Genomic DNA, 86,779 nt, shown 5'->3' with positions numbered 1-86,779 from the left:
GGAGTAATTATGAATCGCACAATTTTTGACGACATCGTATCTGGAAAAATGAAATCTTGGAAGATTTGGGAAGATGAGAAGTTCCTAGCATTTTTAACGTCGTTTCCTAATACACCAGGTTTTACTGTGGTGATTCCGAAGCAGAATCCGGGCGATTACGTATTTTCTTTGGATGACAATCTATATTCTGAAATGATGCTGGCGGTGAAAAAAGTTGCTGGTATTTTGGAAGCGGTAAGTTGGACTTTTTGGAACAGTTTTAAGGAGCTATTACACACGATAATAGTAGTAGCTCAAAAACTTGTAATAAAAGAGGCAGTTCTGTGTGCCGATAGAGAATTTGTTGCAGCGAGAGAGATCGCTAAAAAAGATAGGAGGAGGTAAAATGGATACACAACAATTTGACGTACTCATCATTGGTTTTGGCAAAGCTGGCAAAACATTGGCGGTAGCGCTGGCAAATGCGGAAAAAAAGGTAGCGCTAGTGGAGCGGTCGCCAAAGATGTATGGCGGCACCTGTATTAATATTGCTTGTATTCCTACTAAGGTGCTAGTCAATGCAGCCGAACATCATCAAAGTTTTGATGAGGCGATGGCACATAAGACAACAGTGGTAGCGCGGTTGAATGAGAAGAACTATCATATGCTTGCGGATCGTGAAACAGTGAGCGTCATTGAGGGTGAGGCATCGTTCGTAGATGATCGTACTGTGAAGGTTGTGGCGGGTAGCGACGAGCTAGTAGTTAGTGCACCGCAGATTTTTATTAACACCGGTGCGGAATCAATCATCCCAGATATTCCAGGTGTTGATAAGCCGTTTGTGTATACCAGTACTGAATTGCTGGATAGAATGACGCAGCCAAAACAGCTAGCTATCATTGGTGGCGGTTATATTGGGTTAGAATTTGCCTCAACTTATGCCAAACTTGGTACAAAAGTAACAGTATTTGAGAGGGGCGATGCTCTGCTTGCACGTGAAGATCCAGCAATTGCTCGGGCTGCTACTGAAGCATTGCAGGCACAGGGTATTGAGATTGTGTTTAGTGTGGATGTGACAGCGATTGAGGGTGAGTATACTGCGACGATTCGCACAGTAAATCATGATGATTACGCTGGTTATGATGCGGTTTTGATGGCTACGGGCCGTCGCCCGGCAACGATGAGCTTGAATTTACCAGCTGCCGGTGTAGCGACGGATGAGCGCGGGGCAATTGTGGTTGATGAAACACTTCGCACTAGTCGGTCGCATATTTGGGCAATGGGCGATGTAACGGGCGGGCCACAATTTACCTATGCGTCGCTGGACGATTTTCGGATTGTGAGAAGCCAGTTGCTGGGTGACGGTCTGTACACTCGCGCCAAACAAAAAACCTTGCCGTACGCGGTCTTTATGCAAACGCCGCTAGGTCGGGTGGGTATGACAGAGGCTGAGGCGCGTGCGACGGGGCGCGAAATTATCGTAAAAGAGCTGCCTGCTATGGCGATTCCACGCCTGCATGTTGATAATGCTACAACAGGATTGCTGCGTGCGGTAATTGATGCAAACACTGAACAGATTTTGGGTGCTAGTTTATTGTGTCGTAACTCACCAGAAGTCATTAATATTATCAAAACTGTAATGGATAATGGCCTGCCATATACTGTGCTGCGTGACCAAATATTCACTCATCCAACGGTGAGTGAGGCATTAAACGATTTATTTGCATAAAGGAGTAATTATGAATCGCACAATTTTTGACGACATCGTATCTGGAAAAATGAAATCTTGGAAGATTTGGGAAGATGAGAAGTTCCTAGCATTTTTAACGTCGTTTCCTAATACACCAGGTTTTACTGTGGTGATTCCGAAGCAGAATCCGGGCGATTACGTATTTTCTTTGGATGACAATCTATATTCTGAAATGATGCTGGCGGTGAAAAAAGTTGCTGGTATTTTGGAAAAAGCGTTTGATACCCCACGAGTGGCACTGATTTTTGAAGGCACGGGTGTGGCACACGTGCATGCCAAATTGATGCCGCTTCATGGTGATTTGGCAAAGGGAATTGGTTCGCCAGTGTCACACGAACAAGCGTTTTATGAGAAATATCCTGGTTGGTTAACCACGGCCGACGGTCCAAAAATGGATGATGCTCAATTGGATGAAATTCAGGCGCAAATCTTAGCTGTGCAAGGTAAATAGGATAGCTAGTTCGCCTCTAATTTTACGTCTTTTCCTTCATACATGTTCAGATAGAACGGATATAATTTGTCGGCGTGCTTTTTAACCTCGTCTTGGTTTAAGGCTACAATGTCGTGACCGATGCCAAATGAAGCCGGAATTGAATAATATTGGAATTTGGCGCCAGAAGCTGCAGCCATTTGCTTAGGTATGTTGACCGCGAGATTTTTATCAATTGCGGTGTCGTTTTCGCTCGTTACAACCCCGACATATTTTAGCCCTGGAGCTTTTAGGTCGGATTTATAGTTTTTGGCGATTATTATATATTTTCCAAGAGCACGATATGACAAATTGCTACCCGTGAACGAATCTGGAAGAATATTGCGTCCGTAAAGATTTCGTAAAAGCGGAATTTTCCAGGAAGGAGTTTCCGACGCTGAAGGCTGATAAAAAGGTGACAGAAGCAGTGCTCGTGATATGGTTTGGCTGTTGTACTGAGTAATCCAGGTCGCCATATTTGCGCCACCGGAAAGTCCGACAACTCCCGTTTCATCGCCCAAACCGCTAATTATGCTGGTGCTGGAGTTCATAAATTGCGCCATTGCTGGAATGGTGATTTCTCCGTGTCGTTTGTTGTCCGTCAGGCCGTGGCTGGGAACGCGGGGAATATAGACGTTATAGCCGGCATTGAAAAAGGTATTGCCCAAGTCTGCGAATTGTTGTGGGCATGCGCTTACGCCATGAATCATCATAACGGCTTTGGTGGTTCTTTTGCCGTGGGTTTTAATAATCGATCGGCATTCTGGTCTAACGTCGGTATTTGAAGTGTCTTCACTAACAGTACGATTTGCAGCGGCGATGGCGTCGTTGTAGCTCAATTTTTCAGAGCTTGAAGATTGCAATTGCTTGGATGCTGCTGGCCAAAAGAAAGCTGCGGCGGCTAATAAGGCGGTTATAATGATAATTGAGCAGACTGCCCAAATAGTAATTTTTATGATGCGATTTTTTTGTGAAGTGTCCATGGATGTATTATATTGGTTGCGAGTGGAGTTGTGAAGTTTTGTAACGGTCTTCTTAATAGCCCATACAAATATCCCGATAAGGTCGCGTCACAATTTCCATTAAATTCAGACCGAGTTTGGTTTCAATGTTACTAATCATCATCAGTGCACTAGTCTCATTATCTGACAAAACCTCAACTTCTACGAAAGTTCCGGCGTCTTTGATTTCGTCGATAGTTACCGTTGCTTGCGGAAAATCAGAGGACTGAAACGAGCGACGGTATTTGTTGACCTCGGCCAGTTGCACCATACCGAGGTTTGCCAGTAGCTGCTTGGCGGTTGCCGCATCTTCGGGCTGAATTGGCAGGTTTGTCTCGGGCTTAATGATTACATTATTTTCCGTATGTGTCGCAGCAGTCGTTGCTGGCTTATAAGTTACCTCAGCAAAACTATCGCGCTGGCGAATCCGCAAGCATTCAACCGTCTGCATAAAGTCGATATCAGGACGAGAATAATACGTATCAATTTCGCGGAGATTACTCTTTAGTTCAAAACCGATGTTTTGCAACCGCCCGATTAGCTCTTCAATATTGCCCGTTATCTGGCGCTTGCGCTCGATTTCTAGTAATTTTTTGGTCATTTGATAGCCTTTCTTATGGAAATGTAGATATTTGAATACTTATTTATATGATGGTTTAATTATAGCAAGAAAGGTAAATGATTTTATGACCACACACCAATTAAAATTGGCGACTGAGCCGTTTAATGCTATTATTTCTGGCAATAAGACTATCGAGTCGCGACTATACGATACCAAGCGACAAAAAATCCAGATCGGGGATCAGATTATTTTTACAAATAGAGATAATTCCGAGCAAACTGTTACCGCTGAGGTTGTTGGTTTGCTGAGATACGCGACATTTCGTGACTTATTTTCTCACAATAATCCGCGAAAGTTCGGTGGTGATAATGTCGAATGGTTAGAAAATCAAATTTCTGAATTTTATTCTATTGAAGACCAAAAGATCTATGGCGTGATTGGTATTGAGTTTAAGGTTTGTCGGTAAGCTTGCGTATTGGCGGCGTAAATATTTCCTCTTCAGAATCTTTTCTCTGTTAGAAAATCGGCTAGAGCTAATAATCCAGGACTATCGTCGCCTTTATTTGTTTTAAGATTGCGTTCATGTTTGCGACGTTTATAGTTTTCGCTAGGTCATTTCTGGATAGTGGCGTGGCGGTTTGTTGATAAAAATATATGGGCACTGAAATATAAAATGGGTCAGACGTGAAAGCTTCGGCAAGGTTTTTTAGGTCGGTTGCGTGCGAAGATATATCAAAGTTTTGTAAATATGTCTGTATAGTTTCACTTGAGCTCAGTCGAGCAAGGTCTGTATTTTTTACGGTGTAGGTTTGGCTGGTGTAATTGCCGTCATAGTACGCTATAAACTTTCCAGGGCTGGACGGGTAGGATGAGATTTTATCGAAACAAATGTCGCGCACTAGATCTAAAAGTATTGGGTATGTGCAGAAAAATGCGGCAGTCAATTCATCGCTGGCATCAGCAATTTCTATATCAATCTTAACGTCTGTAAAATCCTTCGGACTATGGTTGATTTTAAGAGGAGAAATCTTAGATTTTGGGCGTGAATTGCTGGGAGTGGTTTTTTGACTATCGATAAAATATTTTTGACAAAGAGCGAGCTGTTCTTGTAGTAGCGTCATGTCTGTTATATCAATATTGGATTGCATCTCGGCTTCTATGTGTGCGATGGACTGTCGAATAAGAGACTCTTCAAAAGGTGTAATATCGTTGATGATTTCTTCAAATAATGTGTTAGACTCACTTGTGAATAGTGCGGACGTAAAAAATACGCTTGATTCGCTAGTCGTGCCATCCAACTCTCCAACGAAAGCTCGGTTGCCGCCAGCTTTTTCCGTTTTCTTTAAGAATCGCCTAATGATCAAATGCTCAAACAGGTGGCACGTGTCGTGGTTCGCTGGTAAAGAATATGCTGAATATAAGTTGTGGATCATGAGTTTATTATATCAGTATGGAAGTTAGTCTAAATCTTATAAAACAATTGATTAATTTTGAGTTGCCGCCAGCTGATGAGCTGATATAGCGCACATTGTGCGAGTTGTTGAGCGCGAAAAGCGTCCGAATGCGATTGAAACGGTTGACAGATTTGTGGTGTTGAGGGGTTATATAGTAAAAACATAAGACACCTCAACGTCAAACAATAGGATCATAAACCCGCCCAAAAGCAATGAGTGACTCTTGAGGTGCGAGATGGGGTATCATCAAAAACTGCGGATATCTAGGAGATCTTGTAGTAATGGGCGGGAGTAGAAGGCTTCCGTTCTCCTGATTTTATTTAGAGTGAAATAATGTAATAATAAATTTTATACTCACGTTATATAGTTAAGGTGAAATCAAGAGCCTTATTTGCAATATAAGAAAACTTGTTTTATATTGCAAGTAGATGAATACTGAAATAATAATACCTACGTTTAATGGGGCAAGATACTTACCTGATATGCTTCAGTCTTTGAATTCTCAAGATAATCACGATTTCCGCGTGATTATATCTGATAACGGATCTCATGATGACACTATAGATATCGTGAAAAGTATTTCAGGCAGTCTAAATTACGATATTGATATAGTAGATTCTAGCGATAAACCTGGTAAGGCTCATGCTCTAAATAAGGGCATAATTCATAGTGCGGATGCAAAAAAGCTACTATTCTTAGATCAAGACGATACAGTAAATAGCTGTTACGTCTCTGAGATGTCCAGCGCACTAGATGACCATTCTTTTGTGGCTGCATGTATGAATGCCAATTTACTGAACTCATCAATTGATGTTCTGCCCAGATATGCGCCTAGAGATCAAAAGATTGGTCAGTTTTTAATAAAAATAGCAGCTGGAGGATCTATAGGCGTAACAAGAGATATGGTTTACGATCTGGGTATGTTTAATGAGGAATTTAACTATTCAACAAATGATGTTGAGTTTTGCGTGAGAGCTCACTACTGTGGATACGAGCTTAGTCTAGTAAAAAATGCTATTTTAAATTACCGATTTAGGGAGACTTGGCGGGATAATTATATTCAAGGAGTCTACTATGGCGAGGGTAATTATGCTATAGCCCAGATATATCCAGAAATTAGAGGAGATCAAGAGGATATCATAAGGCTTACTATAGGAGTAGTAAGAATGTTGGGAAGATTTATCTTAGTAAAAAAAGAGCGTGCGAAGTCTGCGCATAATATGGGGAAATATGTCGGACAGATCAAGTCTCGGATAAATGCTTTAAATAATCAATAACATCTATATAATAAGGATCTGCGTTCTCTGGAATATTAGCATCTAATAATTCCGATAACGTCATCCAACGGTATTTTTTATGTTCCCAGCTCAATTTAACAGAAATGTCAGCCTCAGTCTTATCTATGACTATCTCAAAAAGTACATGTTTTGTGTTTTTGTACTGCTTAACAAATAGCTTTTTTAAATCATTTGGATATATACATATGCCAGTTTCTTCCTGTACTTCTCGCGCGGTCGCCATCCTGGAGGTTTCTTCAGATTCTACTTCTCCTCCAGGAAGATCAAGGTGTCCAGGGAAATTAGGGTGTGTATCTCCCCTGTAGAGCAGTAGATATTTGCCAATTTTATCTTTAATAAGCGCTTTTGATACTACTTTAACCATATTTCAATTGTAATAGAGAGACAATATCTGGTCAATGTGATATTCTATAAGCAATGAAAAGTGATGAATTAAAAGCTATATTTGAAGAATTTATGCAAGATACCCAGGGTGTAATAATTAAATCGGATAATAAACTCTGTAATATAGATCGTATAAAAGATCTCGTATCCACGTGGCGTAGTAATGGATATAAGATAGTATTTACTGCTGGAGTATTTGATATATTTACAATAAATCATCTCCTTGCGCTTCATCATTACAAATCTCTGGGTGGAAGCAAGTGTAAATTAATAGTTTCTATGGACACTGACAAAAGAGTAATGAAGAACAAAGGATTCAAAAAAAGATAAAGGAGGCATCAGTAAACCAATATTAAGTTGGGAAAATAGGGCTTTAATGATTGCAAAGCAAGCATACATGAGAGATCGCCCGTTGGTTGACGCTATACTGCAGCACGGTCGCGATACCTGTAACGGTATTGAGTGTCCGCATGATGATAATGTCTATATAGCCGAGGCTATTAAACCTGATATAATAGTTGTAACGAGTACTAGCCATGATACTATTCAGAAACTTTACAAAAGTGATGCTATAGCAGATAATTCCGTAAATATTATTAGCGAAAAAGATTTACAGATAGAAGATGCGTTGCTTAAATGTCCTATAAGCACATCAGCAATTATAAGGAAAATTCTTCATGAAGATTAGCAGTGAAACTACTAGCCGATTTATTAGCTCTACAACCCAACATAGAATAGCTAGTGACCAACTATGTGTTGCGGATGAGGCTCAAGCTGTAGTATCAGAATGGCGATCTGACGGCAGTTTTGTTGTTGGAAATTCTGGGGCTTATGACATATTAAGCGTAAACCATGTAAGAGGCTTAATACAAGCTAGACTTGTAGGAGCAATATATATGCTAGAGGCTTTAGGCCAGGATCCATATGAATCAGTAGAAGATTTATATACTGCTGCTGGATCAAGAGATATAAAGCTATTAGTATCCTTAGATACCAATAGTGCACTGCAAGAAAATAAGTCCATGAAAGAGTCGTCAGGGGGAGCGGTAAGGCCTGTGCTGGATTGGGATACAAGAGCTTTAATGTTGTCATTTCAAGCATTCGGCTGCACGCGAAATTTGGTAGATTTTATTACTAGGCATGGACCACAAGCGTGTAATTTCTGCGAAGAGGGCGAATGTCTTCATGAAAGCAAAGAGTATAGTGTGGCTTCCACGGGCGTAGATTTAACCGTTGTAAAAGATAATAAACAAGCTTCATTAGATAGGTATTCTGATAGAGAATTTTATATTATCAACGAGGAAGACGGCGCTATCACAGACAGAGTACTATGTGGTCAGATTAGTACTTCCGCAATAATACGCAGAATCAGAGGAGGTAAAAAAGATGAGTAATCCAAAAGTATCTATACTAATACCAGTCACAAAAAATGAGTCAGAGTGCGTTAAAAACACTCTCTATTCAGTTAAAGATGACATAGTTCGTTATGGAATATGTTCAGAAATTATAGTGATCGCCAATTGTTGTAGAGGAACTACCGATATAGTCGTAGATAGAATATTTTCAAATAGAGATTTTGTAGACGAAGAGCTTGTGCAGACAAAAATAGTTTACTGTGATACACCTGGTAAAATGTTTGCGGTAAACGAGGGCATCGATGCTTCAAAAGGTGATACTTTGATACTAATAGACGGTGATCTAATTATGGATCCTGGATCTATAGCATGGACTGTAGACGCGCTAAAGCATCCTAATACAACAGTAGTAAGTATGCATCATTGCCCAATTGAAGGCACGCTGCCAAAAGATGAAGACCTGGCGCTAGTTATACGACTGAACGCTTTAAGGAGACATTCATTTCCTGAGAAATATTGGCTTCATGGAGCATATTTAGGTTGGTCCAAAGATCTTATTATAGATGGGTCTACTCTACGCTTTCCAGCTGGAGCTAGAGTACATGAAGACAATTGGCTAACAGCTATTATTGCGAGAGATTACGGCTTTAAGACGATTAGAGTAACTAAAAACTATATGGCTCGGTTTATTCCACCTCAGAATTGGGAAGACTATTATCGCCAGCAATGGCGTTATCAATTTGCTCACAAAGATTTAGCCGAGGCGTTTCCAGAGCTTTCAGAGTACATACCTATGATAAGGAAATGGACTAATGATAAATATCCAGAGGAATGGATAGATAGAGAATGGAGAGAGTTGGCTATGTCTAAGGGTATAGACTTTGATTCATTTCTACCTACATATAAAAAGGTTCTACAAAAGGTTCGCTCAGGAAGAAATGAATCTAGACGTCTTTTGGATGATAATGGGGTATGGATTCAACAGGTTTCAACAAAGCACAGTCATACGGGCAGAGGCTAAGGTGATGTTTTCTTTAGATAATATAACACCTGGAAAAATACCAGAACAACTGTTTTATCAAATAGCTAGACTAACAGTTATTCCCGTAGTTGAGCTGCTGATCACGGACAATAATAGCAGTGTAATCATACTTAAAAAAAGATCACAGACAGATAAATATTGGCCTGGACAATATTGTATACCAGGCAGGATTATATCAGCTAATTTTAACGGCAGTGTACCTGACATTGCTGATAATATAATGGCTGACATGAAACTTAAAGACTATACAATGAGGTTAGCAGGAATAGAACTAGTCGACACTGATAGAGGCAAGGAATTAGCTATAATATATAATATTTGTCTTGAAAAGACTATAGCGAAGAATACCTCTATATATCATCTTTGTAAGACAGATGATATATGTAGATTAAGTATGATAAATGAACATAGGTCATTTATAGAAAAATATTTAAAAAGATTCTAGATGTACAGCCCATCAATTTATAGCGTTTTAACTATCTTAGGCTATAAATTAGCATAGTTGTCAGCTAAAGGATAAAATATTCACTTAAACGAGCTAGGTTACTTCCATGCCGAACTCACAAACATTCAGTCAACATAAACCTACTAATTCAGCTTTTGTTTGACTGCTGCCAGATAATAGTGACAACAACCATTTGGGTCTGAGACGAAAAATAGTTCTTCTACTTCATCATTTGGACAGATTCTGAGGTGCTGGTCATTGGCATATGGCTTGATGAGATGCGTGAATTCAAACTCAAAACCACCAGATATTTTCTTTACTTGTTGGCTCTCGTCCGTTGGGTCAGGATAGTCAATTGCTACAAGTATGAGCGATTGACTAGCTGTTGTTTGAAATAGATAATAGACTGCATCTGGATATAGCGTGATGAAAGAAGCAAATTCACGAACATATGTCGCTTCATTAAGTAAAGGAAAAGCTTGAGTGATAAAATCTGGTATTGTGATGCCGATGCTATTTTCCATATTTCAGTAATTAATTGTATCAGTTTAAATATGAGAAGTGGACAGTTTTATGACGTGTATCGTGGTCTACTGGTAAAGAATATGTTGAATGCAAGTTGTGAATCATGAGTTTATTATATCAGCATGGAAGTTAAACTATATCTTATAAGCTTGGTGGTGTGTTTATGCGAAGAGAGGCTTTATTTATCATAATCAAACAAGCTTCCAGCTCCCGCCGCTTCATATAAAGTATCTACCGCTAAGAGCATATTATTCTGAAGTGTTGGCTGGTTGTCAATATTCTTATCATAAAAATCCCGCAATGACTCCGGATAGTGTTCGTCGGGTGCGTCGTATAGGAATGTATCCTGCAGTAGTTTCTTCTGTTCGGGTGAAATATCATTAAAAAACTCTGGATGAAAATCATAAAACCATTCTAGGCGAGTTTGTAGTTCTAGATATCTATCGTAATCCATAGCTATATTATAATTCAGGGAATGACCCCTCTCTAAGTGCGAAGAGAGGTGTTCTTGAGGATTATCTCCCGCTTGTTCAAGGACGGCTGTATTCTACCCTAGAGCAATTTTACCTTGGTTATTTGTAGTTTTCTAAGGTCGATTACTTGCCGGTAAGATGATATAATTATATCAGTATGAAAGTTAGCTTAAATCTTATAAAACAATTGATTAATTTTGAGTTGCCGCCAGTTGATGAGCTGGTGTCGCGTGTCAATCAGCAGCTTGGTGGTGTCGAGGAAGTGATTGACATGAAGGCCAAATATGGTGGCGCGCGCATTGTGCGAGTTGTTGAGTGCGAAAAGCACCCGAATGCGGATCGTTTGAGTGTGACTAAAATTGACGATGGTGGCGTGGCGGACGTTGCAAGGGATGACAATGGTTACGTGCAAGTGGTTTGCGGCGCGCCGAATGTTCATGCTGATATGTGGGCAATTTGGTTGCCGCCAAAAAGCACCGTTCCAGCAAGTTTTGATGACGCCGAGCCGTTCGTGCTGGATGCGCGACCGCTGCGTGGAATCTTAAGTCAGGGTATGCTGGCGGCGGCTGATGAGCTGGCGATTGGTACGGATCACGAGGGAATCATTGAGATCAATGAGCGTGATATTCCGACTGGCGTTACTCTTCAGGCTGGCGCGAGTTTTGCGGAAGTGTTTGGACTGGACGATTACGTGCTGGAAATTGAGAATAAGATGTTTACACACAGGCCAGATTGTTTTGGGCAACTCGGCGTGGCGCGTGAAATTGCTGGGATTTTTCATCAGCAGTTTAATAGTCCTGACTGGTATAATGCTATTCAAGAATTCGCAGATAGCGATGGCTTAGAGCTTGAAGTGTTTAATGAGGCCAATGAGCTTGCGCCCGCATTCTCTGTGATTGCTATAAAAAATGTAGATATCCATTCAAGTCCGTTGTGGTTGCAATGTCAATTAGTTGCAATGGGCGGCAAACCTATCAATAACATCGTTGACGCGACAAACTACGTGATGTTTATGACGGCGCAGCCAACTCATGCTTATGATTACGACAAGTTGCGCGGGCATAAACTTGGCGTGCGAATGGCGCGCAGTGGCGAGAAGGTTGGTTTGCTTAACGGCAAGGAATATGAATTGACGTCTGGCGATATTGTTATCGCTGATGGCGAAGGTGTGATTGGGCTAGCTGGAATTATGGGCGGCGTTGATACGGAAGTTTCGGCTGAAACGAAGAATATTGTCCTTGAATGTGCCAATTTTGATATGTACGCACTGAGACGTACGGCTATGCGCCACGGAATTTTCACCGACGCTCTGACTAGGTTTAATAAGGGGCAGTCGCCAGCACAAATTGACCCTGTCTTAAAATGGTTAATTGTTATGGTTGGTGGTGAGCAAGCTAGTCCTATGCTATTTAAGAATCATTCTTCATTGCGACAAGTGTTGGTCGATGGTAAGCACTGGCACGGTGGATTGTTGATTCCTAAAAGGTTTGTCGAAGAACGTCTGGGTGTTGACTTTGCCGAGAATGAGATTGAGGCACTACTAAAGAATGTTGAATTTATCGTTGACGATGGTAATAAATATGGCGAAGCTGGCGTGATGGTTTACAGTCCATTTTGGCGAACAGATATTGAGCTTCCTGAGGATATTGTTGAGGAAGTTGGGCGATTATATGGCTTTGATAGATTGCCGCGTCGTTCGCCAGAGCGAAGCATCAAGCCTGCGCCGAAGAATGAGCGTCGTGAATTGAAACAGAGAATTCGTCAAAGTTTGTCTAGGTCTGGAGCGAACGAAGTTTTGACATATAGCTTTGTTCATGAGCGCGTTTTGAAAAATTCTGAGCAAGATCCGAGCCGTGCGTATCGCTTGAGTAATGCGCTTAGTCCAGACTTGCAATATTACCGAATTAGCATTTTGCCGAGTTTGTTGGATAAAGTTCACGCCAATATAAAATCTGGACATGACGAATTTATGCTGTTTGAAATTGGCAAAATTCACGATAAGAAATTAGGGTTTAACGATGAGAATTTGCCGATTGAAAAGACTTTCATTGACGGAGTTTATGCGAATAAAAAACCTCAAGCTGGCGCGCCGTTTTACAAGGTGAGGAAAATTGCTGAAAGGCTGATGAAGGATTTGAGCATTGAAGTTGATTTTGTGAAGATCGCGGAATCTGACAGCGACGTTTTAGCGCCATTTGATGCAAAACGCAGCGCTTGGATTGTGGCGAAGAATGGCGACAATTTGGGGATTGTTGGCGAGCTGGTTTCATCTGCTCGACGTAATTTCAAATTGCCAGATTGCACCGCGGCGTTTTCTATTAATATTGAGAAATTGCAGGAAAATCTGAGTAAAAATCAGGACTATAATTACCAGCCGTTAAGTCGTTTCCCATCGACCGCCAGAGATATTTCATTGAAGATGGATTCGAATGTTGATTATGCGAAGGTTTATGCTTGCGCTGAAGAAGTTGCGAAAAAACACGGTGAGCTACAAATTGACATAACGCCGATTGCGATATATCAGCCAAAAAATGACGATTCGACAAAAACTGTAACTTTGAATGTAAAGTTTACGAGCGCTGAGCGTACTCTGGAAGATAAAGACATTGCGCCGATTATTGAGGAAATTGCCGCGATGGCTGCGGAAGAATTCGACGCCGCTCAGGTTTAACGTGATTGTTGCGCTTGATAAAAATTGCTATAATTGAAAGGTAAATAAAGGAGGAATATGGCAACTACAAAAGGCCAGAGAATAGGTATTTGGGTTATTGCCGGCATGATGTTTTTAGGGACCGTTGGCGGATTTGTCGCTATGATGGTGGCGCCTGGAAATGAAGCCAAAGATCAAGCCGCGTTTGAAAAAGCTAAGGATGAATACACCAAGGCTACTGACGAGCGAAAAAAGAAAGTAGAAGCTCAGGCTAATGAATTGAGTCAAAAATATTACGGCAAGTTTTCTGAGTTTAGCTCACGAGTTAGCGCGTTTGAAGCTGGCGACGTGAAAGAGCTTGTTAAAGAAGATTTGGTTGAGGGCGAAGGAGCCGAGGTTAAGGACGATACTAAATTGGCTGTTTATTACATTGGCTGGAATGCTAAGGGTGAGATTTTCGATCAATCAATCGCTGACGGCAAATTGAAAGCTCCGCTCAATATGGATGGCCCGGCAAATACTGCAGTCATTCAGGGTTGGAAAGAGGGTTTGATTGGTATGAAAATTGGCGGTGTGCGTGAATTAACAATTCCAGCCAACAAGGCTTACGGTGACAAAGCTCAGGGCGATAAAATTCCTGCAAATTCTCCACTTAAGTTTGTGGTGATGGCTATTGAAAAACCGGCTGATATCCCAGAGCCAGAAATGCCAGAAGTGATGAAGCAATATTATCGATCGCGAGGTTTCAATGTCTAAAGATGTTGTTATTGTTGGCGCTGGTCCAAGCGCGTTAACGGCGGCAATTTACTTGTCGCGCGAAGATGTCGACACGACTCTATATGAGCGTGGCGTGGTCGGCGGAATGGCGGCGATTACTGATCAAATTGACAATTATCCTGGATTTGCTGAGGGCGTTACGGGAATGAAATTGGCATCTGAATTGCAACAACAGGCGGAGCGATTTGGTGCGAAGATTGAGTATGGCGACGTGACAGAATTGAAGCAAGTTGATGGCGAGTTGGAGCTGACGATTGACGGTCAATCTGTCCGCGCGAAGTCAGTTTTGCTGGCGACTGGCTCGAATCATCGCAAATTAGGCGTTTCGGGCGAAGATGAATTATATGGTCGAGGCGTGCATTACTGCGCGACTTGCGACGGTGCGTTTTATCGTGATAAAAATCTAATCGTTGTCGGTGGCGGAAACTCAGCGGTGCAAGAGGCAATATTTTTGACGCGATACGCTAGCCATATTGATCTGTTGGTTCGCAGTAAATTGCGTGCTAGTGACATTTTGCAAAAAGATTTGCAGAAATATGTCGATGATGGAAAAATTACCGTTCACATCGGCGCAACGACTGATGAAATTATTGTCAAAGACGATAAGTTTTACGGCGTTAAATCGACCCAAAACGGCGAGCAGAAAGAATTTACCGCTGACGGATTGTTTGTGTTTATCGGGCTAATTCCGAACACACAGTTTTTGGCAAATTCAGATGTTGAATTAGATCTGGGCGGGCATATTATTACTGACGAACATCTGCACACTAATATTCCTGGCGTTTTTGCTTCTGGCGATGTACGCTCGGGGGCAACTATGCAAATCGCTTCGGCGGTTGGTGAAGGTGCGGTGGCAGCGCTGCAGATTCGTGAATATTTACAAGAAAAAGCCAGAGAGGAGTAAAAAATGGCAGATTTTAATCAAATTTTAACACCTGGTGATGTCGAAAACGGCATCGTAAATGTAGTTGTTGAGATTCCACAGGGATCAAGTCATAAGATCGAGTGGAATCGTGAGCTTGCAGTGATGCAGTTGGATCGTGTTGAGCCAGCTATTTTTGCAAAGCCAACAAACTACGGTTTCATTCCACAGACTTTGGATGAAGATGGCGACGAATTGGATGCGCTAATTATCACTGACGAACCGTTGACGACCGGTATTTTTATGGAAGCAAAAGTTATCGGCGTGTTGGAATTTGTTGACGATAATGAAGTTGACGACAAGGTTATCGTTGTTCCGGCTGACGACCGAAACACTGGCAACGCAATCAACTCACTAGAAGATCTACCTTCACAATTGTTGAAACAAATTGAACACCATTTCAATCACTACAAGGACTTGAAGAAGCCTGGCTCAACTGTAGTTAAGGGCTTCGGCGACGTAGAAAGGGCAAAGCAAATTATCCGCGAGTCAATTACTCGTTGGAACGAAAAATAAATCGCGTTTGATTATTGATTAAAGCCGAGAGACTGGCGAGCGTTACTTGTGTCGGAAGAACGAGGAAACGCCGCCAGTTAATTGTTGTAAGATGCCGTTTGAGTGGGATAATTGTAGGCGTAATTTATCTTTGGCGTGTGGCGTAATTATGACGTCCCGCCAATCTGGTTTTGGACGAGCGGATTTGCTTGTTAAGACTTCAATTGTATCGCCGTGCTGTAATTTGTAATTGAACGGCTTCATTACGCCATTGATCTTAAATCCACTTGCGCGCGCCGCGATATCGGAGTGAATTCGGTAGGCATAATCCAAGGGGAATGCCCCGCGAGGCAAATCGTAAATGTCGCCCTTTGGTGAGTACACAAAAATCCTATCAGAAAATAGCTTCATTCGGAATTTGTTAGAGTCGAATCGCTTTCCTTCGCTAATTAAGGCAGCAGCCTCCTGAAGTTCGCGAATCCACGATAAATCGGCTGGCATAGTTCCGATTTTTCCTTTTTTATAGGCGTCGGTCAATTTTTGCTCATTGTAATGGAAACTAGCCGCTAATCCACGCTCGGCGTATTCGTGCATTTCTTTGGTTCGAATCTGGAACTCGACAATCTGTCCGCTCGGAGTTTGTACGGTTGTATGCAAGCTTTGATATCCATTTGGCTTTGGATTAGCAACGTAATCTTTTATTCGTTCATACATCGGCTGATACATATCGTGTAAAATCCCCAAAACCAAATATCCAGTCGATAAATCGTCGACAATTATCCTTAGGGCAATCAGATCATAAATCTTATCGATATCGCCAACTTTGTCCAATTTCTTAAACAAGCTATAAACACTTTTAACGCGCCCATCCATCTGGAAAACCAGCTTTTCCGCCTTCAGTCGCGCTTCAACTTCGCGACGAACGTGATCCAATTTTCGTTGCGATTTTTTCAATCGACTGTCCATTAAATTTTTGGTTTCCTGAAAAGCTTTCGGCATCAAATATCTAAAACTCAGTTCTTCCAATTGAACGCGAACTCGTCCCATATTTAAGCGGTCGGCCAGCGGCGCAAAAACTTCAATTGTTTCTCTGGCAATTTTTTTCTGCTTTTCTGGTGTCATAAATTGTAGCGTTCGCATATTATGTAGGCGGTCAGCTAGCTTGATAATTATCACGCGCACATCTTCGCCCACGGCAATCATCAACTTGGTCAAATTGTCCTTCGTGTGCGGTAAATAACTATCCAAATTTCGCATCCCGGCACGAGCTTGTGAAACTTTAGTTACGCCATCCACCAGAAACGCCACATCGCGTCCAAACAAACTCTCCAAATCGTCCAAAGTTGCGTCGGTATCTTCAACGGTGTCGTGCAGAACTCCCGCCACGACCGTATCAATATCCATACCCCATTCAATTAGAATTCCCGCCACCGCCAATGGGTGATTAATGTAGGGTTCGCCACTTTTGCGCTTTTGTCCAGCGTGCTTTTCCGTGGCGTAATCGATTGCGCTCGCTAAAACTAATACGGGCACTTCGTCGTATTTTTGTTCAGCAATTGACAATAACTCTTCGCGCGTCATATTTATATTATACAACTTTGTAGTATAATAAGGAAAAGCTAAAGCGAAAATATCTAACAGGGAGGGCGATATGGCTGTAACGAGAATAGCAATTAACGGCTTCGGGCGAATCGGACGCAATGCGTTTAAGATTGCGAACGAGCGAAGCGACTTGGAAATTGTTGCGATCAATGATTTGACTGACACGAAAACTTTGGCGTATTTGTTGAAGCATGATAGCAATTACGGTGAGTACGGACGTCAAGTTGATTTTACGGAAAACGAGCTGATTATTGAGGGTAAGTCGGTTAAGGTGTTGGCTGAGAAAGATCCAGAAAATCTGCCGTGGCGAGATTTGGGAATTGATGTGGTGATTGAATCGACAGGATTTTTCACCGATAAAGATGGCGCAGGCAAGCACTTAACGGCTGGCGCAAAGCGTGTGGTTATCAGTGGTCCGACGAAGTCTGAGGGAGTCGATACAATTGTTTTAGGGACTAACGATGACAAGGTGAAAAACGCGACACCAATCGTGTCTAATGCTAGCTGTACGACCAATTCTTTGGGCGCGGTTATGGCGATTTTGGACGCGGAATTTGGCGTTGAAAAGTCAATGCTAACGACGGTGCATAGTTATACGGCTAGTCAAAAGCTTCAGGATGCGCCATCCAAGGATCTTAGAGAAGGTCGCAATGCCGCCGAAAACATTGTCCCGACTACGACTGGCGCCGCAATTGCTGTAACTAAAACCTTGCCGCAATTAACTGGAAAGTTTGACGGACTTAGCGTGCGCGTACCGACTCCAGTGGTGTCGCTTAGCGACGTGACGGCGCTTCTGCGACGTGATGTGACTGTCGAGCAGGTAAATGACGCGTTCAAAAAAGCCGCCCAGAGTAATTTCTATCAAGGCATTTTGGGTGTTTCTGAGGAACCTTTGGTGAGTCGCGACTTCATTGGCAATTCATATTCTGGAATTGTTGATCTTCCGTTGACGAAGGTAGTTGGCGGTAATCTGATCAAGGTTATGGTCTGGTATGACAACGAATGGGGCTATTCTAACCGGCTGGTTGAACTGGTGGCGGATGTGGCGTATTATCTGAAAAAGAGTGAATAAGGCCATCTTCCAAAAAGGAAATAACCCCGCACCGTGGTGGTGCGGGGACGCCGGGATTTTCGGCGGTTTTACAGAATATTTATCTTAGCGCGCCTTCTGCTGGCGCGGCGCCTCAATCTTCTCCGAAGCAGGACGAGAATCTCTCGTCCTGCTTCAAGATTTCAAGTGATGGGCTTCTGACGAACGAAGGTTCGTCAGAGATATCACTGCCTGGGACCTCCGCGTATATTGTGTCGGTTTGCCTGTCAATGACAAACCGAATCCTACAACTGCCGGCCGAGGCCATGATTACCCCTGCGGCTTCCCCCGAGTCATTGATGGGGACGGGGTCGGTGAACCCCGCCTTGACAAGGTCCTGAGTCCAGACGTCGCTGACGTCTGCACATCCGGTCAACCCGGTCAACCCGAACACGGCAAGCAGCAGAATAATGAGTGTACTACGAGCAGTAGACACGATTTCTCCTTTCAGAGAAATTTTGAGGTGCGGCCTTTCAGAACCGCGACCTCAACCGGGGTGAACTCCCCGGTTAGTTGCTTTTCACGGTTTGAAAAGCTGATATATATATATCATACCAGCCGCGAAATGTCAATACTTTTTGTCAAATAGCTATACCCTACCTCTGATAAAATACCTAACTTTTCCTTGCAAAAATCACCGAAAATGCTTATACTAAAATTATGAAAATCTATCTCGGATCTGACCATCGTGGCTTTATTTTGAAGGAAAAAGTTTTTGCCTATTTGGTTAAGAATGGCTATGACGTTCAAGACGTTGGCGGTGTAGAATTAAATCCTGATGACGATTTTCCGCAATTCGCGCAGGCGGCGGCGTTGAAGGTCATTGGCGATGATAGTAAAGATCCGCGTGCGATATTAATTTGCGGCGGTGGTCAAGGAATGTGTATGGCGGCGAACCGATTCAAAGGAATTCGTGCCAGCGTTATTTGGGATGCTTTCGAGGCAAAGATGACGCGCCAAGATAACGACTCGAATGTTCTGTGTTTGCCGGCGCGAGTTTTGGAAGACAATGAATCGGCGTGGAAAGGAATTGTGGAAACGTGGCTAAACACTCCTTACGCAAATGCTCCGCGATTTAATAGGCGTAATGCGCAATTGGATGAATTGTCATGAGTAATTCTGTAATCGCACCAGCAATTTTGGCAGAAAATGCCGAACAATACAAAGAGCAGGTTAATAAAATAACCGGGCTTGTTGAGCGTGTGCATATTGACATTTCTGATGGCGAATTTGCTCCAACTTTGACTGTTGGAATTCCAGAATTATGGGCGCCAGAGGGTTGGATGATTGATATTCATGCAATGGTTAATGATGTTGCTGAGTATGTTCCGAAGTTGATTGCCCTAAGACCGCATATGATTATTATTCACGCAGAGGCGACGGGAGATGTGAAGACTGCGCTTATGCAGATTCGTCAAGCTGGAATTATGGCGGGATTAGCGCTACTAAAGCCGACGGTTCCGCGAACGGTTGAGGAACTGATAAAAATAGCAGATCATGTGATGATTTTTAGCGGTGAACTGGGGCGATTTGGCGGCACTGCTAGTTTGATGCAACTAGAAAAAATACGACTTATTAAGGCTATTAATCCTAGTGTTGAAATCGGCTGGGACGGTGGAGTGGCGGTAGATAATGCGTACAGCCTGGTTCAGGGTGGCGTTAACGTTTTGAACGTTGGCGGCGTTATTCAGAAATCGTCAGATCCGCGCACCATTTTCTCCAGATTGCAACAGGAGATTAATAAAACGAGCGTGCTTTAATGGATATTGATACTATAACGAATCTGAAAAAAATATCACAGAAATTACGTCGATCTGTTATTCGCGAACTATCGGCGGCTGGTTCGGGGCATTCTGCTGGGTGTTTGGGTTTTGCTGACGTTATGGCGGTTTTGTATTTTCACGCCATGCGACTAGATCCTGATAATCCTAATTGGGAAGATCGAGACATTTTCGTGATGAGCAATGGGCATTATGCGCCACTTTTATATGCCACGCTGGCGGAGCGAGGATTTTTCGATAAAAAAGAGTTGGCTAATTTGCGAAAATTTGGTTCCAAGCTTCAAGGTCATCCAGAACGCGACAGCTTACCAGGAATTGAAACGACTAGCGGTCCTCTGGGCTGTGGTCTGAGTCAGGCGGCAGGTATGGCGTATTCATTGCAACATTTGGGCGGCAATTCTGGGCGATTCGTTTACTGCAGTTTGGGTGATGGCGAGCTGGACGAAGGGAATATTTGGGAAGCGGCGATGTTTGCGAAAAAATATAATCTGTCGAATTTGATTACGATTGTTGATAGAAATAATATTCAGATTGGTGGCGATACGGAAAAGGTGATGCCGCTATGGGATTTGGCGGACAAATGGCGAAGTTTTGGCTGGGGGGCGCAGGAAATTGACGGACATAATTATTCGGCAATAATTCAGGCGATTGATAAAGCAAAGAATTCTCGGCAGCCAAGCGTGATAATCGCGCATACAATTCCTGGTCGTGGCGTTGATTTTATGGAATATGATTACCATTGGCATGGAAAATCTCCAAACGCCGAGGAGGCGGAGCGGGCGCTTGTTCAATTGAGTGAAGGAGGCGGCAAATGAGTTTCTTAATGGAGAATTGGCAGAATTCAGAACTTGCGGCAATTCGGATGGGCTTTGGCGAAGGCTTGGTGGATATTGCGAAGAAAAATAATTTGGTGGTGGCGCTGAGTGCGGATTTAATGGAGAGCGTTGGCTTTGGTAAGTTTTACGAGGAAATCGGGAGTCCGCGGGCAATTGAAGTTGGTGTGGCGGAGCAGAATTTGGTTACCGTGGCGTCTGGATTGGCGGCTATGGGAAATATTCCGTTTGCGGCCAGTTATGCGGCGTTTAGTCCGGGTCGCAATTGGGAGCAGATTCGAACGACTGTTTGTTTGAATAATCAGCCAGTTAAGCTGGTGGGTTCTCATGCAGGGCTTAATGTTGGTCCGGACGGCGCAACGCATCAAATGCTGGAAGATATTGCGCTGATGCGAAGTTTGCCTAATACGGTGGTTTTGGCGCCCGGTGATGCCAATGAAGCCAAGCTGATCGCGGCGGCAATGGCTGGAGATAAACGCCCGAATTATGTAAGATTGCCAAGAGAAAAAACTGCGCTATTCCTGAATCAATCTACTTTTGAGATTGGAAAAAGCTACACGCTGAGGCGCGGCAAAGACGTTGCTTTGTTTGGAACTGGCGTGATGACTTATCAATTATTGTTGGCGGCGGAAAAGCTCGCGAATGAATACGACATTCAGGCGGAAGTGATTCATTTTCCGACGATTAAACCGCTGGACGAGGATGCTGTGCTTGATGCGGCTCAAAAATGCCAAGCCGTCATTACGGCGGAAGAGGGGCAGATTGCTGGTGGATTTGGTTCAAGCGTGGCAGAAGTCCTTAGTGAGAATTTGCCTGTGAAGATGAAACGAATTGGTGTCAATGATACATTTGGCGAGTCTGGCAAAATGTCTGAATTGTGGAAAAAGCACGGTTTGGATGTCGATTCAATTGTTTGTAGTGTTGTCAATTTTCTCCAGTAAAAAGCCCGCCAGGAGCTACTGCCAAGATCTAATAGACCTCAAAGCGGTAGTCCTGACGGGTATGCGCTGCATCTACTGGTGTGGTGCGCGGACCATGCTGTAGATGATAGCGGGCGTCATGACGTTGGCCATGAAGACGGCAATCACGCCGTCTGTCCCGTAGACTGTAATGATGGTCACCATAGCGGCGCACCAGATCAGGCAGAGTACCGCCATGATGATCGCGGCAAATTCTACTGTTCTTACGACAGGACTCATCTCTCTTTCCTCCCGAAAAGAAAACGCTCAAGACCAAAGGGCTCTTTTGCCCCTAGGAAAGCCTCGAGCAAAAGTTATTTTATGTTATCACCAAAACAACATAATGTCAATTCTCTTGGCATAGCGGGCGGTAATTGATATAATTACCATAAGTATTTTAGGGGGCAGTATGGGATTATCGATTTCAGAGATTCGGAAAAACACGACGCGGGCGCGTCATTTAATGCAGCGGACACGGGCGCAGCGTTTTGCAGTTGGGGCATTTAATATTGACAATCAAGAGACGTTGATTGCAGTGGCGCGGGCGGCACAAAAGCTCCAATCGCCAGTATTGGTTGAGGTTTCTGACGCCGAAGTGAAGGCTATGGGTCTAGAGAATGTTCGCGATTTGGTGGATAATTATAAGGCTGAGTACGGAATTGAAATGTATTTGAATTTGGACCACGGTCCGACGGTTGAGGGTTGTAAGCGAGCGATTGACGCTGGATATGAGTTTATCCATATTGACATTTCTCAGGCAAATCATAACGCTTCTGATGAGGAGATTATTGCCAAAACTCGTGAAGTTGTTGAATACGCCAAGTTTACTGGCGCGCTAGTGGAATCTGAGCCGCATTATTTTGGCGGAAGTTCAAATGTTCATACGGAAGATATAAATTATGAGGAAATAAAAAAGACTTTCTCTACGCCAGAGGGTGCGCGTGCGTTTGTCGAGGCGACTGGAATTGACACTTTTGCGGCGGCGATTGGCAATTTGCACGGCAAATATCCAGTTCCGAAAGTGTTGGATTTGGATTTGTTGGCTGACATTCGTGAGGCGATTCATTGTCAGATTTCGTTACACGGTGGGTCTGGAACTCCACTGCATTATTTTGAGGACGCTGCGAAAATTGGCGTTTCTAAAATCAATATCAATTCTGATATGCGTTACGCTTTCCGAACGACTTTGGAGAAAACCTTGCGAGAAAATCCAAATGAGTATGCTATCGTTAAATTAATGCCGCCAGTTTATGCCGCCGTACAGGAAGTGGTGGAGTCGAAGATTAAGGCGTTTAATTCCGTGCGAAAGGCGGTGGTTTAATGGCAAAAATTATCACCGTTGGTGCGGCGATTCAAGATGTGTTTTTAAGCCAATCAGACGCACTGACGCCAGTTTGTGAAAGTCCAGAGCATTGTTTTGCGCGACTTGATTTGGGAGCGAAAGCCGACGTAAACCAGATTCATTTTTCGACTGGCGGTGGCGCCACAAACGCCGCGGTAACGTTTTCCAGGCAAGGGCATTACGCTAGTTTTATGGGCGCAATCGGTCATGATCCAGCGGGGCAAGCGGTAATTGCGGATTTGGACAAGGAAAATATTGACACGCATTTGGTGAGGTATTCGCCAAAATATAGCACGGGATATTCAGTTTTATTATTAGCCTCAAATGGCGAGCGAACGATTTTAACATACCGTGGTGCTTCAACGCATTATCATGAGGCGGATTTTGATTTGTCTGAAGAGGACGCGGATTGGCTATACGTTTCAACTTTGGCGGGAAATATGCCGATGCTTCATAAATTATTCCAGCAAGCCAAGCGTCGCGATATGAAAATTTGTTTTAATCCTGGAAAGAAAGAGCTGGCGCAAAAAGATAAATTGCTGGGATTATTGTCTGATGTTGATGTTTTAACTTTGAACAAAGAAGAGATGCAGCAATTGGTGTCTGGCGAGGATTTGGAGGCCTTGGTTAGAAGAGGTTTGAGATTAGTTCCGGTCGTTTTGGTGACGGACGGCGTAAATGGATCAATTTCAAGCGACGGAAAAACTATCGTGCGAGCGCTGATGTACGACGATAGACCGTCAATTGACAGAACTGGCGCTGGAGATGCGTTTGCGTCGGGATTTTTGAGTGAGTGGGCACGAAGCGGCAATTTGAAAAACTCTGTGATTATGGGCAGTGCGAATGCTAGTTCGGTGGTTATGAAAATTGGAGCAAAGGCTGGAATTTTATATGCTGGCACAGTGCTTCACGCTATGCCAATTCAAGAAAGGGAATTATAATGGCGCAAAATTTGGGAAAATTGTTGGGCGGTGACGCGAAAAAACGTCGAGCATTAACCGAGCTCAGGCAGATGACTAGGGATGATAGCGATGTGCGATTGATTGCGGAAATATTGGCTAGGGCGCACTCGATTATTCGATCTCTAGGTCTGGATCCGTCAAATGCTACGGCAGAAGAAATCTATCAATCACTAATGGCTATCGCGCCGAAAGTGGACAAATGGGCGCCATTCAAGGCTTCCGAGTGGGTGCTTTTGGACGTTGATGGGCAAGTGATTTCGTTTAATCCAATTGACATTATAAATAATTATCACTGCCAGTTACCTCTGGGAAAGCAGCAAACAACGTATGGCAAACGAGGTCTGGGGTTTGAGATTACGCGTCGATATAAAAACCACCCGCGCACGTACAATCCAGCCGTAGAGCGAGTGGTTTGTCAGGGTGGAATTTGTTGGATTGAGCCGAAGCCTAAGAAATAGCTATCGGTCGCAACAAGTTCGCTGATTTTTAATTAGTTCAACTACTTCCGTAATGTCTTCAGTGATTGTGTAGATTTTTTCATCGCCGTCAGAAATTAGCTTATTTGGAAGCATATTTTCGCAAACAAAATCATCCCATTTGCCCCAGAATTTTTTATCAAACAGAACAATTGGCACTGGCGCCATTTTCTTAGTTTGTGTCAATGTGATAATCTCACAAATTTCATCCATTGTGCCAAATCCGCCAGGGAAACAAACGTACGCGTCGGCCAGAAGAGTCATAACGATTTTGCGTGGCGCGAAGTGAGTGAATGCGAACGAGTCTGTTGTGTAGCTGTTTAAGGATTGCTCGTGCGGCAAGCGAATGTTGAATCCGACTGATTTTCCGCCAGCTTCCATGGCGCCGCGGTTTGCTGCTTCCATAATTCCGCCGCCGCCGCCAGTAATAATTGTGTAGCCTTCTTTAGCTAATTGAAACGCTAAATCTTTGGCTTTTTGATAATATTCGTTATCTTCAGTTATCCTGGCTGATCCAAAAAAAGTCACGGTTTTATGATATTTTTGGAGAATTTCATAGCCGGCATGAATTTCGTCATCGACTTTTCCTAATCTGAACATCGCAGCCTGAAGTTGCAATTCGCGCGGAATACAAACATTTTTCGGTGTCATCATTATCCTTTTTATTTTATGATTTTAACTTTATTACTATATCATAAAATGCCTATGGTTACAATACGTTGACGGCAAATAATCCATCATATACAATCAAAGCACAATCTAAATGGAGGTTTTATGGAAAATAAATCAACGGCTAATAAATGGCTGATCGCGGCAGTGATTGTTATGGGTATAATCATTGTTGCTATGGCTACTTGGATAATTGCTGGTGCTGTGTATAAAGATAAGGATTCTAGCGCTTCGGTAAAAAGTAGCCAGACAAAGAAGGATTCATCTGATTCACTGGAAAAAACTCGCGGTGAAGGCGAGGAGCCGTCAAATGAGGCAAAGAAAGAGTATAAAGATTTCCGAACCAAAGGCGACGGTACGGGCATTCGTTTAACTTCAGCAAGTGATGTTGATAAATTGGATATTGATAGCTCTTTGAAGAAGTTTTTGAAGTCTAAAGTTGGTCAGCCAATTCCAGAGCGTGAAGGTTCTACGTATGAGCCAATCATTGACCGTGCATACGGAAAATATGCGGCAGTATATGGCTTGACGAACGCTTATACCATCATCGGTCCAAAGAACGGCACTGACGAAATTGCAATTGTCGCGGGCACACAGCAAGGCGGTATGTCATGTTCAGACTTGAAGTCTGCGTCGGTTCCGAGTCGCTTGGTTGACGGCAAATGTGAAGTTTCTGGCTCGTCTCAAACTTATAATCAAGACTAGTCTTCGTAAATATAGTAAAATAGAGAGGTGAATAAATTTCGCCTCTCTTCTTCATATCAGCCCACTGGCGATCAGCCGCGAGCAATTGCTCAGTTAGTCGATGGTTTGGAAAAAGGTCAGCGCGAGCAAACTTTGTTGGGCGTGACTGGTTCAGGGAAGACATTTACGATGGCGAATATTATCGCTAAGCGCAATGTGCCGACGTTGGTTTTGGCTCACAATAAGACTTTGGCGGCGCAACTTTTTTCTGAGTTTAAGGAATTTTTTCCGGACAATGAAGTCCATTATTTTGTTAGCTATTTTGATTATTATCAGCCAGAAGCGTACATTGCTTCGAGCGACACTTACATTGAGAAAGATTCGAAAATCAATGACGAGATTGACCGGCTTAGGCATGCGGCAACTTCCGCGTTATTGACGCGCCGCGACGTGATTATCGTAGCGAGTGTAAGCTGTATTTACGGCATTGGTTCGCCAGAAACTTACGCCGATATGGCTATTAAATTGACCGTTGGTGAACGTCGAGTTCAGGACAAGTTTATCCGCTTATTGACCGACATTCAGTATAAGCGCAACGACATCGATTTTGCGCGCGGAACTTTTCGGGTGCGCGGCGATGTCGTGGATATTTTTCCGGCAGGTCAAGACACTGCGGTTCGCGTGGAATTCTTTGGCGATGAAATTGAGCGGCTGACGAAGATCGACCCTTTGACTGGCGAGATTTTGGATCGGCCAGACCAATTGACAATTTTCCCATCCAGCCACTATTCGACGCCACGTGAGCGAATTGAAAAAGCGATTGTTGGGATTGAGAATGAATTTAATCAACGGCTGAAATGGTTTGAAGATAATGGCAAGTTTTTAGAGGCGCAAAGGCTGAGCCAGCGTACCAAATATGATTTGGAGATGCTGAAGGAAACTGGTTTCGTGAAGGGGATTGAGAATTATTCGCGCTATTTGACCGACCGAGAACCTGGCGAGCAGCCTGCGACTTTGATTGATTATTTTCCAGACGATTGGCTGCTTTTGGTTGACGAATCGCATATGACATTGCCGCAAGTTCGGGGAATGTACAACGGTGATCGCGCCCGTAAGGAGGTTTTGGTTGAGCATGGTTTTCGTCTTCCGAGCGCGCTGGATAATCGCCCACTTCGATTTGACGAGTTCAATCAGCATATTCATCAGGCAATTTATGTTTCCGCCACACCGGGAGATTATGAACTTTCTCACTCGCCAAAGCCAGCTGAACAGCTTATTCGACCGACTGGGTTGCTTGATCCGCCGATTGAAGTTCGACCGACCGACGGGCAGGTTGATGATTTGATGGAGGAAATTCGCCAGACGATTGTGAAAGGTCATCGCGTGTTGGTGACGACACTAACCAAGCGAATGGCGGAGGATTTGAGTGCTTATTTGACGGAAAACGGCGTGAGGACGGCGTATTTGCATAGCGAAATTGATACGCTGGAGCGTGGCGATATTCTGAAAGATTTGCGACTTGGGACGTATGATGTGCTGGTTGGGATTAATCTATTGCGCGAAGGTCTGGATCTTCCAGAAGTCAGTTTGGTGGCAATTATGGACGCCGACAAGGAAGGTTTCTTGCGCAGTGAGCAGGCTTTGATTCAGACGATTGGACGGGCGGCGCGGCACGTTGATGGGCGAGTTATTATGTATGGTGACAATGTTACGGACAGTATGCGTCGAGCAATTGACGAAACGAATCGGCGTCGAGCGATCCAGCAGAAATATAACGAAGAGCATAATATTACGCCGCAAACTATTCAGAAGAAAATCGACGATGGTTTGCGCTCGATTATTCCGCAAAAAGAATCTGATAAAAAGCCAAAGCTCAACCTGAAGAAAATTCCAAAAGACGAATATCCGGCTTTGATTAAAGATTTGACGGCGCAAATGGAACTGCATAGCGCTAATTTGGAATTTGAAAAAGCGGCGGAGCTGCGTGACTTAATTGCAGAAATTCGTCATACGATGTAGAATGAAAATACTATTAGATTAGGAGGGATTATGGCAACAAAAGAACAACCACAGCCAACAAACGTCGCGCAACCAGAAATGCCGATGCAACCAAATGCTTATCAAGCATATCCACAATATGCATACGAAGACCCAAATAAGGGCAAGGCGAAGATGCTAACTTTGGAATACGCTTTGGCAATGGGTTCGGCGATTATTTCAATCATGTTGCTGATTGACATTATAACTAAGGTGTTTGGTCTATGGACAAATTCAACATCAATGTTATTAAGAAGTGTTGGCGGATTTTTCGCCCCATCGATGATAACTCAGGGAACAGGAATTATTGCAGCGTCAGTGTTTGCTGTGCTTTTGGCTGTATTGTCACTAGTTCTATTCTCACGCGTATCAAAAGCTGTTCCAGAGCGTGAAGGCTACACAAAGCGAACAGCTTACAAATTGGTAACTTACGGCGGTTTGGCTGCTTTGATCATTCCAGCCGTTGACTTGGTTGCTCGATTGGTGAGTATTTTGATCAACTCATTGCTATTTATTGGCGTTGGTGACGGCGGCGAATTCTATAAGAGCTTGTACTTGGGTGAATTCTTGCCATACGCATTAGCTCTTGCAATTGTTGCTACTAGCGCTTACTTCATTTGCCAAATTGTCAAGGGACGCAACATGTCAAAGGCTTTGTCTTTGATGCTAATTGTGGCTTCTTCTGTCGTACTATTGACTGGCGCTATCACAATCGCTGTTAAGGCGCACGACACAGGTAGCTCAGTAAAGACTATTCCATCAGACCACAGTCGCTATAAGAACTACCAAGATTACTCAATGTAATAAAACTTGGAAAAATAAAGTCGCTCACTTTGATGGGCGGCTTTTTTTAGTGGTATAATATTGATATGATAACTATTTCTACCAGCGATATTCAGCACTTGGCGAGTTTGAGTAGTCTGGCATTGACTGATGACGAAACCGACGGACTGCGCCAAGATTTGGAAAATATAATTGGCTATATTGAGCAGTTGGGCGGGCTTGACGTGTCGGGTGTTGAGCCGACTTATCAAGTTACGGGACTGAGCAATGTTTGGCGCGAAGATGAAGTTCAGGCGGGAATTCCCGTTGAAAAGTTGCTCGATTTGGCGCCAGAAAAACAGAATAACCAAGTGAAAGTTCCGCAGGTATTGTAATGAGTAAGATTAGTGATTTTATCGGCAAGAGCGCGGTTGAGAACGTAAAAGAAGCATTGCGACGAGCGCGTGAAATTGAGGAATATAATGCGCTGCTTAGCTTAACGGAAGAGCGTGCGCTGGAGCGAGCAGAAAAAGTTGATACTGGCGAGATTTCTGGACGATTGGCGGGCGTGCCATTTGTTGTGAAGGACAATTTTTTGGCGTTTGGTGCGCCAACGACTGCCGCTTCAAAAATGCTAGAAAACTTTAATGCGCCACTACAGGCGACGGCTGTTGAGAAATTGGAAGCGGAAGGTGCGATCTGCATCGGTAAGGCGAATTTGGATGCTTTTGCGCACGGCGGTTCGACGGAAAACTCGGCATTTGGTCCAACTAAGAACGCTGCAGATGAAACGCGAGTTGCTGGTGGATCATCTGGTGGATCGGCGGTAGTTACGGCGCTCGACGTGGTTCCGTTTGCGCTTGGTACGGATACTGGCGGTTCGATTCGTCAGCCAGCCAGCTTTAACGGAGTGGTTGGAATTAAGCCGACTTATGGAGCGGTTAGTCGTTATGGCGTAGTGGCGATGGCATCAAGCACGGACACAATTGGCTGTTTTGCTACGAATGCTGAAGATGCGGACTTGGTGATGGAAATTATGGCTGGTCACGATGATAAAGATATGACGACTTTGCCTGATTTTTGGAATAATCAGCCAGAATTTGCAAAGAAAAAAATAGGTCTAGTCAAGCAGTGTATGACCGATGACGTGGATGCGGAAGTTCGCCAAAAAACGCTTGATTATGCGGAGAAATTGAAGCAGCTTGGCTACGAAATTGAAGAAGTGGATTTGAGCATGATGCAACATTCTCTGGCGATGTATTACATAATTGTGCCGGCAGAATTGTCCTCGAATTTGGCGCGATATGACGGCGTGCGATATGGTCATCGAGCGGCGGAAGTGAAAACTTTGGCGGAACTTTATGGTCGCAGTCGAAATGAAGGTTTCATGACTGAAAATAAGCGACGAATTATGATAGGAAGTTTCGTATTGTCAAGCGGATTTTTCGACGCTTACTATATGCAGGCTCAAAAAGCCAGGACGTTGTTGATTGACGAGTTTAAGGAGTTATTTACCGAATATGACGCGCTATTGATGCCGGTTGCGCCGACTCCTGCGTTTAAGATTGGAGAGAATGCTAGCGATCCGATAAAAATGTATTTGGCGGATATTATGACTGTGCCAGCAAGTTTGGCTGGACTTCCTGCAGTTGCTGCGCCGGCTGGAAATAGTGATGAAGGATTGCCAATTGGCGTGCAGCTTATTGGCGATTACAAGTCGGATAAGAACTTGCTGAAGCTAGTTTCGGAAGTGGAGAAGATTTGATGGATGGATTGATGGTTGCGATAGTTGTCGCGGCGTTGATTATCGGCGCCTTGCTGATGATTTTCATTCAATTGACTTCTCGTGGTCGCGGTCAAATTGACAAGGAAATGTATCAGAGGGTTTGGCGGCAAATTCTGCGCAATGTCGAAACCAGAAAATCGGAAAGTATGCAAATGGCGATAATGAAAGCGGACAAGTTGCTGGACAAAGCTATGCGCGACTGCGGCGTGGCTGGCGAAACGATGGGCGAGCGTATGAAATCTCGCAAGGGATATTGGAGCGATGAAAATGGGCTTTGGGCGGCACATAAATTGCGCAATCAAATTGCCCACGAAACCAGCGTAACGGTAACGGCGCAGAGTTTTCGTCGAGCTATGGCGAGTTTTGAACAGGCATTAAAAGATTTGGGAGCATTATAATGAGTGTATATGACGATTATGAAATGACAATTGGTATCGAATGTCACGTTCAGCTGGCGACGAAAACCAAGCTATTTAGCCCGGCCGATAATGACGCTCGTGACGCTGAGCCGAATACTAAGACACATCAGATTGATTTTGGTTTGCCGGGGATGTTGCCAGTTTTGAATAAGCACGCTGTTGAGTTGGCGGTTCGTGCTGGAAAAGCTTTGAATTCGCCGATTGCACACGTTAGCCGATTTGATCGAAAGCATTATTTTTATCCAGATTTACCAAAGGGCTATCAGACTTCACAGATGTATAATCCGATTATTTTGGCTGGATATGTCGATGCGCCGCTGGAAGATGGTTCTTTGAAACGTGTGCGAATTGACCATGCTCATATGGAGGAGGATGCTGGTAAATTGACGCACTACGACGGCTATTCGTTGGTCGACCTTAACCGCGCTGGCACGCCGCTGATTGAGATTGTTTCTGAGCCAGATATGCATTCGGCCGAGGAAGCCAAAGCTTACGTTTCGGAACTTCATAAATTGATGGTTTACGCGGGCGTGACTTACGGTAATTTGTATCACGGAAATATGCGATTTGACGTTAATATTTCGGTGGCAAAAAGGGGTGCAACGGAGCTTGGAAAGCGCGCAGAAATTAAGAATCTCAATTCCTTCCGCAGCGTTGAAAGGGCTGCTGAGTACGAGTTTAAGCGTCAAGTCGATATCTTGGAGCGTGGCGAAGAAGTTGTTCAGGAAACCAGAGGATGGAATGATGACAAGCAGATAACTATTTCTCAGAGGTCAAAGGAGGACGCGCAGGATTATCGTTATATGCCAGATCCAGATATTCCGCCAGTTGTGTTGACTGACGAGGTGATTACTGAAATTCAGTCCAAGGTGCCGATGCTTCCTGGTGAATATAGGGAAAAATGGAGTGTGCTGAATTTGGACAAATCTGTTATCAATTCGCTTTTGTCTAATCAGGATTACGCCCAGATTACATTGGAAGTCCAGGAAAAGTCGGGCGAGGCTTCCGCTAAGCGAGTCGCACATTGGTTTGCGAGCGCATTGACGGCTTCTGACGAAAGTGACGCGCAAACAGACAATGAATCTATACGCGTGGCGGTTGACGATTTGATAGAATTGGCTGAAATGACAGAGAAGTCTGAAGTTTCCAGCACGAATGCGAAGGAGTTATTCAATGAGCTTCTGGCTGGCGCAAAAAATCCGCGTAAGCTTGCCGAAGAGAAGAATTTGTTGCAGGTTTCTGATGAATCGGCGATTGCTGCAATCGTTGACGAAGTTCTGAATGATCCAGCTTCGGCGGCGTCAATTGCAGATATCAAGGCTGGAAAAGATAAGGCTATCGGCTATTTGGTTGGACAAGTCATGAAGAAGTCTAAGGGTCAAGCCAACCCAAGCCTTGCGCAAAAACTGATTCGCGAAAGACTTTAGGATTGCTGAAAATAATAGGGAATAGGAGCTGAAATATGAGAAAACCAACTAAAGCTATCATCGCCGCTGCCGGTTTTGGCACGCGATTTTTGCCGCAAACCAAAGCCATGCCAAAGGAAATGTTGCCGCTGATTGATAAGCCGATTATTCAATACGTTGTCGAGGAATTGGTTGAAGCTGGCATTAAAGACATTATCATTATCGGTAGCGCGAATAAGCGAGCAATCGAGGACCATTTTGACGAGCCGAATGAAGAGCTTTTGGCTAATTTGCGCGCTGGCGGCCCTAAAAAGCAACCGTTCATTGACGCGGTGCAAAATTTGGCTGATATGGCGAACTTTATTTATATTCGCCAGAAAGGTCCGTACGGCAACGCAACGCCTTTGGCTTGTGCTTCGCATTTGATTCATCATGACGAGCCTGTGATTTACACGTTTGCGGATGACTTTATTGCAGCTAGTCCAAGTCGTTTCAAGCAGATGATCGAGGCATCAGAAAATCTAGATGGAGCGGTTCTGTCATGTAAGAAAATCACTGATGACGCGGAGTTTGATCGTTATGGAGTCATCAATGGTCAAGGAGTGAAAGACGGCGTTATAAAAATGACGAATATCGTTGAAAAGCCGGGTAAGGAAAACGCGCCTTCTGATTTGGCTAGCGTTAGTAGCTATTTGCTTCCAGGCGAAATTTTCGGCTATCTAGACAAAGCCAAGGAAGAATTTGACGGCAATGGCGAGTTCACGATTCAGCCAATTATGCAACAAATGATTGACGATGGATTTGATTTTTACGGCGTGGAGATTACGAACGGCACTTATTATGACACTGGCGACAAATTGGAATATCTAAAAACGGTGATTGACTTTGGGTTGCGTGATCCTAAATTCGGTGATAAATTGCGCGCCCATCTGGCGGATCGTCTAAAATAATGTATAATAAATAGCATGAACGGATTGCTTATTATATTAGTGATTTTGATGGTGATTTTTGTCATCATGATGATCGCTATGACAATTTCCATCATCAAATTAACGCGTCAAATTCGCCAAACTCAGCAGAACGTGGAGGCGATAAGTCAGCGAATTGCTAGTCTGAACGGAATTGTAAGTACGGTTTCAATTGGCGTGGAGCTAGCCAAGAGCTTCGCTTCAAAGAGCGGATTTTTCTCAAAATTTTTCTCAAAGAAGAAGGTAAAAAAGAGTGAAAAAGTCAGCCAAAGAACAGTCAAATAAGCTAGCAAAAAAAGTCGTTCGTGATAACGAAAACGATGCTCGTCGGGCGATTTTGGAGGATTTGTTCTTTGATTTTCATAAATCTCGCCACCAGGTTTACTGGGTGAATTTTGTTCGCGGAATTTTCTTTGGCCTTGGAAGTGCTTTGGGTGCGACATTATTGATCGCGATATTGATTTGGATTTTGGGGCAATTTGCCGACATTTTTCCGCCGTTGGCTGATTTTATCAACCACTTAATTGAGACAATGCAACGTCGTCAATAGCGTGCTATAATTGTTATTAATGACTGAGGGGAAAAGCGAACAATCATCGTCGGCGGCTTTGAGGCCGTCAGATTTCGTGCATCTTCATAATCACACTTTCCATTCGGTGCTGGACGGATTGACTAAGATTCATGACTTGGTCGATAAGGTTAAGGAGCTCGGGATGGAGGCTGCCGCCGTAACTGATCACGGCACGATGAGCGGCATTTTGGACTATTACAAAACTGCCAAAAAAGCGGGAATTAAGCCGATTATCGGAATTGAAACTTACGTGGCGACTCGTTCGCGATTTGACCGCGATCCGGGCAAGGATAAGCAGCGTTTTCACTTGACCGTGCTGGCGATGAACAACACAGGTTTTCACAATCTGATGAAGTTGTCGACGCGCGCCAATCTGGAGGGAATGTATTATAAGCCGCGAATTGACCATGAACTTTTGGAGGAGTTGAACGAAGGGCTTATCGTTCTGAGTGGTTGCGCAAGCGGTGAAATCGGCGTGGCGCTGAAAGAAGATGATTATGATCGCGCTCGTGATATTGCCAAGTGGTACAAGTCGATTTTTGGCGATCGTTATTATTTGGAACTACAGGACCACGGACATCCGAAGTCGAACACGCATTGGGATGTGCAGGCGAAGATTAACGAGGGCTTGCTCAAGCTTTCAAAAGAGCTTGATATTGAAATGGTAGTGACTTGTGATGGTCACTATTTGACGCACGAATATCAAGACGCGCACGAGATTCTGCTTTGTGTTGGGACGGGTTCGTATCTTAGTGATGAAAAGCGAATGAGCTTGAAGGATTTTGAACTTCACTTGACGGATCCGCGCGATATTATCGATCACTGGGGCGAGGAATTTCCTGAAGTTATTCGCAACACGAAAAAAATAGCTGATCGCTGCGATGTTGAGATTGAGCTTGGGCGAATTCTTATTCCAAAATATCCATTGCCAGACGGCGAGAACGAACATTCGTATCTGCTTAGATTGACATATCAAGGTTTGTTGCAGCGTTACAATGGAGCTTCGAAGGAGGAGGCTGAAAAGTTGGATCCTGACGAGATTATTCCGAAGCTGTCTGATGAGGTTCGTGAACGCGCTGAGATGGAGCTTGGCGTGATGGGAAATATGGGCTATGAAGGTTATTTCTTGATCGTCCAGGATTTTATCAACTGGGGAAAATCTCAAGGAATTGTTTTTGGTCCAGGGCGTGGTAGTGCGGCTGGCTCGATTGTTGCGTACGCATTGAACATTACAGATCTTGATCCTCTAAAATATGGTTTGCTATTTGAGCGATTTCTTAATCCTGATCGTATTTCTATGCCCGACATCGACGTCGATATTCAGGATACGCGCCGCGACGAAGTGATTGAATATTGTGCGAAAAAATATGGCGAGGATCACGTCAGTAATATCGCAACGTTCGGTAAGATGTTTGGTCGTATGGCAGTGCGTGATGTTGCCAGGGTTTTGGAGGTTCCGTACGCTGAGAGCGACCGCTTGGCGAAGTTAGTTCCGCCGCCAAACCAGGGGCGTCATATCCCACTGTCTGTGAGTATTAAAGAAGACGCCGACCTTCGGAATGAATATGAAAATAATCCGACTGCGAAGGAGGTTTTGGACTATGCAATTCAGCTGGAAGGGACGATTCGTAGCCACGGCGTTCATGCTTGTGGCGTGGTGATTGCGCCAGATACGTTGGCTAACTATATTCCGCTTGAAATGGCACAAAAAGGCGTGGTGGCAACTCAGTTCCCGATGGGCGAGGTTGAAGAACTGGGACTATTGAAGATGGACTTCTTGGGACTTTCGAACCTTACGATCATTAATAACGCCATGAGGATTATCCGAAAGGCTTACAAGAAAGAAATTAATCTTTCGGAGCTGCCACTTGATGACAAAAAGACCTACGAGCTGTTTCAGCGTGGCGACACGACTGGCGTATTCCAGTTGGAATCGGCGGGAATGAAGCGATATTTGCGTGGACTGAAGCCGACTACGTTTGAAGATATTATTGCTATGGTGGCTCTTTATCGTCCGGGTCCAATGCAGTTTATTGACAGTTTTATTAGGCGCAAACACGGCGAAGAAGAAATAACTTATCTGCATTCTGGAATGAAAAACTCGCTGAAAAATACTTACGGAATTTTGGTCTATCAGGAGCAGTTTATGCAGATTTCTAAGGAATGGTGTGGATTTACTGGTGGTCAGGCTGACACATTGCGTAAGGCTGTTGGTAAGAAGAAAATTGACTTGATGAAAAAGGTCAAACCTGAATTTGTCGAGGGTGCGGTTAAAGTTGGTGGCGCAACTAAGGAAATTGCGGAAACTTTCTGGACTCAGCTGGAAGAGTTCGCCAACTATTGTTTCAATAAGTCGCACGCCGCTTGTTATGGTTTGATCGCCTATTGGACGGCTTATTTGAAGGCGCATTATCCTGACGCATTTATGGCGGCGCTTATGACTAGCGACCATGATGACACTGATCGTCTGGCAATTGAAATCACCGAATGTAAGCACATGGGAATTAGCGTGTTGAGCCCTGATGTAAACGAGTCATTCGTTGAGTTTGCAGTGGTGCCGAATGAGAATAAAATTCGCTTCGGAATGTCGGCGGTGAAGGGCGTTGGTGTTGGTGCGGTCGAGGAAGTTCTGCGAGCGCGCGAGGAGGGTGTGTTCTTGTCGGTGGAAGATTTTGCCAAGCGTGTTTCAACCAGCAAGTTCAATAGAAAAGCCTGGGAGTCGCTTATTAAGTCTGGTGCATTTGATGATATGGGCGATCGATCTGATTTGCTGTTCAACCTGGATTCTATTACGTCATTTGCGTCCAAGCTCCAAAAAGAAGCCGCCAGCGGGCAGACCAATTTGTTTGGAATGCTGGGCGGCGATGACGCAGCGAGTGTCCAATCGACTCTTCATCTCCAGAAGGCTCCCGTGAAACACGACGACAAAGAGCGCTTGATGTGGGAGCGAGAATTGTTGGGGTTGTATATCTCGGCGCATCCGCTTGATAGGTATGAAACGTATTTGAGCGAGCAAACTCAACCATTGACGCAACTAGTTCCTGAATACGACAGTCGAATGATGACGGTCGGGGGAATTATTAGCACGGTTCGTACAATTGTCACAAAAAGCGGTTCAAAAATGGCGTTTGTGGGAATTGAGGATAAGTTCGGCGAGGGTGAGATAATTGTTTTTCCAAATCTGTATGAGAAAGTTGGCGCTAAGCTGGTTCAGGACGCGGTGATTCGAGTTTCTGGTAAAAATTCAGCGCGAGATCGTGACGGAAATTTGGGCAATGAAAGTAAACTAATTGCCGATGATATTATTGCGATTACGGATAACGATATCAATGGCTATGAGTCGACTGGCCGTAAAATGGATGCGCCAAAAATTAGCGCTGCCGTAAAAAAAGAGCGCCGTGAAGCTTATCGTAATCAGAAAAATGGAGTTTCTCCGAAGTCTGCCGTAAAGAATGACGCCACCAAACCGCAGTCAAAAGCTCATTCGACGCCTGTTAATGTTGCGCCAGAAATTCCCGCTTCAAAGTTATTTGTGTATATTAAAGATCCGAATGACCATTCGCGGTTAGTGAAAATGAAGTCTGTTTGTGGTGAGAATGCCGGCACGACTGACGTGGTTTTGGTGCTGGGCGAGAAAGAAAAATCAGCCATGCGTCTGCCGTTTAAGGTGGATGCTAATGACAATTTATTAAGCCAATTAAAAAACACTCTGGGTGAAGAGTGTGTAGTTATAAAGTGATAGTTAGCCCGCTGACAGAGGCCTCGGCCGGAGCCGGTTGCTCTGGCGGGCTAACTATCTGTCAGCGGGACTTGTCCCGCAGTTTTTTGTGCTCTTCAATACAGCCCTTGTGATAAAGGATTGTGTATGTGAGAGCCATCACACAGCAATATATGTATATCACTGCCGTGTGGTGTGTTGGGCGATGAGGCGATTCCTCCACCATGTAGTAGGCGAAGAAAAGTAACAGCCATGCCGCTGAGGCGATGGCTAGCGTATGTGCCTTTAGACTAACGCCCGAAGGTGATGCATAGGCGTACCACGCGATGTACATGGTTGCCAGTATTGCTACTAAGAAGATGTTGTCAAATGACATCTCTTCTCCTTCTCTTTTCTGTAGGGACTACTTTCTCTGAGGGATTTCAAAGAAAGCTCATACAAATATAACACATATAGTTAATAAAGTCAATAAGCAGACTTGAGGAATTTATTTATGTGTTGTTGAGATTATTTCGTTCTCGGGAAAATCAGTCCAAATAGCGCAATTCCTGTTGCGACCGACACGTTGAATGATTCTTTTTGACCGAACATCGGGATTTCTACGGTGAAATCGCAGTTATCCAAAAGCTCCGGCGTGATTCCGTGGACTTCTTCTCCGAGTAGCAGCGCAAATTTTTCAGGCGGCTGAAATTCTGGCAACATCACACTATCTTTCGATTGCTCCAGCGCGATAATTGGCAAGTTTTCTGTTCGCTGATTTTCTTTAATCCAATCGTTGATATCTTCATAAAACTCAAATGGCACCAAACTCTCCGCGCCTAAGGCTGTTTTATGAATTTGGCTGGTGATTTTTTCGCGAATATGCGGCAGGCGAGGATCTTCAGATCGAATTTCTCCATCGACAAGCGCACAAGCAGGCGCCTTGCTACATAAACTCAATTCTGGATACGGCGTGTAGCCACTAAGAATAATCTTTTTTACGCCAAATCCTTCGGCCGTGCGGAAAATTGCCCCAACATTATGCGTTGAGCGAATATTGTGGACTAACAGAGTAATTTCTGGATTCATATTACTATTATATCACTCGTAAAACCGTAAGCTTTTTGGTATAATTTTCATATGGACGAAGATAAAATTCAGGCGCGACGCCGTGAGCAAGATGAGGAAGCTACTCGTCGTCGAGCGTCAATTTTAGGACTTCAATATCTTGATGGGCGGGAATTTGAAGAGACTTTACCTTTGCTTAAGGGTGTTTTGACGATAGAAGAAATGTATAAGGGTCGGCTGGTTCCGTTAGCCTTTAATGAGGAAGATCAGTCTTATCGATTTGGCGTTACATCGCAAACTTCTGAGTCGTTGATGAAGAAAATGCAAAGCCAATACGTTGAAAATGGCAAGCGAATCTTCTTTTTCTTAATCTCTGGTTCGGCGTTTCGATCAATTATGCTCAGGTTTGATCCGCCAAAAAAGGTGATCTACGATAACATCGAAATTGCCAAGGAAGGTGATAGCGATACTCTGGCGCAGGTTACGCAGACTTTGGCTTCCGTGGGTACGAATGATGTGTTTAACTATTTGATTGACCAAGCGGATTTGTTGGGCGCGTCGGATATTCACATCGAAAATCAGCGCGAATCGATTCGAATTCGTATGCGTGTTGACGGAGCTTTGCATACGGTGGCGGAACTTGGCAGGGATAGGTATCGAGTGATTATGGCGACTTTGGCGTCGCGTGCGAATATTTCTACCGCTTCCAGAGAGCCTCAATCTGGGCATATGCAGCAGGAAATTCATAGAGATGGCGCATCGCATGTGCTGAATTTGCGCGTGGAAGCTGTGATGACGGTGTATGGCTTGGACTTGGTGCTTCGATTGTTCAATTTCGATGAGTCAATGTTAAATTTGGATCTCTTGAGCATTTCAAAGAAAGAGCGCAAGCAAATTGATGAAGTTGTTTCTCATCCGCGCGGGATGTTGTTGATGGTTGGTCCGACTGGTTCGGGAAAATCCACAACGTTATATAGCATTCTTAATGCTCTTAATACGCCAGACCGAAAGATTATCACACTGGAGGATCCTGTAGAAAATACGATTCCTGGGATTGCTCAGATTCCGATTGATACGACGAATGGACAGAGGTTTGCTGATGGTTTGCGTAGTGTTTTGCGTCTTGACCCAGATGTGGTGATGGTCGGTGAGATTCGCGACAATGAAACTGCGAAGACTGCGATTCAAGCTTCAATTACGGGGCACTTGGTGCTGTCCAGCTTTCACGCTAATTCAACTGCGGCGGCGTTTAGTCGTATGATCGATATGATTGGGCAAAATCCGATTTTTAGCTCGGCGGTTCGGCTGGTGATTGCCCAGCGACTGGTGAGGAGATTGTGGGATGATAGCAAGGAAGAATATGAGCCAGATGAGGCGACTCGTAAGTGGGTAAAAGAAGTTTTGAAGGATTTGCCAGAGAATGTTGATTGCCCAGATTTGGATACGTTTAAGCTTTGGCGTGCGGTGCCAACGGACGACGTTCCGTTTGGCTATAAGGGGCGAATTCCAGTAATGGAACAACTGGTCGTGAGCGAGAATATTCAGAAATTCTTGCGCGGCGATGTTGAGGATGTTCATACGGAAGCGATTGAAAAGGCTGCAAAAGAAGATGGTATGGTGACGTTGCTTCAGGCTGGCGTGTTGGCGGCTCTTCGTGGCGAAACAACACTAGAAGAAGTTAACAGAGTAATATAATTGACTTTATAGCCATAAACTGATAAAATATCAGTTTATGAGCGAAATTCCGGAACACTCTTATTACGATAGTGAACCTTCAGAGTCTGAGAAAGACTCTGTCTGTGAAATTTTCGATACTGTTATCAATTTCCTTGAATATATATATGAAGATGTTCCTAAAGACTCATCTATGTTTAAGGATTTGGTTGAGAAATATAAGCCTGTAATCGATACTCTTAAGCAGGCTAGGGATGTGTACGATCAGTCTCCCGAGTATTTGGATGTTCGCTACGATTTTGATGAAGTGAGTTCTCGATTGAAAGAAGAGTTTAATAAGGAATATAAAACCTCGCTCGATGCTTTCATATCGTCGTTAGATAAAATTTTTCCCGCTAAAATAGCGGAAGTTAATGTTCCGAAGTATTGCAATCTTAAAGGATATAAAATTCCTACAGTAAAGAAATTTCAGAAGAATAACAATCTCAGACGAGATGATGCCGATTATGAATATATACAACTCACATTAGAGACTAAGAGATCTGTGATTGATGGGATTTATAGAAAAGACAGCACTTCTTCGTCTGTAGAATTTGGAATAAGTCGACCCGAATACGATCCAGTTCGCGAAAAGACACATCACTTGGTTGAGCTATTGACAAATTTTTCAATACTTAAAGCTGATGAGCTTGAGGCGATGCTCGGAGGCGAGAGTGATGTGCGTATGGAGCGCGTTGAAGCCTTCTTTAATTACGAAAGAGATCTGGAGTTGGTAAAAGCCATGCTCGACTGTGTAGGCAGGATGAGAGATCTGGACGAGGAGCTGTTGGCTCGTGAATATGCTGAAATTGTATTTGAGGAAAATTGCCTGAATGCACAGACTCTTGCTAAATCTGTGGCGGAAGAGAAAATGGGGTCAATTCTAGAAGGCGAGCTAAAGGTTCTTTCTGAAAAATTCAGAACCTACGAAGTGACGGGTGAAATTGCGAGTAGGTCTTTGAAAAAAGTCGCTAAGAGAAAAAGGTCGAATAAACCGAAGCTGACAATCGAAGAAAGCAGCCCTCAGTTGATAGAAATTGGACTAAAGGCGGGAGATGTTGTGGCGCTTGATAGCGAGACGTTTCCGTGGCTTAAAGAAGATTCTATTGTAGATGTACTGCATGTTGAGCGTGGTGGTGACGGTACTGTAGTCGCAGTAATTGACGCGCGCACTGAAGAGGCTAAAAAGGTCGAGCATAAAATGACTGGATACGAAAACGACGAGAAGAAACGGAGTATTCTGCCCATTATTAAGGATAAATTAATTATGGCCGCCAAATGCGTGGCAACTTCAGAAGATAAGTCTGTCGGTTTGCCAGTTGGCTTAAATAATAGATTAAAAGAGCTTTATCCGTTTATAATTTACGCCTGGAAAGAACAAACGCATAACGCCAAGAGGGTTTATGTGTCAAAAGTCAGCGTTGAGGATATGCCCGATGAAAGTGAGACTAAAAAATCTCTTCAGAAAGCTGGAGTGACTGAAATGGTGTTATTTTTGGGGGCTTGTGACAAACAAAATCAGGAGTCGTTAGTAGCTCTATTCATAGATGGCGACTCTCGTGATGCAGCTAAGTACGGTGCCGGTGCTTAGGGTCATCTAATTACATTCGCGACAGCTTCAACAACACCCTCGTCAAATGCGGTTGGGACGACTTTGTCGACGGTTGGGTTTTCGACCAGGTTGGCTAGCGCTTCAGCGGCCGCCAATTTGTGCTGATCGGTGATTTTCTTAACTCCGTGATCTAATGCGCCGCGGAAAATTCCAGGGAAGGCCAGGGAATTGTTGACTTGGTTTGGGAAGTCGCTACGACCCGTGCCGATGATTGCGACGCCGGCTTCTTTGGCGACATCTGGCATAATCTCTGGAACAGGATTTGCTAGCGCGAATACGATTGGATCTTTCGCCATTTTTTTGACTAATTCTGGAGTGAGAAGTCCTGCGCGCGATACGCCGATGAATACGTCTGCGTCAGTGATGGCGTCTTCAATTGAGCCAGATTGTGATGCGTCGACATATTCCAATAGCGCGGTTTTTTCAGTGTTCAAGTCTGTGCGTGATTTTCCGACAATTCCTCGGCTATCCACCGCCACGATGTTTTTTGCTCCGTAAAGATTTAACAATTTGATGATTGCTGTGCCAGCTGCGCCCGCGCCGATGACTACGAATTTGCAATCTGCCAGGTTTCGTCCTGTCAATTTGGCGGCGTTAATTAAGCCCGCCAACACAACGACAGCTGTGCCGTGTTGATCGTCGTGGAAGACTGGAATATCTAATTCTGCCTTCAATCGCTCTTCAATTTCAAAGCATTTTGGTGCGGCGATGTCTTCGAGGTTGATGGCGCCGAAACTTGGCGCAATGGCTTTAACTGTGGCAATGATTTCTTCTGGCTCGTGAACGTCTAATACAATTGGCACGGCGTCGACATCGGCAAAATGCTTAAATAGCAAAGCTTTTCCTTCCATAACTGGCATGGCGGCTTTTGGTCCCAAATTGCCTAAGCCCAAAATTGCTGAGCCGTCTGAGATTACGGCGACTAGATTGTTTGTCCAAGTGTATTTTGGTAAATCGGCTGGATTTTCGGCAATTGCTTGGCTGACTGCGCCGACGCCAGGGCTGTAATAGGCGCTAAGTTTGTCGCGATTAAGCTCTTCTTTATCTCTGAGGCTAGTCGTAATTTTACCTTTGTATTTTTCGTGTAGTTCGAGTGCTAATTTATTGTAATCCATAACTATATTATACTCCAATTTTATTTAATTGATATTTCTTTAGATTTGTGTTATTATCTTATGTAATTGTACGAGAGTTAAATATTCGAGCCTTGTTTGACGTGGAGCCGCAGAAGTACAACTGCGTGGCCAGTCGGAGCGAGTTCGGAAGATAGGAAAAAATTATGAGTTTTCAATTGATTGACAAAATCAACCAAGCACAAAAAAAGCAAGCAGTTGTCGATGCTCGCAGTGGTGACACAGTTCGCGTTTACCAGAAAATTAAGGAAGGCAACAAAGAGCGTATTCAGATGTTCGAGGGTGTTGTTATCCGTACCGACAATAAAAAATCACACACATCACGCATTACGGTTCGAAAGATCGCTTCAGGCGTTGGCGTTGAAAAGTCATTTTTGATGCACAGTCCACTGATTGAGAAGATTGAGATTGTTCGTCGTGCTAAGGTTCGTCGCAAGTTCTTAAGCTTCCTTCGCCAGCGTAGCGGTAAGTCAGCTCGCTTGACGGCTAAGAATTTCGATCGCGCCGCCGTCAATGACATTCATGACGTTAAGGCGGAAGCAGAAGCTGAACGCTTGAAGGAAGAAGCTGCTCAGGCTGCTGCTGCAAAACAAGCTGAAAAAGATGCCGCTCAGGCTGAACTTGACGCTAAGGCTGCTGAAGTTGCGGCTCGCCATAAAGACGCGTAATTATCAATTGGTTAATCGTTAAAACCGTCTCTTAATCTGAGGCGGTTTTCTCATGTTATAATCTCAATATGGCAATATTTCATTATATATCCGTCCTTGTTCCGACGACTTTGGCTGTGGCGACGCCTTACGTTTTGAGAAGAAACGGCTTTGATTGTGAGCAAAAATATCGCTGGCTACTTTACGTAGCGTGTTTGTTGTTTTTCATATCTTGGTATTTGCCGTCGCCGTTAATTGACGGACAGGACACTAGTTTTACGACGCATTTTGTGGGTGGCGGACTATTTACGGGGCTATTCTGGGTGTATTTGGTTTCGTCGATGAAATGGCGGGCGCATTGGCTGGTGACGGCATTTTCAGTTTTTGCTTTAGTTTCGGCGTTAGGTTGCATTAACGAATTGGCGGAATTATTTATGGTCAAGGCGGGTTTGGCGAGTATAAAATTAGACGACACGAATTGGGATATTCTAGCGAATACATTAGGCGCGGCAACAGTTTGTATTGGCTGGATTATTGTGGATTTTATGATGAAAAAGGGAAAATTGTCGGGTGATTCTGGGAATTGATGAAGTTGGTCGCGGCGCGTGGGCTGGACCGTTGGTGATTGGTGCGGTGGTTTTGGGTGGCGCTGAAATTGAAGGGCTTGATGATAGTAAAAAATTGACCAAAAAACGACGTGAATTGCTTGACGAGGAAATTCGCGAGCAAGCGTCGGCTTGGGCGTTGGGCTGGGTTCCTGCTGAGGAGCTGGATGAAATAGGGATGAGCGAGGCGCTTAAACTGGCTACGCGGCGCGCAGTCAAAGAAATTCAAGCGAAATGTCGGAAAAACGGCTCGACGTTTGATGAGATTATTATTGATGGGACGGTCAATTTTTTGGCGGGTACACCGCTAGAAAAGTATGTAACAATTATAGCGAAAGCCGACGGTTTGATTCCGAGCGTTTCGGCGGCGTCGATTATTGCTAAGGTGGCTCGCGATAAGTTTATGGCGAAGCAGGATAATATTTATCCGGGATATGATTTTTCTTCACACGTTGGTTATGGTGTGGCGAAGCATCGAGCGGCTATTGATAATCTGGGCGTAACTCCGCTACATCGGCTGAGTTTTGCGCCGTTGGCTAAATATGCTAATGTTGAGGTGAATTCGCAAAATGCGTCTGACGACGGAAAATCTAAAAACCAGCAAAAAGACACGACGCGTCAAATTGGTGATAAAGGTGAGCAAGTGGCGGCAGATTGGTTGGTGGGCGATGGTCATGAGATTATAGAACGGAATTGGCGAACGCGGTATTGCGAAATTGATATTGTTAGTAAAAAAGATAATATTTTATATTTTACAGAGGTCAAATATCGGAAAAATGACAATTTCGGCGATGGCTTGGCGGCAATTACAAATAAAAAACAGCAGCAAATGCGTTTTTCTGCTGAAATATTCATTGCCAAAAATGCGCAATATGAAAGCTGCGATATGCAAATGCTGGCAATTTCTGTTGATGGAAATCCGCCCGTAGCTAAAGAGTGTGTGGTGCTGGAATAAAAAAACAGCCCCGAATGAGGACTCTTTAACGTTAAGTGTATTAATTATAGGGAATGTACGACAAGGCAATCGTGGCGAAGAGTAAGTTTGCTTCATCGTACATTCTGCTTGCGAATTAATCCGCAAGCTCAGCAAGCTTTTTGGCGATAGCAAGGTTGCTCGCCTGATACAAGGGAACTTCCGTTGTGATGAGATCTCTCAGATCACGCAGGAATTTCCAGTACTGGATCCAGTAGCATCCTGGCCAATCAGACATAGACGACTCCTCTTCCGCTATGGATGAGACTGCGCCCAGCATCTCGTTGATCTTTCCTTGTACTGCCTCCAATGACCCTTCCAGGCCATTATGGCAGATAGAGACCAGTAGATCTCGAAGGGCTTCCGAATCCTCCTGGATGTGCGTCTTCTGGAGGTTAGGGTAATCACCCATGATATCGCTGATTCCATTGTTGTAGGTATTCAGCGTGGATACCTTCCCCTTCAGAATTTCCGTATACACGGAGATTGCCTCCGTGTTTTCGGTTAGCATGCTTTCGAGATTTTCTTTCGTGAGCATTGCTCTTTCCTTCCTCTCGTCCCCACTCGGCTGTGGTAAAGCACTTTTCTTCAGTGCAGGATGAGATCCTATCCCTTTTTGATATTTTTTAAAAAAAGAAATAGAAACTCATCCCGCAATGACTGCCTTGTCAAAGTGCGCTTTCGGACAAAACATTTGTTCTATCAACAAAAGCTGTACTCATTTATACCACTAATATAATAAAATGTCAATAGATTTTGTCAAAAACCGCAAAATAATGCGACCAAATTATTTACAACGCGGAAATAACCGCCTCTTTGTCTCGTTTAATCAGCTCAACTCGTGCTGATATTTCGGTAATTCCCAGCTTAATCGTTCTGGCTAGGGCTGGAATGTCCATCATCGGCTCAAAGAATTGTCGGAAATCGTCAAGTTCGTCGGTTGTCAGTAGGGCTGTGGCGGCATAGCGAATAAAATCGTCGTAGCTTTTATCTTCGCCAAATGTATCTTCGACCCACGCCCAGTTCTCCTTTAACCAATTCCAAGCAATCTGGCGGCTTTCTCTGGTCCGAATTAAATACACGAACCAACGGCTGGCGTCTTGTGGGCGGATAATATTGGAATTTTTAATGTTGGCAAGAATTTTTTCTGCTGTTTCAGGGTTTTTGGTGGAAGTTAGTCCAATTGCAATATCATTCTGCAGGTCATTTGACGGCGTGTTTTTATATGCAGAAAAGAGATTTTCAATCATCTCTGGCGTCTCGAAATGCCTCACGTTTGCGCTGATAATTAAAGCTCGAATTTCTGTCGGTAAGTCTTCCAATTTATTACTATCAAAACGCGTTTTTGCCTCGTTCAAAACTTCTTCATCTTCACTATACATCATCAAACTCAAAGCCGTAGTGCGCCGCTCGCGGTCGTCATCCGATTCGCCAGCTTTTTCATCCCAGCCCAATTCCTCAAATGTGGCGCGCGCAAATTCTCCAGAAATTTTCTTTAATGAATCTCTGGCGGCGTCATTGCCATCGACGAATTTTCGCAGTTCCGTCAAGGCGCTAGCCGCCATACCGAAGACTTTTTCATTGGTTTCGGTTTTTAGCGACAATGCCAATGGGAGTAGTGACGCCGAGTTTTCAAATCCAGCGCGGGCGAGTATTGTCGCGTCCTGTAAAATGCAAATCTTATCCAAGGTTGGCAATTCTGTAATGTTTTTCAATAAATATTCGCGAGTGGATTCGTCATATTTGGTGACGAAGTGGGCGCTTAAGCCGCAGTTTAATTGCAATGGCTTTTCAATAGAAACGGTGGTTTCTTTTTGATCCAAGATTTTTACGTCAAGTGGTTGGTTTGCGAATAATGGAATCGGCCATAATGTGTCGGATGGTTGGTGTTCGCCGATGAAGAATCTCTCCTGACTTAGAATCGCCGCGTCGTGACTGCTTGAAACTGATACGACAGGAAGGCCAGGTTGGGAAATCCAAGCGTTCATTAGATTGACGATTGGCTGACCACTCGCCGACTCTAATTCTTGCCATAGGTCATTTCCGACAGTGTTTTTATACGCGAATTTTTCAAAATATGATTTAAGACCAGCGCGAAATGCCTCTTCGCCGATAAGTTTTCTAACCATAACAAGTAGTCGTCCGCCTTTGGCATAAACAATTGCTGGGTCGAACAAAGTGCTGATTTCGTCTGGGTGATTGACGTCGGCTTGAACTGATTGAACGCCGTCCAAGCTGTCGCGTCTGAGCGCGGCCGTTACTTCATTCGTGGCAAAATCTTCCCACATATGCCAATCCGGCTGGAGCGCGTCAATTGCTACATATTCCATCATATTGGCGAAGCTTTCGTTGAGCCACAAGTCGTTCCACCACTGCATGGTAACCAAATTGCCGAACCATTGATGGCTGAGCTCGTGCGCGATAACCGTGGCAATGAAGCGCCTGGATGATTCTGGAGTCAATTCTGGGTCCGCAAGCAAACAGCTTTCGCGGTAAGTAATCAATCCCCAATTTTCCATGGCGCCAGAGGAAAAATCGGGAAGAGCGACGTGGTCGGATTTTGGCAATGGATATTTGACCCCGAAATATTCGTCATAAAAATCAATTGAGCGAGTGGCGATGTCTAACGCAAAATCTAATGTATTTTCATTCTGAGCTGGTGTTGCCCAGATGTTGACCTCGACGCCAGACTTGGTGCGAGCGGATTTTTTGTGCAACTCACCGATGACGAAAGCCAGAAGGTAACTGCTCATTCGTGGTGTTTTCTCAAATGTCGTCGTGAGAGAATTGCCATTTTCTTCTTCGTATTTTACGGGCATATTTCCCAAAACCGTTATTCCTGTTCGGGTGACCAGTGTCAAATCATATTCAGCTTTGGCGGCCGGCTCATCAACACAAGGGAAAACTTCGCGGGCGTGATGTGATTCAAATTGAGTAGCGAAAAGTTGTTTTTTAATGCCGTCGTGAGTGAAATAACAAGGATACAAGCCGTGCATTGCGTCAGTAATATTTCCGGAAAAAATGATGTGAATTGTGTGTTTTCCGTTTTCAAGGTTCGGCTGAGATAATCTCAATTCGTCAAACTCACCAAATGAAACGTCGGCGGGCTGATTGTCGATTGTGGCTGATTGAATTGTTAAGCCTTTGGAGTGTAGTGAAATTGATTCGCCGGTGGACTCGCCAGAAATGATAACTGTGCCAGAAAATTCTTTTTCCTCGGCGCGTGTTAAATCAAGAGTTAGGTTGTAATGATTTGGTGTGAATGTGTCAAGTAAGCGTGGAACTTTAGTCATAGTTTAATTATAATACAGTCATGAGGGTGAATAAAATACGACGTCGGCAAGTGGTGATTGCGCTGGTAATTTTGGTGGCTGGCGTGGCGGTTTGGGCCTCGCGAATTTCGCAACCCGAACCTCAGACAATTCAAACTTCAACGCAACGAGAATTATTTGGTGCTTCGAACGCCAAATCGGAATTGGAAAAAATAGAAGTTAAAGGACGTGCGCCAAAGACTGGCTATTCCAGAAAGCAATTCGGCAACGGCTGGGGCAAAATTAACGGGTGCTCTGTGCGGGAAGTGATTCTGGTGCGAGATTTGACGGATGAGAAAATTGATGAAAAATGTCGAGTTTTGTCGGGTGTGCTGAATGATCCGTACACTGGTCAAACAATTCAATTTCAGCGCGGCGAAAAAACCAGCTCTAAGGTTCAGATTGATCACGTCGTGGCTTTGAGCGATGCTTGGCAAAAGGGCGCACAGCAAATTTCTCCAGAGGAGCGAGAGAAATTGGCGAACGATCCGTTAAATCTATTGGCGGTTGACGGTCCAGCGAACCAGGCCAAAGGCGATGGCGACGCGGCAACTTGGCTACCGAGTAATAAATCTTTTAGGTGTCAATATATTGCGCGACAAGTGGCTGTGAAACGAAAATATCATTTGTGGGTAACGGAAGCTGAAAAAAGCGCGATGTCGGGAATTCTGGAAAAGTGCGTGGAAGTGTAATATTGACAAAATATATTTTTATGATAAAATGTTAGAATGAATCCTGAAATATATCTTACCAAATTGTCGGTGAATGATGATGAGGCCTTGGAACGGGCGGCTATAGCTCATTCGGAGTCTGTTTTGGGCTGCGAGTTCACGAATGGCGCGAAAAAGGATTTAATAGAATATGTAGAAGACATGAATAATTACTGCGGTAGCGATGTTTTTGCCATCGATGCTCCTGGTGAAGAGTTGTCATCTGGGCTTATGACTGTATGTTCTAATGGTGACGGCGAGGTTACTATAGAAGATCTTTTTGTTAGAGAAGCTGCGCGCAAGCGAGGAATTGGTCGGGCGGCTATTGAAGCTTTGGCTGGTGAATATCCAGACGCGCGTGCTGTCAAATTGTATTCCTTGAAATCCGCTGAAGGATTTTACCAAAGAATTGGATTTGACCAAATATCGCCGGCTGATAATAAGTGTTTATCTCTTTGGCGAAAAGAATTGGATTGACAGAATAAAATCTTTCCGCTACAATAAAAGAGTACTCATCCGGCCAGCAGGTCGGAGTTTTTCGTTTATGGAAGTTTGAGACGGAAAAAGATATAATTAATAAGAAGGAGAATGTAATGGAAGATTTGAACATTAAGCAGTTGACGTTGGCAGTGCGTACGATTGCTGAGGAAAAAAACTTGCCAGAAGAAACAGTTTTGAGCGTGATTGAGCAGGCTATTGCGGCGGCTTGGCGTCGTGATAACGGTACGCGAGATCAGTTGGTTCGCGCAAGCTTGAATATCAACAACGGTACGGCTGTTGTGTCGGTTGTTAAAACTGTTGTTGAAGAAGTTGAGAATGATGCCAATCAAATTGACCTAGAGGAAGCTAATGAAATAGATCCTGCGGCTGAACTTGGCGGTGAAGTTGTGATGGAAACTCATAATGTGACGACTTTTGGTCGAGTTGCTGCTCAGACCGCTAAGCAAGTGATTCTGCAGCGTTTGCGCGAGGCTGAGCGTGAAGTTGTCTTGGCGGAATTTGAAGATAAAATCGGTACGGTTGTTATTGGTACGGTTCAGCGAGTTGAGCCACGTGTCGTGCGAATTGAACTTGGCAAGGCTGTTGGAATTATGCCTCAGAGTGAGCAAATTCCTGGCGAATATTACGGTGTTGGTCGTCGAATTAAGGTTTATATTAAGGACATTGAGCGCGAAGGTCGCGGTCCGCAATTGATTCTTAGTCGCGGCAATGAAGAATTTGTACGATTCTTGTTCAATCAAGAAGTCCCAGAGATGGAAACTGGTGCGGTTGAGATTAAGGCAATCGCTCGCGAAGCTGGTCGCCGAACCAAATTGGCGGTTTCTTCAGCGCTACCTGGCGTTGATCCAGTTGGTACGTTTGTTGGCGGTCACGGCGCCCGCGTTCAGGCTGTGATGAATGAAATTGGCGAGCAGGAAAAGATTGACATTATTCCATACGAGGAAGATGCGGCTGGATTTATTGCTAATGCGATGAGTCCGGCAGAGGTTTTGAGCGTGACTGTCAATGAAGACGAGAAGCGTGCGACGGTTTATGTTAGCGAAGATCAGCAGTCGATAGCAATCGGTCGCGCTGGACAGAATGTTCGCTTGGCAAGTCGATTGACTGGTTATGAATTAGACATCGAAGCAAAAGCTCCTGTTAAGGCGGAGCCAAAACCTCGAAAGAATATTGAGGATAGCTTGATGAGCGTAGTTGAGGAGGTGGCGGAATAAGCTGCCTTCTGCGAATCGCCGAAAACGAAAGGAGGGCGATATGTCAGAAGATTTTTCTGAATTAGAACCTCGGCTGACGGAAACGGCTCGAGCCAGTTTGGGGCGAGCTGGTTTTCTGGCGCATAATGAGGGGAGTGAATATGTTGGCACGGAGCATATTTTGCTTGGTGTGTTGGCACAAAATTCGTCGCTAGGCGCGAAGATTTTGGCTGAAAACGGCGTAACTTTGGATCGTGCGGAAATGGCGTTGAACCTGACTGCGAAGCCGCTGGTGATTACGATTGTAAGTAAGGGTTTGAGTGCTGAAGTTGTTGAGTTGATAAGAATTGCTTGGCAATTAGCGGTTGAATTTGGGCAGGAAAAAATTGGCACGGAACACATCGTTTATGGAATGTTGCAACAGCACGAGGCGCGAGCGACTAAATTGCTGCGAGATATGAACGTTGACATTGACAATCTGCGTGGAAGTCTGGAAGACGTGTTTGATAAACAGCAATTTGAATCTCTGCAGAGTGAACGCAGTACGGCAAGTAAAAATTCTGGCGATTTGCGAGTTTTGGAGAAATTCGGTGTCGATTTGACGCGGCGTGCCAGCGAAGGATTTTTGGATCCGGTGATTGGTCGAGCGTCGGAAATTCAGCGAATGATCACGATTTTAGGTCGGCGTAGCAAGAATAATCCAGCGCTAATTGGCGAACCTGGCGTCGGTAAAACTGCGGTCGTTGAGGGCTTGGCGCAAAGAGTTGCTGATAATAAAGTTCCCGAATTTTTGAAGGGTAAGCGACTTTTTCAATTGGATTTGACGGCGATGATTGCTGGAACGAAATATCGCGGGCAATTTGAGGAGCGATTGCAAAAAGTTCTGGTGGTCGCGAAAAAACATCAAGAAGTTATTTTGTTTATTGACGAGTTGCATCTGTTGGTTGGTGCTGGTTCGGCCGAAGGCTCGATGGATGCGGCGAATGTATTGAAGCCAGCATTGTCACGAGGCGAGGTGCGACTAATTGGCGCGACGACGTTTGATGAATATCGAAAACATATCGAAAAAGACGCTGCGTTATCACGGCGCTTTCAGTCGGTAACGGTTAATGAGCCATCGCCAGAAGAGGCGGTAGATATGATGCGAGGCTTGAGAAGAAAATTAGCCAAACATCATCAAGTTCAGATTCCTGACGAAATGTTGACTGAGGCGGTGGATTTGAGCCGGCGTTACGTGACGGAGCGATTTTTGCCAGATAAAGCGATCGACGTGATTGACGAGGCGGCGAGTTTATTGAAGTCTAGTTCGCCAATAAAATTGTCACGTAAGGATAAGTTGGCTCGCCAAATTAAGCGATTGGCTGGAAAAATTGACGCCGCGGTCGAAGCTGAGGATTATGAAAAAGCCGCAGAGTTTAAGATGCAAATGAGGCAATTGGAATTACAAGCCGAAGCGCTGAAAGATGAAGTCAGCGATAAACCTGTGTTGACTGATGAATACTTGCGGCGAGCGGTTTCGGCAATGACGAATATTCCGATTGACAAATTATCGTTAAATCAGATGAAGGATTTGATTCGTCTGGAGAAGCGACTGAGTCAAAGTGTTCTTGGTCAGAATGAAGCGATTGAGCAACTGGCACGCGCGATTCGTCGTAATAAAGCCGGGCTAAGTCGTCAGAGCGGGCCGCTTGGGTCGTTTATCTTTCTGGGTCCGACTGGAGTTGGTAAGACGGAATTGGCGCGAGTTCTAGCGCGGGAAGTTTTTGGCGGCGATGATAGTTTGATTAAAATTGACATGAGCGAGTTTTCCGAGCGTCACACGGCTAGTCGGCTGGTTGGTGCGCCGGCTGGTTATGTTGGCTATGAGGATGGCGGGAAATTAACGGATAAAGTTCGTCGTCGACCATATAGTGTGGTGTTGTTTGATGAAATTGAAAAGGCGCATCCTGACGTTCTGAATTTGCTTTTGCAGATTTTGGAGGACGGCAAGTTGAGCGATTCTCACGGACGAACGGTGAGTTTTCGGCAGACGATTATCATCTTGACGAGCAACGTCGGCGCTGAGCAAATGATTCAAGATTCGGAGCTGGGATTTGGCGCGTCTGGGCAGAAAAAGTTGGCTAGCGAAAATCGTCACGAGAAAAATTCGCGTGCCGCTCTGCGTGAGCTTGAGGAGTTTTTGCGTCCAGAATTGATTGGCAGATTTGATAGCGTGATTACGTTTAAGCCGTTGTCTCGTTCGGTCGTGCGAAAGATTTTTGACAATCTCACGTCTGACTTAATCGAAGCTGTTGGTCGACATGGAATGACGCTTGATATTGCTTCTTCGGCGAAGCGTTGGTTGATTGATCGAGGATTTGACGAGCAACGCGGCGTGCGAGTTTTAAGACGAACAATTCAGTCGGAGTTGGCGGATCCGTTGAGTGATGCTTTATTGTCCAATAAAGCAAAACCTGGCGACACGCTGGAGGCTAAAATTGATAATGATAAGGTGGTGATTAATGTCAATCGTGCGTAAAATATTCAGCGTCCTCACGCCTATAATTGTGCTTTCTACTGCGGTTTTTGTGATGGCGAATCGTCAGCAAATTATTGACGAGATTACGCTGTGGCAATATAAGCCGAGTGCGGAAATTGTCGCTATTGCTGATCGCGTGAGAATGTCAGACACTGGCAGGAAAATGTTCTATGTTTCTAATCCGCAGATTAAATCGGCGAATGAATTCAACGAAGATTGCCGTCGCGTAGAAAAAGGAAACGCGATTTTGGGCTGTTATAATCCGTCGTCTAGGGATATTTATATTTATAACGTGACCAATTCTGAGCTTGATGGCGTGAAAGAAGTGACGGCGGCGCATGAGATGCTGCACGCTGCTTGGGAAAGGTTGAGTGCGTCGGAAAAATCTCATTTGAGCGAGCTTTTGGAGCAGGCTTATAACAATGTGAAAAATAAGAAATTGTCCGAGCGTATGGAATATTATGATCGTGCGCAACCTGGAACGAGAGCTAACGAGTTGCATTCGATTTTAGGGACGGAATTTGCCAATTTGGGCGACGAGCTGGAAGAATATTATCGACGGTATTTTACTGATAGATCCGAAGTGGTGAAATTGCACGCGCAATATCAAGAAAAATTTGAGTCCAGGGAAAATGAAGCGCAGAAGTTGAGTGGGTCGTTGAAGGTCCGGAAGGAAAAATTGAACAGAGAATTATCACAGTATTCAACTGATTTGGCGGATTATAATGGTCGCGTGGCGGACTTTAATCGGCGAGCGGGCATTAGTGGTGGATTCTTGTCGCAGAGTGATTTTTATAGTCAACGCCAAGCCTTGAAGGCGGAGCTCTCGGAATTGAATGAAAGGCGTGCCAATTTGAATTCTGAGATTAATTCTTACAATTCCGATGTTTTGCGGCTCAGGGAATTGGGTGTGCAGATTGATGAATTGAATAAAAGTTTGGATAGTTTGGAGGGGGCGAAATAATGGCGAAAGCTCGAAGTCAATTTGTTTGTCAGCAGTGCGGGGCTAGTTTTTCAAAGTGGGCTGGCAGATGTGAAAATTGCGGGGAATGGAATTCGCTAGTCGAGCAGGTCGTTTCTTCTGGCGGGTCGTCCGTTGTTGATAAATCTGCTGGGCGCGGCAAAGCCTTGAAAACGTCTAGCATTCGTGAAGCTGCTTCTGAGTCTGGGCTAGAAAGATTAAGTACTGGAATTGATGATTTGGACGCTGTTTTGGGCGGCGGTTTTCTGGTTGGCGGCGTGGTGTTGGTGGCGGGTCAGCCAGGAATTGGAAAGAGTACGCTGCTGGCGCAAGTTGCGGCACATATTGCCAAATCAAAATCGGTGCTATATGTAAGCGGCGAGGAGTCGGTTTCTCAAGTGAAGCTTCGTGCGGAGCGTTTGGGTGCGGCTGATTCGGAAAAAATGCAATTGGCGTCCAGTAATAGTGCGGAAGATATTGCGGCGTCAATTCAGCAGGGTGGATATGATCTGGCGATTGTCGATTCGGTTCAGACGATCTCACTTAGCGAAATTTCCTCGGCTCCGGGGTCGGTTAGTCAAATCACAAACTCGTCAAATGTAATTATTCGTGCCGCCAAAGCTTCGGGTACGGCGGTGATTTTGGTTGGTCACGTTACCAAAGAGGGCTCAATTGCTGGTCCGAAAATATTGGAACATTTGGTGGACGTTGTACTGAATTTTGAGGGTGATCGATATGGTGGTTTTCGAGTTGTTCGTGCGCAGAAAAATAGATACGGCTCGACCAATGAAGCGGCTATTTTTGAGATGGACGAGCAGGGTCTAAGAATCGTGAAGAATCCGTCGGCGGAACTTCTGGCAGAGCGTCAGAATCTGGATGGGTCAATTGTGCTGGCGACCATGGAAGGCGCACGTCCGCTTTTGGTGGAAATTCAGGCGCTAGTTAATCCGACGAATTTTGGCTATCCTAAGCGCACGGCGAGTGGTTTTGATCTGAATCGATTGAATTTGTTGGTGGCGGTTTTGGAGAAGCGAACGAAGTTAAAATTGGCGGACAAAGATATTTATGTCAATGTGGTTGGCGGATTAAAGCTGAATGATCCAGCTGCTGATTTGGCTGTGGCGATGGCGATTGCTAGTGCTAGTGCTGGGCGAAGTCTGGACGAAGGCGCTGTAGTGTTTGGCGAGATTGGTTTGGGCGGCGAGGTTCGCTCGGCGACGAATTGGCAAGCTCGAATTAAAGAGGCGAAGAAGCTGGGCTTCACTTATGCGATTGCGCCGAAAGTTCATAAAGATAAATTTATAAAAGGCGTCAGCGATATGCGACAGGCGCTGATTGACTATTTACAATAGAAAGGGAAAAAATGAAAGATTTTTACGGATTGATAATAATTATAATGTTGCTTGGCTTGGCTGCTGAGGTTTATTTCTTGGCAAAACCGCGACGAAATTCGTCAGTGGGCGCGGCACCGATTTTGGTCGACACATCAGTACTCATGGACGGGCGAGTGACTGAGCTAGCGAAGACTGGATTTTTGCTAGGTAAAATTATTGTGCCGAGGAGTGTTTTGACAGAATTGCAATTGTTAGCCGACGGCGCAGATCACGACAAGCGTGAAAGAGCGCGATTCGGTATGGATGTCGTGAAGGAGCTTAAGGATATTTTGAAGTCTTCATTCGAGCTTTACGATGACAATATTCGCGTGCCGGAGGGCGTGGATTCTCGCTTGTTGAAATTGGCGAAGGAAATGGACGCGGCAGTGCTGACGCTTGATTACAATTTGAATAAGGTTGCGCAAGTTGACGGCGTTAAGGTTTTGAATATCAATGAGCTGGCGAAAAGTTTGAGGATGAGCTATTTGCCTGGTGATGAGCTGGATTTGGAGTTGTCGCAGAAGGGACAAGATTCTCATCAGGCAGTTGGCTATTTGAAAGATGGAACGATGGTGGTTGTTGAAAACGCCAAGCGCTACATTGGACAAACGAAGAAGATTGAGATTATCCGAAGCTTGCAGACCGACGCTGGAAAAATGATGTTTGCGAAGCTTGTGGTTGAACAGAAAAAACCTGTAAAGCAGAAGACTAGCGTTCCTAAAAAGCGCACAAATGGTCGCTCAAAAACATCAGCTCAACACGAGGCTGAGCTGATTAATTTGGTGAATAAACAATAGTTTATTTAGTTAACTTGGATGCTGCCAGTTGAAGTGGCGGTGTAATATGCCGAGTCTCTTACGGTTACAGAAACTGTGTGCGCTCCTGTCGTATCAAGCTCTACTGTGGCGGTCTGCTTGCCGCTTGAAGTAACTTCTGAGCTCTTAATACTCTTTCCATCCACGGTAATTTCGATTGCCGATAAGCCCCAAGTTCCTGCTGTAACGTCGACATTTATCGTATATTTCTTACCACTGTTGGTGTATGATATTGCTCCAATTTGCGGTTTAGTGTCGTCGCACTTGTGAACGTCATCTTCTGCGTTCGCGTCGTACCCTGAAGGAACGGTAATTGATTCTTTCTTAGTCAAAGGATCGATAATCTTTGTCACTTCAATCTCTTCCTTTGCGCCATCCGGAGTACAGTCTGTTGCCTTTTTCTTAGAGACTTTATCGAAGGTGATTTTCTCTGTAGATTGACTTTGTCTCTTATTCCACCATGACGGGTAGAGCTCACCGTTGACAGTCTGGATTCCGCTTGGTCGCTCATACCATTGACCTGACTTCCATTTGCCCTCCTTGGCGTAAACTTGGGTGTGGGCGAACTCCATAACCTTTCTAATCACCGGCATTCCGTAGTTAGAAGCTGATGTACCAATCACGCTAGTGTCGGAGTTTCCGAGCCACATTCCCATGACCAGAGCTGGGCTGTAGTTGATAATCCAGAGGTCTTTTGGCTGCGAGCCTTTGTCGGATGTACCAGTCTTTGCAGAGGTTCGAACGCCATTGACGCCCATCCAGCCGTGAAGTCCAGGAGTTCGGTCTGACAAGATGTCATTCACGATGTATGCTGATTGCGAGTCGATAACTTGCTTGCCTTCATCTTTCCATTTTTTCAGAGTTTCGCCTTGGCTGTTCTTCACTTCAATCACGCTTGAGACGTCTTTTTGGACTCCCATTCGCGCCAATGTTGAGTAGGCATTTACTAATTCCGTCTGCTTGGTTCCACATGCGCCAATTGCTGCACCGAGTCCGTAACCGCCGGCATTTTCTTCCTGGCGGCAATAGTTGGTGTCGCCCATCCTGCGGATTCCCTCGACGACTGGTTTAGCGGATCCGTCGCCAACGATGTAAGCGGCTTTAATGGCTGGGACGTTTCGAGATAGAGCTAGCGCTCTTCGAATATTGATGGCACCCATAAACTTATTGTCCCAGTTTCTTAGAGTTGCGCCGTACAGTTTATCAATGTTCTCATCAGCTAAGACGGTGCCGCTACCGTATGCTTGCTTACTGTCGTGTTTGTCGAACAATTGGGCAAAGACAAGCGACTTAATCGTGGAGCCTGGCTGGATATAGGAAACTGCGGCGTTGTCCTGACCGAAGCCAGTGTAATTAAAGTCGCGACTACCAACAAGTGCTACGATTTGTCCAGTCTGAACGTCTTCGACCGTTGCGGCGCCGTTACTAATTCGCACAGAATCTGGTCGACCTGTTGCAAAGAACGATTTCATTTCATTTTCAAGTTTCTCCTGAATTCGCCAGTCGAGGGTGGTTTTAATCGTCAATCCACCGCGTCCAACTACTGATTCGCCAAGCTCTTTGCTCAACTGATTGCGAACCATTAGTAAGAAGTGAGGAGCCTTAATATTCTCCAAGTGCTCGGTCTGTGGCTTAAGCGTGCTTAAAATATCAATCTTTTTAGCTTTTTCAGCCTCATCTTTGGTAATAACGCCTTGCTCAGCCATGTAATCCAAAACTGTATGTTGTCGGGCAATCAAAGCCTTATTTCCAGCGGTGTTGTATGGATTATAGTAAGTTGGATTCTGTGGAATACCAGCAATTAGCGCCGCTTCTGCCAGCGTCAGGTCTTTAGCGTGCTTGCCAAAGTATGTTTGAGCGGCAGACTCTGCACCGTTACGACGACCGCCGTACGGAGATTCATTCAGGTATAACGACAGGATTTGATCCTTGCTATACATGCGCTCGACTTCAATTGCAAGGATGATTTCCTTGATCTTTCGAGGAATACCACTAATCGATCGGTCGCCAGCCTCATCTGCGAAGAAAACCTGCTTGACTAGCTGCTGCGTCAGAGTCGATCCACCCTGAACTTGGCGTCGTGAAGCGGTTGAGAGCATCGCGCGCAACATACCGCTAATACTGATGCCGTGGTGATTATAGAAGTTTCGGTCCTCAATTGCGACGGTGGCTTTTTTCAAATAGTCGCTAATCTGGTAAGATTCGACAACCAATTGATAATTACCTGTGCCTTTATCTTCCCAAAGCAAATTGTCGTTACGGTCGTAATATTTAGTGACAGTCGTTTGAACGCGTTTAGCAAGCTCGCCAGGGCGAATTTTATCGAGATCCTTGCGGAAGTAAGCGAACATTCCGCCGATAAGTAGCAGCATCAACAAAATACTAACGCCAAGAATTTTCAGCGCCATCAGTCCGCCGCGCTTGGAGAACCAATATTTCGCCAATCGCTTCGGATGTAATCGATAAAAGAACCGCTTTACGGGATGTTTTGGTAAAGTCGCCAAATATTCCGCTCGTTCGCGCGCGTCCTTATCTTTTTTAGCCTTATGTTTCTGCGCCAAATTGGCATATAAGTTCATCCGTTTCGACGGAGATTTCTTATCGCTTGAGCCGTGTCCGGCGGTGCTTATCGTAGTCTTTTTCTTCACAATTCTATTATATCACGCATATGTTTCGCTTCAATTGTAAAATTGCTATACTAATATATAGAAAAGGAGTGATATGAAATTATCAGAAGAATTACAATGGCGTGGATTCTGGAATCAGACCACATTTACTGACGACAAACTTATCGATTCGGAGAATTTCACGCTCTATTTGGGGACGGATCCTTCGGCGGACAGCTTGCACGTGGGGCATTTGGCGGTTTATATGATGGTTCGGCATTTTTTGGAGCGCGGACATAAAGTGTTTTTGCTCGTTGGCGGCGGCACGGGAATGATTGGCGATATGCGCGACACGGAAGAGCGAAATCTGCTTCCGTACGAGGAAATTGAGCATAATAAGCAAGCCTTAAAATCCCAAGTTTCGCGAATCTTTGCTGGACGAGATTTTACTTTGGTTGATAACGCTGACTGGCTGGCTGAGCTGGAATTGCTGCCGTTTCTTCGCGATATCGGTAAGAATTTCAATATGGCAGATTTGGTGAGCCGCGAATTTTTCAAAGCGCGCATTAATAATGGCAAAGGTTTGAGTTTTGCGGAGTTCACTTACACTTTGCTTCAGGGCTATGATTTTTGGCATCTATTTAATCAATATGGCGTGAATCTGCAAATTGGTGGATCGGATCAATGGGGCAATTTATTATCTGGCGTGGATCTGATTCGTAAAAAAGAAAATGCTGAAGTTTACGCAATGACTGCACCGCTTCTTATCAATAAGTCGACTGGTCGTAAATTCGGTAAATCTGAAGGCGGCGCGGTTTGGCTTGATGAAAATAAAACCAGCGTCTATAAATTCTACCAATTCTGGCTGAATGTCGATGACGAGAGCGCGATTGAATATATGAAGATATTTACGATGTTGGACCGCGATACGATTGAAGCTATTGCCGAAAATCACGCTGTTAATCCAGGTGCGCGTTCGGCACAGAAGGTTTTGGCTCGTGAAGTTACTGACATTGTTCACGGTAGTGTACGTCGTGAATCTGTTGAGCGTGTGAATGAGGTTTTGTTCGGTGGCGGCGATTTTAAGAAATTGTCGGACGATGATTTAGGTGCTTTGGCTGAAGAAATTCCTTGCGTTGATGCTGGAATTGATGTGATTGAAGCGTTGGTAGAATCTGGGGCGGTTGGCTCTAACGGCGAAGCAAAGCGATTGTTAAAATCTGGAGCTATTAGCCTAAACGGCGAAAAACTTGCCGAAAATAAAGTTGTCAATGACACGTCGTTATTAAAGAAGGGCAAAAACACGTTCGTATTAATTATGGAAGGGGACGAATAATGAAGAAAATTATCGGTTTTGATTTGGATGATACGCTAGCAATTACAAAATCGCCAATTAGCGATCGTATGGCGGGGATTCTTAGCCGATTGCTTGAGAATTATGATGTTTGTGTGATCACGGGCGGCACGTTTCAACAGATAAAAAAGCAGGTGATTGACAGGCTGAATGTTACTCCGGAGTTGCTTCAGAAATTCCACGCGATGCCGACTTGCGGTACTCGATATTATAGATTTGACGCCGCTGATACCGAATGGAAAATTCAGTATGCGAACGATTTGTCCGACGATCAAAAAACTCAGATAACCGCGGCGTTGGAAGAAGTTGCGAAGGAAATGGGTATTTGGTGTGAAAATCCTGCGGGTGAAATAATTGAAGATCGACATAGCCAGATTACTATGTCGGCTTTGGGTCAGCAAGCTACACCTGAAGATAAATATGCGTGGGCTGAAAAATATAAGGATGTCCGTCCGATATATCGCGACAAGGTGGCGGAGAAGCTGTCCGGGCTTGAAGTGCGAATTGGCGGTACGACCAGTACTGATATCACGCTTCCGGGAATTGATAAGGCTTATGGAATTGGCAGGTTGCTTGAACTGAACGGCTGGTCGAAAGAAGAAACGCTGTTCTTTGGCGATAAAATTGAAGAAGGCGGCAATGATTTTCCAGTGAAGCAAATGGGCGTAGATTCAATCGGTGTGAGAGGCTGGGAAGATACAGCCTACGCTCTGGAAGGCATCAACGCCGTTTCGTAGATGAAACTAGCAACTCCTCTCGAGCAAATTAAGGGCGTCGGGCCGAAAACTGCTCAGGCTCTAGCGGCGGCTGGTCTTAGGACGATTTCTGACGCTTTGGATTTTTTGCCGCGAGCATATGACGACTATTCGACCGCGGTTAATATCGCAGATCTTCAGCCAGGAAAAGTTACTGTTAAGGCGCACTGCGAGTCGGTTTCGACGCGCATTGTTCGGCGCGGACTTAGAATCACGACTGCGGTTTTGGCGGATAAATCAGGCAAAGTTAAGGCGGTTTGGTTCAATCAGCCGTACCGCGAAACGCAATTAAAATCTGATGCGGAATTTATTTTTTCTGGCCAATTTGGTATGCAATATAATCGCTATCAAATCAATAATCCGTCCGTCGAGCTGGCGAAAGAAATTGCCAAAACTGCTGCGGAAAATAATTCTGGAATTCAGCCAGTTTATAAATCGATCAAAAATCTCCGCCCGAAAACCGTGCAAGATTTGATGAAAAATATTCGTCCAATTATGGATTTTTTGCCTGAAACTTTGCCGGAAAATATTATTCGGCGCCAAAAATTGGTTAGTCGTTCTGAGGCGGTTAAATTTCTTCACGCACCAAAAACTCACGAGGAAATTTCTCGTGGCCGTGAGCGCCTGGCGTTTGAGGAGCTGTTCGAAATGATATTGGCGGCACAATTTAATAAGCAAGAACAGACCAGATTAACAGGTTGGAAGATTCCGTTTAATAAGTCGGTCGTGAAGAGTTTTGTTGATCAATTGCCGTTTCCTTTGACCAACGCTCAGCGCCGAGCTGCGTGGCAAATTCTGCAAGATTTGGAGTCTGATCATCCGATGAATCGGTTATTACAAGGAGATGTTGGCTCGGGAAAAACTGTCGTTGCGGGATTGGTGGCTGCGGAAGTGGCGAAGGCTGGTTTTCAGACGGCGATTATGGCGCCGACGGAGATTTTAGCGCAGCAACATGCGAAAACGCTTGACGAGTTATTGTCGCCATTTGGTGTGTCTGTTGCGCTTCTGACGGGTCACGTGAAAGGCGCGGCGCGCAGTCAATTGTTGGACAATTTGGCTAGCGGTAACATTGATGTTGTGGTCGGCACGCACGCGCTAATTCAGGAAAAGGTTGCGTATCATAAATTGGGATTTGCGGTGATTGACGAACAGCATCGATTTGGCGTGAAGCAAAGACAAGCTTTGTTAGAAAAGTCTGATTTTATGCCGCATCTTTTAAGTATGACAGCCACGCCGATTCCGCGCAGCTTGGCGCTGACATTGTACGGAGAATTGGATATTTCTATTCTGGACGAGTTGCCCTCTGGTCGCCAGCCAATTCAGACTAAGATTTGGTCGCCAGCATCAGCTCCGAAGCTTTACGAATCGATTGAAAATGAGTTAGCCAAAGGTCGCCAAGCTTACGTTATTTGTCCGTTGATTGATGATAATCCAGACAATGATAAAAAATCGGTGGAAGCGGAATATAATAAATTGTCCAAGACTGTTTTTAGTCATCGTCGAGTTGAGCTGTTGCACGGAAAGCTTCCTGCTGAAGAAAAAGCTGAAGTGATGCAGAAGTTTGCGGACGGCGAACTGGATATGTTAGTCAGCACGACTGTGGTTGAAGTTGGCGTGAATGTGCCGAATGCGACGGTGATGTTGATTGAGAATGCGGATAATTTTGGACTGAGTCAATTGCATCAATTGCGCGGACGAGTTGGGCGCGGGAAACATCAGAGTTTTTGCCATTTGATGATGAGCGGTCACGATAAGCCGAGTCAACGACTTCGGGAGATTGAGAAATCTCAGGACGGATTTTATTTGGCGGAGGTTGATTTGAAATTACGTGGACCTGGCGAGATTTACGGCAAAATGCAACACGGGGATTTGAACTTGAAAATTGCCTCGCTGGCGGATACGGCGCTAATTGCTCGCGCTCAAACCGAAGCTGAACGTTTTGTCAAAGAGGGGCAAGATTTGCTACAATATAATCATCTGGCGCGCGCCGTCAGTCGCTATCAGCGATTAACTGTTTTAAATTAATATGTACGCAGGAACAACAATTAGAGATGGCTCTGGTCGATTTATTGGCGTCCACCAAAAAATAGATCGAGTCGCAAGGAAAAATATAAAACCAATTCTTCCTGATTGGTGTGATTTTCCTGATATTAAAAACATTCTTCATTTTGAGGGCAAGAATGGTCCTGATGGCGTCAAGCGGAAGAGCCCAGCCGTGGACGAGCCATGGCATTTTATAAATCCGGACGATCCGAATGACACTGCGCTTTTGGAGATGATTGACGGACATATTGGCAATTTAGCCCGAGCGCTACGAACAAATAATTCCGAGCGAGCCGCGTTTGAGGCGGCGTGGATGGCGCACGCGATTACCGACGGTTTGACTCCGGCTCATCATTTTCCTCTGGAGCAAGCTATGGCGGAACTTCGCGGCGGTGAAGGGTTGGAGACGCGAACTTCAATTTTGAAGAAAAATCTCATGAAGGGCGAAAATGGAATTGAGTTGATTAAGAACAACTGGAAATTCTGGGGTGCCAAAGGTATGATGACGACACACGTGGCGTTTGAGGCTGGCGTGGCTAGCGTGGTATCGTATCCGCGTTTCAAGGACGCAATTCCGAGTAGTGATGAGATATTGCAAGTGAAAAATCACGGCTATCGTGAGTATTATTTGGACCAAGTTCACGCCGTAGCATCGATGAAAATGTATGACAATTTTATCAAGAGCGGCTGGACGACGGATCTTGCTTGGCAGACAAATCACGAGCTAATGCCGATTATTATAAAGTCGGTGATGTTGGGCTGGCTGGCGTCTGTTTGGAAACTTGAGGCAGAAAAAAGTGAGAGTTAGGATTATCTCTGGCGAATTTGGCGGACGATTTATAAAAACTCCGCCCGGCTTAACGACACATCCTATGGGCGAGCGAGTACGTTCGGCTATGTTCAATTCGCTAGGTGAATCGATACGCGGCGCGCGGGTTTTGGATGCTTTTGCGGGGTCTGGTGCTGTTGGGCTAGAGGCGTTAAGTCGCGGCGCAGAGTCGGCGGTTTTCGTGGAGCGAGATCGAGTCGCTCAGCGAGTAATTGCTGAAAACATAAGCATTTTAGGTGTCGAAGAAAAATCTATTGTAATAAAAACAACGATAGTAAATTGGCTAGAAAGTGCGAGTTCAACAGGGGAGTTCGATATTATTTTTGCCGATCCGCCGTACCACAATCCACAGTTTTCCACAGTTTCCAAGTTAATGAGACTACTCAAACCGGGTGGAACTATGATATTATCACATCCAGGAATAGGTGAGGTGCCGGTTCAAGACAAAACTGTTGTGGTGGACAGTCGTAGTTATGGGGAGGCGCACCTCACCAAGTTCCTACGATTGAAATAAGTTTCTGGTAAACGTCCTGATAGCTGTCAGGACGTTTTTTTTGTTGTATAGCAAAACCCGCTGGAAGTAGAGAGCCAGCGGGTTTTTCTGTTTGAAGAGGTTGGCAATCTGAAATTGATGACCTCTTGTAGACAGAACAACTACACTGACCGCATTGAAAGATATAGCTCAATCCGACTCAATAGCGAGAATTATAGGAGTGACGGAGATTAGCTAGAACAATCAAAGCAAATATGTCAGAAAGTGATCTTTAACAATTAGGGCATCAATAAACTATTAGCGGCTGTGTCGGTGGGTGCGTCTCGTGAGTATCTATAAATTTAAGAAAAGCCGCCACCCACTAACTCAGTCGCTAAGCGAACAATAGTTTAATTGAGCGGAGCGAAGGGTTCTGTTGTTTGATAGTGTTGTGAAGTTAACTCTACCACTATATCTGGTGGTGTCGTATAATGGTTTATAGGTAAAGTAAAAAGAGGAGGAATATAGAGAAATGCCGTGTATTGATTATTTACCAAGTGGAACAAACACGAACGCGCAACAGGTAATATTGAACGATAATCTGAGTAACTTCGGCTCTTATAGAGAAGCTAATAAGGTTAGTGACGAGGAGTTAGAAAACGATACAGCAGAATCTAGCCAAAACAGTGATGATTGCTATCTAGACTTAGAAGCTCTCACCGAGGCTGCTAATGACAAGGAAATTAAAGAGAATATGGCTAGGTTGGCGACTGAATGCGCGGGTCTCTATCCCATAGAGGAGTGCGATACTGAAGATGGAACCTTATTCTAGTTGAGTGTTTTTATTACTGGACAATAAGTAAAACTCCGCAATATCCTGGAACTGTCATTTGGAGATTTTCTACGGTAATTAAATTGACAGAGTGAGTCGAGGTGATAATCTCGGTGTTTTCTGGAATGGAGAAGCTTTGTTTCTCGTCTGCGAAATTGATGAAAATGTAAGCACGTTGATTAGCCAGCTCTCTTTTTAATCCAAGAATAAATCCGTTTCCAGTGTTTTCTGCAATACTCAAGCTGCCATTTTTAAGAATCGGGAAGGTTTGGCGTAATTTTAGTAGCTTTCGGTGCATATTAAGCAGAGAATCGTTTGCGATTTTTTCGCTATCAACGTTAATCTTCGTGTGATTGTCATTAATAGGAAGCCAAGGTTTTGCACTTGAAAAGCCCGCAAATTGCGAATCATTCCATTGCATTGGCGTGCGTTCCAAATCTCGACTATCAACAACAGAATTGGCGGGGCTAAAATTATCTTGAATGTCATCAGCGGTCAATTCTCCATTCGTCATGCCAATTTCGTCGCCGTAATACACTACGCTAATCCCTGGAGTGAGGAGATTTAAGAAGCTGAGGGCGCGGGCGCGTTCTTCGCCCAATCTGGAGGCGACTCGCGGCTGATCGTGATTTCCGATACAGAAAAATGGCGTGGTTGAGCTCGCTGATTGTAGGTAATTTTCGATTTTTTTCTCAATATTTTTAGCGTGCCATTCGTTGTCGCGGTACTCCATAAAAAACGCCGAGGCTTTTGGGTGGACTGTCAGGATTTGGCTGTATTGATGATAAATATCACCCAGCTTATCGTCGGGGTAGAATTCAAACACCATTTGCTTGTCGTCATATTCATCACAGACTGACGCTAATTCTCGTAAATATTCCTGAAAATGCGGTCCCATTTTACATTGGTCGTGGACAAACGCTCCGTAATCGTTTGGATTGCCATAAAAATCAGGATTTGGAGAGTCGTCTTTAAAGTCGGGATCTTTGGAAATTCCCCAAATTGCATCGACACGCATTCCATCGACGCCCATATCAAACCAAAATCGCACTATGTTTTTCATTTCAGCGCGCACTTCAGGATTATCCCAATTAAGATCTGGCTGCGTTTTCAGGAACGAATGCAGGTAAAATTGCCCAGTGTGCTCGTCAAATTCCCACGAACTGCCGCCAGACAAACTTCGCCAATTGTTAGGCTCGCTATCATCTTTTCCGTCGCGCCAAATATAGTAATCTCGCTTGGGGTTGTCGCGTGAAGATCTGGATTCTTGAAACCACGGATGTTGGTCTGAAGTGTGGCAGGGAACGAGGTCGATCATAACTTTAATATCGAGATCATGGGCTTTTTTAAGGAGAGCTTGGAAATCTTCCATTTGACCGAAAGTCGGATCAATTGCTTGATAATTTGCGATATCATAGCCAAAGTCGGTCAGCGGCGATACGAAGAACGGGGAAATCCAAATCGAATCGACGCCTAGCCATGATAAATAGTCCAGCTTCTCGGTAATGCCATTCAAATCGCCAATTCCATCGCCATTCGTATCTAGAAAACTACGCGGATAAATTTGATAAAGAGAGGCGACATCTTGCCAGGTTTTCATAGTTTAAGTATAAGCGAGATAACAGGGAAAATCAAAACAAATAAGTTACATGTGATGATAATGATGAGTCAATGCGTGACCTTTGCCTCGGCGTAATAAATATAGATTGACGGGATATGATACGGCAAACGCGGCGAACATACAAATTAGCCGGCTAACCCAATAAATCGGATGAGCTAAGTTCTTATCCATGGCGCCCGGAATGATCAGCATGATTATGTTGTCTACGATAGTCATTGACAGTATGGACAATGTGTCGGCGGCGAAAACTAACTTTAAGGATTTTATGAGCGATAATTTGGCGCGTACTAATGGTATGATTGATGCGGTGTAACCGGAGATGAAAGCTAAGACTGATGCTAAAATGACCGTAGTATGTGGCGCAAAGCCAGCGTGCGTGCCGATGGTCACGCCGATCATCTCACCGATCATACATCCCGCCAGACAGTGCAAACTTGCTGCTAGCGCCATACGTTTGGTTGAGTTTTTTGTATTGCAATGATTATGAGATTCGTGATTCATTATTTTGTCCTTATATTATTTAATTCATATAGATTGAGTAGTTCTTCTATTGCTTTACTCTGTTGGGCTTTGTCGCCGGACGTCATTTTATCGGCAATGTGCGTGCGGAGATGTCGTTCCAGAATAAGTTTATTAAGCGACGCTAATGATTTTTGTATTGCTAGACTTTGGGTCAAAACATCCATGCAATACGCATCGTCGGTAATTTGTTTCTCGAGTCCGCGCATTTGTCCTAATATGATCTTTGTGCGGTGCAGGGCTCGTCGTTTGATGTCTGCTGTATCCATAAAACAATCATATACCCCCTGGGGGTATTATGTCAAATGTAATTAGCTATCTAAGGATTAACATACGAAAAAAACCACCCGTTCGGATGGCTGAATATCGAATTGGTGCGGGTAAGGAGACTCTAACTCCTGGCCTCTTCCATGGCAAGGAAGCGCTCTAACAACTGAGCTATACCCGCATATTGTTCACGATTTATTGTAGCAAAGTCGTGAATGAAATGCAATATTTGGTGGCTCCTCCCAGACTTGAACTGGGGACACAAGGCTCTTCAGGCCTCTGCTCTACCAACTGAGCTAAAGAGCCACAAACTTGCTATTTAATTGTACTAAAGTTGTCGCTATCTGGCAAGGGTGTTATAATTTTATCGAGCGCGGGTGTCGTATAGCGGCTATTATGTGACCTTCCCAAGGTTGAGATGGGAGTTCGACTCTCCCCATCCGCACCAGGAATTATAAAAGCACTCTGTAAAATTGCAGAGTGCTTATTTATTGATAAATGTTCTATTTTTTGCCACCACGAATTGCGTCGATGAGTTCGATAGGGAATAGCATCATCGTCTTTTGGCTTGGCTCCGTGGAGATTCGCTCTAAGGTATTCAATGTTCGCAGATTGATAGCTCCTTGAGTCTTTGCTAGGATTTCTGCGGCTTGAGCTAATGTCTCGGCTGCGGCTTTTTCACCGTCAGCGTTGATGATATTGGCGCGGCGCTCGCGCTCTGCTTCGGCTTGTTTGGCCATGGCGCGCTTCATATCGCCAGGAAGTTCGATATTCTGAATCTTAACGTTCTCGACATCGATACCCCACTTGTCAGTTTCGGCATCAACGATTTCCTTGATTTGCTGGGAAATCTCTTCGCGCTTGGCAAGCAAATCGTCCATATCAACGTTACCGGTGACGTCACGCAGTGCCGCTTGGGCAAATTGACTAGTCGCGTAAATATAGTTCGTGGTTTCCAGTACGGCTTTTGGCGCATTGATAACTCGGAAATAAACCACCGCATCAACGCCGACCGTGACGTTATCCTTGGTGATAACTTCTTGTTTTGGAACGTCAATTGGAGTTGAGCGAATATCGACCAACATCATCGTCTGCAATCCTGGAATGACGACTCTTAATCCTGGTTCGCGAACGCCAGTAAATCGCCCAAGCGTTAAAACCACGCCACGCTGATATTGATTGACAATTTTAATGCCACTAAGTACGTAAAGTCCCGTGAATACTAAAATTATTATTACAAATGCTCCCATTTTTCCTCCTATTTATATAGATCTATTGTAGCATTTTGTGCGAGGAAAGTGTAACGGCGGAGACTTTTTGGCTTTATGGATTTCGCGATATAATGGAAGTATGAGTGATAGTAGGCAGCCACTGGCTGAACGGATGAGGCCGCAGACGCTGGACGAGGTGATAGGGCAGAGTCATTTGCTTGGCGAGGGCGAGTTATTGAGGCGGATTGTTAAGAATGGCGAGCCGGTCAGTTTGATATTGTGGGGTCCGCCGGGAACTGGAAAAACGACGTTGGCGCGGATTATTGCACGTGAGGTGAAGGCGGAGTTTATTGAGTTGTCAGCAGTTACAAGCGGAAAAAAAGACGTTGAACAAGTGATTGAACATGCTCGTCAAAATTGGAATTTAGGACTCAGGACAATTCTATTCGTTGACGAAATTCATCGCTTTAATAAGGCGCAGCAAGACGCGTTTTTGCCGCACGTTGAGAGTGGACTAATTACGTTAATCGGTGCGACGACCGAGAATCCGAGCTTTGAAGTCATCACGCCGCTGCTGTCGCGTTCACGGGTTTTGGTTCTCCAGCGATTGACAAAAGACGAAATTATATCGGTATTAAAAAGAGCGCTGAAAGTCTTGAAAAAGTCTAAGCAAGTTTCGCCCAAAGCTCTGGACTATTTGGCGGAATTATCGGACGGCGATGCAAGGGTGGCGTTGGGCAATTTGGAATTGGCGCTGAGTTTTAATGAAAAAGTAACGCCGGAAGTGGTTAAGGCGGCGGCTCAGAAGCGGCTTCCGGGCTATGATAAAAAAGGCGATTCGCATTACGATGTGATTTCCGCTTTTATCAAGTCATTGCGGGGCAGTGACGCGACGGCTGCGACGTATTATTTGGCGCGAATGATTGACGCGGGCGAAGATCCGAAGTTTATTGCTCGGCGAATGGTGATTTTTGCGTCGGAAGATATCGGGCTGGCGGGTAATGGTGCGCTGAGTTTGGCAATTGCAACGTTTGAGGCTGTTGAGCGCGTCGGTCTTCCGGAGGCGAAGTACAATTTATTCCATTGCGCTATTGCGTTGGCTCGTAGTCAGAAATCGCGTGAAATTACCGATTTAATGCACGGCGCTTTTGAACTGGCACGTAAATATCCGAATTCTCCCGTGCCGTTACATCTCAGGAATGCTCCGACCAAATTGATGAAAGATTTGGGCTATAACAAGGGCTACAAATGGCAAGCTGGCTTTAAGCACGACAAAGGATTTTTACCAGAGGAAATTAAGGATGTGGTATAATTGACATTACCAATATTCTTAAAAGGAGAAATTAATATGCCAAAACAAGAACCTCAGCAGCCGCAATATGCGCCACAGCCTGATCCAAACGCACAATACGGTCCCGCACCACAACCGCAGAACACACCGTATGAGCAGCAACCAGTCAGCCAGCAATATTTTGCACAACCTCAAGCAGCGCCAGTGCAATATGTCGTGATGGCAGAATCTCTGAAGGGCGTTAAGGGTTGGTTAATGTTCTTTGTTGTTTGTTTTGTTATCGGTAGCCTTGTCAATACAGCAGTGTTTTTCCAGGCGATAATGAATCTTAGTCAGCCTGAAAACGTCATTTCTTTGATATTTTCACCTATATTAGTAGTCTTAGCTATTTGTGCAGTTGTGTTCATAACGATGCAGAAGCGTCTTGGCAAGTGGCTAGCTGTTGCTACGATCGCCACGGCTGGATTGGGCAACGTTGCGAATGCGGTAGTTATATATGCATCTGGAAGATCGGGAGTAGAGGTTTCGGCATTTATCACCGGAATCGTTACAATGCTAATAGTAGAAGGATTGGTAATCTTGTACTTCTTTGCTTCTCGTCGAGTCAAAGAAACTCTTGTCAATTAGTTGATGCTCACATTAAAAATAGCCGCCTCATTACGGGGCGGTTATTTTTATGGTTTACACGACTATTGTTTCGCGGCGCGCTTTCGCTCGTTTGCGTCCAGATATCGCTTGCGAAGTCGTAATGATTTTGGCGTAACTTCCAAAAGTTCATCATCTTCGATAAAGTCGATACATTGCTCCAAGCTAAACTGCGTAAATGGCGTCAATTGTACAGTTCCATCTGATGATTTGGAGCGCATGTTAGTCAAATGCTTAGCCTTACAAACGTTGATTTCGATATCTTCTTGGCGATTATAGATTCCGACAATCATTCCGGCGTAAACTTCTGTTCCTGGTCCGACCAATAATTCGCCACGGGCTTCGGCTGCTTGCAGGGCGTAAGGTGTTGTTGTGCCAGCCTCAAACGCGATCAAAACTCCATTGCGGGTTTTTGGTAGTTTACCGCCAAGCGGTTGATATCCGTGAGGCAGGGAATTCATAATCACCGTACCTCTGGTGGCGGTCAATAAAATGTTGCGCAGGCCAATCAGCGCCCTCGTCGGCAAAATGTAAGTCAGGCGAGCAGCGCCAGCGGTGGTTGTTTCCTGAGATTTCATTTCAGCGTGTCGCGCGCCAAGCTCTTGGCTGATCGCGCCGATAAATTCGCTTCCGACTTCAATTTGCAATTCTTCAATCGGTTCTTTTTCGACGCCATCTTCGGTAATTGTAACAACTTGCGGTCGTCCAACTTCAAACTCAAAGCCCTCGCGTCGCATGGTTTCAATCAAAACACTCAAGTGCAATTCGCCACGTCCAGAAATTGTAAAGCCAATTCCGTTTTCCTCAACACGTAGCGCCACGTTGGTTTCAAGCTCTCGCTTCAATCGGTCGCCAATTTGCCTGGATGTCGTAAACTCGCCCTCGCGACCTTTCATTGGGCTGGTGTTCGGTCCGAGGTACATGCTCAGAGTTGGCGCTTCAATGTCAATTGTCGGCAGCGCCTCAGGCTGTTCTTTGTCGGCAATCGTATCACCAATATGCGCGTCAGCCACGCCAACCAGCGCCACAATGTCGCCAGCAAAAGCTTCGTCAAGTTCTTCGCGATTCAAGCCGCGATAGCCAAAAACTTTCTCAATTCGTGCAGAGCCCGCGACTTCGCCATTTTTCATCAAACTGACTTGCAAGCCACGCTTAACAGATCCGCGAGCAATTCGCCCAATCGCGTATTTTCCTTGAAATGTGTCATATTGTAAGCTGGTAACAAGCAATTGAAATGCGCCATCTTCTGTCACGTCTGGCGCTGGAATGTCGTTAATAATCGCGTCAAAAATTGGCGTCAAATCCGCATCTTCGTCGGTGTTTGCAGGAATTTCTTTCCATGATTTTCCGTCGCGTCCGATTGCGTAATAAATTGGATATTGCAATTGAGAATCGTCGGTTGCTAGCTCCAAAAACAGATCGCTCAACTCGTCTTCAACCTCGGCAATTCGCCTGGCCGGCTTGTCAATCTTATTGATAATCACAACAGGCTTCAGTCCCAGCTCAAGCGCCTTCGCTAATACGAATTTGGTCTGAGGCATCGGACCTTCCTGCGCGTCCACAATCAGCAAAACGCCGTCAGCCATATTCAAGGTTCGCTCAACTTCGCCAGAGAAATCGGCGTGTCCTGGCGTATCAATGATGTTTATTTTGTAGTCGCCGTAAAAAATCGACGTTTGTTTGGCGGTGATGGTGATACCGCGCTCGTGCTCTTGATCGCCGGAATCCATAATCAATTCCTGGCTCATCTCGGCTTGGTTGTCGCGGAATGTTCGCGACTGCTTTAATAGCCCGTCAACCATGGTCGTTTTGCCGTGGTCGACGTGGGCAATAATGGCAATGTTTCGAATCTTGCTAGCGTCCTTCATAAAAATATGGTCTGATATTAGCACAGACCTTCCTCTTAATATAAAATTTTACCACGATAAGGGGGAAATAAAAAGAGTGAAAGTTGTGTTTAATGCTTTAGTATACTGTAATTTGCTGTTCGTCAAGTTGGTCTTTTGGAAAATTTATCAGCCGAGTTTTGCCATCAGCTCTATGTAAAATATCTAGATCAGCCATTACTATACCGAGAGCTTTCGTCGCCAATTTAACTTGCGTCGGATCTACTCCTAATTCTTGGCGGGCTAATTTCTTCGCTTTTCTATTATTCGTATAGGCTATTAGCAGTTCAGGATAGTCTGGCATGTCGTCTAACTGAGGTATATACATTCCATAGGCAGGTTCTGTTCGGACGAAGTAATTTACAATCTTGCCTTGTCGATTTTTTACTCCCCAACGTTCACGTTCTGCTACTAAAGCTTCATTCCTTTCAAGATAATCGTAATATATATCTGTATGATGGTTCTCGGGAGATATTATTATGTGTCCAGTTGGCTCCCCGTTTGTAGATAATTCTCGCGAGAATATAACTAACCCAGACGGATGAGGTTCAGTCGCCATATCTATGTCAAGATGAGTTGACGTAACGTAAAAAGATTCCATATTTATACCTAACGTGAAATGGTGGGAAATGCAGGGCTCGAACCTGTGACCTCACGAATGTGAATCGTGCGCTCTAGCCAACTGAGCTAATTTCCCGTAATTACATCTGTCGTTTTACCTAACGAATTCGTGATGTGAGTTAATTATAGTTCAGGTTTCAAGTCCTGACAAGTTACGCTGAGTATGTCCTATTGACTTTTTTACACAAGTGTGGTATAAATTAAAGTAGCTTTCGTTGATGAGTTGAGTAAATCCTTGTCCGAAAGCGTACTTTGACAGGCAATCGAACACAAGATGAGTTTTTATTTCTTTTTAGGAATAATTGAGAGGAATGAAATCTCATCTTGTGTTGTTAAGAGAACAACACTTCGCTGCACACCCGCAGAGATGAGAACACCAGAAGAAAGGTGAAAACCATGTCCATGCGATTCGAGACCTACGTAATCCACCTTAATATGGCAACTAGGTTGCTCAGTCTATTTTGGAAGGACATTCGTCGCACTGTTCTCGACGATATCCTCAATGATTTCCGTTTTGAAGATCCCGTCAAGGAGCTCTGCTTCAGAAAGTCTATTGAATCAGTACAGGATCATACGGAGAGTCTAGGAAATCTCGTATACTACTACTTCCTTGGGGAGTGTGACAAAGAAGGGGTTGATTCTGATGGGCTTGACGCAAAAGACACTGTAGAAGATGTCTTCGACGAGGCTCTATCAGCCAGACTCTCATTCACAATCATTAAGGAGGTCTTGGGGAGCATCCCCATGGAAAACGAAGAAGAGGCAAATTCAGTGGCTGATCTTCAGGTCACAATCTATGACATCCTTCTCCATATCATGAAGATTTCCAGTGGTTACCTGCAATCCTAGCGATTCTCTACTCTGCATGGCAGGTGATTGTTCTTTTACGATTGCCTGTCATGTAGACTCTGAACTTATGACATTAAAAATCACCCTAACTACGGGTGATTTTCTTATGGTAAAAAAATTCAATTCTTGGTGCGGATGAAAGGACTTGAACCTTCACGCCGTGAGGCACATGCTCCTAAGGCTAGATGATTAAGCTTTCTTTTCACTTAGCGGAGGAACTACACACACCGCCGACAAAAGGCTTACAATAGGCAATAAAGGCAAAAATGATATAAGAGTTCTAGCTCGTTGTTTTTGTTTGTTATTGTACGGGGCGCAAGGAGTCAATTCTGGAGTCTGGGGCGGAGTTTAATTAGCCAAATTGAATAAGTAAAGTTCTCTACTCTTAGAGGTGGTCAATTTTAAAAACAAGAGTGATATAATGGTACTTAAAGTTTTTAATAAGGGGTGGCGAATCAACTAAGCAAAAAGGAATAATGCCTCATGAGTAAATGGGAAGATCGTATACAGAATAGTGCCACATACACTGCAGCCAAGAAACTATTAACCAGATTTGATGAGGTAGATCTTGGTAATGTATCTCTTGAAGCAATCGATGATATTAATCGGGCAAAACTAGTCATTGAACTTTTAATAGATAGACTTAATAATACAGACGACCGCTTAATATCAATATCAAATCTTGACAATATCAACAACTATCTTTCAGGTGTAAGCTCGTGCTTTGATAACTGGCAAAACTATCGTAATGATGCGTATCTAGATATTTCTTATATGAATGGATATATCGATAATATATTGTCATACATCCCTTCATTAACACCCGCTATGGACATAAAAGAAACTCGCAAAGCTATTGCGGGATTGAATAGGTCAGTCGGTCAATATAAGCGTGTAGCAGCAAAAGAGATTAATAGCATATCCGCTAAAGGAGCCGCCTCAGAAAAGACCATTGACGAAAAAGTTACTGAAGCTAAGAACGAGTTTGAAACACTTGGTGCAAAAGTGGCTGAACTTAATAAAGATTTAAAAGACATAAAAGATTCGTCAAATAAAATCTCTGCTGAGCAGCAATTATCATTTACAAAATCTGAAAATGTACGCAATGAGATGGTTAATAAATTTATTGAAGAGCAGAAACGTACAATTGAAGAGACATTTAGCAAAAAGAGCAATGAAGCCGATCGCATTACGGATGACATAGATAAAAAGCTAAACGCCACTGAGGCGAAGGCAGAGGATAGTCTTGCTAGAATAGACGAACTACTGAATATAGCTGGAGACAAAACATTAATTCACGACTATTCTAGTAGTGCTAAGGAAGACATGGAAGCTGCTGATAAATGGCGTAAAATAACGACGCTCTTACTTTTTGTGGTATTAATATTTTCTTTCTGGGTAGTTTGTGAAGTTATTGATACTAAGGACGTGTCATGGCAACTCTTAGTAGCTCGAGCATTTGTTATGCTATTTGCTGGAGGTGTAGCAGGATATACAGCCACTCAATCAAGCGAGCACCGCAAAGCACAGCGAGCTAACCAACGAACAGCTCATCAACTTAAAGCACTAAAGCCTTATCTGCTAAGTATTGAAGGTGATGTAAAACTAAGAAATGAAATTATCAAAACAGTTGCATACCGAATATTCAATAATGAAGAGAATAATCAAGTCAAAAAATCAAAAGGATTATTTAAAAGCAAAGAGGAGGCTCCTATTATGAGTTCGCAATTGATTGAGTTGTTATTAGATTTAGCAAAGAAAATTCCTGTTAAATAAAAATATTAAAAATGTGGTAATTTATTTTATCTACCGATATACTTACTTACAGAAATATTTCACAATATCAAACTATGCGGATGTGATGGAATTGGTAGACACGCATGTCTTAGGAACATGTGCCTCACGGCGTGAAGGTTCAAGTTCTTTCATCCACACCAAGCATATAAGAGTTACGGATCCCTAAAGACTCTCTTTATTTTATGTTGAATTGCAATAATTATTGCGACACCTCTCCTAACAAATTTAATTCGTGCATGAAACGTTCAAATGGCGTATCAAACTCTAGGCATTTTCTCGGTCTGGAGTTTTTTATATATAACATCTACTAGTTCTTTATTTTTGATTTTAGCTAAATCAGTTTTCTTTGGAAAGAATTCTCTAAGTAGGCCATTACTATTTTTCGCTAGTCCCTCTTTGCCAAGCGCTATATGGATCTGCGAAATAAAAGTCTACGTTTAATTCATTTTTTACTTTTTCATAACAAGCAAATTCCTTACCTCTATATTATTTCCATCGTTTAGGGTAAGATAACTATGACTCATATTAACCTCTGTGTGTGTTTTTGTTGTTATTAACATTTTACACGAAGTTAGTATGAGTTTTTTACTTGCTAGAGGTGCCGCATTTAATTTTACAATCTATCATATACTTTGAGGCGCATTGCGCTTCGGCACTTACGGTCTTATTACCACTCAAGGCTGATAGACCTCCAGATGCTATGCGAGCAAATAGTGGCGCCCCGGTTGTGCCAGTTAGCTCGGCTACTGATTTCTTACTGAGTTCCTGTGCTGGTGCGCCAAAGGACATTATGTGCAGGTTTTCTATGCTAGTAAATAGCCACGGACTGAAGTCCATAATCTCGATATCGTTTGGATGTTTTTTTGAGTCAGACATTCTTCGGTTATTTTATCCACGGATGTTTTGCCACTATCTCAAGCACCATATAACCCGACCGTGAATGACTCAGAGTTTGGTACTTTGACGAGCGCTTCAGCTAGATCTTTAGCAAAATCAGTGCGATCAACCTATCTTCTTTGACTGTCGTTACTGGCTCATCGGGGTTTTATCAGACCTTGTCATCTTGTTCTGTCTCATTGCGAGTAATCAAATCATAGGCCAAACTAGAAAGCGATATGTAGTGAATAGCCAGGTTACGCTCAAGAGCTGCTGCCGGTGTGTGCGCTTTTTCATTGCGTAAAAATTGTATGGTCAGGTTCAGGTAACCGACACCGCGGAAGAAATCTTTTTCGGCATGGGTTGTGCCGTCCGATTTGCCAAACAGTTGCATGTAGTATTTTCTGTTCTCGGCATTCATACTGAACACTTCGGTGGCTTTTTCGTTGCCAGTTATCTCTTGCAGTTTGCTGCGTACCAATTTGTATGCTTCGTCCACCGCATGGAAGTAGTCCTCGTTGATTAAGTACTGTTTGATGTGGTCGTAAACATTTTTGTTGATCTGTAGCGATATAAAGTCGTTGTCTATAATTGCGAGCGGTGTTTCATCTATCTGTGTGGCGGGCGTGATATTTCTAGCACCCAGTATGTCGCGGCCTGATACTTTTGACTTGGCATACAACTCTACGCCATCAAGTGCCAAGTTTTTGTTGATGGTCGCCAAGACTCTTTTGGTGTTCCAATTTATATCTCTAACTTCCGGATGGAAGAACTCGGCCAGGAATTTCAGGAACTTGGCGTCTTCTGTTTCCAGCAGGTCAAACTTATCAATGTACCAGTTGTCATCCCAATCATCGTTATTCACGCGGTGCTGCCACAGGTCGCTCTTCATGTCAGGGTAACGGCTGTCGGTAGATGGTAGTTTTTCTAGGTTGAATATGCGCTCCCAGAACTCTACTTCGTTTAATCTGCCATAAAAGTCGATGGCCATGTAAGTGTCCAGAACTTCTAGGATGGCATACCTGGTTATCTTCGTGATTTTATTGGTCATCTGTACATCCTCCGTGGCGCATCATGACTTTGTCTCATATACATCAAACAGCATGACGTGAACTTCAACTTGTCGGCCGTTATCGTCAGGTTTGGCCATAACAAAGCGCCACTCACCATCGCGCTGCTTGATTGTGCGCACGTAGTCGCTTCGTTCAGTAAATATGAGTTCGACTTTACTTTGTATATCAGAGAAGTTAGCGTTGTCTTTATTGAATATAACGAGTGCGGTTTTGGCGTCGCGCCAAGTCAAATAACCCAAAAGCTGGTCTATGCCTCTGTCTATATATTTCTGACCTTTCCATAGCTTACATTCAGCAACAAAAGTCGCTTTATTGTCGAAGGGTATTGAGATGTCTGTTTTGCCGCTCTTGTGGAATAGCTCGCCGCCGACCGCGCCACTCTTTATGCTCGCAGACAAGCCGACCAGCAACATATCCCGGAGCGCTTCTTCGTCCTTTGATTCTGACGCTCGGTTGGTTTCCATAGATGCACCCATGCTTCGTATGGTTTCAAGTATCGTTTCGTAATCTTTGCTTGATATTGTTCCACCAGGTTCATCTTTTTTGGTTGAGAGTGGAGTCAGCTTTTGCACTGAAATCCTAACTTGACTTAATGGGCTAGGATTGTTTGATTTTTCAAGTGGTATATTCAGCGCAGTCTTTATCGAGTCGAGTTTATTTATCTGCTCAAAACGTTTGGCGACTGCTTCGGCTACCACGCCTTTAACACGCTCTTCAAACCCAGATAAGTCGCTGTTTATATAATCTATGTTTTGTTGTATTGATGCTATCTTTCCGTCTAATGCATCCTTTATCCGCTCCGCAGTGGTGTTTGATTCAGTAAACTCCAACGCAAAAGTCAATTCGTTGCCAGTAATCACGGCATCATCATACGTCATTCGTATTCTAGTAGGAGTGACTTTGAATAGGTCTGCGGAACCAGTGAACGGTATCGTAATAACGACCTTATAGCCGGGCACGCTGATTGGACTATTGTCAAATGCTTGTACATACATATTGTTGCCGGTGACATCTACCTTGGTCTCCACTATGTCCTGAGTTTTGTTGTCCGCCAACAGTACCAGCGGGGCTAAGTTATAGCCAGACACGATGTGATCAACTATTCGCTCCTGACTGTTTGCTTCAAAAACACTCTTTTCAATATTACTGGCTTTTTGACGAGCGTCGACAATAATACTCTCTGACCATTCGTGCCATCCGATTGCGTAAAATAGATAGTTCTTTGATCGACCATAATGCATATTACTTAAATTATATAATAAACCCAGCAAATCTGATTACTCAGATTTGCGACTTTGTACTAAACTAAGTTCTAGCGTGGGCGTAAAATCTCACCATTTTAGAGTAAAAATTCAAAAAATCGCCCATTCGGGCGACAATTGGGTTTTTTACTCTAAAATGGTGCGGATGAAAGGACTTGAACCTTCACGCCGTGAGGCACATGCTCCTAAGGCATGCGTGTCTACCAATTCCACCACATCCGCATAACCTGATTATATCAAAACAAATTCTACTTATCAACTGTCCGCGCTTATGCTAAAATTGAAGTAACATACCAAGGAGGATTGATGAATAAAGTTGCGAAATATTTGAATGAACATCTTAGTGGCGAAGTCGCGTCGCAGGATTTTGCATTGAGTCAAGTTGAAATTGACAATGGACTTTTAGCGCGCCGGCCAGAAATGATTGTTCGCGCGGCTAATATGAACGACATCAGGAAAGTGATGCGATTTTGTTCTCAATTGGCAGAGAAAGGTCATGTTTTACCTGTGTTTGTTCGTGGTTATGGCAATGATGAAACTGGCGCAGCGACGAATAAAGGTATTGCAATCGATGAAAAAACGTATATGAATCGTGTGGTTGGTATTGATCCTCGCCAGCAACTGATTCATGCTCAGGCGGGAATTTCTCTTTCGGCAATCAATGCGACTTTGTCTACTCATAAAGGCTTGGGTCTGCCGCGAACTTCATATGTGGCAGAAGGAGGCACAATTGGTGGCGCAATTAACACAGCTCCGTCTGGAATGTTATCTGGCGCACATGGTCGTTTTGCTGACACCATTCAGCAGCTTGAAATTGTTCTAAGTAACGGCGACGTGATCCAGACTGGGCGCATATCTCGACGTGAATTGAGTAAGAAAAAAGGCTTATCGACGTTTGAGGGCGAGATTTATCGAGAGATTGACAATTTAATCTCAGATAACGCCGAGCTGATTTCGCAAATGGATCCAGCTCTGCCAGATACGGTTGGCTACAGCGGGATTTCTCGGGTGAAGCAAAAAGACGGGTCGTTCGATTTGACGCCGCTGTTTATTGGTAGTCAGGGAAGTCTGGGTGTGATTTGCGAAGTTATTATGAAGGCACAATTTATTCGTCCAGAATATTCAGTTGTTGCCGCATCATATAAAAAGTTGCCAGACGCGCAATCAGCCGTGGAATTAGCGATGAAAAATAAGGCGTCGGCAGTGGAAATAATCGACGGGCGATTCTTCCGCCAGGCTGCGGTCGTCGGTAAAGTGGTTGAGTGGGCGCCGAAAGAATGCTTTAAGGGCGCGGTGGTCTTGGCTATCTTTGACGACTTTTCTGACAGGGCACGTAATAAAGCCGCGAAGAAATTGACTAGAAAATTGGAATCATCGGAAGCGATTGACATAAAAACTCTACATTTAGAAGAGCAGGATTTGTTCAGTTTGCATTCTGTTTTGGCTTTGGCGGAAACTCCAAGCGAGCCGCATATGATTACGCCGCGCGTATTTTCTGGGATTTTAATGGCGCCAGAAAAGATTGACAGTTTCCTTAGCGAGTTGAAGTCGCTGGAACCTAAGTACGGCGTGGATTTGCCAGTTTTTGTTGACTTTTCAAGCGATTATATTTCTTTGCATCCGACGTTTGACAGTAAAAAGGTAAGTGAGCGCCAGAAGATTCTTCAGTTGTTAGCGGAAATTTCTCAGATTGTTAATAAGTATGAAGGTTCTTTTGCGGGCTTTGGTGGTGACGGAAGATTGAAGGCTAACTTTATCTATAAAAATCTGCCAGATGATGAAAAACAATTATACGCAAAGGTGAAAAAAATCTTTGATCCAGCTGGAATTTTTAACCCAGGAATTAAAGCGGAGGCCCAGCCGAAGGAGTTGGCGGCGGAATTAAACGCGTGGTGTAAGCTGCGTAATCAAGCTTGATACTGGGTGAGAATTGGGCTATAATTGACGCGTAGCCCACATGCGGATGTGGCGGAATTGGTAGACGCGCTAGCTTCAGGTGCTAGTGTACGCAAGTACGTGAAGGTTCAAGTCCTTTCATCCGCACCAAGAATTGAAATTTTTCACCATAAGAAAATCACCCGTAGTTAGGGTGATTTTTAATGTCGTAAATTCAGAGTCTACATGACAGGCAATCGTAAAAGAACAATCACCCGTCATGTAGACTATATAACGTCAGTCAATCCAGGGATTGCTGAGTACGGCCTCGTCGCGGCTGTATTCTCGTTGCATGGATTCTCCTGCGTACATCAAGCACAGAAGAGTATCATCAATCTCGCTCAAGATACTCTTGAACTGGTCTTCGTCCGTCATGGTGGCGACGTGCTTGTCAACGAAGATTTTCAGCTCCTCTAGGGCTGAAGAGACGCGTACAGCATCGTTGTAGATGTTGACGCCTACAACGATGGCTGGGGCTTGCGCGAGACACATGTTCGCATAGACCTGGAGGTCTTGCACTCGTTGACACGTGTCGCGAATCATTTGGACGAATCGCCTTACTTGAAGGACGGGGATATACTCGTCCTTGCAGATAATCTCCATGGCGGTGTGCCATTTCGAACTCAGGTCTTTCGTCGTAGCGGAAAGATCGTCAGAGACATCGATAAACATTGTGCTATCTTTCTGTTCTCTCATCTGCGTGGGTGCAACGTATTGTGTTCTTTACAATACAAGATGAGATCTTATCTCTCTTATGGTGGTTTTAAAAAAGAAATAAAAACTCATCTTGTGTTCGATTGCCTGTCAAAGTTCACTTCCGGACAAGGATTTACTCAACTCATCAACGAAAGCTACCTTCATTTATACCACACTTGTGTAAAAAAGTCAATAGAATATATAAAAACAGCCTCAAATGAGACTATTTCAAAATGATTTCAGGGGATATATGACAAGCAGCCATAAAAAAGAATGTGGATCAACTCATCATATATCCCGCGTTGTCAGTCTTCTGTCCCCGTGTGGTCCAGAAGGCTTTGCGCTACTTGCGCCAGCACGATAGCTTCTCTCCTCAGTTGGTCAAGAAGTTTCCTGACCTCTACATCAGTGGCAATCGCGTGTGATATCATACCTTCTTTCGGGATATAGTCGAGGGTTAATTTCTTCCCCTCGACAGACGCGGTTGCTCGACGAAGAAAATTCTCCAGTGCCGTCGTATTGGTCTTTTTATTCACGGTCTTTGCTCTTCCTGCGTTTTCTCGCCCTCACTGTGATATATGCGCATTCTTTATGCACAAGACGAGATTTTATCTCTTTAAAGCTCTTAGAAGAAATAAAAACTCGCCTTGTGTTTCGGCTACTTGTCAATGAACGTTTTCGGATGAGGAGCAATCTCAACTCATTAACGAAAACCAATATTACTTATACCATTCTATGGTGATTAAGTCAATAGAAGGCTCTCAACTTTTGTTATTTGCTCAGGAACTTTGATAAAATAACAGAGATGGAAGATAAAAGAAACGTAATTGATAAGTTTAAGGGTCGGAGCGAATCGGAGATTATAAGCGAGCTGGATTCTGAAGATCACGGTTTGGTGATTGCGCTGGAAAATACCGAGCGGGATTTTAATATGGGGACAATTGTCAGGAGTGCCAACGCGTTTGGTGTGCGGCAGATTTATGTAATTGGGCGCAGACAATGGAATAAGCGCGGTGCGATGATGACAGATAAATATCTTCACATTACGTATCTGGCGACGACGGAAGAGTTTGTTGAGAAAATGCGGACTGAAGGCAGGGAAATTATTGCGATTGATAATATCCCAGGAAGTGTTAATATGTCGCAAACGTCGCTACCAAAGCACGCGGTTTTGGTGTTTGGGCAAGAAGGGCCGGGGATTTCTGCGGAGCTGGCTGGCGCTGCGGATAAGATTGTGGCGATTGAGCAGTTTGGTTCGACTCGCTCCATAAACGTCGGTGCGGCGGCTACCGTGGCGATGTATTGTTGGCTGCAGCAAAATGTGCTGGCGGAAAACAATTAGTTGATTTCTACGCCTTGTTGGCTCAAAAAATCACGAGTTTCATCATCTAATTTACAATTTATGAAACGCGATCGTGCTGCCAATTTCCCGCTACCATAGATAAATTGCGTTTCCTCGTCATATTTCATACCACGGAAGTCGCAGTCTTTTGCTTCAATAATAGCTTTTACGCCGCGAAAATCCACATTCCGAACCGACGAATCGGTAAAATAAATTGGTTGCCCGTAGATGTGCTTTGCGTTGTCCAGATTACAATTCTGAAACACGAAAAAGCCCATGACAAACTGGCCAAAATCAACGCTACCAAAATCCTCATCCGTAAAGCGAGCAAACTCGCCTTCTTGAATGGCGGGATAACGCTCGCGTTGGTAGGCGGAAAAATCGTTAGCACGAATAGATTCGGCGATACGATGCGTGATGTTGTCCATAAATTAATGATACACCATTATTTCTCGCAATAACTCCGTCAGTTCCTACTTTACAAAAAGCATGAAATTTACTATAATAGACGTATGATTTTACCTAAATTCCATCATTCACACGTGTTGCCGAGGTAGGACTCTGATTTTTGATTGTACGCGCCGAGTTCTGCCTCGGCGTTTTTGATTGCTATAAATAAGAAATAATGACATAATGGAGCTAACATGAGCAGTTTATCTACACAAAGTTACAAAGGTTCGCGAGACTATTTTCCAGAGGAAAAGCGTCTGCAGAATTATATTTTTAATGTTTGGCACAAGACGGTTGAGAGTTTTGGCTATGAAGAATACGGTGCGCCGCTGTTGGAGCCGCTAGATATTTATCTGGCGAAGTCGGGTCAGGAATTGGCGGGCGAGCAAACATACGCTTTTGAGGATCGTGGTGGTCGAATGGTGGCAATTCGCCCTGAGATGACGCCGTCGATTTCTCGAATGGTGGCGGCTAAGCGTCAGGAACTGGCGATGCCTGCGCGGCTGTATTCAATTGCTAATTTTATGCGCTATGAACGGCCGCAACGTGGGCGTGAGCGTGAGTTTTGGCAATTAAATGCGGATCTGTTCGGCGTGGACGGCGCGGCGGCGGACGCGGAGATTATTGAGCTGAGCCACGCTAGCGTGATGAATTTTGGTGCTAAGCAAGAAATGTTTACGGTCAGGGTTAATAATCGCCAATTGATCAATCGTCTAATGAGTCAATTTTTGAAGCTCGATATTGTTGGTTCGACGATGATGATGAAGTTGCTTGATAGGAAAAATAAGATTCCTGCCGAAGAATTTAAGCGTCAGGCGATTGAGATTTTTGGCAATCAAGCGTCGGAAGGTCTGCCGAAGTTAGCAAAAATGATCAGCATGAAATCTGTTGATGATTTGCCGAGCGAATTGATGGAAGATGAAAGTGTCAAGCAGCTTCGCGAAGTGATGAAATTGCTTAGCCAAAAAGGCATTACGAATGCAGTGTTTGATGTTACTTTGATGCGCGGTCTGGATTATTACACGGGCATGGTTTTTGAGCTTTTTGACAATTCACCAGAGAATAACCGAGCGTTGTTTGGTGGCGGACGATATGACGGATTGGTCGGGCTATTCGGTGTTGAGCCGATTGCTACGGTTGGCGTTGGCATGGGCGCGACAACGATGGAGCAATTTTTGGAAGTGCACGGCCTATTGCCTAAATTGGCGTCTAAAACAGATGTATATATAATTCCGGTGTCAAAAGAATCTATGGCTGGCGCGGACGATTTGGCGCGAAAATTGCGCAGTGAAGGTGTGCGAGCAGAACTGGATATCACTGGTAGAAAGATTGACAAGCAGATAAAAGCGGCGTTAAAAAAGCAAATTCCGTTTGCTGTGTTCGTGGGTGAGGATGAAATTGCTAGCGGCGCATACACGGTTCGAAACTTGGTGGAATCTGATGAGCAGAAGGTTGGCGCTGAACGAATCGTGACAATTGTCAAAGATCGTCGATATGATGGCGATGAAGACGCTCTGTTTGAGGTATAGCCTGATATCTGTTATAATTAGTCTTTATGAAGACTACTGTAAAAAAACTATCAGATACTAAAGTTCAATTGACGATTTCTTTGGGCGCTAGCGAATTGGCTGACGCGGAGCAGGTTTCCTTGATGAAGTTGGCGCGTGACATCAAAGTTCCAGGTTTCCGCAAAGGAAAAGTTCCCGCAAGCATAGCCGCTAAGCACATTGATCCGAATGTGCTTCAGGAGCAGGTTCTGGAGAATGCTTTGTCAAAGGCAGTAGCTGAGGCGTTTTTGCAGGAAAAATTGCAAGCTTTAGATCGACCTAGTGTTGAAGTTAAGAAGTTTGTTCCTGGTTCTGAGTTGGAATTTACGGCTGAAGTTGAAGTTATTCCGCCAGTAAAATTGGGCGATTACAAAAAATTGACAGCGAAAAAAGAAGTAGCCAAGGTCGAGGATAAAGATGTCGACGAGGTTATTGAGCGAATCCGTAAAAACTACTCTGAAAAATCAGAGGTCAAGCGTGCCGCTAAGGCTGGCGACGAAGCCGTGATTGACTTTACGGGAAAGAAAGACGGTGTGGCGTTTGACGGTGGTTCGGCTAAGGAATATGGCTTGAAGCTTGGCGAAGGTCAATTCATTCCTGGATTTGAAGAAGGTGTGATTGGTCATAAGGCTGGTGAAGAGTTCGATTTGAAACTGAAATTCCCAGAGGATTATCACGCTGAGAATCTGGCAGGTCAAGACGTTGTGTTTACCGTGAAACTTCACAAGGTTAATGAATTGAAATTGCCAGAACTAAACGATGAATTTGCTGCAAAATGTGGTCCATTTACAGAGATGAAAGAAGTAAAAGCAGATATCAAGCGTGAACTCACCGCACAAAAAGAGCGTGAAGCTGATGAGAAATTTAAGGACGCGTTAGTTGGTGAGTTGACGGAAAAAAGTAAAGCCGCGCTGCCAGAACTTTTGGTTGAGGATCAATTGCGATCAATCGAGCGTGATTTGACTCAGAATTTGATGTATAGCGGACTGAGTTTGGATAGCTATTTGAAGACTCAGGGCTTCAAGGATAAAGATGAGTGGGTGAAGAAAGAGGCTCGTCCAGCGGCCGAAAAGCGCGTTAAGGCTGGTCTAGTATTGGCTGAATTGTCAAAAGAATTGAAGATTGAGGCTTCTCGTGATGAGATTCAAGAACAGATTAATTTCTTTAAGCAGCAATACGGCAAAGATAAGAAAATATTAGAGCAATTTGATAATCCAAACGTCCACCGTGACATTGCCAACC

General features: G+C 44.3%; 85 protein-coding genes, 7 tRNA genes and 1 pseudogene (1 of these 93 only partly in view). 62 read left to right on the top strand and 31 right to left on the bottom strand.

All coding sequences use genetic code 11. The annotated features are described in order from the left end of the window. The 3 genes from LRM46_RS03850 to LRM46_RS03840 all read left to right on the top strand — a co-directional run. A partial coding sequence (locus LRM46_RS03850) for an HIT family protein (protein WP_243813080.1) occupies positions 1–384 on the top strand: 384 nt, incomplete at its 5' end. A gap of 1 nt (position 385) precedes the next feature. Then, the gene (locus LRM46_RS03845) at positions 386–1,708 is read left to right on the top strand and encodes an FAD-dependent oxidoreductase (protein ID WP_243813079.1); all 1,323 of its coding nucleotides are present in this window, start codon (positions 386–388) and stop codon (positions 1,706–1,708) included. Positions 1,709–1,718: 10 nt separating this feature from the next. Continuing rightward, the gene (locus LRM46_RS03840; protein ID WP_243813078.1) at positions 1,719–2,180 is read left to right on the top strand and encodes an HIT family protein; all 462 of its coding nucleotides are present in this window, start codon (positions 1,719–1,721) and stop codon (positions 2,178–2,180) included. A 5-nt stretch (positions 2,181–2,185) separates the two neighbouring features. On the opposite strand, the gene LRM46_RS03835 is transcribed toward LRM46_RS03840, so the two are convergent. Together LRM46_RS03835 and cyaB are read right to left on the bottom strand one after the other, a co-directional pair. Then, positions 2,186–3,181 carry an alpha/beta fold hydrolase gene (locus tag LRM46_RS03835; RefSeq protein ID WP_243813077.1) on the bottom strand — a complete coding sequence of 332 codons (996 nt, stop codon included), beginning with the start codon at positions 3,179–3,181 and terminating at the stop codon, positions 2,186–2,188. 52 nt (positions 3,182–3,233) lie between these two features. After that, positions 3,234–3,800: a class IV adenylate cyclase gene (cyaB, locus tag LRM46_RS03830; RefSeq protein WP_243813076.1), complete on the bottom strand. Its 567-nt coding sequence runs from the start codon at positions 3,798–3,800 to the stop codon at positions 3,234–3,236. An 85-nt stretch (positions 3,801–3,885) separates the two neighbouring features. On the opposite strand from cyaB, the gene LRM46_RS03825 reads away from it, so the two are divergent. Next, a complete protein-coding gene (locus LRM46_RS03825) occupies positions 3,886–4,227 on the top strand; it encodes an ASCH domain-containing protein (RefSeq protein WP_243813075.1) in 342 nt (113 codons plus the stop codon). A 67-nt stretch (positions 4,228–4,294) separates the two neighbouring features. Here the strand turns inward: LRM46_RS03825 and LRM46_RS03820 are convergent, their stop codons facing one another. Then, on the bottom strand, positions 4,295–5,194 hold the full coding sequence (locus LRM46_RS03820) for a hypothetical protein (protein WP_243813074.1): 900 nt from the start codon (positions 5,192–5,194) through the stop codon (positions 4,295–4,297). Positions 5,195–5,643: 449 nt separating this feature from the next. Here LRM46_RS03820 and LRM46_RS03815 point away from each other — a divergent pair, with 449 nt between their 5' ends. After that, on the top strand, positions 5,644–6,492 hold the full coding sequence (locus LRM46_RS03815) for a glycosyltransferase family 2 protein (RefSeq protein WP_243813073.1): 849 nt from the start codon (positions 5,644–5,646) through the stop codon (positions 6,490–6,492). Here LRM46_RS03815 and LRM46_RS03810 read toward each other — a convergent pair. Then, on the bottom strand, positions 6,458–6,877 hold the full coding sequence (locus tag LRM46_RS03810; RefSeq protein WP_243813072.1) for an NUDIX domain-containing protein: 420 nt from the start codon (positions 6,875–6,877) through the stop codon (positions 6,458–6,460). The genes LRM46_RS03815 and LRM46_RS03810 overlap by 35 nt on opposite strands. 53 nt (positions 6,878–6,930) lie before the next feature. On the opposite strand from LRM46_RS03810, the gene LRM46_RS03805 reads away from it, so the two are divergent. From LRM46_RS03805 to LRM46_RS03785, 5 genes are all read left to right on the top strand, one after another. Further along, positions 6,931–7,227 carry a nucleotidyl transferase family protein gene (locus tag LRM46_RS03805; RefSeq protein ID WP_243813071.1) on the top strand — a complete coding sequence of 99 codons (297 nt, stop codon included), beginning with the start codon at positions 6,931–6,933 and terminating at the stop codon, positions 7,225–7,227. 67 nt (positions 7,228–7,294) lie between these two features. After that, the gene (locus LRM46_RS03800; RefSeq protein WP_243813070.1) at positions 7,295–7,585 is read left to right on the top strand and encodes a hypothetical protein; all 291 of its coding nucleotides are present in this window, start codon (positions 7,295–7,297) and stop codon (positions 7,583–7,585) included. Next, positions 7,575–8,291, top strand: coding sequence for a hypothetical protein (locus tag LRM46_RS03795; protein WP_243813069.1), 717 nt, complete (start codon positions 7,575–7,577; stop codon positions 8,289–8,291). Before LRM46_RS03800 ends, LRM46_RS03795 begins: the two co-directional genes overlap by 11 nt. After that, a complete protein-coding gene (locus LRM46_RS03790) occupies positions 8,284–9,273 on the top strand; it encodes a glycosyltransferase family 2 protein (RefSeq protein ID WP_243813068.1) in 990 nt (329 codons plus the stop codon). The genes LRM46_RS03795 and LRM46_RS03790 overlap by 8 nt, the downstream gene beginning before the upstream one ends. Positions 9,274–9,277: 4 nt before the next feature. Further along, positions 9,278–9,739 (top strand): hypothetical protein, encoded by a 462-nt coding sequence (locus LRM46_RS03785; protein ID WP_243813067.1) that lies wholly within the window; start codon positions 9,278–9,280, stop codon positions 9,737–9,739. Positions 9,740–9,882: 143 nt separating this feature from the next. On the opposite strand, the gene LRM46_RS03780 is transcribed toward LRM46_RS03785, so the two are convergent. Beyond that, a complete protein-coding gene (locus LRM46_RS03780) occupies positions 9,883–10,263 on the bottom strand; it encodes a hypothetical protein (protein ID WP_243813066.1) in 381 nt (126 codons plus the stop codon). A 179-nt stretch (positions 10,264–10,442) separates the two neighbouring features. Continuing rightward, complete coding sequence (locus LRM46_RS03775; protein WP_243813065.1) at positions 10,443–10,718, bottom strand: hypothetical protein; 276 nt, start codon at positions 10,716–10,718, stop codon at positions 10,443–10,445. Positions 10,719–10,894: 176 nt separating this feature from the next. Here LRM46_RS03775 and pheT point away from each other — a divergent pair, with 176 nt between their 5' ends. From pheT to LRM46_RS03755, 4 genes are read left to right on the top strand one after another with little or no spacing between them, the layout of a single operon-like run. Further along, complete coding sequence (gene pheT / locus LRM46_RS03770; protein ID WP_243813064.1) at positions 10,895–13,408, top strand: phenylalanine--tRNA ligase subunit beta; 2,514 nt, start codon at positions 10,895–10,897, stop codon at positions 13,406–13,408. Positions 13,409–13,465: 57 nt separating this feature from the next. Then, a complete protein-coding gene (locus tag LRM46_RS03765) occupies positions 13,466–14,143 on the top strand; it encodes an FKBP-type peptidyl-prolyl cis-trans isomerase (RefSeq protein ID WP_243813063.1) in 678 nt (225 codons plus the stop codon). Then, the gene (locus LRM46_RS03760; RefSeq protein WP_243813062.1) at positions 14,136–15,068 is read left to right on the top strand and encodes an NAD(P)/FAD-dependent oxidoreductase; all 933 of its coding nucleotides are present in this window, start codon (positions 14,136–14,138) and stop codon (positions 15,066–15,068) included. Before LRM46_RS03765 ends, LRM46_RS03760 begins: the two co-directional genes overlap by 8 nt. Before the next feature lie 3 nt (positions 15,069–15,071). Further along, positions 15,072–15,602 carry an inorganic diphosphatase gene (locus tag LRM46_RS03755; RefSeq protein WP_129744815.1) on the top strand — a complete coding sequence of 177 codons (531 nt, stop codon included), beginning with the start codon at positions 15,072–15,074 and terminating at the stop codon, positions 15,600–15,602. A gap of 42 nt (positions 15,603–15,644) precedes the next feature. On the opposite strand, the gene LRM46_RS03750 is transcribed toward LRM46_RS03755, so the two are convergent. Then, positions 15,645–17,162 (bottom strand): RelA/SpoT family protein, encoded by a 1,518-nt coding sequence (locus LRM46_RS03750; protein WP_243778065.1) that lies wholly within the window; start codon positions 17,160–17,162, stop codon positions 15,645–15,647. A 70-nt stretch (positions 17,163–17,232) separates the two neighbouring features. Here LRM46_RS03750 and gap point away from each other — a divergent pair, with 70 nt between their 5' ends. The 5 genes from gap to LRM46_RS03725 all read left to right on the top strand — a co-directional run bounded on the left by gap (position 17,233) and on the right by LRM46_RS03725 (position 21,828). Beyond that, a complete protein-coding gene (gap, locus tag LRM46_RS03745) occupies positions 17,233–18,255 on the top strand; it encodes a type I glyceraldehyde-3-phosphate dehydrogenase (protein ID WP_243813061.1) in 1,023 nt (340 codons plus the stop codon). A 678-nt stretch (positions 18,256–18,933) separates the two neighbouring features. Continuing rightward, entirely contained in the window at positions 18,934–19,386 is a 453-nt protein-coding gene (locus tag LRM46_RS03740) for an RpiB/LacA/LacB family sugar-phosphate isomerase (RefSeq protein ID WP_243813060.1), read from the top strand. After that, positions 19,383–20,033 carry a ribulose-phosphate 3-epimerase gene (locus LRM46_RS03735; protein WP_243813059.1) on the top strand — a complete coding sequence of 217 codons (651 nt, stop codon included), beginning with the start codon at positions 19,383–19,385 and terminating at the stop codon, positions 20,031–20,033. Before LRM46_RS03740 ends, LRM46_RS03735 begins: the two co-directional genes overlap by 4 nt. Next, the gene (locus tag LRM46_RS03730; RefSeq protein WP_243813058.1) at positions 20,033–20,869 is read left to right on the top strand and encodes a transketolase; all 837 of its coding nucleotides are present in this window, start codon (positions 20,033–20,035) and stop codon (positions 20,867–20,869) included. The genes LRM46_RS03735 and LRM46_RS03730 overlap by 1 nt, the downstream gene beginning before the upstream one ends. Continuing rightward, positions 20,866–21,828, top strand: coding sequence for a transketolase family protein (locus tag LRM46_RS03725; protein ID WP_243813057.1), 963 nt, complete (start codon positions 20,866–20,868; stop codon positions 21,826–21,828). The genes LRM46_RS03730 and LRM46_RS03725 overlap by 4 nt, the downstream gene beginning before the upstream one ends. Positions 21,829–21,900: 72 nt before the next feature. Here LRM46_RS03725 and LRM46_RS03720 read toward each other — a convergent pair whose 3' ends face one another. Further along, a complete protein-coding gene (locus tag LRM46_RS03720) occupies positions 21,901–22,086 on the bottom strand; it encodes a hypothetical protein (RefSeq protein WP_243813056.1) in 186 nt (61 codons plus the stop codon). Positions 22,087–22,255: 169 nt separating this feature from the next. Here LRM46_RS03720 and LRM46_RS03715 point away from each other — a divergent pair, with 169 nt between their 5' ends. From LRM46_RS03715 to LRM46_RS03705, 3 genes are read left to right on the top strand one after another with little or no spacing between them, the layout of a single operon-like run. After that, on the top strand, positions 22,256–23,167 hold the full coding sequence (locus LRM46_RS03715) for a class II fructose-bisphosphate aldolase (RefSeq protein ID WP_129631202.1): 912 nt from the start codon (positions 22,256–22,258) through the stop codon (positions 23,165–23,167). Beyond that, the gene (locus LRM46_RS03710; protein ID WP_243813055.1) at positions 23,167–24,129 is read left to right on the top strand and encodes a carbohydrate kinase family protein; all 963 of its coding nucleotides are present in this window, start codon (positions 23,167–23,169) and stop codon (positions 24,127–24,129) included. Before LRM46_RS03715 ends, LRM46_RS03710 begins: the two co-directional genes overlap by 1 nt. Continuing rightward, positions 24,129–24,608, top strand: a complete 480-nt coding sequence (locus tag LRM46_RS03705; protein ID WP_129634631.1) for a hypothetical protein — start codon at positions 24,129–24,131, stop codon at positions 24,606–24,608. The genes LRM46_RS03710 and LRM46_RS03705 overlap by 1 nt, the downstream gene beginning before the upstream one ends. On the opposite strand, the gene LRM46_RS03700 is transcribed toward LRM46_RS03705, so the two are convergent. Continuing rightward, positions 24,609–25,280: an LOG family protein gene (locus LRM46_RS03700; protein ID WP_243813054.1), complete on the bottom strand. Its 672-nt coding sequence runs from the start codon at positions 25,278–25,280 to the stop codon at positions 24,609–24,611. It lies immediately after the preceding gene. Positions 25,281–25,400: 120 nt separating this feature from the next. On the opposite strand from LRM46_RS03700, the gene LRM46_RS03695 reads away from it, so the two are divergent. From LRM46_RS03695 to dnaE, 11 genes are all read left to right on the top strand, one after another. After that, positions 25,401–26,000 (top strand): hypothetical protein, encoded by a 600-nt coding sequence (locus LRM46_RS03695; protein ID WP_243813053.1) that lies wholly within the window; start codon positions 25,401–25,403, stop codon positions 25,998–26,000. 27 nt (positions 26,001–26,027) lie between these two features. Next, positions 26,028–27,998, top strand: coding sequence for an excinuclease ABC subunit UvrB (gene uvrB / locus LRM46_RS03690; protein WP_243813052.1), 1,971 nt, complete (start codon positions 26,028–26,030; stop codon positions 27,996–27,998). A 30-nt stretch (positions 27,999–28,028) separates the two neighbouring features. Beyond that, positions 28,029–28,820 (top strand): hypothetical protein, encoded by a 792-nt coding sequence (locus LRM46_RS03685; protein WP_243813051.1) that lies wholly within the window; start codon positions 28,029–28,031, stop codon positions 28,818–28,820. A gap of 65 nt (positions 28,821–28,885) precedes the next feature. Next, positions 28,886–29,173 (top strand): Asp-tRNA(Asn)/Glu-tRNA(Gln) amidotransferase subunit GatC, encoded by a 288-nt coding sequence (gene gatC / locus LRM46_RS03680; protein ID WP_243813050.1) that lies wholly within the window; start codon positions 28,886–28,888, stop codon positions 29,171–29,173. Further along, positions 29,173–30,543 (top strand): Asp-tRNA(Asn)/Glu-tRNA(Gln) amidotransferase subunit GatA, encoded by a 1,371-nt coding sequence (gene gatA, locus LRM46_RS03675; protein ID WP_243813049.1) that lies wholly within the window; start codon positions 29,173–29,175, stop codon positions 30,541–30,543. The genes gatC and gatA overlap by 1 nt, the downstream gene beginning before the upstream one ends. Further along, the gene (locus LRM46_RS03670; RefSeq protein WP_146423190.1) at positions 30,543–30,962 is read left to right on the top strand and encodes a hypothetical protein; all 420 of its coding nucleotides are present in this window, start codon (positions 30,543–30,545) and stop codon (positions 30,960–30,962) included. Before gatA ends, LRM46_RS03670 begins: the two co-directional genes overlap by 1 nt. Beyond that, entirely contained in the window at positions 30,962–32,410 is a 1,449-nt protein-coding gene (gene gatB / locus LRM46_RS03665) for an Asp-tRNA(Asn)/Glu-tRNA(Gln) amidotransferase subunit GatB (RefSeq protein WP_243813048.1), read from the top strand. The genes LRM46_RS03670 and gatB overlap by 1 nt, the downstream gene beginning before the upstream one ends. Before the next feature lie 35 nt (positions 32,411–32,445). Beyond that, on the top strand, positions 32,446–33,339 hold the full coding sequence (locus tag LRM46_RS03660; protein WP_243813047.1) for a UTP--glucose-1-phosphate uridylyltransferase: 894 nt from the start codon (positions 32,446–32,448) through the stop codon (positions 33,337–33,339). A 15-nt stretch (positions 33,340–33,354) separates the two neighbouring features. Then, positions 33,355–33,642, top strand: a complete 288-nt coding sequence (locus tag LRM46_RS03655; protein WP_243813046.1) for a hypothetical protein — start codon at positions 33,355–33,357, stop codon at positions 33,640–33,642. Beyond that, positions 33,611–33,907, top strand: a complete 297-nt coding sequence (locus LRM46_RS03650; RefSeq protein WP_243813045.1) for a DUF5665 domain-containing protein — start codon at positions 33,611–33,613, stop codon at positions 33,905–33,907. Before LRM46_RS03655 ends, LRM46_RS03650 begins: the two co-directional genes overlap by 32 nt. Positions 33,908–33,926: 19 nt before the next feature. Continuing rightward, complete coding sequence (gene dnaE / locus LRM46_RS03645) at positions 33,927–37,667, top strand: DNA polymerase III subunit alpha (RefSeq protein WP_243813044.1); 3,741 nt, start codon at positions 33,927–33,929, stop codon at positions 37,665–37,667. 486 nt (positions 37,668–38,153) lie between these two features. Here dnaE and LRM46_RS03640 read toward each other — a convergent pair whose 3' ends face one another. After that, positions 38,154–38,714, bottom strand: coding sequence for a TrmH family RNA methyltransferase (locus LRM46_RS03640; RefSeq protein WP_243812328.1), 561 nt, complete (start codon positions 38,712–38,714; stop codon positions 38,154–38,156). 51 nt (positions 38,715–38,765) lie between these two features. Here LRM46_RS03640 and LRM46_RS03635 point away from each other — a divergent pair, with 51 nt between their 5' ends. Together LRM46_RS03635 and LRM46_RS03630 are read left to right on the top strand one after the other, a co-directional pair. Beyond that, the gene (locus LRM46_RS03635; protein ID WP_243813043.1) at positions 38,766–40,388 is read left to right on the top strand and encodes a GspE/PulE family protein; all 1,623 of its coding nucleotides are present in this window, start codon (positions 38,766–38,768) and stop codon (positions 40,386–40,388) included. Positions 40,389–40,425: 37 nt separating this feature from the next. Next, positions 40,426–41,997: a hypothetical protein gene (locus LRM46_RS03630; protein ID WP_243813042.1), complete on the top strand. Its 1,572-nt coding sequence runs from the start codon at positions 40,426–40,428 to the stop codon at positions 41,995–41,997. Positions 41,998–41,999: 2 nt separating this feature from the next. Here LRM46_RS03630 and LRM46_RS03625 read toward each other — a convergent pair whose 3' ends face one another. Further along, positions 42,000–43,133 carry an NAD(P)-dependent malic enzyme gene (locus tag LRM46_RS03625; protein WP_243813041.1) on the bottom strand — a complete coding sequence of 378 codons (1,134 nt, stop codon included), beginning with the start codon at positions 43,131–43,133 and terminating at the stop codon, positions 42,000–42,002. Between the two features lie 164 nt (positions 43,134–43,297). On the opposite strand from LRM46_RS03625, the gene rplS reads away from it, so the two are divergent. The 3 genes from rplS (at position 43,298) to rnhB (ending at position 45,358) form a co-directional block, all read left to right on the top strand. After that, positions 43,298–43,819 (top strand): 50S ribosomal protein L19, encoded by a 522-nt coding sequence (gene rplS / locus LRM46_RS03900; RefSeq protein WP_445083016.1) that lies wholly within the window; start codon positions 43,298–43,300, stop codon positions 43,817–43,819. Positions 43,820–43,887: 68 nt separating this feature from the next. Further along, complete coding sequence (locus tag LRM46_RS03615) at positions 43,888–44,385, top strand: hypothetical protein (protein ID WP_243813040.1); 498 nt, start codon at positions 43,888–43,890, stop codon at positions 44,383–44,385. Continuing rightward, complete coding sequence (gene rnhB / locus LRM46_RS03610; protein ID WP_243813039.1) at positions 44,369–45,358, top strand: ribonuclease HII; 990 nt, start codon at positions 44,369–44,371, stop codon at positions 45,356–45,358. The genes LRM46_RS03615 and rnhB overlap by 17 nt, the downstream gene beginning before the upstream one ends. Positions 45,359–45,473: 115 nt before the next feature. Here rnhB and LRM46_RS03605 read toward each other — a convergent pair whose 3' ends face one another. After that, complete coding sequence (locus LRM46_RS03605; protein ID WP_129744838.1) at positions 45,474–45,914, bottom strand: hypothetical protein; 441 nt, start codon at positions 45,912–45,914, stop codon at positions 45,474–45,476. Between the two features lie 253 nt (positions 45,915–46,167). Continuing rightward, positions 46,168–48,669, bottom strand: a complete 2,502-nt coding sequence (locus LRM46_RS03600) for a M1 family metallopeptidase (RefSeq protein ID WP_243813038.1) — start codon at positions 48,667–48,669, stop codon at positions 46,168–46,170. A 20-nt stretch (positions 48,670–48,689) separates the two neighbouring features. Here LRM46_RS03600 and LRM46_RS03595 point away from each other — a divergent pair, with 20 nt between their 5' ends. The 7 genes from LRM46_RS03595 to LRM46_RS03565 all read left to right on the top strand — a co-directional run bounded on the left by LRM46_RS03595 (position 48,690) and on the right by LRM46_RS03565 (position 56,740). After that, complete coding sequence (locus LRM46_RS03595; protein WP_243813037.1) at positions 48,690–49,379, top strand: HNH endonuclease family protein; 690 nt, start codon at positions 48,690–48,692, stop codon at positions 49,377–49,379. 36 nt (positions 49,380–49,415) lie between these two features. Further along, positions 49,416–49,874, top strand: coding sequence for a GNAT family N-acetyltransferase (locus tag LRM46_RS03590; RefSeq protein ID WP_243813036.1), 459 nt, complete (start codon positions 49,416–49,418; stop codon positions 49,872–49,874). Positions 49,875–49,990: 116 nt separating this feature from the next. After that, positions 49,991–51,112 carry a transcription termination factor NusA gene (gene nusA / locus LRM46_RS03585; RefSeq protein ID WP_243813035.1) on the top strand — a complete coding sequence of 374 codons (1,122 nt, stop codon included), beginning with the start codon at positions 49,991–49,993 and terminating at the stop codon, positions 51,110–51,112. 40 nt (positions 51,113–51,152) lie between these two features. Beyond that, on the top strand, positions 51,153–53,609 hold the full coding sequence (locus tag LRM46_RS03580) for an ATP-dependent Clp protease ATP-binding subunit (protein WP_243813034.1): 2,457 nt from the start codon (positions 51,153–51,155) through the stop codon (positions 53,607–53,609). After that, positions 53,593–54,573 carry a hypothetical protein gene (locus LRM46_RS03575; RefSeq protein WP_243813033.1) on the top strand — a complete coding sequence of 327 codons (981 nt, stop codon included), beginning with the start codon at positions 53,593–53,595 and terminating at the stop codon, positions 54,571–54,573. Before LRM46_RS03580 ends, LRM46_RS03575 begins: the two co-directional genes overlap by 17 nt. Then, the gene (gene radA / locus LRM46_RS03570; RefSeq protein ID WP_243813032.1) at positions 54,573–55,922 is read left to right on the top strand and encodes a DNA repair protein RadA; all 1,350 of its coding nucleotides are present in this window, start codon (positions 54,573–54,575) and stop codon (positions 55,920–55,922) included. The genes LRM46_RS03575 and radA overlap by 1 nt, the downstream gene beginning before the upstream one ends. Positions 55,923–55,933: 11 nt before the next feature. After that, positions 55,934–56,740, top strand: a complete 807-nt coding sequence (locus LRM46_RS03565; protein WP_129637209.1) for a PIN/TRAM domain-containing protein — start codon at positions 55,934–55,936, stop codon at positions 56,738–56,740. A 5-nt stretch (positions 56,741–56,745) separates the two neighbouring features. Here the strand turns inward: LRM46_RS03565 and LRM46_RS03560 are convergent, their stop codons facing one another. Further along, positions 56,746–59,406 carry a transglycosylase domain-containing protein gene (locus LRM46_RS03560; RefSeq protein WP_243813031.1) on the bottom strand — a complete coding sequence of 887 codons (2,661 nt, stop codon included), beginning with the start codon at positions 59,404–59,406 and terminating at the stop codon, positions 56,746–56,748. A 73-nt stretch (positions 59,407–59,479) separates the two neighbouring features. Here LRM46_RS03560 and tyrS point away from each other — a divergent pair, with 73 nt between their 5' ends. The 6 genes from tyrS to LRM46_RS03530 all read left to right on the top strand — a co-directional run bounded on the left by tyrS (position 59,480) and on the right by LRM46_RS03530 (position 65,649). After that, on the top strand, positions 59,480–60,700 hold the full coding sequence (gene tyrS, locus LRM46_RS03555) for a tyrosine--tRNA ligase (protein ID WP_243813030.1): 1,221 nt from the start codon (positions 59,480–59,482) through the stop codon (positions 60,698–60,700). Then, a complete protein-coding gene (locus tag LRM46_RS03550) occupies positions 60,700–61,455 on the top strand; it encodes an HAD-IIB family hydrolase (RefSeq protein WP_243813029.1) in 756 nt (251 codons plus the stop codon). Before tyrS ends, LRM46_RS03550 begins: the two co-directional genes overlap by 1 nt. Beyond that, entirely contained in the window at positions 61,456–63,498 is a 2,043-nt protein-coding gene (gene recG, locus LRM46_RS03545) for an ATP-dependent DNA helicase RecG (protein WP_243813028.1), read from the top strand. 1 nt (position 63,499) lies between these two features. Then, entirely contained in the window at positions 63,500–64,324 is an 825-nt protein-coding gene (locus LRM46_RS03540; RefSeq protein WP_243813027.1) for a phospholipase C/P1 nuclease family protein, read from the top strand. Next, on the top strand, positions 64,314–64,859 hold the full coding sequence (rsmD, locus tag LRM46_RS03535; protein WP_243813026.1) for a 16S rRNA (guanine(966)-N(2))-methyltransferase RsmD: 546 nt from the start codon (positions 64,314–64,316) through the stop codon (positions 64,857–64,859). Before LRM46_RS03540 ends, rsmD begins: the two co-directional genes overlap by 11 nt. Positions 64,860–65,349: 490 nt before the next feature. Then, complete coding sequence (locus LRM46_RS03530; protein ID WP_129744853.1) at positions 65,350–65,649, top strand: hypothetical protein; 300 nt, start codon at positions 65,350–65,352, stop codon at positions 65,647–65,649. Between the two features lie 13 nt (positions 65,650–65,662). Here LRM46_RS03530 and LRM46_RS03525 read toward each other — a convergent pair whose 3' ends face one another. From LRM46_RS03525 to LRM46_RS03505, 5 genes are all read right to left on the bottom strand, one after another. Then, positions 65,663–67,249 (bottom strand): alpha-amylase family glycosyl hydrolase, encoded by a 1,587-nt coding sequence (locus LRM46_RS03525; protein WP_243813025.1) that lies wholly within the window; start codon positions 67,247–67,249, stop codon positions 65,663–65,665. 45 nt (positions 67,250–67,294) lie between these two features. Beyond that, positions 67,295–67,771 carry a DUF4396 domain-containing protein gene (locus LRM46_RS03520; protein ID WP_243813024.1) on the bottom strand — a complete coding sequence of 159 codons (477 nt, stop codon included), beginning with the start codon at positions 67,769–67,771 and terminating at the stop codon, positions 67,295–67,297. Beyond that, the gene (locus tag LRM46_RS03515) at positions 67,771–68,058 is read right to left on the bottom strand and encodes a metal-sensitive transcriptional regulator (protein ID WP_243813023.1); all 288 of its coding nucleotides are present in this window, start codon (positions 68,056–68,058) and stop codon (positions 67,771–67,773) included. The genes LRM46_RS03520 and LRM46_RS03515 overlap by 1 nt, the downstream gene beginning before the upstream one ends. Positions 68,059–68,161: 103 nt before the next feature. Further along, positions 68,162–68,237 (bottom strand) — tRNA-Gly (locus LRM46_RS03510). Between the two features lie 49 nt (positions 68,238–68,286). Beyond that, positions 68,287–68,362 (bottom strand) — tRNA-Phe (locus LRM46_RS03505). Between the two features lie 67 nt (positions 68,363–68,429). Between LRM46_RS03505 and LRM46_RS03500 the strand changes: the two genes are divergently transcribed. Continuing rightward, positions 68,430–68,504: transfer RNA gene (locus LRM46_RS03500), tRNA-Gly, on the top strand. A 55-nt stretch (positions 68,505–68,559) separates the two neighbouring features. On the opposite strand, the gene LRM46_RS03495 is transcribed toward LRM46_RS03500, so the two are convergent. Beyond that, positions 68,560–69,306: a slipin family protein gene (locus LRM46_RS03495; protein WP_243813022.1), complete on the bottom strand. Its 747-nt coding sequence runs from the start codon at positions 69,304–69,306 to the stop codon at positions 68,560–68,562. Between the two features lie 100 nt (positions 69,307–69,406). Here LRM46_RS03495 and LRM46_RS03490 point away from each other — a divergent pair, with 100 nt between their 5' ends. After that, positions 69,407–70,579 carry a replication-associated recombination protein A gene (locus tag LRM46_RS03490; protein ID WP_243813021.1) on the top strand — a complete coding sequence of 391 codons (1,173 nt, stop codon included), beginning with the start codon at positions 69,407–69,409 and terminating at the stop codon, positions 70,577–70,579. 36 nt (positions 70,580–70,615) lie between these two features. Next, entirely contained in the window at positions 70,616–71,185 is a 570-nt protein-coding gene (locus tag LRM46_RS03485) for a hypothetical protein (protein WP_146423587.1), read from the top strand. A gap of 62 nt (positions 71,186–71,247) precedes the next feature. Here LRM46_RS03485 and typA read toward each other — a convergent pair whose 3' ends face one another. The 3 genes from typA to LRM46_RS03470 form a co-directional block, all read right to left on the bottom strand. Further along, the gene (gene typA, locus LRM46_RS03480) at positions 71,248–73,071 is read right to left on the bottom strand and encodes a translational GTPase TypA (protein WP_129744899.1); all 1,824 of its coding nucleotides are present in this window, start codon (positions 73,069–73,071) and stop codon (positions 71,248–71,250) included. Between the two features lie 97 nt (positions 73,072–73,168). Further along, on the bottom strand, positions 73,169–73,690 hold the full coding sequence (locus tag LRM46_RS03475; protein ID WP_243813019.1) for a hypothetical protein: 522 nt from the start codon (positions 73,688–73,690) through the stop codon (positions 73,169–73,171). Between the two features lie 19 nt (positions 73,691–73,709). Beyond that, positions 73,710–73,786 (bottom strand) — tRNA-Val (locus LRM46_RS03470). Positions 73,787–74,112: 326 nt separating this feature from the next. On the opposite strand from LRM46_RS03470, the gene LRM46_RS03465 reads away from it, so the two are divergent. The 3 genes from LRM46_RS03465 (at position 74,113) to LRM46_RS03455 (ending at position 76,496) form a co-directional block, all read left to right on the top strand. Next, complete coding sequence (locus tag LRM46_RS03465; protein WP_243813018.1) at positions 74,113–74,559, top strand: hypothetical protein; 447 nt, start codon at positions 74,113–74,115, stop codon at positions 74,557–74,559. Between the two features lie 483 nt (positions 74,560–75,042). Next, the gene (locus LRM46_RS03460) at positions 75,043–76,335 is read left to right on the top strand and encodes a BAR domain-containing protein (RefSeq protein WP_243813017.1); all 1,293 of its coding nucleotides are present in this window, start codon (positions 75,043–75,045) and stop codon (positions 76,333–76,335) included. A gap of 76 nt (positions 76,336–76,411) precedes the next feature. Then, positions 76,412–76,496: transfer RNA gene (locus tag LRM46_RS03455), tRNA-Leu, on the top strand. Between the two features lie 59 nt (positions 76,497–76,555). On the opposite strand, the pseudogene LRM46_RS03450 reads toward LRM46_RS03455, so the two are convergent. From LRM46_RS03450 to LRM46_RS03430, 5 genes and pseudogenes are all read right to left on the bottom strand, one after another. Then, positions 76,556–76,839: pseudogene (locus LRM46_RS03450) on the bottom strand (IS30 family transposase); the annotation flags it as partial. A 102-nt stretch (positions 76,840–76,941) separates the two neighbouring features. After that, positions 76,942–77,232: a hypothetical protein gene (locus tag LRM46_RS03445; RefSeq protein ID WP_243813016.1), complete on the bottom strand. Its 291-nt coding sequence runs from the start codon at positions 77,230–77,232 to the stop codon at positions 76,942–76,944. A 172-nt stretch (positions 77,233–77,404) separates the two neighbouring features. After that, a complete protein-coding gene (locus LRM46_RS03440) occupies positions 77,405–78,283 on the bottom strand; it encodes a TIGR02391 family protein (RefSeq protein ID WP_243813015.1) in 879 nt (292 codons plus the stop codon). Positions 78,284–78,304: 21 nt separating this feature from the next. Beyond that, complete coding sequence (locus LRM46_RS03435; RefSeq protein WP_243813014.1) at positions 78,305–79,546, bottom strand: hypothetical protein; 1,242 nt, start codon at positions 79,544–79,546, stop codon at positions 78,305–78,307. 158 nt (positions 79,547–79,704) lie between these two features. Then, positions 79,705–79,789: transfer RNA gene (locus LRM46_RS03430), tRNA-Leu, on the bottom strand. 84 nt (positions 79,790–79,873) lie between these two features. On the opposite strand from LRM46_RS03430, the gene LRM46_RS03425 reads away from it, so the two are divergent. Next, positions 79,874–81,484: an FAD-binding oxidoreductase gene (locus tag LRM46_RS03425; protein ID WP_243813013.1), complete on the top strand. Its 1,611-nt coding sequence runs from the start codon at positions 79,874–79,876 to the stop codon at positions 81,482–81,484. Positions 81,485–81,526: 42 nt separating this feature from the next. Then, positions 81,527–81,613 (top strand) — tRNA-Leu (locus LRM46_RS03420). Positions 81,614–81,739: 126 nt separating this feature from the next. On the opposite strand, the gene LRM46_RS03415 is transcribed toward LRM46_RS03420, so the two are convergent. Further along, entirely contained in the window at positions 81,740–82,198 is a 459-nt protein-coding gene (locus LRM46_RS03415; protein WP_243813012.1) for a hypothetical protein, read from the bottom strand. Positions 82,199–82,503: 305 nt separating this feature from the next. Beyond that, positions 82,504–82,734, bottom strand: a complete 231-nt coding sequence (locus LRM46_RS03410; protein WP_243813011.1) for a hypothetical protein — start codon at positions 82,732–82,734, stop codon at positions 82,504–82,506. A 269-nt stretch (positions 82,735–83,003) separates the two neighbouring features. Between LRM46_RS03410 and LRM46_RS03405 the strand changes: the two genes are divergently transcribed. Then, positions 83,004–83,540, top strand: coding sequence for a TrmH family RNA methyltransferase (locus LRM46_RS03405; RefSeq protein WP_243813010.1), 537 nt, complete (start codon positions 83,004–83,006; stop codon positions 83,538–83,540). Here LRM46_RS03405 and LRM46_RS03400 read toward each other — a convergent pair. Further along, on the bottom strand, positions 83,537–83,968 hold the full coding sequence (locus LRM46_RS03400) for a hypothetical protein (protein WP_243813009.1): 432 nt from the start codon (positions 83,966–83,968) through the stop codon (positions 83,537–83,539). The two genes, LRM46_RS03405 and LRM46_RS03400, sit on opposite strands and share 4 nt — an antisense overlap. A 216-nt stretch (positions 83,969–84,184) precedes the next feature. Here LRM46_RS03400 and hisS point away from each other — a divergent pair, with 216 nt between their 5' ends. After that, a complete protein-coding gene (gene hisS / locus LRM46_RS03395; protein WP_129743768.1) occupies positions 84,185–85,519 on the top strand; it encodes a histidine--tRNA ligase in 1,335 nt (444 codons plus the stop codon). Between the two features lie 26 nt (positions 85,520–85,545). Continuing rightward, positions 85,546–86,779, top strand: the 5' portion of a protein-coding gene (gene tig, locus LRM46_RS03390) for a trigger factor (RefSeq protein WP_243813008.1). The gene runs 56 nt beyond the window's last position; only the first 1,234 of its 1,290 coding nucleotides appear in the window; it begins with the start codon at positions 85,546–85,548; its stop codon lies beyond the right edge, outside the window.

Source organism: Candidatus Nanosynbacter sp. HMT-352 (assembly GCF_022819345.1).
GTDB lineage: Bacteria > Patescibacteriota > Saccharimonadia > Saccharimonadales > Saccharimonadaceae > Nanosynbacter.
Note: the sequence above shows the minus strand (reverse complement) of the source record. Positions and strands in the feature narration are given on the sequence as shown.

Coding starts and splice junctions, on each gene's coding strand:
- gatB (WP_243813048.1), top strand. CDS start 30,962: ATGAGTGTATATGACGATTATGAAATGACAATTGGTATCGAATGTCAC.
- LRM46_RS03710 (WP_243813055.1), top strand. CDS start 23,167: ATGGCAAAAATTATCACCGTTGGTGCGGCGATTCAAGATGTGTTTTTA.
- LRM46_RS03460 (WP_243813017.1), top strand. CDS start 75,043: ATGAGTAAATGGGAAGATCGTATACAGAATAGTGCCACATACACTGCA.
- LRM46_RS03705 (WP_129634631.1), top strand. CDS start 24,129: ATGGCGCAAAATTTGGGAAAATTGTTGGGCGGTGACGCGAAAAAACGT.
- LRM46_RS03525 (WP_243813025.1), bottom strand. CDS start 67,249: ATGAAAACCTGGCAAGATGTCGCCTCTCTTTATCAAATTTATCCGCGT.
- LRM46_RS03465 (WP_243813018.1), top strand. CDS start 74,113: ATGCGATTCGAGACCTACGTAATCCACCTTAATATGGCAACTAGGTTG.
- LRM46_RS03765 (WP_243813063.1), top strand. CDS start 13,466: ATGGCAACTACAAAAGGCCAGAGAATAGGTATTTGGGTTATTGCCGGC.
- LRM46_RS03540 (WP_243813027.1), top strand. CDS start 63,500: ATGTACGCAGGAACAACAATTAGAGATGGCTCTGGTCGATTTATTGGC.
- LRM46_RS03715 (WP_129631202.1), top strand. CDS start 22,256: ATGGGATTATCGATTTCAGAGATTCGGAAAAACACGACGCGGGCGCGT.
- LRM46_RS03630 (WP_243813042.1), top strand. CDS start 40,426: ATGAGCGAAATTCCGGAACACTCTTATTACGATAGTGAACCTTCAGAG.
- LRM46_RS03435 (WP_243813014.1), bottom strand. CDS start 79,546: ATGCATTATGGTCGATCAAAGAACTATCTATTTTACGCAATCGGATGG.
- LRM46_RS03825 (WP_243813075.1), top strand. CDS start 3,886: ATGACCACACACCAATTAAAATTGGCGACTGAGCCGTTTAATGCTATT.
- LRM46_RS03785 (WP_243813067.1), top strand. CDS start 9,278: ATGTTTTCTTTAGATAATATAACACCTGGAAAAATACCAGAACAACTG.
- radA (WP_243813032.1), top strand. CDS start 54,573: ATGGCGAAAGCTCGAAGTCAATTTGTTTGTCAGCAGTGCGGGGCTAGT.
- LRM46_RS03795 (WP_243813069.1), top strand. CDS start 7,575: ATGAAGATTAGCAGTGAAACTACTAGCCGATTTATTAGCTCTACAACC.
- gatA (WP_243813049.1), top strand. CDS start 29,173: ATGAGTAAGATTAGTGATTTTATCGGCAAGAGCGCGGTTGAGAACGTA.
- LRM46_RS03425 (WP_243813013.1), top strand. CDS start 79,874: ATGAATAAAGTTGCGAAATATTTGAATGAACATCTTAGTGGCGAAGTC.
- LRM46_RS03575 (WP_243813033.1), top strand. CDS start 53,593: ATGTCAATCGTGCGTAAAATATTCAGCGTCCTCACGCCTATAATTGTG.
- LRM46_RS03485 (WP_146423587.1), top strand. CDS start 70,616: ATGCCAAAACAAGAACCTCAGCAGCCGCAATATGCGCCACAGCCTGAT.
- LRM46_RS03720 (WP_243813056.1), bottom strand. CDS start 22,086: ATGAGTCCTGTCGTAAGAACAGTAGAATTTGCCGCGATCATCATGGCG.
- LRM46_RS03565 (WP_129637209.1), top strand. CDS start 55,934: ATGAAAGATTTTTACGGATTGATAATAATTATAATGTTGCTTGGCTTG.
- LRM46_RS03840 (WP_243813078.1), top strand. CDS start 1,719: ATGAATCGCACAATTTTTGACGACATCGTATCTGGAAAAATGAAATCT.
- pheT (WP_243813064.1), top strand. CDS start 10,895: ATGAAAGTTAGCTTAAATCTTATAAAACAATTGATTAATTTTGAGTTG.
- LRM46_RS03615 (WP_243813040.1), top strand. CDS start 43,888: ATGGCAATATTTCATTATATATCCGTCCTTGTTCCGACGACTTTGGCT.
- rplS (WP_445083016.1), top strand. CDS start 43,298: ATGAGTTTTCAATTGATTGACAAAATCAACCAAGCACAAAAAAAGCAA.
- LRM46_RS03625 (WP_243813041.1), bottom strand. CDS start 43,133: ATGGATTACAATAAATTAGCACTCGAACTACACGAAAAATACAAAGGT.
- LRM46_RS03580 (WP_243813034.1), top strand. CDS start 51,153: ATGTCAGAAGATTTTTCTGAATTAGAACCTCGGCTGACGGAAACGGCT.
- LRM46_RS03415 (WP_243813012.1), bottom strand. CDS start 82,198: ATGAGAGAACAGAAAGATAGCACAATGTTTATCGATGTCTCTGACGAT.
- LRM46_RS03655 (WP_243813046.1), top strand. CDS start 33,355: ATGAACGGATTGCTTATTATATTAGTGATTTTGATGGTGATTTTTGTC.
- LRM46_RS03590 (WP_243813036.1), top strand. CDS start 49,416: ATGAATCCTGAAATATATCTTACCAAATTGTCGGTGAATGATGATGAG.
- LRM46_RS03475 (WP_243813019.1), bottom strand. CDS start 73,690: ATGGAATCTTTTTACGTTACGTCAACTCATCTTGACATAGATATGGCG.
- LRM46_RS03685 (WP_243813051.1), top strand. CDS start 28,029: ATGGCAACAAAAGAACAACCACAGCCAACAAACGTCGCGCAACCAGAA.
- LRM46_RS03700 (WP_243813054.1), bottom strand. CDS start 25,280: ATGATGACACCGAAAAATGTTTGTATTCCGCGCGAATTGCAACTTCAG.
- LRM46_RS03725 (WP_243813057.1), top strand. CDS start 20,866: ATGAGTTTCTTAATGGAGAATTGGCAGAATTCAGAACTTGCGGCAATT.
- tyrS (WP_243813030.1), top strand. CDS start 59,480: ATGAAATTATCAGAAGAATTACAATGGCGTGGATTCTGGAATCAGACC.
- LRM46_RS03635 (WP_243813043.1), top strand. CDS start 38,766: ATGGACGAAGATAAAATTCAGGCGCGACGCCGTGAGCAAGATGAGGAA.
- LRM46_RS03750 (WP_243778065.1), bottom strand. CDS start 17,162: ATGACGCGCGAAGAGTTATTGTCAATTGCTGAACAAAAATACGACGAA.
- LRM46_RS03735 (WP_243813059.1), top strand. CDS start 19,383: ATGAGTAATTCTGTAATCGCACCAGCAATTTTGGCAGAAAATGCCGAA.
- LRM46_RS03670 (WP_146423190.1), top strand. CDS start 30,543: ATGGATGGATTGATGGTTGCGATAGTTGTCGCGGCGTTGATTATCGGC.
- LRM46_RS03755 (WP_129744815.1), top strand. CDS start 15,072: ATGGCAGATTTTAATCAAATTTTAACACCTGGTGATGTCGAAAACGGC.
- LRM46_RS03775 (WP_243813065.1), bottom strand. CDS start 10,718: ATGGATTACGATAGATATCTAGAACTACAAACTCGCCTAGAATGGTTT.
- LRM46_RS03440 (WP_243813015.1), bottom strand. CDS start 78,283: ATGACCAATAAAATCACGAAGATAACCAGGTATGCCATCCTAGAAGTT.
- LRM46_RS03805 (WP_243813071.1), top strand. CDS start 6,931: ATGAAAAGTGATGAATTAAAAGCTATATTTGAAGAATTTATGCAAGAT.
- LRM46_RS03400 (WP_243813009.1), bottom strand. CDS start 83,968: ATGGACAACATCACGCATCGTATCGCCGAATCTATTCGTGCTAACGAT.
- LRM46_RS03490 (WP_243813021.1), top strand. CDS start 69,407: ATGAGTGATAGTAGGCAGCCACTGGCTGAACGGATGAGGCCGCAGACG.
- LRM46_RS03520 (WP_243813024.1), bottom strand. CDS start 67,771: ATGAATCACGAATCTCATAATCATTGCAATACAAAAAACTCAACCAAA.
- LRM46_RS03845 (WP_243813079.1), top strand. CDS start 386: ATGGATACACAACAATTTGACGTACTCATCATTGGTTTTGGCAAAGCT.
- LRM46_RS03515 (WP_243813023.1), bottom strand. CDS start 68,058: ATGGATACAGCAGACATCAAACGACGAGCCCTGCACCGCACAAAGATC.
- LRM46_RS03820 (WP_243813074.1), bottom strand. CDS start 5,194: ATGATCCACAACTTATATTCAGCATATTCTTTACCAGCGAACCACGAC.
- LRM46_RS03445 (WP_243813016.1), bottom strand. CDS start 77,232: ATGTCTGACTCAAAAAAACATCCAAACGATATCGAGATTATGGACTTC.
- cyaB (WP_243813076.1), bottom strand. CDS start 3,800: ATGACCAAAAAATTACTAGAAATCGAGCGCAAGCGCCAGATAACGGGC.
- LRM46_RS03810 (WP_243813072.1), bottom strand. CDS start 6,877: ATGGTTAAAGTAGTATCAAAAGCGCTTATTAAAGATAAAATTGGCAAA.
- LRM46_RS03695 (WP_243813053.1), top strand. CDS start 25,401: ATGGAAAATAAATCAACGGCTAATAAATGGCTGATCGCGGCAGTGATT.
- LRM46_RS03740 (WP_243813060.1), top strand. CDS start 18,934: ATGAAAATCTATCTCGGATCTGACCATCGTGGCTTTATTTTGAAGGAA.
- LRM46_RS03495 (WP_243813022.1), bottom strand. CDS start 69,306: ATGGGAGCATTTGTAATAATAATTTTAGTATTCACGGGACTTTACGTA.
- LRM46_RS03640 (WP_243812328.1), bottom strand. CDS start 38,714: ATGAATCCAGAAATTACTCTGTTAGTCCACAATATTCGCTCAACGCAT.
- LRM46_RS03730 (WP_243813058.1), top strand. CDS start 20,033: ATGGATATTGATACTATAACGAATCTGAAAAAAATATCACAGAAATTA.
- dnaE (WP_243813044.1), top strand. CDS start 33,927: ATGACTGAGGGGAAAAGCGAACAATCATCGTCGGCGGCTTTGAGGCCG.
- LRM46_RS03550 (WP_243813029.1), top strand. CDS start 60,700: ATGAAGAAAATTATCGGTTTTGATTTGGATGATACGCTAGCAATTACA.
- recG (WP_243813028.1), top strand. CDS start 61,456: ATGAAACTAGCAACTCCTCTCGAGCAAATTAAGGGCGTCGGGCCGAAA.
- typA (WP_129744899.1), bottom strand. CDS start 73,071: ATGAAGGACGCTAGCAAGATTCGAAACATTGCCATTATTGCCCACGTC.
- gatC (WP_243813050.1), top strand. CDS start 28,886: ATGATAACTATTTCTACCAGCGATATTCAGCACTTGGCGAGTTTGAGT.
- LRM46_RS03815 (WP_243813073.1), top strand. CDS start 5,644: ATGAATACTGAAATAATAATACCTACGTTTAATGGGGCAAGATACTTA.
- LRM46_RS03600 (WP_243813038.1), bottom strand. CDS start 48,669: ATGACTAAAGTTCCACGCTTACTTGACACATTCACACCAAATCATTAC.
- LRM46_RS03605 (WP_129744838.1), bottom strand. CDS start 45,914: ATGCTCACGAAAGAAAATCTCGAAAGCATGCTAACCGAAAACACGGAG.
- LRM46_RS03595 (WP_243813037.1), top strand. CDS start 48,690: ATGAGGGTGAATAAAATACGACGTCGGCAAGTGGTGATTGCGCTGGTA.
- hisS (WP_129743768.1), top strand. CDS start 84,185: ATGAGCAGTTTATCTACACAAAGTTACAAAGGTTCGCGAGACTATTTT.
- nusA (WP_243813035.1), top strand. CDS start 49,991: ATGGAAGATTTGAACATTAAGCAGTTGACGTTGGCAGTGCGTACGATT.
- LRM46_RS03780 (WP_243813066.1), bottom strand. CDS start 10,263: ATGGAAAATAGCATCGGCATCACAATACCAGATTTTATCACTCAAGCT.
- LRM46_RS03530 (WP_129744853.1), top strand. CDS start 65,350: ATGCCGTGTATTGATTATTTACCAAGTGGAACAAACACGAACGCGCAA.
- LRM46_RS03835 (WP_243813077.1), bottom strand. CDS start 3,181: ATGGACACTTCACAAAAAAATCGCATCATAAAAATTACTATTTGGGCA.
- LRM46_RS03660 (WP_243813047.1), top strand. CDS start 32,446: ATGAGAAAACCAACTAAAGCTATCATCGCCGCTGCCGGTTTTGGCACG.
- LRM46_RS03790 (WP_243813068.1), top strand. CDS start 8,284: ATGAGTAATCCAAAAGTATCTATACTAATACCAGTCACAAAAAATGAG.
- LRM46_RS03405 (WP_243813010.1), top strand. CDS start 83,004: ATGGAAGATAAAAGAAACGTAATTGATAAGTTTAAGGGTCGGAGCGAA.
- LRM46_RS03800 (WP_243813070.1), top strand. CDS start 7,295: ATGAGAGATCGCCCGTTGGTTGACGCTATACTGCAGCACGGTCGCGAT.
- gap (WP_243813061.1), top strand. CDS start 17,233: ATGGCTGTAACGAGAATAGCAATTAACGGCTTCGGGCGAATCGGACGC.
- LRM46_RS03760 (WP_243813062.1), top strand. CDS start 14,136: ATGTCTAAAGATGTTGTTATTGTTGGCGCTGGTCCAAGCGCGTTAACG.